Annotated in this window: 101 protein-coding genes, 5 tRNA genes and 1 riboswitch (1 of these 107 running past the window's edge); of the genes, 32 read left to right on the top strand and 74 right to left on the bottom strand. The window is 64.2% G+C overall.

What is annotated here, in order from left to right; all coding sequences use genetic code 11:
- On the bottom strand, positions 1-271 hold the beginning of the coding sequence (locus AB6724_RS10290; RefSeq protein ID WP_369338425.1) for an RlmE family RNA methyltransferase. The gene continues 392 nt to the left of window position 1, outside the view; only the first 271 of its 663 coding nucleotides appear in the window; the start codon lies at positions 269-271; the stop codon falls past the left edge of the window.
- A gap of 32 nt (positions 272-303) precedes the next feature.
- On the opposite strand from AB6724_RS10290, the gene AB6724_RS10285 reads away from it, so the two are divergent.
- Complete coding sequence (locus AB6724_RS10285) at positions 304-774, top strand: YhbY family RNA-binding protein (RefSeq protein ID WP_369338424.1); 471 nt, start codon at positions 304-306, stop codon at positions 772-774.
- Between the two features lie 51 nt (positions 775-825).
- Complete coding sequence (locus AB6724_RS10280; RefSeq protein WP_369338423.1) at positions 826-1,584, top strand: glycosyltransferase; 759 nt, start codon at positions 826-828, stop codon at positions 1,582-1,584.
- 76 nt (positions 1,585-1,660) lie between these two features.
- Here the strand turns inward: AB6724_RS10280 and kdoO are convergent, their stop codons facing one another.
- The 21 genes from kdoO to rpsB all read right to left on the bottom strand — a co-directional run bounded on the left by kdoO (position 1,661) and on the right by rpsB (position 23,800).
- Complete coding sequence (gene kdoO / locus AB6724_RS10275) at positions 1,661-2,542, bottom strand: Kdo hydroxylase KdoO (protein WP_369338422.1); 882 nt, start codon at positions 2,540-2,542, stop codon at positions 1,661-1,663.
- A gap of 46 nt (positions 2,543-2,588) precedes the next feature.
- Positions 2,589-3,008 (bottom strand): DUF4149 domain-containing protein, encoded by a 420-nt coding sequence (locus tag AB6724_RS10270; protein ID WP_369338421.1) that lies wholly within the window; start codon positions 3,006-3,008, stop codon positions 2,589-2,591.
- A gap of 108 nt (positions 3,009-3,116) precedes the next feature.
- The gene (greA, locus tag AB6724_RS10265) at positions 3,117-3,593 is read right to left on the bottom strand and encodes a transcription elongation factor GreA (RefSeq protein ID WP_369338420.1); all 477 of its coding nucleotides are present in this window, start codon (positions 3,591-3,593) and stop codon (positions 3,117-3,119) included.
- Positions 3,594-3,810: 217 nt separating this feature from the next.
- Positions 3,811-7,062 (bottom strand): carbamoyl-phosphate synthase large subunit, encoded by a 3,252-nt coding sequence (carB, locus tag AB6724_RS10260; protein ID WP_369338419.1) that lies wholly within the window; start codon positions 7,060-7,062, stop codon positions 3,811-3,813.
- Complete coding sequence (gene carA, locus AB6724_RS10255) at positions 7,055-8,227, bottom strand: glutamine-hydrolyzing carbamoyl-phosphate synthase small subunit (protein WP_369338418.1); 1,173 nt, start codon at positions 8,225-8,227, stop codon at positions 7,055-7,057. The genes carB and carA overlap by 8 nt, the downstream gene beginning before the upstream one ends.
- Before the next feature lie 173 nt (positions 8,228-8,400).
- Positions 8,401-9,192 carry a TrmH family RNA methyltransferase gene (locus AB6724_RS10250; protein WP_369338417.1) on the bottom strand — a complete coding sequence of 264 codons (792 nt, stop codon included), beginning with the start codon at positions 9,190-9,192 and terminating at the stop codon, positions 8,401-8,403.
- Positions 9,193-9,296: 104 nt separating this feature from the next.
- Positions 9,297-10,028 carry a ribonuclease HII gene (rnhB, locus tag AB6724_RS10245; protein WP_369338416.1) on the bottom strand — a complete coding sequence of 244 codons (732 nt, stop codon included), beginning with the start codon at positions 10,026-10,028 and terminating at the stop codon, positions 9,297-9,299.
- Positions 9,991-11,133 carry a lipid-A-disaccharide synthase gene (lpxB, locus tag AB6724_RS10240; RefSeq protein WP_369338492.1) on the bottom strand — a complete coding sequence of 381 codons (1,143 nt, stop codon included), beginning with the start codon at positions 11,131-11,133 and terminating at the stop codon, positions 9,991-9,993. The genes rnhB and lpxB overlap by 38 nt, the downstream gene beginning before the upstream one ends.
- Positions 11,134-11,234: 101 nt before the next feature.
- On the bottom strand, positions 11,235-12,032 hold the full coding sequence (gene lpxA, locus AB6724_RS10235; RefSeq protein ID WP_369338415.1) for an acyl-ACP--UDP-N-acetylglucosamine O-acyltransferase: 798 nt from the start codon (positions 12,030-12,032) through the stop codon (positions 11,235-11,237).
- 6 nt (positions 12,033-12,038) lie between these two features.
- Positions 12,039-12,479 (bottom strand): 3-hydroxyacyl-ACP dehydratase FabZ, encoded by a 441-nt coding sequence (gene fabZ / locus AB6724_RS10230; RefSeq protein WP_369338414.1) that lies wholly within the window; start codon positions 12,477-12,479, stop codon positions 12,039-12,041.
- Positions 12,479-13,480 carry a UDP-3-O-(3-hydroxymyristoyl)glucosamine N-acyltransferase gene (gene lpxD, locus AB6724_RS10225; protein ID WP_369338413.1) on the bottom strand — a complete coding sequence of 334 codons (1,002 nt, stop codon included), beginning with the start codon at positions 13,478-13,480 and terminating at the stop codon, positions 12,479-12,481. The genes fabZ and lpxD overlap by 1 nt, the downstream gene beginning before the upstream one ends.
- A gap of 18 nt (positions 13,481-13,498) precedes the next feature.
- Positions 13,499-14,005, bottom strand: a complete 507-nt coding sequence (locus AB6724_RS10220; protein ID WP_369338412.1) for an OmpH/Skp family outer membrane protein — start codon at positions 14,003-14,005, stop codon at positions 13,499-13,501.
- On the bottom strand, positions 14,005-16,320 hold the full coding sequence (gene bamA, locus AB6724_RS10215) for an outer membrane protein assembly factor BamA (RefSeq protein WP_369338411.1): 2,316 nt from the start codon (positions 16,318-16,320) through the stop codon (positions 14,005-14,007). Before bamA ends, AB6724_RS10220 begins: the two co-directional genes overlap by 1 nt.
- Positions 16,321-16,365: 45 nt before the next feature.
- A complete protein-coding gene (gene rseP, locus AB6724_RS10210) occupies positions 16,366-17,736 on the bottom strand; it encodes an RIP metalloprotease RseP (protein WP_369338410.1) in 1,371 nt (456 codons plus the stop codon).
- A 77-nt stretch (positions 17,737-17,813) separates the two neighbouring features.
- The gene (gene ispC / locus AB6724_RS10205) at positions 17,814-18,992 is read right to left on the bottom strand and encodes a 1-deoxy-D-xylulose-5-phosphate reductoisomerase (protein WP_369338409.1); all 1,179 of its coding nucleotides are present in this window, start codon (positions 18,990-18,992) and stop codon (positions 17,814-17,816) included.
- A complete protein-coding gene (locus tag AB6724_RS10200; RefSeq protein WP_369338408.1) occupies positions 18,989-19,846 on the bottom strand; it encodes a phosphatidate cytidylyltransferase in 858 nt (285 codons plus the stop codon). The genes ispC and AB6724_RS10200 overlap by 4 nt, the downstream gene beginning before the upstream one ends.
- A 14-nt stretch (positions 19,847-19,860) precedes the next feature.
- Positions 19,861-20,598, bottom strand: a complete 738-nt coding sequence (gene uppS / locus AB6724_RS10195) for a polyprenyl diphosphate synthase (protein WP_369338407.1) — start codon at positions 20,596-20,598, stop codon at positions 19,861-19,863.
- A gap of 26 nt (positions 20,599-20,624) precedes the next feature.
- Entirely contained in the window at positions 20,625-21,185 is a 561-nt protein-coding gene (gene frr, locus AB6724_RS10190) for a ribosome recycling factor (RefSeq protein ID WP_369338406.1), read from the bottom strand.
- 42 nt (positions 21,186-21,227) lie between these two features.
- Complete coding sequence (pyrH, locus tag AB6724_RS10185; RefSeq protein ID WP_369338405.1) at positions 21,228-21,950, bottom strand: UMP kinase; 723 nt, start codon at positions 21,948-21,950, stop codon at positions 21,228-21,230.
- Positions 21,951-22,045: 95 nt separating this feature from the next.
- Positions 22,046-22,939 carry a translation elongation factor Ts gene (gene tsf, locus AB6724_RS10180; protein ID WP_369338404.1) on the bottom strand — a complete coding sequence of 298 codons (894 nt, stop codon included), beginning with the start codon at positions 22,937-22,939 and terminating at the stop codon, positions 22,046-22,048.
- A gap of 108 nt (positions 22,940-23,047) precedes the next feature.
- Complete coding sequence (gene rpsB, locus AB6724_RS10175; protein ID WP_369338403.1) at positions 23,048-23,800, bottom strand: 30S ribosomal protein S2; 753 nt, start codon at positions 23,798-23,800, stop codon at positions 23,048-23,050.
- A gap of 217 nt (positions 23,801-24,017) precedes the next feature.
- Between rpsB and AB6724_RS10170 the strand changes: the two genes are divergently transcribed.
- Positions 24,018-25,406: an amidase gene (locus AB6724_RS10170; protein WP_369338402.1), complete on the top strand. Its 1,389-nt coding sequence runs from the start codon at positions 24,018-24,020 to the stop codon at positions 25,404-25,406.
- Between the two features lie 95 nt (positions 25,407-25,501).
- Positions 25,502-27,067 carry an NAD(P)H-hydrate dehydratase gene (locus AB6724_RS10165; RefSeq protein WP_369338401.1) on the top strand — a complete coding sequence of 522 codons (1,566 nt, stop codon included), beginning with the start codon at positions 25,502-25,504 and terminating at the stop codon, positions 27,065-27,067.
- Positions 27,068-27,134: 67 nt separating this feature from the next.
- Here the strand turns inward: AB6724_RS10165 and rnr are convergent, their stop codons facing one another.
- Positions 27,135-29,678: a ribonuclease R gene (gene rnr / locus AB6724_RS10160; protein ID WP_369338400.1), complete on the bottom strand. Its 2,544-nt coding sequence runs from the start codon at positions 29,676-29,678 to the stop codon at positions 27,135-27,137.
- Positions 29,679-29,712: 34 nt separating this feature from the next.
- Between rnr and AB6724_RS10155 the strand changes: the two genes are divergently transcribed.
- From AB6724_RS10155 to AB6724_RS10135, 5 genes are all read left to right on the top strand, one after another.
- Positions 29,713-29,797 (top strand) — tRNA-Leu (locus AB6724_RS10155).
- Between the two features lie 147 nt (positions 29,798-29,944).
- Positions 29,945-30,029 (top strand) — tRNA-Leu (locus AB6724_RS10150).
- Between the two features lie 233 nt (positions 30,030-30,262).
- Positions 30,263-30,347, top strand: a tRNA-Leu gene (locus tag AB6724_RS10145).
- Positions 30,348-30,596: 249 nt separating this feature from the next.
- Positions 30,597-30,681 (top strand) — tRNA-Leu (locus tag AB6724_RS10140).
- 133 nt (positions 30,682-30,814) lie between these two features.
- A tRNA-Leu gene (locus AB6724_RS10135) sits at positions 30,815-30,899 on the top strand.
- A gap of 141 nt (positions 30,900-31,040) precedes the next feature.
- Here AB6724_RS10135 and AB6724_RS10130 read toward each other — a convergent pair.
- Together AB6724_RS10130 and AB6724_RS10125 are read right to left on the bottom strand one after the other, a co-directional pair.
- Positions 31,041-33,647 (bottom strand): DUF349 domain-containing protein, encoded by a 2,607-nt coding sequence (locus tag AB6724_RS10130; RefSeq protein ID WP_369338399.1) that lies wholly within the window; start codon positions 33,645-33,647, stop codon positions 31,041-31,043.
- Between the two features lie 214 nt (positions 33,648-33,861).
- Positions 33,862-37,707, bottom strand: a complete 3,846-nt coding sequence (locus AB6724_RS10125) for a DUF748 domain-containing protein (RefSeq protein WP_369338398.1) — start codon at positions 37,705-37,707, stop codon at positions 33,862-33,864.
- A gap of 856 nt (positions 37,708-38,563) precedes the next feature.
- Between AB6724_RS10125 and AB6724_RS10120 the strand changes: the two genes are divergently transcribed.
- From AB6724_RS10120 to nrdR, 3 genes are all read left to right on the top strand, one after another.
- Entirely contained in the window at positions 38,564-39,460 is an 897-nt protein-coding gene (locus AB6724_RS10120) for a lytic transglycosylase domain-containing protein (RefSeq protein WP_369338397.1), read from the top strand.
- A gap of 115 nt (positions 39,461-39,575) precedes the next feature.
- A riboswitch (ZMP/ZTP riboswitch) is annotated at positions 39,576-39,732 on the top strand.
- Positions 39,733-39,765: 33 nt separating this feature from the next.
- Entirely contained in the window at positions 39,766-41,013 is a 1,248-nt protein-coding gene (gene glyA, locus AB6724_RS10115; protein ID WP_369338396.1) for a serine hydroxymethyltransferase, read from the top strand.
- A gap of 17 nt (positions 41,014-41,030) precedes the next feature.
- Positions 41,031-41,510 (top strand): transcriptional regulator NrdR, encoded by a 480-nt coding sequence (gene nrdR / locus AB6724_RS10110; RefSeq protein WP_369338395.1) that lies wholly within the window; start codon positions 41,031-41,033, stop codon positions 41,508-41,510.
- A 313-nt stretch (positions 41,511-41,823) separates the two neighbouring features.
- Here nrdR and aroC read toward each other — a convergent pair whose 3' ends face one another.
- From aroC to AB6724_RS10095, 3 genes are all read right to left on the bottom strand, one after another.
- Positions 41,824-42,921 (bottom strand): chorismate synthase, encoded by a 1,098-nt coding sequence (gene aroC, locus AB6724_RS10105; RefSeq protein ID WP_369338394.1) that lies wholly within the window; start codon positions 42,919-42,921, stop codon positions 41,824-41,826.
- 107 nt (positions 42,922-43,028) lie between these two features.
- Entirely contained in the window at positions 43,029-44,468 is a 1,440-nt protein-coding gene (locus AB6724_RS10100; protein WP_369338393.1) for a CoA transferase, read from the bottom strand.
- 126 nt (positions 44,469-44,594) lie between these two features.
- Positions 44,595-45,047 (bottom strand): CBS domain-containing protein, encoded by a 453-nt coding sequence (locus AB6724_RS10095; RefSeq protein ID WP_369338392.1) that lies wholly within the window; start codon positions 45,045-45,047, stop codon positions 44,595-44,597.
- Positions 45,048-45,300: 253 nt separating this feature from the next.
- Here AB6724_RS10095 and AB6724_RS10090 point away from each other — a divergent pair, with 253 nt between their 5' ends.
- Genes AB6724_RS10090 through AB6724_RS10080 form a run of 3 tightly spaced genes read left to right on the top strand, consistent with a single transcriptional unit; the run spans position 45,301 to position 47,871 of the window.
- On the top strand, positions 45,301-46,599 hold the full coding sequence (locus AB6724_RS10090) for an O-acetylhomoserine aminocarboxypropyltransferase (protein WP_369338391.1): 1,299 nt from the start codon (positions 45,301-45,303) through the stop codon (positions 46,597-46,599).
- A gap of 5 nt (positions 46,600-46,604) precedes the next feature.
- Positions 46,605-47,027 carry a GNAT family acetyltransferase gene (locus AB6724_RS10085; protein ID WP_369338491.1) on the top strand — a complete coding sequence of 141 codons (423 nt, stop codon included), beginning with the start codon at positions 46,605-46,607 and terminating at the stop codon, positions 47,025-47,027.
- A gap of 34 nt (positions 47,028-47,061) precedes the next feature.
- Positions 47,062-47,871 (top strand): alpha/beta fold hydrolase, encoded by an 810-nt coding sequence (locus AB6724_RS10080; protein WP_369338390.1) that lies wholly within the window; start codon positions 47,062-47,064, stop codon positions 47,869-47,871.
- Positions 47,872-47,975: 104 nt separating this feature from the next.
- Here the strand turns inward: AB6724_RS10080 and AB6724_RS10075 are convergent, their stop codons facing one another.
- A complete protein-coding gene (locus AB6724_RS10075; RefSeq protein ID WP_369338389.1) occupies positions 47,976-48,791 on the bottom strand; it encodes an alpha/beta fold hydrolase in 816 nt (271 codons plus the stop codon).
- A gap of 230 nt (positions 48,792-49,021) precedes the next feature.
- Here AB6724_RS10075 and AB6724_RS10070 point away from each other — a divergent pair, with 230 nt between their 5' ends.
- A complete protein-coding gene (locus AB6724_RS10070) occupies positions 49,022-49,372 on the top strand; it encodes an Mpo1-like protein (RefSeq protein ID WP_369338388.1) in 351 nt (116 codons plus the stop codon).
- A gap of 59 nt (positions 49,373-49,431) precedes the next feature.
- Here the strand turns inward: AB6724_RS10070 and AB6724_RS10065 are convergent, their stop codons facing one another.
- Complete coding sequence (locus AB6724_RS10065) at positions 49,432-51,099, bottom strand: YihY family inner membrane protein (protein WP_369338387.1); 1,668 nt, start codon at positions 51,097-51,099, stop codon at positions 49,432-49,434.
- Between the two features lie 100 nt (positions 51,100-51,199).
- Here AB6724_RS10065 and AB6724_RS10060 point away from each other — a divergent pair, with 100 nt between their 5' ends.
- On the top strand, positions 51,200-51,643 hold the full coding sequence (locus tag AB6724_RS10060) for a DUF2069 domain-containing protein (protein WP_369338386.1): 444 nt from the start codon (positions 51,200-51,202) through the stop codon (positions 51,641-51,643).
- On the opposite strand, the gene AB6724_RS10055 is transcribed toward AB6724_RS10060, so the two are convergent.
- Positions 51,619-52,554 carry a LysR family transcriptional regulator gene (locus tag AB6724_RS10055; RefSeq protein WP_369338385.1) on the bottom strand — a complete coding sequence of 312 codons (936 nt, stop codon included), beginning with the start codon at positions 52,552-52,554 and terminating at the stop codon, positions 51,619-51,621. The genes AB6724_RS10060 and AB6724_RS10055 overlap by 25 nt on opposite strands.
- 143 nt (positions 52,555-52,697) lie before the next feature.
- Here AB6724_RS10055 and AB6724_RS10050 point away from each other — a divergent pair, with 143 nt between their 5' ends.
- The gene (locus AB6724_RS10050; protein ID WP_369338384.1) at positions 52,698-54,140 is read left to right on the top strand and encodes an FAD-binding oxidoreductase; all 1,443 of its coding nucleotides are present in this window, start codon (positions 52,698-52,700) and stop codon (positions 54,138-54,140) included.
- Between the two features lie 68 nt (positions 54,141-54,208).
- On the opposite strand, the gene AB6724_RS10045 is transcribed toward AB6724_RS10050, so the two are convergent.
- Positions 54,209-54,790, bottom strand: a complete 582-nt coding sequence (locus tag AB6724_RS10045; RefSeq protein ID WP_369338383.1) for an Ivy family c-type lysozyme inhibitor — start codon at positions 54,788-54,790, stop codon at positions 54,209-54,211.
- A 214-nt stretch (positions 54,791-55,004) separates the two neighbouring features.
- On the opposite strand from AB6724_RS10045, the gene AB6724_RS10040 reads away from it, so the two are divergent.
- The 3 genes from AB6724_RS10040 (at position 55,005) to AB6724_RS10030 (ending at position 57,758) form a co-directional block, all read left to right on the top strand.
- On the top strand, positions 55,005-55,832 hold the full coding sequence (locus AB6724_RS10040; protein WP_369338382.1) for a thymidylate synthase: 828 nt from the start codon (positions 55,005-55,007) through the stop codon (positions 55,830-55,832).
- A 110-nt stretch (positions 55,833-55,942) separates the two neighbouring features.
- The gene (locus AB6724_RS10035) at positions 55,943-56,443 is read left to right on the top strand and encodes a dihydrofolate reductase (RefSeq protein WP_369338381.1); all 501 of its coding nucleotides are present in this window, start codon (positions 55,943-55,945) and stop codon (positions 56,441-56,443) included.
- Between the two features lie 238 nt (positions 56,444-56,681).
- A complete protein-coding gene (locus AB6724_RS10030) occupies positions 56,682-57,758 on the top strand; it encodes a metallophosphoesterase (RefSeq protein WP_369338380.1) in 1,077 nt (358 codons plus the stop codon).
- 24 nt (positions 57,759-57,782) lie between these two features.
- Here the strand turns inward: AB6724_RS10030 and AB6724_RS10025 are convergent, their stop codons facing one another.
- Positions 57,783-59,327, bottom strand: a complete 1,545-nt coding sequence (locus AB6724_RS10025; protein WP_369338379.1) for a methyl-accepting chemotaxis protein — start codon at positions 59,325-59,327, stop codon at positions 57,783-57,785.
- Between the two features lie 396 nt (positions 59,328-59,723).
- Between AB6724_RS10025 and xth the strand changes: the two genes are divergently transcribed.
- Complete coding sequence (gene xth, locus AB6724_RS10020) at positions 59,724-60,500, top strand: exodeoxyribonuclease III (protein WP_369338378.1); 777 nt, start codon at positions 59,724-59,726, stop codon at positions 60,498-60,500.
- 23 nt (positions 60,501-60,523) lie between these two features.
- On the opposite strand, the gene ntrC is transcribed toward xth, so the two are convergent.
- The 31 genes from ntrC to surE form a co-directional block, all read right to left on the bottom strand.
- Positions 60,524-62,038, bottom strand: coding sequence for a nitrogen regulation protein NR(I) (gene ntrC / locus AB6724_RS10015; RefSeq protein WP_369338377.1), 1,515 nt, complete (start codon positions 62,036-62,038; stop codon positions 60,524-60,526).
- Positions 62,039-62,086: 48 nt separating this feature from the next.
- A complete protein-coding gene (gene glnL, locus AB6724_RS10010) occupies positions 62,087-63,193 on the bottom strand; it encodes a nitrogen regulation protein NR(II) (protein WP_369338376.1) in 1,107 nt (368 codons plus the stop codon).
- Positions 63,194-63,229: 36 nt separating this feature from the next.
- A complete protein-coding gene (locus tag AB6724_RS10005) occupies positions 63,230-63,745 on the bottom strand; it encodes a hypothetical protein (RefSeq protein ID WP_369338375.1) in 516 nt (171 codons plus the stop codon).
- Between the two features lie 177 nt (positions 63,746-63,922).
- Positions 63,923-65,338 carry a type I glutamate--ammonia ligase gene (gene glnA / locus AB6724_RS10000; RefSeq protein WP_369338374.1) on the bottom strand — a complete coding sequence of 472 codons (1,416 nt, stop codon included), beginning with the start codon at positions 65,336-65,338 and terminating at the stop codon, positions 63,923-63,925.
- Between the two features lie 328 nt (positions 65,339-65,666).
- Entirely contained in the window at positions 65,667-66,533 is an 867-nt protein-coding gene (locus AB6724_RS09995) for an EI24 domain-containing protein (RefSeq protein WP_369338373.1), read from the bottom strand.
- Between the two features lie 55 nt (positions 66,534-66,588).
- Positions 66,589-67,569: a sterol desaturase family protein gene (locus tag AB6724_RS09990; protein ID WP_369338372.1), complete on the bottom strand. Its 981-nt coding sequence runs from the start codon at positions 67,567-67,569 to the stop codon at positions 66,589-66,591.
- A gap of 22 nt (positions 67,570-67,591) precedes the next feature.
- The gene (locus tag AB6724_RS09985) at positions 67,592-68,440 is read right to left on the bottom strand and encodes a polysaccharide deacetylase family protein (RefSeq protein WP_439329852.1); all 849 of its coding nucleotides are present in this window, start codon (positions 68,438-68,440) and stop codon (positions 67,592-67,594) included.
- Positions 68,441-68,514: 74 nt separating this feature from the next.
- Positions 68,515-69,651, bottom strand: a complete 1,137-nt coding sequence (locus AB6724_RS09980; protein ID WP_369338371.1) for a YVTN family beta-propeller repeat protein — start codon at positions 69,649-69,651, stop codon at positions 68,515-68,517.
- A 300-nt stretch (positions 69,652-69,951) separates the two neighbouring features.
- A complete protein-coding gene (locus AB6724_RS09975; protein ID WP_369338370.1) occupies positions 69,952-70,476 on the bottom strand; it encodes a phosphoribosyltransferase in 525 nt (174 codons plus the stop codon).
- 47 nt (positions 70,477-70,523) lie between these two features.
- A complete protein-coding gene (locus AB6724_RS09970) occupies positions 70,524-71,900 on the bottom strand; it encodes an adenylosuccinate synthase (protein ID WP_369338369.1) in 1,377 nt (458 codons plus the stop codon).
- Positions 71,901-71,928: 28 nt separating this feature from the next.
- Complete coding sequence (locus AB6724_RS09965; protein WP_369338368.1) at positions 71,929-73,086, bottom strand: ATP phosphoribosyltransferase regulatory subunit; 1,158 nt, start codon at positions 73,084-73,086, stop codon at positions 71,929-71,931.
- Positions 73,087-73,179: 93 nt separating this feature from the next.
- Entirely contained in the window at positions 73,180-73,368 is a 189-nt protein-coding gene (locus tag AB6724_RS09960) for a DUF2065 domain-containing protein (RefSeq protein ID WP_369338367.1), read from the bottom strand.
- Positions 73,369-73,428: 60 nt separating this feature from the next.
- A complete protein-coding gene (hflC, locus tag AB6724_RS09955) occupies positions 73,429-74,319 on the bottom strand; it encodes a protease modulator HflC (RefSeq protein WP_369338366.1) in 891 nt (296 codons plus the stop codon).
- Positions 74,320-74,330: 11 nt separating this feature from the next.
- Positions 74,331-75,728 (bottom strand): FtsH protease activity modulator HflK, encoded by a 1,398-nt coding sequence (hflK, locus tag AB6724_RS09950; protein ID WP_369338365.1) that lies wholly within the window; start codon positions 75,726-75,728, stop codon positions 74,331-74,333.
- A gap of 71 nt (positions 75,729-75,799) precedes the next feature.
- Positions 75,800-77,002, bottom strand: coding sequence for a GTPase HflX (gene hflX, locus AB6724_RS09945; RefSeq protein ID WP_369338364.1), 1,203 nt, complete (start codon positions 77,000-77,002; stop codon positions 75,800-75,802).
- A gap of 59 nt (positions 77,003-77,061) precedes the next feature.
- The gene (gene hfq, locus AB6724_RS09940) at positions 77,062-77,316 is read right to left on the bottom strand and encodes an RNA chaperone Hfq (RefSeq protein ID WP_369338363.1); all 255 of its coding nucleotides are present in this window, start codon (positions 77,314-77,316) and stop codon (positions 77,062-77,064) included.
- 102 nt (positions 77,317-77,418) lie between these two features.
- A complete protein-coding gene (gene der, locus AB6724_RS09935; protein WP_369338362.1) occupies positions 77,419-78,762 on the bottom strand; it encodes a ribosome biogenesis GTPase Der in 1,344 nt (447 codons plus the stop codon).
- A gap of 15 nt (positions 78,763-78,777) precedes the next feature.
- The gene (bamB, locus tag AB6724_RS09930; RefSeq protein ID WP_369338361.1) at positions 78,778-79,944 is read right to left on the bottom strand and encodes an outer membrane protein assembly factor BamB; all 1,167 of its coding nucleotides are present in this window, start codon (positions 79,942-79,944) and stop codon (positions 78,778-78,780) included.
- Between the two features lie 2 nt (positions 79,945-79,946).
- Entirely contained in the window at positions 79,947-80,624 is a 678-nt protein-coding gene (locus AB6724_RS09925; protein WP_369338360.1) for a YfgM family protein, read from the bottom strand.
- 49 nt (positions 80,625-80,673) lie between these two features.
- Positions 80,674-81,954 carry a histidine--tRNA ligase gene (gene hisS, locus AB6724_RS09920; protein ID WP_369338359.1) on the bottom strand — a complete coding sequence of 427 codons (1,281 nt, stop codon included), beginning with the start codon at positions 81,952-81,954 and terminating at the stop codon, positions 80,674-80,676.
- A gap of 210 nt (positions 81,955-82,164) precedes the next feature.
- A complete protein-coding gene (gene ispG, locus AB6724_RS09915; RefSeq protein WP_369338358.1) occupies positions 82,165-83,445 on the bottom strand; it encodes a flavodoxin-dependent (E)-4-hydroxy-3-methylbut-2-enyl-diphosphate synthase in 1,281 nt (426 codons plus the stop codon).
- 17 nt (positions 83,446-83,462) lie between these two features.
- Positions 83,463-84,467, bottom strand: coding sequence for a helix-turn-helix domain-containing protein (locus tag AB6724_RS09910; RefSeq protein ID WP_369338357.1), 1,005 nt, complete (start codon positions 84,465-84,467; stop codon positions 83,463-83,465).
- Positions 84,460-85,311 (bottom strand): type IV pilus biogenesis/stability protein PilW, encoded by an 852-nt coding sequence (gene pilW, locus AB6724_RS09905; RefSeq protein ID WP_369338356.1) that lies wholly within the window; start codon positions 85,309-85,311, stop codon positions 84,460-84,462. The genes AB6724_RS09910 and pilW overlap by 8 nt, the downstream gene beginning before the upstream one ends.
- Positions 85,312-85,336: 25 nt before the next feature.
- A complete protein-coding gene (rlmN, locus tag AB6724_RS09900; RefSeq protein ID WP_369338355.1) occupies positions 85,337-86,458 on the bottom strand; it encodes a dual-specificity RNA methyltransferase RlmN in 1,122 nt (373 codons plus the stop codon).
- A gap of 128 nt (positions 86,459-86,586) precedes the next feature.
- The gene (gene ndk / locus AB6724_RS09895; RefSeq protein ID WP_369338354.1) at positions 86,587-87,012 is read right to left on the bottom strand and encodes a nucleoside-diphosphate kinase; all 426 of its coding nucleotides are present in this window, start codon (positions 87,010-87,012) and stop codon (positions 86,587-86,589) included.
- 122 nt (positions 87,013-87,134) lie between these two features.
- Positions 87,135-88,757 carry a pseudouridine synthase gene (locus AB6724_RS09890; protein WP_369338353.1) on the bottom strand — a complete coding sequence of 541 codons (1,623 nt, stop codon included), beginning with the start codon at positions 88,755-88,757 and terminating at the stop codon, positions 87,135-87,137.
- Positions 88,754-89,785, bottom strand: coding sequence for an SMC-Scp complex subunit ScpB (gene scpB, locus AB6724_RS09885; RefSeq protein ID WP_369338489.1), 1,032 nt, complete (start codon positions 89,783-89,785; stop codon positions 88,754-88,756). The genes AB6724_RS09890 and scpB overlap by 4 nt, the downstream gene beginning before the upstream one ends.
- Positions 89,786-89,884: 99 nt before the next feature.
- Positions 89,885-90,940: an RluA family pseudouridine synthase gene (locus AB6724_RS09880; RefSeq protein ID WP_369338352.1), complete on the bottom strand. Its 1,056-nt coding sequence runs from the start codon at positions 90,938-90,940 to the stop codon at positions 89,885-89,887.
- 2 nt (positions 90,941-90,942) lie between these two features.
- Entirely contained in the window at positions 90,943-91,812 is an 870-nt protein-coding gene (locus AB6724_RS09875; protein ID WP_369338351.1) for a peptidoglycan DD-metalloendopeptidase family protein, read from the bottom strand.
- Between the two features lie 13 nt (positions 91,813-91,825).
- The gene (locus AB6724_RS09870) at positions 91,826-92,677 is read right to left on the bottom strand and encodes a protein-L-isoaspartate(D-aspartate) O-methyltransferase (protein ID WP_369338488.1); all 852 of its coding nucleotides are present in this window, start codon (positions 92,675-92,677) and stop codon (positions 91,826-91,828) included.
- Positions 92,623-93,402: a 5'/3'-nucleotidase SurE gene (surE, locus tag AB6724_RS09865; protein ID WP_369338350.1), complete on the bottom strand. Its 780-nt coding sequence runs from the start codon at positions 93,400-93,402 to the stop codon at positions 92,623-92,625. The genes AB6724_RS09870 and surE overlap by 55 nt, the downstream gene beginning before the upstream one ends.
- Before the next feature lie 115 nt (positions 93,403-93,517).
- Here surE and AB6724_RS09860 point away from each other — a divergent pair, with 115 nt between their 5' ends.
- From AB6724_RS09860 to AB6724_RS09850, 3 genes are all read left to right on the top strand, one after another.
- On the top strand, positions 93,518-94,495 hold the full coding sequence (locus AB6724_RS09860) for an NADPH:quinone oxidoreductase family protein (protein WP_369338349.1): 978 nt from the start codon (positions 93,518-93,520) through the stop codon (positions 94,493-94,495).
- 70 nt (positions 94,496-94,565) lie between these two features.
- Entirely contained in the window at positions 94,566-96,176 is a 1,611-nt protein-coding gene (locus tag AB6724_RS09855; protein ID WP_369338348.1) for an alkaline phosphatase D family protein, read from the top strand.
- A gap of 41 nt (positions 96,177-96,217) precedes the next feature.
- Positions 96,218-97,843 carry a phospholipase D family protein gene (locus AB6724_RS09850; protein ID WP_369338347.1) on the top strand — a complete coding sequence of 542 codons (1,626 nt, stop codon included), beginning with the start codon at positions 96,218-96,220 and terminating at the stop codon, positions 97,841-97,843.
- Between the two features lie 3 nt (positions 97,844-97,846).
- Here AB6724_RS09850 and AB6724_RS09845 read toward each other — a convergent pair whose 3' ends face one another.
- A complete protein-coding gene (locus tag AB6724_RS09845) occupies positions 97,847-99,220 on the bottom strand; it encodes an NAD(P)/FAD-dependent oxidoreductase (RefSeq protein WP_369338346.1) in 1,374 nt (457 codons plus the stop codon).
- Positions 99,221-99,602: 382 nt separating this feature from the next.
- On the opposite strand from AB6724_RS09845, the gene AB6724_RS09840 reads away from it, so the two are divergent.
- The 3 genes from AB6724_RS09840 (at position 99,603) to AB6724_RS09830 (ending at position 101,285) form a co-directional block, all read left to right on the top strand.
- The gene (locus AB6724_RS09840; RefSeq protein ID WP_369338345.1) at positions 99,603-99,863 is read left to right on the top strand and encodes a ParD-like family protein; all 261 of its coding nucleotides are present in this window, start codon (positions 99,603-99,605) and stop codon (positions 99,861-99,863) included.
- The gene (gene map, locus AB6724_RS09835; RefSeq protein WP_369338344.1) at positions 99,860-100,666 is read left to right on the top strand and encodes a type I methionyl aminopeptidase; all 807 of its coding nucleotides are present in this window, start codon (positions 99,860-99,862) and stop codon (positions 100,664-100,666) included. The genes AB6724_RS09840 and map overlap by 4 nt, the downstream gene beginning before the upstream one ends.
- 286 nt (positions 100,667-100,952) lie before the next feature.
- A complete protein-coding gene (locus tag AB6724_RS09830; protein ID WP_369338343.1) occupies positions 100,953-101,285 on the top strand; it encodes an SMR family transporter in 333 nt (110 codons plus the stop codon).
- Here the strand turns inward: AB6724_RS09830 and AB6724_RS09825 are convergent.
- The 5 genes from AB6724_RS09825 to AB6724_RS09805 form a co-directional block, all read right to left on the bottom strand.
- Complete coding sequence (locus tag AB6724_RS09825; protein WP_369338342.1) at positions 101,279-101,962, bottom strand: alpha/beta hydrolase; 684 nt, start codon at positions 101,960-101,962, stop codon at positions 101,279-101,281. The two genes, AB6724_RS09830 and AB6724_RS09825, sit on opposite strands and share 7 nt — an antisense overlap.
- Before the next feature lie 118 nt (positions 101,963-102,080).
- The gene (gene arfB / locus AB6724_RS09820) at positions 102,081-102,485 is read right to left on the bottom strand and encodes an alternative ribosome rescue aminoacyl-tRNA hydrolase ArfB (RefSeq protein ID WP_369338341.1); all 405 of its coding nucleotides are present in this window, start codon (positions 102,483-102,485) and stop codon (positions 102,081-102,083) included.
- Positions 102,482-103,360, bottom strand: coding sequence for an alpha/beta fold hydrolase (locus AB6724_RS09815; protein WP_439329854.1), 879 nt, complete (start codon positions 103,358-103,360; stop codon positions 102,482-102,484). The genes arfB and AB6724_RS09815 overlap by 4 nt, the downstream gene beginning before the upstream one ends.
- Before the next feature lie 50 nt (positions 103,361-103,410).
- Positions 103,411-103,854, bottom strand: a complete 444-nt coding sequence (gene aroQ, locus AB6724_RS09810; protein WP_369338340.1) for a type II 3-dehydroquinate dehydratase — start codon at positions 103,852-103,854, stop codon at positions 103,411-103,413.
- A 110-nt stretch (positions 103,855-103,964) separates the two neighbouring features.
- Positions 103,965-104,309, bottom strand: coding sequence for a hypothetical protein (locus AB6724_RS09805; RefSeq protein WP_439329851.1), 345 nt, complete (start codon positions 104,307-104,309; stop codon positions 103,965-103,967).
- 200 nt (positions 104,310-104,509) lie between these two features.
- On the opposite strand from AB6724_RS09805, the gene AB6724_RS09800 reads away from it, so the two are divergent.
- The 4 genes from AB6724_RS09800 (at position 104,510) to AB6724_RS09785 (ending at position 111,140) form a co-directional block, all read left to right on the top strand.
- Positions 104,510-106,327 carry a glutamine--tRNA ligase/YqeY domain fusion protein gene (locus AB6724_RS09800; RefSeq protein ID WP_369338339.1) on the top strand — a complete coding sequence of 606 codons (1,818 nt, stop codon included), beginning with the start codon at positions 104,510-104,512 and terminating at the stop codon, positions 106,325-106,327.
- Positions 106,328-106,644: 317 nt separating this feature from the next.
- Positions 106,645-108,063 (top strand): YdgA family protein, encoded by a 1,419-nt coding sequence (locus AB6724_RS09795; RefSeq protein WP_369338338.1) that lies wholly within the window; start codon positions 106,645-106,647, stop codon positions 108,061-108,063.
- A 213-nt stretch (positions 108,064-108,276) separates the two neighbouring features.
- Entirely contained in the window at positions 108,277-110,361 is a 2,085-nt protein-coding gene (locus AB6724_RS09790) for a DUF3300 domain-containing protein (RefSeq protein WP_369338337.1), read from the top strand.
- 116 nt (positions 110,362-110,477) lie between these two features.
- Entirely contained in the window at positions 110,478-111,140 is a 663-nt protein-coding gene (locus AB6724_RS09785) for an FMN-binding negative transcriptional regulator (RefSeq protein WP_369338336.1), read from the top strand.
- Between the two features lie 36 nt (positions 111,141-111,176).
- On the opposite strand, the gene AB6724_RS09780 is transcribed toward AB6724_RS09785, so the two are convergent.
- The 4 genes from AB6724_RS09780 to AB6724_RS09765 form a co-directional block, all read right to left on the bottom strand.
- Positions 111,177-111,953, bottom strand: coding sequence for a helix-turn-helix transcriptional regulator (locus AB6724_RS09780; RefSeq protein WP_369338335.1), 777 nt, complete (start codon positions 111,951-111,953; stop codon positions 111,177-111,179).
- A gap of 143 nt (positions 111,954-112,096) precedes the next feature.
- Entirely contained in the window at positions 112,097-112,306 is a 210-nt protein-coding gene (locus AB6724_RS09775; protein WP_369338334.1) for a DUF2783 domain-containing protein, read from the bottom strand.
- The gene (locus tag AB6724_RS09770; RefSeq protein ID WP_369338333.1) at positions 112,303-113,946 is read right to left on the bottom strand and encodes an FAD-dependent oxidoreductase; all 1,644 of its coding nucleotides are present in this window, start codon (positions 113,944-113,946) and stop codon (positions 112,303-112,305) included. Before AB6724_RS09770 ends, AB6724_RS09775 begins: the two co-directional genes overlap by 4 nt.
- Before the next feature lie 5 nt (positions 113,947-113,951).
- Positions 113,952-114,911 (bottom strand): MBL fold metallo-hydrolase, encoded by a 960-nt coding sequence (locus AB6724_RS09765; RefSeq protein WP_369338332.1) that lies wholly within the window; start codon positions 114,909-114,911, stop codon positions 113,952-113,954.
- Positions 114,912-115,343: the final 432 nt, after the last annotated feature.

Below are 115,343 nucleotides of genomic sequence, written 5' to 3'. Positions count from 1 at the left end.
GAGAGATGATGCGGCCGTTGAGCGCGCCCACCGCAGCGCCGCTGGGCGAGAGGCGCCGGCGTACATACTGGCTCCAGGCTCCCGGCGCGCAACCGAGGTCCACCACGGTATGCCCGGGCTGGATCAGCTTGAGCGACTCATCTATTTCCTTGAGCTTGTAGGCCGCGCGCGCACGATAACCGTCCTTCTGAGCGGCTTTCACATACGGATCATTGATGTGATCGTGCAGCCAATTCTTATTGACCTTCTTGCTTTTGGTTTTCGTTTTCATGCCTGAATTCTCGCAGCCTTGATAATACGGGGATGCCCCAAATTGAATTAACTCCCGCAGAGCGCCGGGAACACCGCGCCGAAGCCCACCATCTGGACCCCGTGGTTCTCATCGGTGGTGATGGTCTGACCGCCGCCGTCCAGAAGGAAGTGGACGCCGCACTCAATGCCCATGGTCTGATCAAGGTCCGTGTTTTCAGCGATGACCGCACAGGCCGCGAACAGATCTACCAACAGCTGTGCGACGAGCTCAATGCCGCCCCGATTCAGCACATCGGCAAGCTGCTGGTGCTGTGGCGCCCCATGCCCGAAAAGGAAAAGCAGCATGACGAGGACCGCAAGCCCGGTCCGCGCGATATCAAGGTGCTCAAGTTCGGCCGCGCCGGCCAGAAGCCCGAGGTCAAGCAGCTGCGCGTGCTGGGCAACCAGCGCCTGACGGCCGGCGGCACCATCAAACGCGCCAAGCCCAAGCAGAAGTCGGTCAAAAAAGGCCGCCAGGACTGAGCCGCACCGGCCAGCCGTTCGTCATTTTCTCTTCGCTGAGACCGCTTATCCATGGTTCAGACCACACCGCAGCAACGCCATATTCTCTGCATGAAATGGGGCACCAAGTACGGCCCGGAGTACGTCAATCGACTCTATGCCATGGTAAGGCGCCACCTCAGCGGAGATTTTCGCTTTGTTTGCCTGACCGACAGCACGGAGGGGATTCGCCCCGAGGTGGAATGCTTTCCGATTCCCGATCTGAACATCCACCTGGCACCCGGCCAGCGCGACGGCGCCTGGAAGAAGCTCACCACCTTCGAGCGCGACCTGCATGGGCTCCAGGGTCAGGCTCTGTTCCTGGATCTGGATGTGGTGATCGTGGGCAGCCTCGATGATTTCTTCACCCTGCCCGGCGACTTCCGCATCATCCACGACTACCCTCGCTTCTGGCGTTTTGGCGAGCGCATCGTGGGCAACTCTTCGGTCTACCGCTTTCAGCTCGGCGCGCATGCCGATGTGCTCGAGCATTTCCGCGCCAATACCGAAGCCCTGCGCGGCCAGTATCGCAACGAGCAGGAATACCTGTCGCATTTCCTGCACAAGCAGGGCAAGCTGCAGTACTGGCCGGCCGCCTGGTGCCCGAGCTTCAAGTATTACTGCATCCCCACCTGGCCCAGCAATTACTGGAAGGAGCCCGTGCCGCCGGCCGATGCGCGCATCGTGATCTTCCACGGCGAGGTCAATCCGCCCGATGCCCTGGAGGGCCGGCGCAACAAGCGCTTTCGCCACATCGAGCCGGCCCGGTGGATCGAGAAGGCCTGGGGCTGATTCAGCCCAGCAAAACCAAAGGCGTTGCCCGCAAGGTGCAACGCCTTTTTTTCATCCGGCAGGGGATTTCAGGCCATCAGCGGTGCGCATCCACCAGCGCATGACCTTTCATGCGCGTGAGTATGGACAACGGGCTGGCCTCGGGGTTGTACTCGCTGCCGGGCGGCAGGAACAGCGTCTGCTCCAGCATGTACTGCCCGGCCATGACCGCATGCACGGCCTGGTCGGAAAAACACACCCAGGTAGACCCGGCCGCGAACGGCACGGTCTCCTGCGGCGCATTCTGCTGATAGTCCATATCTCCCTTCATGCCATCGTGCAGCTGCAGCATCAGATGGTCGTATTCGCTGCGCAAGGACTTGGTCACATGCAGCAGCTCCAGCGCCTTGGCCTGCCAGGCGCTATAGGGCTTGGCGCGAGGCACGAACTTCCGGGCCACATCCTCGAACGGCTCGCCCACGCGCCAGACGCGCGGCTGACCGTCGGGATTCACGTTGGTGAACACGCGCAAAATCCGCTCGCCATAGTTGGGACGCGAGGGGAAGGCGTCCACATGCATGCGCTTGTCGTCGGCGCGCCAGGACTGGGCGCGCGTTTCCACCTGGGACGGACGATAGCTGGTGGGCGCCATGCGCACGACCGGCATGTAGTTGGGGAACAGGCCGCTGATCAACGCCGTGGCCTGATCGCGAAAGCGTCCCACCATGGCCGCGACCTGCTTTTGTGCGGCCTCGTCGCCAGCCACCCCTTTGATGGAGCCGTCCACATTCAGGCTGATGTTGCGCGTCTTGGGATCGCGCACATCGGGACGCAGCAGCGTCTTTTCCTGCTCGGTCAGCTCAAAGGTCAGACGGGGGAAATACAGGACCTTGCCGGCTTCGACAGCGGCCGTCCACTCATCGCGCCCCTGGACATTGCTCCAGTCGGTCGCGTCAATTTTTACGATTTGAGATTCCATGGCTTCGGCAGTTTACTCCCTGCCCCAGCACCAGGCTTGGCCTGGATCAAGCCGGCTTGCGGCTGCCGGCAAGACGCCACAGCACCACCGCGGCACAGCCCCACTGCAGCGCATACATGGCCGTGCCCACGTCGTGCCAGAGCTTGAGGTTCTCGCGCGCCACGATTTTGGGCGACACGCCGTATTGCACCAGCAGCGCCAGCAACATGCCGGCGATCACAAAACCGATAGCAGCTTGCGCCCATTCCTCAATCTTTTCCGCCTGCCTTCTTTTTGAAAGCACCAGCAGCATGGCGCAGCATGCTATGGAAACCCAGGTCTGAGCCGCGAACAGCTTGGCCGCCATATAGCCGGCCAGCGCCGGAGTCGGCAGATTGGCAAACAGCATGGGCACGGCCATGAAGCCAATGGCGCTCAGACTGCCCCACCACAGAGCAGCAAAAAAGAATGGCAAGCGTTCAAACATGGTGACCTGTGAAATCCGCGCGGCCCATGCAAGAGACATCAAGCAAGAGCCGCCTTGCGGCGAAGGCGTCGTCCCTTTCGGGGGAAGGCGCGCAGCGCCTCAGGGGGATCAAATGTACTTAACGCCCACCACCTCATAGCGACGCTCGCCGCCCGGTGCCTGCACCACGGCCGTATCGCCCTCTTCCTTGCCGATCAGCGCACGGGCAATGGGGCTGGACACATTGATCAGGCCATGCTTGAGATCGGCCTCGTCTTCGCCCACGATCTGGTAGGTCACGGCCGCGCCGCTGTCTTCGTCTTCCAGATCCACGGTGGCGCCGAACACCACGCGGCCGCCGGCATCCAGCACCGAGGGATCAATGACCTGCGCTGCCGAGAGCTTGCTTTCGATCTCGGCAATACGGCCTTCGACGAAGCCCTGATGCTCCTTGGCGGACTCGTACTCGGCGTTTTCGCTCAGATCGCCCTGGGCACGCGCCTCGGCAATGGCTTGAATGACGGCGGGACGCTCCACGGTCTTCAGACGCTGCAGCTCCGTCTTGAGCTTTTCCGCTCCGCGCGTGGTGATGGGGATGGTGGCCATGGTCAAGTCTCCAATTTCAGCAAACGCCGCGCAGCGCACGGCACTTCTCGCACAGACTTGCCCGACAAAGTCAAGCAGGGGCCTGTGCCCCAAAAGCAAACCGCCGCACGTTGCCGCGCGGCGGTTGAAATTCATTACCGTTCATTATGCCGCGTTTGCCGCGGCACCAACCCGGTAAAACCCGGCAGCCCTGTCGGGCAGTGCCGGTTTGTGCCTTTTAAGCGCTCTGCAGCATGGCGTGCAGCTCTTGAACCGAGTACACATCCAGGTTGCTGCGCATGGCCTTCATGCCGTCCACCGCGGCTTCAGCACCGAAGATGGTGGTGAAGGTGGTCACCCGTGCCAGCAAAGCGCTGGTACGGATGGCGCGGGAGTCGGCGATCGCATTGCGGCGGTCTTCCACGGTGTTGATGACCATGGCGATTTCGCCGTTCTTGATCATGTCCACGATATGCGGACGGCCTTCGGCCACCTTGTTGACGGCCTGCACCAAGATGCCGGCGGCTTCCAGAGCCGCGGCCGAGCCGCGGGTGGCGCAGAGCGTGAAGCCCATGGCGACCAGCTCCTTGGCCACCGCGACCATGCGCGGCTTGTCGGCGTTCTTCACGGACAGGAAGATCTTGCCTTCGGTCGGCAGCTTGACGCCGGCGCCCATCTGGCTCTTCACAAAGGCCTCGCCAAAGGTCTTGCCCACACCCATGACTTCGCCGGTGGACTTCATCTCGGGGCCGAGAATCGTGTCCACGCCGGGGAACTTCACGAACGGGAACACGGCTTCCTTGACGCTGAAGTAAGGCGGAGTCACTTCCTTGGTGATGCCCTGCTCGGCCAGCGTGTCGCCCACCATGCAGCGTGCGGCCACCTTGGCCAGCTGGATGCCCGTGGCCTTGGAGACGAAAGGCACGGTACGCGAGGCGCGGGGGTTCACTTCCAGCACGTAGATCACGTCCTTGCCGTCACGCTCCTGAATGGCGAACTGCACATTCATCAGGCCGACCACATTCAGGCCTTCGGCCATGGCCGCGGTCTGGCGCTTGATCTCGGCCACGGTCTCGGGCTTGAGATAGTAAGGCGGCAGCGAGCAGGCGGAGTCACCGCTGTGCACGCCGGCTTGCTCGATGTGCTCCATCACGCCGCCGATGAACACGGCACCTTCACGATCACGCACGCAGTCCACGTCGCACTCGATGGCGTTGGACAGGAAGTGGTCCAGCAGCACGGGAGAGTCGTTGCTCACCTTCACCGCTTCGCGCATGTAACGCTCGAGGTCGCGCTGCTCGTGCACGATTTCCATCGCGCGGCCACCCAGCACATAGGAGGGACGCACCACCAGCGGATAGCCGATGGCCGCTGCCTTTTCCAGCGCTTCGGCTTCGGCACGCGCCGTGGCATTGGGCGGCTGCAGCAGGCCCAGCTTCTGCAGCAGATGCTGGAAGCGCTCGCGGTCCTCGGCCGCGTCGATCATGTCGGGCGTGGTGCCGATGATGGGCACGCCTTCCTTCTCCAGGCCCAGGGCCAGCTTCAGCGGCGTCTGGCCGCCGTACTGCACAATCACGCCAGCGGGCTTTTCGACGGCGACGATTTCCAGCACGTCTTCCAGCGTCAGCGGCTCGAAGTACAGGCGGTCCGAGGTGTCGTAGTCGGTGGACACGGTCTCGGGGTTGCAGTTGACCATGATGGTTTCATAACCATCTTCGCGCATGGCCATGGCTGCATGCACGCAGCAGTAGTCGAACTCGATACCCTGGCCGATACGGTTCGGGCCACCGCCCAGCACCATGATCTTTTTCTTGTCCGTAGGCGCTGCCTCGCACTCCTCGTCGTACGTGGAGTACATGTACGCGGTGTTGGAGGCGAACTCGGCCGCGCAGGTGTCCACGCGCTTGAACACGGGACGCACCTTCAGCGCCTTGCGCGCTTCGCGCACAGCCTTGTCCGTGGTCTTGAGCAGCTTGGCCAGACGGCGGTCGGAGAAGCCCTTTTGCTTGAGCGTGCGCAGCGTGCCGGCGTCCAGAGCGGCCAAGGCCTGATCGCCCTTGGCTTCGGCCAGCTGATCCAGTTCGAGTTCGATCTTCACGATCTCTTCGATCTGCACCAGGAACCACTTGTCAATCTTGGTGATGTTGTGGACTTCGTCCAGCGTCCAGCCGGCAGCGAAGGCATCGCCCACATACCAGATGCGGTCGGGACCGGGCTCGCCCAATTCCTTTTCCAGGATCTCGCGATCCTGGGTCTTCTCGTTCATGCCGTCCACGCCCACTTCCAGACCGCGCAGGGCCTTCTGGAAGGATTCCTGGAAGGTACGGCCGATGGCCATCACCTCGCCCACGGACTTCATCTGCGTGGTCAGGCGGTTATCGGCAGCGGGGAACTTCTCGAAAGCAAAACGCGGAATCTTGGTGACCACGTAGTCGATCGAAGGCTCGAACGAGGCCGGGGTCTTGCCGCCGGTGATTTCGTTCTTGAGCTCGTCCAGCGTGAAGCCCACGGCCAGCTTGGCCGCGATCTTGGCGATGGGGAAACCCGTGGCCTTGGAGGCCAGCGCCGAAGAGCGCGAGACGCGGGGGTTCATCTCGATGACGATCATGCGACCGTCCTTGGGGTTCACCGAGAACTGCACGTTGGAGCCGCCGGTATCCACACCGATCTCGCGCAGAACGGCCAGAGATGCGTTACGCATGATCTGGTATTCCTTGTCGGTCAGCGTCTGGGCCGGGGCCACGGTGATGGAGTCACCCGTGTGCACGCCCATGGGGTCCAGGTTCTCGATCGAGCAGACGATGATGCAGTTGTCCGCGGTGTCGCGCACCACTTCCATCTCGTACTCTTTCCAGCCGAGCAGCGACTCTTCGATCAGCAGCTCGTTGGTGGGCGAAGCCTCCAGACCGCGCTTGCAGATGGTCTCGAACTCTTCAGGGTTGTAGGCGATGCCGCCACCCGTGCCGCCCAGCGTGAAGCTGGGGCGGATCACCGTGGGGAAGCCCACGTTCTTTTGCACTTCCCAGGCTTCGTCCATGGAGTGGGCGATACCCGAGCGCGCGGAGCCCAGACCGATCTTGGTCATGGCGTCCTTGAACTTCAGGCGGTCCTCGGCCTTGTCGATGGCTTCGGGTTTGGCGCCGATCAGCTCGACCTGGTACTTGTCGAGCACGCCGTGGTGCCACAGGTCCAGCGCGCAGTTCAGCGCGGTCTGTCCGCCCATGGTGGGCAGGATGGCATCGGGACGTTCCTTGGCAATGATCTTCTCGACCGTCTGCCAGGTGATGGGCTCGATATAGGTGACGTCGGCCGTGGCCGGGTCGGTCATGATCGTGGCGGGGTTGCTGTTGATCAGAATGACCTTGTAACCCTCTTCGCGCAAGGCCTTGCAGGCCTGGACGCCGGAGTAGTCGAACTCGCAGGCCTGGCCGATGACGATGGGGCCGGCGCCAATGATCAGAATGCTTTTGAGGTCGGTGCGCTTAGGCATTTTTGTGTGTCTCCATCAGCGCTGTGAAGCGGTCGAACAGATAGCCGATATCGTGCGGGCCGGGCGATGCCTCTGGGTGGCCCTGGAAGCAGAAGGCGGGCACATCGGTGCGCTCCATGCCTTGCAGCGTGCCGTCAAACAGGCTGATGTGCGTGGCACGGGCATTGGCGGGCAGCGATTCCAGCTCGACGGCGAAACCGTGGTTCTGGCTGGTGATGCTGACGCGGCCGGAGTCCAGGTCCTTCACGGGGTGGTTGGCACCGTGGTGGCTGTTCTGCATCTTGAAGGTCTTGGCGCCCGAGGCCAGAGCCATGATCTGGTGACCCAGGCAGATGCCGAACACAGGCTTCTTGGTGGCCATGATTTCCTGCACGGCAGCAATGGCGTAGTCGCAAGGCTCGGGGTCGCCAGGGCCGTTGGAGAGGAACACGCCGTCGGGGTTCAGTGCCAGCACGTCCTTGGCGGGCGTCTGGGCGGGCACCACAGTCACATCGCAGCCGCGCTCGGCCAGCATGCGCAAAATGTTCTTTTTCACGCCGAAGTCATAGGCCACGACCTTGAACTTAGGCGCCTCGAGCTTGCCGTAGCCTTGGCCCAGCGTCCACTCGGCCTCGTTCCAGGGGTAGGACTTGACGGTGCTCACCACCTTGGCTAGGTCCAGGCCCTTCATGCTCGGGGCGGCCTTGGCAGCGGCAATCGCTTCATCGATCTTGGCCTGGGTCACTTCCTCACCGGCAGCCAGCCCCACGATGGCGCCGTTTTGCGCGCCCTGGTCACGCAGCAGGCGCGTGAGCTTGCGGGTGTCGATGTTGGCGATGGCAACGGTCTTGCCTTCGGCCAGGTACTCGGACAGCGTCTGGGTGCTGCGGAAGTTGCTGGCCAGCAAAGGCAGGTTCTTGATGATGAGACCTGCGGCATGGATCTTGTCAGCCTCGACGTCCTCGGGATTGACACCGTAGTTGCCGATGTGCGGATACGTGAGCGTCACGATCTGCTGGCAATAGCTGGGGTCGGTGAGGATTTCTTGATACCCGGTCAGCGAAGTGTTGAAAACGACTTCACCGACGGTGGTGCCTTGCGCACCAATCGAGTTGCCAATAAAGACCGTGCCGTCTGCGAGCGCCAAGATGGCGGATGGGAAACTTCCCTTGAGAGACAAAAGCACTGGGTTCTCCGGTTTTTTAATTACGGTTACGCCCAACGAAGCCCCGGCACAGGTGCTGGGACGTTTTTTGTCTGCAGGGGATGACGAGGTAGCGTCGCTAGGCGTATGAAGGAATGCTTGAAAGCCGCCCATTATAGGCCCGACCGGCTTCAGCCCTTTGACTTGCTGCGGGATTACCCTCTGCGGCGTAGCATGCTTACGCTGCTCGCATGCAGGCAGATGGCGGCGGCGGCAGCCACATTGAGTGACTCCTCACCCCCCGGCTGGGCAATGCTGATGCGGTGCTCGGCCTGCTGCATCAGCGACTCGCCCACGCCCTGCCCTTCATGGCCCATGGCCCAGGCGCAGGGCCAGGGCAGGTCCGCCTCGTGAATCAAAGTCCCCTGGTGGGAGCTGGTCACTATCAGCGGCACTTGCAAGGCCTGCACGGCGTCGCCGGATGCGGCCTCCACCAGATGTAGGCCAAAGTGAGCCCCCATTCCCGCGCGCAGCACCTTCTGGCTCCACAGCGCGGCCGTGCCCTTGAGCGCCACGACCTGGGAGAAACCGAAGGCCGCCGCGCTGCGCAAAATCGACCCCACATTGCCCGCATCCTGCACGCGGTCCAGCACCACGGTAGCAACGCCGGGCTTGAGCTGCGCACCGGCATCCCAGTCCATCACATAGCCCATGGGCGCCGGCGACTCCAGGCTGCTGATCTCGGCGAACAAGGCATCGGCCAACACAACGACCTTGCCGGCCGCGAGCACCCACTCCTGCGGAGCCTGCGGCCAGAAAGACTGTGCAAACACGGCCACCTTGGGCCTCAGCCCACGCGCCAGCGCCGCACGACACAGGTGATCACCTTCCAACCAGACCTGGCCCTGCTTGCGGTAGGCCGTGCTGTCTTGCGAGAGACGGCGCAGCTCCTTGACGAAGGCGTTGTCGCGCGAATGAATTTCCGTGACCTGGGGACGTGCAGCCATCTCAACCTCTGGATACAAAAAAGAAAACCCGGCTCGCCCATGGCAGCCGAGTCCGAAGATAGAACGCCCGAGCCGGCCCCGCGCCGCACTCGGGAATCGCGGAATCAGGCGTACAGCGAGGCCTGCGACATCTGCAGCGTGGACATGACGCCCGAGACTCCGGTCTCGCAAACCACGGGCTGGGCCAGCCCGCCGGCGCAGACCTGCCCGGCCTGCAGCACCTGGGCCACGGGCGCAAAAGAGCGGCGATGCTCGGCCGTTGCGCCATGACTGTGCAAGGCCTGCAGGTGCGCGGCCGTGCCATAACCCTTGTGGGCCGCAAAACCGTACTGCGGATACTGGGCGTCGAGCCGCTCGCACCAGCGGTCGCGCGCAACCTTGGCCAGAATGGACGCCGCCGAAATCGCCTGCACCAGCGCATCGCCCTTGACGATGGCCTCGGCCTGGACATCGATCTGCGGCAGCTGATTGCCATCCACCAGCACCAGCACGGGCTTGAGGCGCAGACCCATCACGGCGCGACGCATGGCCAGCATGGTGGCCTGGAGGATGTTGATCTCGTCGATCTCCTGCACCGAGGCCTGGGCTATGCAAAAGCACAGCGCCTTGGCGCGGATCTCGTCGTAGAGCACCTCGCGGCGGTTGGCCGTGAGCTTTTTGGAGTCGTTGAGGCCGGCGATGGGCTTGAGGTCGTCCAGGATGACGGCCGCCGCCACCACAGGACCTGCGAGCGGACCACGCCCCGCCTCATCCACCCCGGCAACCAGCCCGGGCGGATGCCAGGGCAGGCAGCCTTGCTCAAGCAGCGGGGGGGGCAATGATTTTCTCGATCGCATGGGCAGCCAATTCGGCAGTATCTCGTCGCAGTTCGTGGTGCAGCGCGGTAAAGCGCTCAACCAGCGCCTCGATGGTGGCAGGAGAATCCTGGCTGGCGCGCAGCCAGCCCAAGGCAGCCTGGGCCAGAGCCTCGGGCGTCGCCGCATCCTGCAGCAGCTCGGGCACAACAAAGTCGCCGCACAGAATATTGGGCAGCCCGACCCAGGGCTGGAGCTGCTTGCGCTTCATCAGACGCCAGCTCCAGGGATGCATGCTGTAACTGATGACCATGGGACGCTTGTATAGCGCTGCCTCCAGCGTGGCCGTGCCGCTAGCGATCAGCGTGCAGTCGCAGGCGGCCAGCACATCGTGCGACCGCCCCTTGACGATCAGAGCCTTGTCCTTCATCCCCGCTTCGGCGGCAATACGGCAGACCTCGTCATACAGGGAAGGCACGGCAGGAATTACTATTTTAATAGCTGGCAGCGCTTTTTTCACGAGGGCTGCAGCCTTGAAAAACCCCGAAGCAATATAGCGAACTTCCGAACGCCGACTGCCCGGCAGCAAGGCCAGCACCAACCCTTCCTCGGGCAGACCCAGCCTGGCGCGCGCCGCAGCACGATCGGGATGCAAAGGAATCACCTGCGCCAGCGGGTGCCCCACATAGGTCGCGTCGATGCCGTGCTGGGCCAGCAACTCGGGCTCGAACGGGAAGATGCACAGCACATGATCGGCCGCGCGACGAATCTTCTCCACACGATCGGCACGCCAGGCCCAGATCGAAGGGCAGACAAAGTGCACGGTCTTGACGCCGGCTTCGCGCAGCTTTTCTTCCAGACCCAGATTGAAATCGGGAGCATCGACGCCCACAAAGACCGAGGGCGGATGGGCGATCAGCCGCTGGCGCAGCTTTTTGCGGATGCCCAGCAGCTCGGCAACGCGCATCAGCACTTCCCAGCTGTAGCCATGCACGGCCAGCCGCTCCGACTGCCACCAGGCCTCGAAGCCGCGCTGCTGCATCTGCGCGCCGCCAATGCCCATGGACGGCGCATCGGGCCAGCGCTGGCGCAAGCCATCGATCAGTAGCGAAGCGAGCAGATCGCCCGAGGCTTCGCCTGCCACCATGGCAATGCTGGGCACTACGGAATCTGCAGCATGCACCGCAGTCTGCCTGGAGGTTACTGAGCTATTCACAACCGGATTTCGGATAAACGCAGCACCAGCTGCTAGCGCGCAATGCCACGGGTGGATGCAGCCAGAAAGGACTGCATGTGCTCCACGTCCTGCACCGCCTCGGGCATCTCATCCTTGAGCGCATCGATGGCCTGCTTGGCCGCCTCCAGTGTCAGGCCCTGGCGGTACAGCAGCCTGTGCATCTGCTTGACCGCCCCCAGACGCTCCGGCGTGAAGCCACGGCGACGCAAGCCCTCCATATTGAAGCCACGCACCGCCAGCGGGTTGCCGTCCACCATCATGAAAGGCGGAACATCCTGCGAGATATGACTGGCAAAGCCCGCCATCACATGGGCACCGATATGCGTGAACTGATGCACACCCGTGAGTCCGCCCAGAATCGCCCAGTCGTCCACATGCACATGACCGGCCAGCGTGGCGTTGTTGGCCAGGATGGTGTTGTTGCCGACGATGCAGTCGTGGGCAATGTGCACATAGGCCATGATCCAGTTGTCATTGCCGATCGTGGTTTCGCCGCGATCCTGCACCGTGCCCGTATTGAAGGTACAGAACTCGCGCACCGTGTTGCGGTCACCGATCACCAGCCGTGTGGGCTCGCCCGCGTACTTCTTGTCCTGAGGCTGAGCGCCGAGAGAAGCAAACTGGAAGATCTGGTTGCCTTCGCCGATGGTGGTATCGCCCTCGATCACGCAATGCGCGCCCACCGAGGTGTTCGCACCGATATGCACCCGGGGTCCGATGACGGCATAAGGCCCCACCGATACCGATGAATCAAGCTCGGCCGCAGGGTCGACCACTGCGGTGGGATGAATAAGACTCGCCGCCGCCATCAATGCTTATCCCACGTGGCGCATGGTGCACATCAGCTGGGCTTCGGCGGCCACTTCGCCATCCACGCTGGCCACGGCATTGAACTTCCAGATGCCGCCGCGCACGCGGTCGATGGTAATTTCCAGGGCCAATTGATCTCCTGGCACCACGGGGCGCTTGAAGCGTGCGGAGTCGATACCCACGAAGTAGTAAATATTGTTTTCGTCCGGAACCTGCCCCATGGCATCAAACGCTAGCAGACCTGCGGCCTGGGCCAGCGCCTCAAGAATCAGCACGCCGGGCATGACGGGACGACCGGGAAAATGGCCCGTGAAGAACGGCTCGTTGAACGTGACGTTCTTGATTGCCTTGATGCGTGTGTTGCGCTCAAGCTCCAGCACCCTATCCACCAGGAGGAAGGGATAGCGGTGAGGCAGTTGCTTGAGAATTGCTTGAATATCCATCATCATTTTCCGTTGTTGCTTCGCTGGCCCTCAGCCAGTGTCTGTTCAAGCTTTTTGACGCGCTCGCGAAGCGCGTACAGCTGCCTGAATGTTGCAGCGTTCTTTTCCCATTGCTCGTTTTCTTGCAACGGAAAGATGCCTGTATAAAAACCTGCCTTGGGCAGGGAGCGCGTGACCATGGAGGTCGGCGAAATCACCGTGCCGTCCGCAATCGTCAAATGCCCCAGAATATTGGCCGCGCCGCCGATCTGGCAGTGTTTGCCGATATGCGCGCTGCCCGCGATACCCGTATTGCCGGCAATCACCGTATGCGCGCCTATATGCACATTGTGGGCGATCTGCACCAGATTATCGATCTTGACGCCATCTTCAACGACGGTATCGTCCAGTGCCCCGCGGTCCACGCAGCTGTTGGCACCGATCTCCACATCGTCGCCGATGCGCACGCGGCCCAGTTGCTCGATCTTTTCCCACTTGCCGCCCGAGGGCGCGAAGCCGAAGCCGTCCGCACCGATGACGACGCCCGGATGCAGAATGCAGCGCTCGCCCACCACACAGCCCTGGCCTATGGTGACGCGAGACTTGAGCACCGTGTCCGCACCGATCACGGCCCCCGCATCCACCACGCACAGAGGGCCGATATAGGCGCTTGCATGCACTTGAGCCGAGGCATCGACGACGGCACTGGGATGAATCCCTTGGAGCCGCCCACCTTGCTGATGCGCCTTCCACCACCGGGTAGAGCGCGCAAAATAGGCGTAGGGGTCCGCGGTAACAATGCAGGCTCCGCGCTGTGCGGCCTCTTCGCGCATCGCAGGCGCCACAATGACGCAGGCCGCCTGAGAGGCGGCCAGCTGCTGGCGATAGCGGGGATTGCTTAAAAAGCTCAGATCACCATGACCTGCGGAGTCCAGCGGCGCGATGCGCGAGATAGGCATCTCGCGGTCGCCACCGACAAGTTCTCCGCCGAGCGCATCGAGAATCTGTCCCAATAGAACGCTCACAAACGTAACCCTTGCGGTTTACTTTGCGCCGTTCAGGGCCTTGATCACCTTGTCCGTGATATCAAACTTGGGGTTGATATACACAGCTTCCTGCAGGATCACGTCGTACTTTTCGGACTCGGCCACCTGCTTGACGACCTTGTTGGCACGGTCCAGAACCGCGGCCAGCTCCTCGTTCTTGCGGGCATTCAGGTCTTCCTGGAACTCGCGACGCTTGCGCTGGAATTCACGGTCCTGATCCACGAGCTGACGCTGACGCGCAGCGCGCTGGCTTTCGGCCATTGTGGGTGCTTCACGTTCGAACTTGTCCGAAGCAGTCTTCAAGGAATTGCCCTGGTCGACCAAATCCTTTTCACGCTTAGAAAACTCCTGCTCAAGCTTGGCCTGAGCAGCCTTGGCCGCCGATGCCTCACGGAAAATGCGATCCGTGTTCACAAAGCCGGCCTTGAATTCCTGTGCATGCGCAGAGACGGCCATGGCGCCAAGCAGCACAGCCAGAGAAAGATGGCTAGAGAGAGATTTCATTAGAAAGATGTTCCGATTTGGAATTGCAGTTTTTGGATTCTATCCCCGGTTTCCTTGCGGATTGGCTGAGCATAAGCCAAACGCAGCGGACCCAGCGGGGAAATCCAGCTGATACCGATACCCGTGGAGGCGCGCAGAGTACCCAGGTCCATGCTCTCGCCCTCCGCCCACACATTGCCCGCATCCAGGAAGGTGAACAGACGCAGGGTTCGGTCATTGCCGGCACCGGGGAACGGCACCATGAATTCGGCGTTCAGCGTCAGCTTGCGCGTGCCACCCAAAGCCAGATTGGTATTGACGGTGTCGTGACGGCCCAGGGAGCCCTGCTCGAAGCCACGCACCGAGCCCAGACCGCCCGAATAGAAATTCTTGAAGATGGGATAGGGATTGCTGCCAATGCCCTTGCCCCAACCAAACTCGCCATTCAAGGCAATCGTGTACTTCTTGTTCAGCGGAATGTATTGCTGAATCTGGTAATTGGCCTTCACATAGCGCATATCGCTGAGGAAGGAGCTCTCCAGATTCAGACGCTGATAGCGACCGGCATTCGGCGCCAGCGCACTGTCCCGGTTGTCACGAGACCAGCCCAGCGTCAGCGGAATACCGGTCTTCGAGCAACCCAGACCGGCACCCGGCGCGCCACCGCAATACTCATTGTAGACCTCCGGCATATAGGTACCCGGCTTGATCTCGTTGCCTTCCACGCCCGCGCCAAAGAAGACGGTATCCACTTCGCTGAAGGGAACGCCAAAGCGCACGCTCGCGCCCTTGGTCACGATCTTGTACGCCGCATCATCGTAGTAAGGACGCGTGGTGCGGTAGTACAGGTCATAGGTGCGCGAAATACCGGTATCCGTGAAGTACGGATCGGTCGTCGACACCACCATGGTCCGGTTGTACTTGCTGGTATTGATGTCCATACCCAGATAGTTGCCGGAACCGAAGACGTTTTCCTGCTTGATGCCGAAGGACAGCGACACCTTTTCGGCGCTGGAGAAACCGGCGCCCAGCTGAATCGAGCCCGTGGGCTTTTCGACCACATTGATCAGCAGGTCCACCTGATCGGGATTGCCGGGGACTTCCTGAGTCTCAATATCCACCTGGGTGAAAAAGCCCAGGCGGTCCACGCGGTCGCGCGAAAGCTTGATTTTCTGGCCGTCGTACCAGGATGCCTCGAACTGGCGGAACTCGCGGCGCACCACCTCGTCACGGGTCTTGTTATTGCCGCTGACATTGATGCGGCGGATATAGGCGCGCCGTGCGGGCTGGGCCTGCAGAACGATTTCGACGCGGTTGTTAGCGCGGTCCACCTCGGGAACGGCCTCGACCTTGGCAAAGGCAAAGCCGAAGTTGCTGTAATAGTCGGTAAACGCCTTGACGGTTTCCGAAACCTGGTCGGCGTTATACGGCTCACCGGGCTTGATCTTGACCAGCGACTTGAACTCGTCGTCGCGGTCCAGGTAATTGCCTTCCAGCTTCACGCCCGACACCACATACTGCTGCCCCTCGTGAACATTCACGGTCAGCGCGATATGCTGCTTGTCCGGGGAAATCGCCACCTGGGTGGAGTCCACGCGGAACTCCAGGTAGCCGCGTTGCAGATAGTAGGAGCGCAGGGCCTCCAGGTCGGCATTGAGCTTGTTGCGCGCATAGCGGTCCGACTTGGTGTACCAGCTCATCCAGTTGCCGGTGTCCTGATCGAACAAGTCAGTGAGCGTGGACTCCTTGAAGACCTTGTTGCCCACAATGTGGATTTCATTGATCTTGGCGGGCTCGCCTTCGGACACCGTGAAGGTCAGATTGACACGGTTGCGCTCGATGGGCGTCACCGTGGTCACCACCTCCGCGCCGTACAGGCTGCGATTGATGTACTGGCGCTTAAGCTCCTGCTCGGCGCGGTCCGCGAGGGCCTTGTCGAAGGGACGACCTTCGGCCAGACCCACATCGCGCATGGCCTTGCCCAGGGTGTCCTTGTCGAACTCCTTGGTGCCCGCAAAGTTCACTTCGGCAATGGTCGGGCGCTCCTCGACCACGACCACCAGCACATTGCCGTTGGCCTCAAGGCGCACGTCCTTGAACAAGCCCAAGGCAAACAGCGAACGGATCGCGGCAGCCCCTTTTTCGTCGCTGTAGTCATCGCCCACGCGCAAAGGCATGGATGCAAAGACAGTACCCGGCTCCACGCGCTGCAGACCCTCAATACGGATGTCCTGGACCTTGAAGGGTTCCAGCGCCCATGCTGCCTGCGCAGCCAAAACCATAGCAGCTAAGGCAGTAGCAGAGCGCATGCCGAAGCGAGTGAAATGTTTTTTCATGAGTGGAATCTGCCGCGAGTGCGGCTTACCGAAGACGGTAAAAAATCAGCCCCAGAGCCGGTTGATATCGTTGAAAAAGGCGACTGACATCATCAGCAGGATGACTGCCACGCCTGCGCGCTGCAGTCTCTCGGCCCAGACATCCGAGACATTCCGTCCCGTAACGCCCTCCCAAAGATAATACATCAGGTGCCCACCATCCAGAACCGGCAATGGTAGCAGGTTGAGCACTCCCAGACTGATGCTGATGAGTGCAAGAAACGATAAATACTGTACCAAGCCCATGCTGGCTGACTTGCCTGCGTAATCAGCAATCGTCAGCGGGCCGCTGATGTTCTTGAGCGATGCCTCGCCAATCAGCATGCGCCCCATCATGCGCAAGGTCATGGAGGACAGCTCCCAGGTCTTTGCCAACCCCGCCTGGAATCCATCCCAGGGGCCGCGGCGCACCTCCACCATCTCGGGCGGGCCGCCGATGAAGGCATTCACGCGGGCGATGGCGGCCTGACCGTGCTTGCCGGCCACGATTTCCGGACGCACCTGCAGGCTGAGACGCTGACCGTCGCGCTGAACCACCCAGGTCTGCGCGGCCGCATGACCCGATGCCCCGGACATGCGGATGGCCGCACGCAGCTGCACGCCATCCAGCGCAGCTCGACCGTCGACGCTGAGCACCAGATCGCCCTGGCGCAAACCCGCCTTGTCGGCCGGACCGCCGGCGACCACCTCATCGAGCACCGGACTGGTCCAGGGCCCGATCAAGCCCACCTGCTCAAAGAAGGCTGCATCGGGCTCTTGTTTCTTGAGCGCAGACAGATCCAGCTGCAGCACCCGGGGAGTAGCTTCGGGCTTGGCCGATACCTCGAGTTGCAGCGGCGCCCCTTCGATCGCGGCCGTGGTCAGCGCCCAGCGCACATCGCCCAAGGCACTCACGGGCTCCCAATCCTTGCCCGCCACCGAGATGCGCTGCACCCAGTCACCGCTGCGCGCACCAGCGACCTGCAGCACCGAGCCCGAAGGAGGCTCGGCCAGCCGCGCCGCGGGCTCGCTCTGCCCCATCCAGTTCACCACCGTGAGCAGGGCTACGGCCAGTACCAGATTGGCGATCGGGCCTGCGGCCACAATGGCGGCGCGCGAACGCAGCGGCTGGTTGTTGAAAGCCAGATGCTTTTCCTCCGGCCTCACCTCGCCCTCGCGCTCGTCGAGCATGCGCACATAGCCGCCCAAAGGCAGCGCGGCAATCACGTACTCGGTACCGGATTTGCGACTGGTCCAGCGCAGCAGCGGCTTGCCGAAGCCTATGGAATAGCGCAGCACCTTGACGCCGCAGGCCACGGCCACGCGATAGTGCCCCCACTCATGCACCGCAATCAGGATACCGAGCGCAACGATGAAAGACACGACCGTCAGCAACACAGAAACTCCTTTATCTCCATCAGCGGTTGGAGTGCCCGGACGGCTGCAAGTTCAACCGCCCCGTCAATCGCCGCAGCTTAGCGCGCCCACTGCCGCGCAATGGCTTGCGCCTGCGCACGCGCCCGGGCATCCAGCGCCATCAGATCTTCGAGGCTGGAGATCGCCCCGGGCTGCACCGACTCCAGGGTCTGCAGGTTCACCGCATGGATACGGTCAAACGACAGGCTGCGCTCCAAAAAGGCCGCCACGGCAATTTCGTTCGCGGCATTGAGCACCGTGGTCGTGCCCTCGGGCGCTCGCAGCGCCTGCCAGGACAGGTGCAGACCGGGAAAGCGATGAGCATCGGCCTCTTCAAACGTCAGCGCCGCCAGCTTGGCAAAGTCCAGCAGCGGCGCTCCGCTCGCTATGCGCTCGGGCCAGGCCAGGCCGCAGGCGATGGGCACGCGCATATCGGGCGTTCCCAGTTGGGCCAGTACGGAAGAATCCTTGAATTGCACCATGGAGTGCACGATCTGCTGCGGATGAATGACCACCTTGATCTTCTCGGGAGCCATGTCAAACAGCCAGCGCGCCTCTATCACCTCCAGGGCCTTGTTCATCATGGTGGCGGAATCCACCGAGATCTTGCGCCCCATGGAGAAATTGGGGTGGTCACAGGCCTGTTCCGGCGTGATCTCGGACAGGGTCGCCGGGTCACGTTGACGGAACGGGCCGCCGGATGCGGTCAGCAGCAGGGAATCCACGCGCGCCGCCCAGCTGCCGCGATCCTCGGGCAGGCACTGGAAGATGGCCGAGTGCTCGCTGTCTATGGGCAGCAGGGTCGCGCCATGGCGCTTGACGGTGTCCATGAACAGCGCACCGCCCACCACCAGAGCCTCCTTGTTGGCCAGCAACAGCCGCTTGCCAGCCCTGGCCGCGGCCAGACATGGAGCCAGGCCCGCCGCACCCACGATTGCCCCCATGACCGCATCCACGTCGGGATGCGAGGCGATTGCCTCAAGAGCATCTGGCGCTTGTAGAACTTCGGTTTGAAGGCTGTTTTGCTTCAGCCTCTCGGCCAGCTGCTGCGCATGGGGGCCGCTGGCCATCACGGCAAAACGGGGCTTGAACTGCGCGCATTGCTTGAGCATCAGATCCACCTGGGTGGCCGCGCTCAGCGCAAAGATCTCATACTGCTCTGGGTGGCGAGCCACCACATCCAGGGTATTGGTCCCTATCGAACCGGTAGAACCCAGAACCGTGATTTTCTGCTTCATGGATGCACAAAGGAGGAGAGCATCATCGCCAACGGCAGTGTGGGCAGGAGGGCATCGATGCGATCCAGAACACCACCATGGCCGGGCAGCAAGCCGCTGCTGTCCTTGACACCAACGCTGCGCTTGATGAGGGATTCGACCAGGTCGCCCACCACGCTCATCGCAGCCATAAACACCACAGCCAGCAGCAGGAACCAGGTCCCCTGCGACTGCAGCACCGAATAGAAACTGGGAACGACTGCGGCGTAATGGCGATCGGCCCAGCTCCAAGCCAGGGCCAGCACGATCACACCCAGCATGCCGCCCCACACACCTTCCCAGCTCTTGCCGGGGCTGATGGAAGGCGCCAATTTGTTCTTGGTGAATTTGAGGCCGAAAGTGCGGCCCGCAAAATAGGCAAAGACATCGGCCACCCAGACCAGCACCAGCACCGACAGCAGGAAGTTGACGCCGATATTGCGCGCCTTGACCACGGCCATCCAGGCCAGCCAGAGCGCCAGCACGCCCCCCACCAGACGCAGGGCCGCAGGAATATGCGGCCAGCCCGCGACGCCGGCACGCAGCAACAGCACGCCGCCCAGCACCCAGAGGCCGCCCGCCGCAATCCAGACCGTGGACAGGGACTGCTCCAGCCAACCCGCCCACCACGAGCCAGCGCAAAGCGCGGTACAGACGGCGCCCAATGCCAGGGCTCCGGCCTGACCGAAGCCATTGAGCCGCCCCCATTCCCAGGCGCCAGCGGCCATGAACACCAGCATCAGCGCGGCAAACGGCACGCTGCTGGCCGGATAGAACAATGCCGGCAACAGAATGGCCAGCAATATCAAGGCGGTAATGACGCGCTGCTTGAGCATGGCACCTCTTGTGGTTAGACCGTCGAAGTCAGGGTAGACGGCGTTTGAATCTGTTCTGAAGTCTGGCCGAAGCGCCGCTCCCGTCCGCCGAACACGGCGATGGCCTCGTCCAGCGCGGCCTCGTCGAAGTCCGGCCACAGACTATCGCTGAAAAACAGCTCGGTGTATGCAGCCTGCCAGAGCAGGAAATTGCTGATGCGAGTTTCACCACCGGTGCGGATCATCAGATCCGGGTCCGGCACATGGGCCAGCGCCATGGCCCGATCCAGATTCTCGGGTGTCAGGGCCTGACCCTGAGCCACCAGCTTCTGCGCCGCCTGGGCAATATCCCAGCGCCCGCCGTAGTTGAAGCACACATTGAGGATCAGACGGGTGTTGTGGGCGGTGACTCGTTCGGCCTCTGCCAGGCCTTCGCGCACCTTTTCGCTCAAGCCCTGGCGGTCGCCGACAAAGTACAGGCGCACGCCATCACGGCTCAGCTGCTTGACCTCTTTGGCCAGGGCCGTCGCCAGCAGGCTCATGAGGCCGGAGACTTCTTCCTGCGGGCGATTCCAGTTCTCGGAGGAGAAGGCAAACACCGTGAGCACCTGCACGCCGCGCTCCACGCAGGCGCGCGCACAGCGGCGCAGGGACTCCACGCCCTGCTTGTGACCGGCAAGGCGCGGGAGCAGACGGCGCTTGGCCCACCGTCCGTTGCCATCCATGATGACGGCGATATGGCGCGGAACCGCGCCGTTTTTTGGGGATGTCAAAAGTGCTAGTCCTTTGGCGACTGGCCTCAGACTGCCATGATGTCCTGCTCTTTGGCAGCCACCAGCGTATCGATCTCGGCGATATGCTTGTCGGTGATCTTCTGGATCTCGGCTTCGGAGCGCTTCTGATCGTCCTCGGAAGCCTCTTTGTCCTTGACCAGCTTCTTCACGCCTTCGTTGGCATCGCGGCGCAGGTTGCGGATGGCGATCTTGGAGTTCTCGCCTTCGTTGCGCGCCAGCTTGGTCATTTCCTTGCGGCGCTCTTCGCTCATGGGAGGCATGGGCACGCGGATCAGATCACCCATGGCGGCGGGATTCAGACCCAGATCGCTTTCGCGAATGGCCTTTTCCACCTTGGCGGCCATATTCTTTTCCCAGGGCTGCACGCTGATGGTGCGGGCATCCAGCAGGGACACATTGGCCACCTGGGACAGGGGCACCATGGAGCCGTAGTACTCCACGTGGATCGCATCCAGCAGCGCCGGATTGGCACGACCGGTACGCACGCGGGAAAGATTGTTCTTCAGGGCCTCGATGGATTGGCCCATCTTGGCTTCGGTGTTCTTCTTGATTTCAGCGATCGTCATGTTCTTCTTCCTTGGAGGGACTCTACAAAGAGCGTGAAACCCTCAAGCGTACACCAGAGTGCCCTCATCCTCGCCCATCACCACACGCTTGAGTGCGCCGGGCTTGACGATGGAGAACACGCGGATCGGCAGCTTCTGGTCGCGGCACAGCGCAAAAGCCGTGGCATCCATGATGCCCAGGTTGCGCGAGATGGCCTCGTCGAAAGCCAGCTTGTCATAGCGCGTGGCCGAGGGATTCTTGACCGGGTCGGCCGTGTACACGCCGTCCACCTTGGTGGCCTTGAGCACCACCTCGGCACCGATTTCGGCACCGCGCAGCGCTGCAGCGGTATCGGTGGTGAAGAAGGGATTGCCGGTACCGGCAGCAAACACCACCACCTTGCCCTCTTCAAGATACTGCAGGGCCTTCGGACGCACATAGGGCTCCACCACCTGCTCGATGCCGATGGCCGACATCACGCGGGCCGTCAGGCCCTGCTTGTCCATGGCATCGGCCAGGGCCAGCGCATTCATTACCGTGGCCAGCATGCCCATGTAGTCGGCCGTGGCACGATCCATGCCCACGGAGCCACCGGCCACGCCGCGGAAGATGTTGCCGCCGCCGATCACCACGGCAACCTGCACGCCCACCTTGGTCACTTCCACGATCTCGGCCACCATGCGCTCGATGGTTGCGCGGTTGATGCCAAACTGGTCATCCCCCATTAACGCCTCGCCCGACAGCTTGAGCAAGATGCGCTTGTGGGCAGGAATGGCGTTGGACATGGTGTTTCTCCGATGGAAGTTGAGGTGAGAGTGGAAAACGGGAGGGGAATAAATCAATCGCGGCTCCAGGCCGCGATTGTTGCTAAGGCTTAGGTTTAAGCACCAGCCTTGGCTGCTGCCACCTGGGCAGCCACTTCGGCGGCGAAGTCGTCGGCCTTCTTCTCAATGCCTTCGCCCACCACATACATGGTGAACGCCTTCACATTGGTGTTGGCGGCCTTGAGCATCTGAGCCACGGTCTGCTTGCCGTCGGCGGCCTTCACGAAGACCTGGTCGGCCAGGGACACTTCCTTCAGGTACTTCTGCACCGAGCCTTCAACCATCTTGGCGACGATGTCGGCGGGCTTGCCGGATTCAGCAGCCTTGCCTTCGGCCACGGCGCGCTCCTTGGCGATCAGATCGGCAGGCACGTCGGCGGAAGTCAGGGCCACGGGCTTCATGGCGGCCACATGCATGGCCACGTCCTTGGCCGCAGCTGCGTCGCCGTCGAACTCGACCACCACGCCGATGCGGGTGCCGTGCACGTAGGCAGCCAGACCGGAGCCGTTGAAAGCCTTGAAGCGGCGGAAGGACATGTTTTCGCCGATCTTGCCGATCAGGCCCTTGCGCACGTCTTCCAGGGTGGGGCCGTAGCCGTCTTGCTCGTAAGCCAGAGCGCCCAGGGCGTCGATGTCAGCAGGGTTGTGCTCGGCCACCAGCTTGGCAGCGGCGTTGGCCATGGCCAGGAAGCTGTCGTTCTTGGACACGAAGTCGGTTTCGCTGTTGACTTCGATCATGCCGCCCTTGCCGCCATCGATGAAAGCAGCCACGACGCCTTCGGCCGTCACGCGGGAAGCGGCCTTGCCGGCCTTGGTGCCCAGCTTGACGCGCAGCAGCTCTTCAGCCTTGGCCATATCGCCGTCGGCTTCGGTCAGAGCCTTCTTGCATTCCATCATGGGGGCGTCGGTCTTGGCGCGCAGTTCGGCGACCATGCTTGCAGTAATTGCCATCGTATTTCTCCAGTATCAGTTCGATTCGTTACAGGATTTCGGCTAAAAAAACGGGGCTACTCAGAGCCCCGCTTTTTCTCGCGATGCGGTCGCGCAGCCGGACTTCGCTTAGGAAGCGGATTCTTCCACTTCCACGAACTCGTCGCCGTTTTCGCCGGCGGCTGCCTTGACCACGTCGTTCAGACGGGCTTCGCGGCCTTCCAGGATGGCGTCGGCAATGCCTTGAGCGTACAGTTGCACGGCCTTGGCGGAGTCGTCGTTACCAGGAATCACGTAGTCGATGCCTTCGGGGTTGTGGTTGGTGTCAACCACGCCGATCAGGGGGATGCCCAGCTTCTTGGCTTCGGCCACGGCGATCTTGTGGAAGCCCACGTCGATCACGAAGATGGCGTCGGGCAGGCTGTTCATGTCCTGAATGCCGCCGATGTCCTTTTCCAGCTTTTCCAGTTCGCGAACGAACATCAGCTGTTCCTTCTTGGACATGGATTCCAGGCCGGTCTCCTGCTGAGCCTTCATGTCCTTCAGACGCTTGATGGAGGTCTTGACGGTCTTGAAGTTGGTCAGCATGCCGCCCAGCCAGCGCTGGTCGACATAAGGAACGCCGGCGCGCTGAGCTTGCTCGGCCACCAGTTCGCGCGCTTGACGCTTGGTACCCACCATCAGCACGGTGCCGCCGTTAGCAGTCAGCTGCTTGGCGAACTTCTGGGCTTCCTGGAACATCGGCAGCGACTTTTCCAGGTTGATGATGTGAATCTTGTTACGCGAACCGAAGATGAACGGAGACATCTTGGGGTTCCAGAAGCGGGTTTGGTGACCGAAGTGGACGCCTGCTTCCAGCATCTCACGCATTGTTACTGCCATGTGAATTACCTCAAAGGTTGGGTCTAAAATCCGGCCCAACGATTGCCGCCAGCTCTGGCAGCAACACCTTGGATAGGCCGGTTTGCTATTTGCTTCGCTTGCCTGGATGCGCCGCCGCACCGCAAAAAGCGCTGCCGCATCAAACACTTCCAGTACCCATCAAGTCTGCCCTCGCGGGCTAACCCTTAGCAAAGCCGCAAAATTTTAGCACATTGCCATGCAATACGACCTCAGCCGTGCCGTACAAGAGATTCGCGAGGGCAGCACCAGCGCCTCCGCACTGATGCAGATGAGCATTGCCGCAGCGCAAAGCCCCTTGTGCGCCAACGTCTTCAGCCAGACTTTTTTCGACAGCGCGCGCTGGGCCGCGGCCGAAACGCCCAAGACGGCGCCGCTGGCCGGCCTGGCCATCACCGTCAAAGACCTGTTCGACATGGAAGGCTCGCGCAGCTGCGCGAGTTCGCTGCTGCTGCAGGATTCCCCCATGGCCCCGGCAGACGCCATCGCCGTGAAGCGCCTGCGCGCCGCCGGAGCCGCCATCATCGGCCGCACCCATATGGTGGAGTTCGCCTTTTCGGGCGTGGGCGTGAACCCGCACTTCGGCACGCCGGCCGCACTGGATGCTCGCCATCCCGCCAATCCACAGCTCGCGCCAACGCGGCCGGCGCGCATCCCGGGCGGCTCTTCCTCGGGCGCCGCCGTGTCCGTGGCCAGCGGCGCGGCCTGGGCCGCGCTGGGCTCGGATACCGGCGGCTCGATCCGCATTCCGGCCGCACTCAACGGACTGATCGGCTTCAAAAGCACGGCCCGGCTTGTTCCCACCACCGGTAGCGTGCCGCTGTCGCCCACGCTAGACACCGCCTGCGCGCTGACGCGCAGCGTGCGCGACGCTATTTTGCTGCATGAAATTCTGGCCGACCGCAAGGTCGCCCACGATGAGCGCAGCCTGCAACAATGGCGATTGGCCGTGCCGCGGCAGATCTTCTTCGAGCAGATCGAGGCTGCGGTCGAGACAGGCTTCGAGCGCAGCCTCGAGCAGTTGCAAGCCGCCGGTGCCCATATCGAATGGATAGACCTGCCCGAGCTGCTGGAGCTCAACCAGATCAATGCCATCGGCGGCTTCTCACCCGCCGAAAGCCATGCCTGGCACCGTCGTTATCTGCAAGACCCCGAAAAGGCTGCGCTCTACGACCCGCGCGTACGCTCGCGCATCGAGCGCGGCGCCGGCACGAGCGCCGCAGACTATCTGGACCTGCTGGCCGCCCGCAAGACCTGGATAGAAAAAATGCAGGCCGCGCTGGCGCCCTACGACGCCCTGCTCTCCCCGACCACGCCGATTACCGCTCCGACGATCGACTCCGTGGCGCCCGCCGACGGCATCAACCCCAAGGCCGATGCGCAGCGCGACGCCGAGTTCTTCCGCGTCAACGGCCTGCTGCTGCGCAATACCAGCGTGGTCAATATGCTGGACGGCTGCGCACTGTCCCTGCCCTGCCATGCGCCCGGCGAACTGCCCATGGGACTGATGGTCTGGCAGGCAGCACTGCACGACGACGAGGTGCTGAACATCAGCGCCCGCATCGAAGCCGTGCTGAATCGCGAATGACTCTTTTTATAGCGGATGGCGCTTGCCGATTCAGCGCTTGGGGGCGAAATCTTTGAGGATTTCGCGAACGCGCAGCCTGCCGCTATGCTCGGGCCATGCTGCGCATTTCCCCATCCGAAAGCCTGCCCGAAACGCTGATCGCAGCTCCCGGCTGGCCGCTCTTTGACACCCAGGCCACGCGCCGCATCGAGCAGGATTGCGCACGCATCCTGCCGCCCCATACCCTGATGGAGCGGGCCGGCCTTGCCACGGCCAGGCTGGCCATGGCTCTGGCCCCCCTTGCACGCTGCATCTGGATTGCCTGCGGCCCCGGCAACAACGGCGGCGACGGATTTGAAGCCGCAGCCCAGCTCAAGGCCAGACTGCCTCACACCCGCATTCTGGTCAGCGAGGTACGCGAGCCAAACAAACTGCCCGCCGATGCACAGATTTCCTGGCACAGGGCCAGACAGGCCGGCGTGCAGTGGGTGCAAGCCTGCCCCGAGGATCTTGGCCCGCAAGACCTGTGCATTGATGCGCTGCTGGGCATAGGCCTGAAAGCCGACAAGTCCAGTACCACGGATCGCCGCCTGCTGCGGCTGCTTGAGCAGACGCGCCAATGCCTGTGCGCCGTGCTTTGTGTCGATATCGCTTCGGGCCTCGATGCCGATACCGGCCAGTACCCGCCATCATTGAGCCCGCAGAATTCCGCCCCGGCCGGCCCGCGCCACACCCTTGCCTTGCTGACCCTGCAAGCCGGCCTGTTCACCGGCCAGGGCCGCGACGCCTGCGGACAGATATGGTGGGACGACCTGGGCTGCGGCCTGGTCAGCGGCGATAGCGACACATCAATCCCCAAGCCCACGGCCCATCTGAGCGTCGACAGCCGCGCCGCGCCGCGCCAGCATGCCAGCCACAAAGGCAGCTTCGGCGACGTTGCAGTACTGGGCGGCGAGGGTCTGAGCCGGCGCGGCCTCTCCATGACCGGCGCGGCCTGGCTGGCGGCGCTGGCGGCCCTGCACGCGGGCGCAGGCAGGGTCATGCTGGCCCTGCTCGATGCCCAGCAGAGCGGCCCGCAGTCCATCGCCCCCTGGCCGGAGATCATGCTGCGCCAACCCTCGGCACAGGACTGGCGCAGCGCCACCGTGGTCTGCGGCTGCGGCGGCGGCCAGGCCGTCGCAGACTGGCTGCCGCAGCTGCTGACCCAGGCACCAAGACTGGTGCTGGACGCCGATGGCCTCAACGCCGTGGCCGCCGATCCGGCCCTGGCACGGGAGCTGGCCGCGCGCGCCATGCGCCGGCAAGCCACGGTCTTGACACCCCACCCTCTGGAGGCCGCGCGTCTGCTGCAGACCAGTGCGGCACAGATCCAATCCCATCGCCTGCAGGCCTGCCTGGAGCTTGCGCAGAAGTTCCAGTGCACGACGCTGCTCAAGGGCTCGGGCACCGTGATCGCCAGCCCTAGTTCACAGCCCTGGATCAACTCCAGCGGCAACGCGCGCCTGGCCACCGGCGGCACCGGCGATGTGCTGGCCGGCCTGATAGGCGCGCTATGGGCACAGGGTCTCACGGCCGAGCAGGCAAGCGTTCAGGCCGCTTTCAGGCATGGCCTCGTTGCAGAGCAGTGGCCCGCCGACCGGCCGTTCAGCGCCAGCGCCCTGGCCATGCGGCTCGGGCACTAGCCCCAAGAACAAAGGCCTTGCCGTATACGGCAAGGCCTTGTTTATCCAGCCAGCAGCGAGTTGAAGCTCAGCGTGCCGCTTTGCGCTTACCGGTCTTGGCAGCGGGCGCCGCCTTGGCGCGCCTGACCGGATTGGCGGCAGCTGCGGCCGGCTCGGGCTTCAGCAGGGCCGCAACCTGGCTTTTGCCTGCCGATCTGCGCTGCCGACCTGCAGATGCCACTGCCTCTGGCACCGGCTCGTTTCTGGCGGCCGGCACGGGCTCTGCCTTGGGCGCAGCACGCTCCTGCGCATATTCGGCCTCAAGCGCGCCCAGGTTCACACCCTTGAGCATGGCTTTCTTCGAGGCCTTGCGCCCCTGCTTGCTACCGCCGGAATCCGGCGAGGCGGCCGCGGCATTGCGCTGTCCACGGTTGGCCTTGGCATCGCGGCGACTCCATTTATCGGTGGAGCCGGTATCGCCACGCTCGTCGCGCACCTCTCGGCCTTCGCGGCGGCCGCGCGCATCGTCCTTGCCTCCCGTGCGGCCGCTGCGGGGAAGCGGCAGCAGGCCGTCTTCGCCATCGCGCACCAGGCGGAAGTCGATGCGGCGCCCATCCAGATCCACACGGCTGACCTGCACCCGCAGCCGCGTGCCTATGCCGTAGCGAATGCCGGAGCGCTCGCCGCGCAGTTCCTGACGCGCCTCGTCGAAGCGGAAGTAGTCGCCGCCGAGCTCGGTGATGTGCACCAGGCCTTCCACATACATGGCATCCAGGGTCACGAAAATGCCGAAAGTGGTCACCGCGGACACCGTGCCGGCAAACTCTTCGCCCAGATGCTCGCGCATGTATTTGCACTTGAGCCAGGCTTCGACGTCGCGGCTGGCCTCGTCGGCGCGACGCTCATTGGCACTGCAATGCAGGCCCGCCGCCTCCCAGGCCTGGAACTCCTTGGCCGCACCGCGCTTGCGCGGCTTCTGATTGGGCTCGACCACGCGCGAAGCCAGGCGCTTGGACAGCTTGGCTGCAGCCTCGCCGGGCGTGGGCAGAGCCGGCAGCTTGTAATGCGTGCCGCCGAGCTCGGCCTTGATGACACGGTGCACCAGCAGGTCCGGATAGCGGCGGATGGGGCTGGTGAAATGGGTATAGGCCTCGAACGCCAGGCCGAAGTGGCCCGAGTTCTCCGGCGTATAGAACGCCTGCATCATGGAACGCAGCAGCATGGTGTGGATCTGCTGTGCGTCGGGCCGCTCCTTGGTGGCCGCGGCAATCTGCTGGAACTCGCGCGTGCTGGGGTTCTCGCTGACCCCCATGCCCACGCCCATGGCCTTGAGATAGTTGCGCAGAATCTCCTGCTTTTCCAGCGAGGGCTTGTCGTGCACGCGGAACAATCCCAGCTGGCCGCTTTGCTCGATGAAATCGGCGCTGCAGACATTGGCCGCCAGCATGGCTTCCTCGATCAGCTTGTGCGCCTCGTTGCGCGTGCGCGGCACGATCTTCTCGATGCGGCCGTTGTCGTCGCAGACGATCTGGGTTTCGGTGGTTTCAAAGTCCACCGCTCCGCGCTCTTCGCGCGCCTTGAGCAGGGCCTGATAGACGCCGTGCAGATTCAGCAGGTCCTTGACGCGCTCCTTGCGCTTGGCAGCTTCGGGACCGCGCGTGTTGGCCAGAATCGCCGCCACCTCCGTATAGGTGAAGCGCGCATGGCTGTGCATCACGGCCGGATAGAACTGGTAGGCGTGGACTTCACCCTTGGCCGTGACCAGCATGTCGCAGACCATGCACAGCCTGTCCACCTCGGGATTGAGCGAGCACAGGCCGTTGCTGAGCTTTTCGGGCAGCATGGGGATCACGCGGCGCGGGAAATAGACGCTGGTGGCACGCTCATAGGCGTCCACATCGATGGCGCTACCCGTGGTCACATAGTGGCTCACGTCGGCAATCGCCACCAGCAGGCGCCAGCCCTTGCTGCGCCCAACCTTGGCGGGCTCGCAATACACGGCATCGTCAAAGTCGCGCGCATCTTCGCCGTCGATGGTGACCAGGGGAACATCGGTCAGATCGATGCGCTGCTTGTAATCCGCGGCGCGCACCTTCTCGGGCAAGGCCTTGGCCTGCTCCAGGCAGGCATCCGAGAAGATATGCGGCACCCCATATTTGCGCACCGCGATCTCGATTTCCATGCCCGGGTCGTCCACCTCACCCAGCACCTCGGTGATGCGGCCCACGGGCTGGCCGAACAGCGCGGGCTCTTCCGTGAGCTCCACCACCACCACCTGGCCCGGCTTGGCCGCACCCGTGGCATTGGACGGGATCAGGATGTCCTGGCCGTAGCGTTTGTCCTCGGGCGCCACCAGCCACACGCCGCTTTCCTGCAGAAAGCGGCCGATGATGGGCTGATCCGGACGCTCCACGATCTCGGCCACCCGCCCCTCGGGACGACCGCGGTAGTCGTAGCGGGCAATGCGCACCTGGACCCGGTCCTTGTGCAGCACGGCACGCATTTCATTGGGGGGAAGGTAGATGTCACGTTCACCGTCATCACGGATCACAAAGCCGTGTCCATCGCGGTGGCCCTGCACAGTGCCCAAAATTTCTTCATTCACGTCGGCAACTTTTGCGCGCGGGTTCATTTTCTTGATATACAATCTATGTCTTTCCTGAGATGCCCAGGTGGCGGAATTGGTAGACGCACTAGTTTCAGGTACTAGCGGGTAACTCCGTGGAGGTTCGAGTCCTCTCTTGGGCACCAAGTTTAACGACAACCCGACAGGGTTTAGGCGAACTGAGAAAACATTCTTACATCTAGAGTGTCTTTGAAGCCGGTCAACATCTCAGAAAAATTGAAAACTCGGATTCGAAGCAAGAAATTGCAGTACAATGCGGGGATTCCCTGAAAGCCCAGGTGGCGGAATTGGTAGACGCACTAGTTTCAGGTACTAGCGGGTAACTCCGTGGAGGTTCGAGTCCTCTCCTGGGCACCAAACACGACAAGCCGTTGCATGCAAATGCAACGGCTTTTTCGTTTTCCACCCCCACACAATCCACCGAAACCAATTAGCTCGTCGCCTCGCGGCGGCATCGAGACCGCACCCGCCAACCACATCGCCAACAGCACTCCAGCATCTGCCACCCACCCTTGCGATTTTTTATAAAAATAGTGCGAGTTTGGCCTGAAGCAACATTTCCGCGCTATATAATTCGATCACTCTGAAATGCCCAGGTGGCGGAATTGGTAGACGCACTAGTTTCAGGTACTAGCGGGTAACTCCGTGGAGGTTCGAGTCCTCTCCTGGGCACCAAACACGACAAGCCGTTGCATGCAAATGCAGCGGCTTTTTCGCTTTCCATATCTACACGCCCCTCTACCCAAGCAAACTACCCCATCACCTCGCCGCCACAACGCGAGCGTGCGCATCAACGGTATCGGGGCGCAGCAGCCATCCGCAGGCCATGGCACGAGCAACCCCTCCTGCAATTTTTTTACAAAAATTGTGCGCGTTTGGCCTGAGCCAGCATCTCCGCGCTATAGAATTCGATCACTCTGAAATGCCCAGGTGGCGGAATTGGTAGACGCACTAGTTTCAGGTACTAGCGGGTAACTCCGTGGAGGTTCGAGTCCTCTCCTGGGCACCAAACACGACAAGCCGTTACATGCAAATGCAACGGCTTCTTCGTTTGTGCACTTGCAAAAATTTTGCATAAAAATTAGTGCAGCTTCAGATTCAGCCAGCGAATGCCGCTATATAATTTGCACATACTCTGAAATGCCCAGGTGGCGGAATTGGTAGACGCACTAGTTTCAGGTACTAGCGGGTAACTCCGTGGAGGTTCGAGTCCTCTCCTGGGCACCAAATGCAAAAGGCTGTTGCGCAAGCAACAGCCTTTTTTGCTTTGCAGGCGTAAGCGCGCCCCCTATCCGACAGACACAAAAAAAGGGAGCCTAGGCTCCCTTTTGCATTCCCCGGCCGCCCGGAGCGACCAGGTCTTGTGACTTACTTGCGCAGCAGCTGCTTGAGCGCAGACTGCAGGCGTCGGGCCGAGGCCTCGTCGCTGCCGCTGGACAGCACCGTGGCCACGTCCTGGCCCCAGGTCTGTTGGGGCGAAGGATCGTTGCGGCGCGTCAACATCTGCAGCTGCAGGGCGCGGCGGGCCGCGAGCTGGTCGGCCGGCGTGTGTACATCGGCAGCCATTTCCAGGCGCAGCAAAGCCTCGGCAGCATCGCCCTTGGGCGCCGCGGCAATCGCGCTGGACCAGGAAGTACGCACCGGAGCCGTCACCTTGCCACCCAGTTGTTGGGCCGAAGGCAGTTGCTCGGCATCGCGGGCCTGCCAGGCGCTCAGCAGCTGGGTCAGCGCTTCGCCATGAGCCTGGGCAGCCAGTTTGCGCAGGGCTTCCTGGGCATGTTCGACCGCATCGCGCTGGGCGCGGAAAGCAGGATCCGCCAGACGCGGACCGCGCTCTTCGCGATAGCTGCGGCCCATGTCACGGCCATCACGGCCGCCGCGCTCGCCACGACCGCTGTCGCGGCCGCGATCCTTGCGGTCGCCGGGGCGGCCCGCTGCAGGCGCAGCCTCCTTCTTCATGCCGGGGCGGTCATCGCCGCGCACCGCCACCACGGGGCGCGCAGGCTTGGCAGCCGCTTCGGTCGCCTCAGGCGATGGCTCGGTCTGGGCCTGCCCCTCTTCGGATCTGGCAGCCGGCTGAGCCTTGATCGCGGCCTCCAGCTCGGCCAAAGCCGTGCGGATCGCCTGTGCATCACCGCTGGCATTGGCAGCTTCCACGGCCTTGGAAGCTTCGAGCACGCGGCGGTCGTGCTCGGACAGCTCCGCCACCGGGGCGCGCGAGCCGCGCTCCACGCTCTTGCGGTTGAAGGCTTCGTCCAGCGGCTTGCGGAAAGCGTCCCAGAGCTTTTGCTCGTGCTTGCGATCCAGCGGCACGCCCTGTGCCTCGACCTGCCAGCGCTGCTGCAGCGCCTTGACGGCGTCGATACGCAGGCTGGCCGCCGCCCCCAGAGCCACGGCCTCGTCGATCATTGCATGGCGCCGCTCCAGGCTGGCTTTTTGCGCAGCCTGCAGCGGCGCCTCGGCGGCGGCCATGGCCTGCTTGAACAGCGGCTGCAACTCGGCAAACAGCTTCTCGCCGATGTGGCCGCTTTCGCGCCAGCGCTCGCCGAACTGGCGCAGCGCGCGCAGCATGTTCTTCCAGTCCTGGCTCGCGGAGTGCTCTGCGGCCCAGGCCTTGATTTCCTCGATCAGTGCCAGACGCTGGGTCTTGGCCTGCGTGCTGTCCTGGCGGATCTTGTCGTGCCAGGATTCCACCACCTTGTAGGCCGCGTTGCAGGCCTCGTCGAACTTCTTCCACAGCGCATGGTTGGCCACGGCACCCTGGTCGGCCAGCTTCCACTGCTCGCGCAGATTGCGCAGGGTCTCCTGGATCTTGCGGCCACCCAGAGCCTGTCCCTCGGGACGGTTGAGCAAGGCCTCGGCCTTGGCCACCAGCTCTTCACGCAGCTTGTCAGCGTTCAGGCGCTGCCAGCCGTCGGCCTCGCCCGCAGCCACCAGGGCCGCGTGCACCTCGCTCACCAATGCCTCGTCCACAAAGCGACCATGGCTCTTGATGGCAGCGCGCATGGCTTGCACGGCGGCGGAGCCGGCCTTGCTGTTGCCGGCAGCGGTTTCATCCTTGAGCGCCTGCAGCGCTTGGCCCAGGCCTGCCTTGGCGGCTTCCACCTGCTCGGGCGTCGGCTTGCCGCGGCCACCGGCTGCGGCGCGGGCGGCAGCGGCCGGCTTGACCGCGTCCACGGGTGCGGCTTCGGGCGGCAGGCCGCGAGCCACGCGGATTTCATCGGCCCACACGGGCACGGTGGGCAGCGGCGCAGCTTCGTCGGCCGCAGCCGCCTCGGTCTGTGCCAATGCGGACTGGAAAGCGTCCCAAACCAGAGCCAGCTGTGCGGAAGCCGCTTCCAATTGAGGAGGGAAACGGCTGTCCACACTGCTCCAGCTGGCGTCGCCGGTCAGCTCCTTGGCCTGCTCCTGCCAGCGCGCCACGTCGGCACCCAGAGCTTCGAGCACGGCCTTGGCGTCCTTCCAGGACTTGGTGGACAGCACTTCGATGCGCTGCGCCAGCAGCAGCGCCACTTCGCGCTGCACCTGGGTGCGGTGCTGCAGGTCTTCCACGGCCTTCACGCGCTCGACGAGCTGGGCCTTGAACTGCGACAGCGGCTCGCGCGACAGCGCCGCACCGGCCTTGGCGGCATCGCGCTGCCAGGCCGCAGCGGCGGCTGCATCGAACGGCACTGCAGCCAGCAGCGCATGGGCTTTTTCGGCCCATTCGACGGAGATCTTTTCCTGGTTTTCGGTGCGACGGATTTCGTCCAGGCGCTCGCGCACGGCACGGGCCGCGCTCTTGTCGCGGCCGCTGAGCTCCTTGTGCACTTCCTGGAGTTGCTCAACCGTGGGTTGAGTGGTCAGCCAGTCACGGATTCGCGCGGCGCGGTCACCCGAGGTTTCGGCGGAAAAAGCACCACCCGTCAGTGCATCCAGCGGATGTTGCTCAGAATTCTTGGCAGAGGCCGGGTTCACTTCAGATGCATCAGACATGGTGCTGCTAGGAGAAATAGATGTCATGTAGGGGTCAGAAAATGCTTGGCAGCCCGTGCGGTCAACACCGCAGCAGGCCCGCGCCACCCACATGAGGGCAGACTTTCCAAGCGCAAGCCCAGGCACTTTAGCGCCTGGGCAAACCGGTATTTTCGCCTTTATTTGAAGGCAAGCCAAAAAATGCGAAATCGCAAGGTATTTCGCAGGTTCCGGCCTACTGCGTGGACAGGCTCAACTGGGCCCGCGGCGACCAATCTTTGTCCTGTGCATCGACCTTGGGCGCGCCCAGGAACAGACGCTCCAGCGGCAGGTTCTGCGTGGACAGATAGTCGCGTACCGCCACGCCGCGCGCCAGGGCCAGCTCGCGCATGGCATCGTCGGGAACGGCAATGCTGTCCACCAGCAAGGCCTTCATCTGGTCGGCGGGCAGGTCCTTGGCCAGGCCAATCATGTTGCGGGGCTTTTTGATGTCGGCGCGGCCGTAGACCGCCTTGAGCAGTGCGGGCCGCTCGGCATCCGTCACCTCGCCCACATCCTCACCGGTCTTGCCTTCGCGAATCGCATTGCGGCGCTTCTGGGCCAGCAGCAGGCGGTCCAGCTCCTCGGATTTCCAGGCCTGCTTGTCTTCAGCCTCGCGCGACTCGCCCACCACCGTCATCTTCAGCGCGGGGCGGTCGTTGAGCGACTTGACGATCTTGCTCAGTTGCTCCTTGGCCTTGGCGTCGAGCTTGGCGCTGCCCGGTGCGAAGCTCACGGCACCCGACTCGTCGCCGCCCGAGAAAGCACCCGACAGCAGCGCGAACGGCGCGGTCACGGCCTTCATGATGATGTTGCCTATCACCTTGAAGATGATGGGTGCCAAGCGGAACTGCGGATCGTTGAGCGAGCCGCTGATGGGCACGTCCAGGTCGATCACGCCGTTGCGGTCCGCCAGCAGGGCCACGGCCAGACGCACGGGCAGCGAGGCCGGTGCGCCCGGCACGGCTTCACCGAAGGTCAGCTGATGCAGCACCAGCTTGTTGGAGGCCGTGAGCTGCCCGTCGGGCTGAACCTTGTAGTTCACATCCATGGACAGCTTGCCGCGCTCTATGCCATGGCCCGCGTACTTGATGGAGTACGGGGTCAGCGGCGACAGCTCCAGGTCGCGCATCTGCGCGCGCACGTCCAGGGCCAGAGGCTTGGCCAGCGGATTGATCTTGCCGTCGATCTCCAGCGACGCCGTGCCCTGGGCCCGGCCCTTGATTTCCAGATCCGCCATCTGCGGCCCGCTCTCGCCCTGCGGCGCTTCGGACGAGAAGGCGCTCAACCGCCCCGTCAGCTCGCTGAGGTCGGCCGAGTAATTGGGCTGGATGAAGTAGTCGGAGAATTCCACCTTGCCACCGGTCAGCACGATGGGGCCGACCTTGATGATGGGCGCCGGGCCGCCATCCTCGGGCTTGGCGGGCTCCGGGGCCTTGACCGCTGCGGGCTTGTTACCCGCTGCGACCTGTGCATTGGCCTGATCGTTCTGGGCCACCGACTGCTCGGAAAGCTCGGTCTTCAGGATGTCCTGAAGATTGATGCGGCCGTTGCGCTGCACGATGACGCGGGCAAAGAAGTCGCCGAGCGCCGTCTCACGCACGCTCACGCGCAGCGGCTGGGCAGGCCGCAGGCTCAGGTCCAGGCCGCGCACGGCCAGGGTCCGCCAGGACAGCAGATCGTCGCCCAGACCCAGCCCTGTCTTGGCCGCCAGGGCCTTGGCGCGGTCGGCGGTGGAAGCGTTGAGCACGGCGCTCAACGCGCCCCCGGCCGTCTTCGGCTTCTCGGTTTCCTCGCGCACCGGAGCCGCCAGGGCGGAGCGCATGCGCAGGTCATTCAATTCCGCGTCGCCCTGCACGCTGAGCTGCGGTCCCTTGGCATGGGCCAGATAGTGGAGCTGGCCCTTGAAGTTGCCATCGGCCCGCACCAGGTCCACATTGAGCTTGTGGCCGAAATAGGGCTCGAACGCATGCAGCGGCACGGCACGCGCCTGCAGCTGGCCCTGGGCCTCAAGCGGCGTGAGGCCGAACTGACCGCGGAAGTTCAGGCTGCCCGGCTGCACCCGGCGCCCCGCGCCGAGCTTGGCCGAGATCTCCAGCGGCGTCGGCGCGGCCTTGGTGGCCAGGGGCTCGAAAGCGCCCACACGCACGCGCAACGCGCTGACCTCGAGCTGCACCGGCCGCGCTTCCACCCCCGACACCGGAGCCTCATCCCGGAACTGCAGGCCACCGCCATCCACGGCCAGAGCCGCCAGCTTCACGGACCAAGGCTTGGCCTGAGCCGCCGCTTCTCCGCGCTTGTCGGTCTTGGTCGCCCTGGCCGCCGCAGGCAGCCAGCGCTCATACATCCAGTGCCCTTGTGCATCGCGCAGCGCCGCAAGCTGGGGCTTCTGCACAGCGATAGCTTCCACCTGCACCTGCTGGGCGGCAAGATCGATATGGGCGCCGCTCAGCTTGATCTGCTCGACCGTGACCGGGGCCTGCGGATCCTGCAGCTGCAGCTTGTCGGCCGTGAGTTCGTTGACCTGGGCCACGACACCGCTCTCGCCCCAGGCGAGTTGGGCATCGGTATTGAGCATGGCGCTGATCTGGGGCTTGAAGTGAGCCGCGATATAGGGCTGCGCCCACTGCAGCGGCAGCTGCCCCAGCTTCAGATCGAGCTTGCCGTCCTTCACGGTGGCCGTGCCGTCCAGCGACAGTCTGGCCGCGCCCTCTTCCCTGGCCTGCTCGCCCGCATGCAGCTGGCCGCTGGCCGTCACGCTCAGCGACTCATTCATGGGCCAGGCCACGTTCTTGAGCTGCACGGCCAGCGGCGCCAGGGTCAGGGCCGCAGGAGTGGAGCCCGTGCCCGCGTCCTGCCAATGCACGATGCCGCCATCGAGATCGAACTGCTGGAGCTTGAGCGTCATCGGCTTGGCGCCCTGGGCGGTCTTGGCCTCAGGCTCCGCCTTCGCTTCGCCCGGAGCTGCGGCCGGCGCGCTCAGACCCAGCCAGTTGATCACGCCTTGCGCATTGCGGCTGGCATAGATTTCGGGCTTGACCCAGCGCACCGACTCCAGCGCGATCTGGTTCTGCAAGGGCTGGACATTCTTGAGCTCCGCATGCAGCGACTCAAAACGCAGCAGCGGCGCACTCTGGCGATCCTGGAGTTCCACACCGGACAGGTCCAGCTTGCCGCTGATGCGCACCACGGGCTGCTCTTCCTGCTCGAAGCGGATCTGCAGATCCGAATCTAGCACGCCCGAGCGCAGCTGCACGGGCAGGCTGGCCGGCACATAGCCGAGATAGGGCGCGAGATCGAGGTGAGCCCATTTGAGCACCATGGCGGTCTGGCGGTCCGACGCAAAAGGCGTGCTCTCGCCCGAGGTGTCGAATTTACTGCCGTTGAGGTCGAAAGCCAGATGCGGCAGCACCTTGATCTCGCGCTTGGACTCGATATTGCTGATGAAGGGAATGCTCAGCTGCAAATCCTTGAGCTCATGCTTGCGCTGCACGGACTCGTCATTGAGCTCGACGCGGCCATCGCGCAGCGCAATGTTGTAGAGCGCAAAGGTCACGGGCTTGGAGGCCTCCTTGTCCGGCTCCGAGAGCTTGGCGATCACATCGTCGATGTCGAGCTTGCCCAGCGAGTACTGGGTGAGGCGCACCACGGGTGCATCGACCTCCACCACATCCAGCACCGGCGCCAGACGGAAGAGGGACTGCGCGCTGGCATTGATGTGGATGCGCTTGACCTCGAACTGCGGCTGAGCCGCTGCATCAAGCTGCTTTTGCGCCTCAGGGCTTTTTGGATCTGCGTTGTCAGCTACTTTTTTGAGAGCTTTATCGATGCGCAGATCGTGCAGAGTCAGGGACAGCGACCAGGGCGAGAACTCGACCTTGCTCACATGCACGCCGCGCCCGAGCTTGGCCGAGGCCTGTTTCTCCAGCTGGCTTCTGGCAATCGGCGGCACCACGGCCCACAAAGCCAGCCACAGCAGCAGGATGGCAAGCACGGTCCAGATCAAGCGGCGCAGCCAGCGGTTCGATGTGAGCAATGACATGAGTATTTTTTATTGAAGCGAAACAGCAGGCCTCTCCCGACCTTGAGCTGCATGGGCACAACTTTACTCCGAGCGGCCCTGGGGCCCAACAGAGGTTGCGCTCTCTCTATATATAGAGGCAGGTGCGAGTTCCTGGGGGAAGAAGTCTGCGTCAGCCGCGGCAGGCCGCCGGGCGGATCTCGCGGAAAGAATGCAAACAATCCACAAGCACGGCGCGATCCATCCCGCCAAACGACAAGGCCCGGGAGCCAAACAACCGGCTTCCGGGCCTTACGGCTGGTATCAGACCATGCCGTTTTTCGCGGATCAAGGAGGGTGTGGTCCTTGCCGCTGGAAGCAAGAGATTGCTCCCCTAAGTGCCGCAGCGAAGATAACGAGCAAATGCCAGAAGCCTTGAAGTCACGACCTTGGCTGAGTTTGCTTTTCCTTTCCGTTGGCAGATACCTGCGACTTGCAGGCAGATTCACTATATCCGCGCTGGAGAAGGGTTACTAGCCCTTTTGCATTTTTTTTCAGCTTTATGACAAATATCACGATGTGAGCATATACACCGCTTGCAGCGGTCGTTTTTTGCTGCAGCTTGCGCAGCATACTGTACCTACATACAGTTTTTATATAACTTTAAAGTATTAAATGAATTTTTTCTAGTATTGACTGCATATTTAGCAGACTCCTAGAATCCGCCAGCGCTCGAAATGAGCGTTTTTTGTTTCCGCTGCCTCACGACTGAGCAGACCGACCAGCGCCCTTCACGGGCGCTTTTAGTCGGCCCGCAGCAAACCTCATCGGCTGTCGCACTCGCCTTCCCGGACCCAGGTTCGCAGGCTTGCCGACGACGGCCAAGAAAGGACAAGCTATGCCAGCGTCAGGAAAATTAGTCGCCTCCGCGCGAACATTGGGCCACAAGGTGGCCCATGGTTTTCTTGCTCTAACCCACAACGGTTTCGCCCTCTTGGGCTTGACCGTGGCCATTTCGGCCCTGATTTTGATTTCCCGCCCCGATCTGCGCCTGGCTGGCGAAGCCCAGCTGCGCCAGTGGCTTGATGCCCGCCAACAGCCCCAGGCTGTGGCCCAGGTGAGCACCACCATTGTGAAGCCTGCGCCTGCAGCCGAGCCGCAGGCGGCCAGCGACCGGGCCACGGCCATCAACCCCAAGAACCTGCCCAAGGAACAGGCGGCCGTGGCCTTTTGGCTCAGCAAGAAGTACCGCGTGGCGCCCGAGCCCATAGCGGCCCTGGTCAGCGCCGCTTACGAGCAGGGCAAGGTCAACAAGCTGGACCCGACGCTGATTCTGGCCATCATGGCCATCGAATCCAGCTTCAACCCGTTTGCGCAAAGCTCGGTGGGTGCCCAGGGCCTGATGCAGGTGATGACCTCGGTGCACACCGACAAGTACGAGACCTTTGGCGGCCAGCACGCGGCATTTGACCCCGTGACCAACCTCAAGGTTGGCGTCAAGGTGCTCAAGGAGTGCATTGCCCGCGCCGGCTCCGTCGAAGGCGGCCTGCGCTACTACGTGGGCGCCGCCAATCTGGAGAGCGACGGCGGCTATGCGGCCAAGGTGCTGGCCGAACACCAGCGTCTGCGCCTGGCCGTGGGCCTGCGTGCCAACGCGCTGATGACCGCCAAGGTCACGCCGGGCAAGGCCGAGGACGGCAAGCCGGCCGCAGCCACGGTCAATATGGCCAAGGCCAGCGCCGGCACCACGGTTTCGCATGCCGAGCAGGTCGCCCAGGCCGGACCCAGGCTCTGAGCCCAAACTTTTTCGTTTTTTCAAGCTGGCCCAGGCCAGCTTTTTTTATGCCCCGGGACTTCGCCATGGGGAAAAGCCGCCGCAAGCTTCGACGCCGGGTCAGCTCAGCTACACTAGGGGTGTACGCAACTGGCGATAGGCGCAGATTCCGCTCTGCCGCTGACGTGGAAACCGGCAGACTGCAAGGTCTGTGAACCACCGGGGAGCGTACCGCCCAGGACCTGAGCGATTGGGACCTGCAAGCGTTTCAGCCGTTCGCCTGGGCAGCCCTTGCTTCAAGGGAATATCTAGTTCACAGGACTGCCATGTTTCAACGCACCGATACCGTCGCTAAAGTCGACCCCGAACTGTTTGCAGCTATTGAAGCTGAAAACCATCGCCAGCAAGAGCATATCGAGCTGATCGCCAGCGAGAACTACTGCTCGCCCGCCGTGATGGAAGCCCAGGGCTCCCAGCTGACCAACAAGTACGCCGAAGGCTATCCCGGCAAGCGCTACTACGGCGGCTGCGAGCATGTGGACGTGGTCGAGCAGCTGGCCATCGACCGCATCAAGCAGATCTTTGGCGCGGACGCCGCCAACGTGCAACCCAATTCCGGCTCCCAGGCCAACCAGGCCGTGCTGATGGCTTTTGCCAAGCCCGGCGACACCATTTTGGGCATGAGCCTGGCCGAAGGCGGTCACCTGACCCACGGCATGGCGCTGAACATGTCGGGCAAATGGTTCAAGGCCGTCTCCTACGGTCTGAACGCCGATGAAGCCATCGACTACGACAAGCTCGAAGAGCTGGCCCGCGAGCACAAGCCCCGCATCATCGTGGCCGGCGCTTCCGCCTATGCCCTGCGCATCGACTTCGAGCGCTTCGCCAAGATCGCCAAGGAAGTCGGCGCCATCTTCTGGGTGGACATGGCCCACTATGCCGGCCTGATTGCCGCAGGCGTGTACCCCAACCCCGTGCCCCACGCCGACGTGGTCACGACCACCACCCACAAGAGCCTGCGCGGTCCTCGTGGCGGCGTGATCCTGATGAAGGCCGAGCACGAGAAGGCCATCAACAGCGCCATCTTCCCCGGCCTGCAAGGCGGCCCGCTGATGCACGTGATCGCCGGCAAGGCCGTGGCCTTCAAGGAAGCCCTGACGCCCGAATTCAAGGCCTACCAGGAACAGGTCGTGAAGAACGCCAAGGTGTTTGCCGAAACGCTGACCGAGCGCGGTCTGCGCATCGTCTCCGGCCGCACCGAAAGCCATGTGATGCTGGTGGACCTGCGCGCCAAGGGCATCACGGGCAAGGCTGCCGAAGCGGCCCTGGGTCTGGCTCACATCACCGTGAACAAGAACGCCATCCCCAACGACCCCGAGAAGCCTTTCGTGACCAGCGGCATCCGCATCGGCACACCCGCCATGACCACCCGCGGCTTCGGCGAGGAAGAGACCCGCATCACCGCCAACCTGGTGGCCGATGTGCTGGACAAGCCCGAGGACGAAGCCACGCTGGCCGCCGTGCGCGCCAAGGTGGCCGAGCTGACGGCCAAGTTCCCGGTCTACAGCAAGTAAGCTCGCTGCGCTAAGCCATGAGGTGCCCCTTCTGCAATCATCCGGACACGCAAGTGGTCGAGACCCGCGAGTCCGAGGATGGGGGCTTCATCCGCCGCCGCCGCCGCTGCGGCGGCTGCGACAAGCGCTTCACGACTTACGAGCGCCCCGAGGTCAGCTTTCCGACCGTGGTCAAGAAAGATGGCCGCCGCATCGAGTACGAGCGCGCCAAGCTGCAGGGCTCGTTCCAGATCGCGCTGCGCAAGCGCCCGGTGAGCACCGAGCTCATCGATGCGGCGATAGAGCGCATCGAAGACAAGCTGCTCAACCTGGGCCAGCGCGAGGTCGACTCCAGCCGCCTCGGAGAGCTGGTGATGGACGAACTCAAGGGCCTGGACAAGGTCGGCTATATCCGCTTTGCCAGCGTCTACCGCAGCTTCGAGGATGTGGACGACTTCAAGAACATCATGGACGAAGTCCGCAGCCCCAAGGCCAGCAAGGCGCGCAGCAAGCCCTGACCCGCCGAACCCATCAAAAGCCACCTTCGGGTGGCTTTTTTTTTGGCCCTAAGGTCCGGCAGATCGCACTATCGATTCATGAGCGCGCCGCGCTCACCCTTCAATAGAAGTCGCCAGAAATTCATAGAATTTTATTCGTGAACATGCGCCATGAGCTTCTTTAAAGTTAGCGCCATGGCGCAGTACGGCAGCGGATGGCATCGCAAAGATCTCCGTGCCCAGCCGCCCTCAAAGCACAAAGCCAGCCCGCAGCGAATCTGCGGGCTGGCTTTGGCAGGAATCGGGTCCGGCCCAAGCCGGAACAACGTCGTCCTCAGACGGCCGACGCGGGGATAGCTTTCAGGCCCGAATCCACATCGCCGCACTGGGCGCGGTGGCGCAGCGCGTGGTCCATGACCACCAGCGCCAGCAGCGCCTCGGCAATGGGCGCGGCACGGATGCCTACGCAGGGGTCGTGGCGGCCCTTGGTGATGACTTCGGTGCTCTGGCCGTGCACATCGATGGATTCGCGCGGCGTGATGATGGAGCTGGTGGGCTTGATGCCGATGCGCACTTCCAGGTCCTGGCCGGTGCTGATGCCGCCGACGATGCCGCCCGCGTTGTTGCTGCGGAAACCCTCGGGGCTCAGCGAGTCGCCGTGCGTGGTGCCGCGCTGGGCCACACTGTCGAAACCGGCGCCGATTTCCACGGCCTTGACCGCATTCAGGCCCATCATGGCGTAGGCAATGTCGGCGTCGAGCCGGTCGTACAGCGGCTGGCCCAGGCCGACCGGCATGTTGCTGGCATTCACGCGCAGCGCCGCGCCGCAGGAATCGCCGCTCTTGCGCAGCTGCTCCATGTATTCCTCGAAACGGCTCACATCGGCCACGGGCGCGAAGAAGGGGTTGTGCGGCACATGTTCCCAGCTCTCGAACGGGATGGCGAGCTCGCCCACCTGGGTCATGCAGGCGCGGAACTCGGTGCCGAATTTTTCCTTGAGCCATTTCTTGGCCACGGCACCTGCGGCCACGGTGGGCGCGGTCAGGCGGGCCGAGGAACGGCCGCCGCCGCGCGGGTCGCGGATGCCGTACTTCTGGAAATACGCATAGTCGGCATGGCCGGGCCTGAAGCTCTGGGCAATATTGGAGTAATCCTTGCTGCGCTGATCGGTGTTGCGGATCAGCAGCGCAATCGGCGTGCCCGTGGTCTTGCCCTCGTACACGCCAGAGAGAATCTCCACTGCATCGGGCTCGTTGCGCTGGGTGACGAACTTGCTGGTGCCTGGGCGACGCCGATCCAGATCGTGCTGGATGTCCGCCTCGCTCAGCTCCATGCCCGGGGGGCAGCCGTCAATCACACAGCCAATGGCCGGACCGTGGGATTCACCAAAATTGGTAACCGTGAAAATTGTGCCAAAGGTATTGCCGCTCATAGGCTGTTGATTATGCCTGCGGAGCTTGGCACACCGTCGGGCACGAGGGTCATAAGACTGCTGCCCCAGCCATCGCGCCTGCCGCAGGCCCGCGCCCGGTTATCGGACTACCAGCGCGGCGGCTGGCTGCCTGGCGGCATGGACGAATGATCCCAGGCCACGGGCGTGCGCGAGAACTGCGCGCAATGGCGCACGGCCTGCAGGCGGCCAAAGCCGCTGGCCAGCGTCTCCAGGTAGGGCGCGATCTCGGGCCTCGTCTCCTGCCATTGCGGCTGGTCCACGCGAGCCAGGCTGCGCAGCCAGTGCGCTGCGCCGGCCAACGTGACGCGCACGCGCCAGCTGCCGCCCTCGGCGGCCTGCTTCAGCAAGGCCGCCTGTATGCCAAAGGCCAGCAAAAAGCCCGCGCCATAGTCCAGCGCCTGCATGGGCAGAACCCGGGGCTTGCCGCCGCCCTCGGCCATGCCCTCGTCCGCATTGATGCCGCTGGCCGTCTGCACCAGCGAGTCAAAGCCGCGCCGGCCCGACCACGGCCCCTGCCAGCCATAGGCACATAGCTCGGCCACCACCAGGCCGGGGCGCAGCCGCGCCAGGGCTTCGGCGCCAAAGCCCCTGGCCTCCAATGCGCCGGGCCGGTAGGCCTGCAGAAACACATGGGCCGCGCCGACCAGGCTCCGCAAGTCCGCGCGGCCCGACACCGTGCGCAGGTCCAGCTGGGCCGAGCGCTTGCCGCGGCTCAGGTCGGCGATCGCGCCGATATTGGGCAGATGGGGTCCGTTGATCATCAGCACCTCGGCGCCATAGGCGGCCAGGGTTCGAGCCGCGGCCGGGCCTGAGAGTATGCGCGTCAGGTCCAGCATCCTGATGCCCGCCAGCGGCCGCTGCTCCTCGCCCAGCCGCGGCCAGGCCAGCGGCGCGGCATCGCCTATGCGCACCAGCTCCACCAGGGGCTGGCGGGCGATCTCCGCCTGCTGTCCCTGGGCCAGCCATTGCTCATGACTGCGCAGCGCCGCCACCGGCAGGCCGCACTCGGCGGCGCGGGCTTCGAAGTCCTCGGCACGCCACTGCTGCAGCGCCTGCGCCACTGCCGCGCGCGGCGTCCGGCTTCCGGTCGGCAGGCCCAGCAGCGCCAGCGCGCCGTCGCGGTGGTGGTCGAAATTGGCATGGATGCGCACCCAGCCCGGCGCCCCCACAGCCGCGCCGCAGGCATACAGGCCCGATATCGGCGACCACAGATCGGGCTCCTGGCCGTCGAGCGTGAAAAAGCCGCTGCTCTCGAATACCGCATGCTGGGCATCGACGCTCACGGTCTGCGCCGCCAGATCCGGCCTGCGCAGCGCGCCGATCTCGGTGGCCGCCAGCGCGGCCGCGCCCACGCTGGCCTGGACCAGGTCGGCCACGGCAAAGCTGGAGGCAAAGCCGCGGGCCGAACCGCTCAGCGTCGCGCGGACCAGGGCCTGCGGGGGCAAGCCGCATTGTCCCCATAGCTCCGCCAGCGCGGCTGGCGCGCCCGCAGCGGTTTGGGGTTCGTCGAGTTTTTCATTTTTCATAGCTGTCAACGCATTATCGACAAGGGTTTTGGGCCGATTCCATGCAAAAACAGGGAACGGGTACGCGCCCAAAACGACAAACCCCGCGGCTGCGGGGTCTGAGGAAAAGGATTCAATGCCGGGCCATCACTCGGCACCCTGGCGCTCGCCCTCGGGCCAGTCGCGGATATAGGCCTTGAGCATGCGGTTCTCGAAGTTCTGGCTGTCGACCACGGCCTTGGCGACGTCGTACAGCGAGATCACGCCCATGAGCATGCGCTTGTCCATCACGGGCATGTAGCGCGCATGGCGGTCCAGCATCATGCGGCGCACCTCGTCCATATCGGTCTCCATGGTGCAGGTCATGGGCGCGTCGTCCATGGCCGAGCGCACGGTCATATCGGCGATGCCGCTGGTCTTGACGAAGCCCTGGATCACTTCGCGGAAGGTCAGCATGCCCACCACGTCGCCATGCTCCATGACGACCAGCGAACCTATGTCCTTGTCCGACATGACCTGCACCGCCGCGGCCAGGCTTTCGTCGGGCGCTACCGTGTACAAGGTATTGCCCTTGACGCGCAGGATGTCACTAACTTTCATTGCTGTTCTCCGAAATCAGTTTGGCACTCTGGCAGCTTTTGTCCTGCATGTGTCAGCACATGCGGCATCGCTTTGCACAGAATGCAAGTGCGTGCACAAATATAGCCCACAATGGCTTGCACTCATAAAAACTAAAACAATGACGAAACATATGAATTTCTACATATTTAATCGTCTATTCGACCAAATTGATATTTGATTGCAGGCTCAATCTCGCATTGCGTCAATCAAAACAAGCCATGGAGACAAAAACATGCCCGGTTACTCTGACCCCGGCTTCGATACCCTGAGCCTGCACGCAGGCGCCCAGCCCGACCCGGCCACCGGCGCACGCGCCGTGCCCATCCACCTGACGACCTCCTTCGTCTTCGAATCCAGCGACCATGCGGCCAGCCTGTTCAATCTGGAACGCCCCGGCCATGTCTACAGCCGCATCAGCAATCCCACCAACGCCGTGCTCGAGCAGCGCGTGTCCGCGCTCGAAGGCGGCGTGGGCGCGATTGCCGTGGCCAGCGGCCAGGCGGCGCTGCATCTGTCGATTGCCACGCTAATGGGCGCGGGCAGCCATATCGTGGCCAGCACGGCGCTGTACGGCGGCAGCCAGAACCTGTTGCACTACACGCTGCGCCGCTTCGGCATCGAGACCACCTTCGTCAAGCCCGGCGACATAGACGGCTGGCGCGCCGCCGTGCGTCCCAATACCAAGCTGTTCTTCGGCGAAACCGTCGGCAACCCGGGCCTGGATGTGCTGGACATTGCCACCGTCTCCGCCATCGCCCACGAGGCCGGCGTGCCGCTGCTGGTGGACTCCACCCTGACCTCGCCCTGGCTGATCAAGCCCTTCGAGCACGGCGCGGACATCGTCTACCACTCGGCCACCAAGTTCCTCTCGGGTCACGGCACGGTGATCGGCGGCATCGTGGTCGACGGCGGCAGCTTCGACTGGGAGAAGAGCGGCAGATTCCCCGAGCTGACCCAGCCCTACGACGGCTTCCACAACATGGTATTCAGCGAGGAAAGCACGGTGGGGGCCTTTCTGCTGCGCGCGCGCCGCGAAGGCCTGCGCGACTTCGGCGCCTGCATGAGCCCGCACAGCGCCTGGCTGATCCTGCAAGGCATAGAGACGCTGCCGCTGCGCATGGAACGCCATATGCGCAATACCGAGAAGGTGGTGCAGTTCCTGGCCAGCCATCCTCTGGTCAGCCGCGTGGGCCACCCCATGCTCGAATCCCATCCGTCCTACGCGCTGGCCAGGAAGCTGCTGCCGCGCGGCGCGGGCTCGGTGTTCAGCTTCGACATTGCCGGCAACCGCAACCAGGGCAAGAAATTCATCGAGACGCTGAAAGTCTTCAGCCACCTGGCCAATGTGGGCGACTGCCGCTCGCTGGTCATCCATCCGGCCAGCACCACGCATTTCCGCATGACGGACGAAGCCCTGGCCCTGGCCGGCATAGGCCAGGGCACGATACGCCTGTCGATTGGCCTCGAAGATGCCGACGACCTGATCGACGACCTCAAACGCGCGCTCAAGGCCGCGGAGAAGGCCGTCTGATGAGCCTGCAGATTCGCCCTTTTGCGCCGGCCGATGCCGAGGCCACGGTGCAGCTGTGGCAGGCCTGCGGCCTGACACGGCCCTGGAACGACCCATACAAGGACATAGAGCGCAAGCTGCAGGTCCATCCCGAGCTGTTCCTCGTGGGCTACGACGAGACCGGTGCCGTCATGGCCTCCGTCATGGTCGGCTATGAGGGCCACCGCGGCTGGATCAACTATCTGGCCGTGCATCCGGCGCAGCAGCGCCGAGGCCACGCACGCCGCCTCATGGAAATGGCCGAGCGGCTGCTCGTCGAGCGCGGCTGCCCCAAGCTCAATCTGCAGATCCGCGCCGGCAACGAAGCCGTGATCGCCTTCTACGCAAGCCTGGGCTATACCGACGACCAGACCTTGAGCATGGGCAAGCGGCTGATCGCCGACATCTAGGGCGCCCGCGCGTACACAACATTCGGAGACATACATGCACATCCATGTCCAGGGCGCAGAGATCTACGCCTATACCGGCGGCAAGGCCTTCGATGCGGCCAAGCCCACGGCCATCTTCATCCACGGCGTGCTCTGCGACCACAGCGTCTGGGCGCTGCAAAGCCGCTATCTGGCCAATCACGGCTGGAACGTGCTGGCCATCGACCTGCCCGGTCACTGCAGAAGCGGCGGCAATGCGCCGAAGTCCGTCGAAGAGGCCGCGGCCTTCATCGGCGCGCTGATGGATGCTGCAGGCCTGGAAAAAGCCGCGCTGATCGGCCACAGCTGGGGCAGCCTGATCGCAATGGAAGCCGCGGCCACGCTCAAGCAGCGCATCAGCCACCTGGTGCTGGTGGGCACGGCCTTTCCGATGAAGGTCTCGCCGGCCCTGCTCGACTCGGCGCTGAACACGCCCGAAAAAGCCATCGCCATGGTCAACACCTTCTCGCGCGCCACGCTGTCGCCCCCGGGCGGCGCGGGCAGCTGGGTGTTCGGCGCCGGCATGGCCCTGGGCAGGCGCGTGCTGGCCAGCAACAGCCGCACCAATCTGCTGCATGCGGGCTTTACGGCCTGCGACAGCTATGCGGGCGGCGAGGCCGCCATGGCCCAGCTCTCCTGCCCTGTGCTGTTCGTGCTGGGCGAGCAGGACCAGATGACCCCTCCCAAGGCCGCCAAGGGCCTGATAGAAGCCGCCAGGGCCGCAGGCCAGCAGCCCAGGGTGCAGATGATTCCCAACGGCCATAACCAGATGACCGAATCGCCCGACCCGACTCTGTTCGCGATCCGGGATTTCCTCGCGATTTAGGGCTGTCAACCCGATGTCATGGCCGGGACGACCCGGCCTGCATCATGCATGGGCTGGTGCGGCGGAGCCTGAGAATCCGAGCCGGCGAAGGACGCGGTCCGGGCTCAATCGATCGGCTGCAGAAACGCTGCAATGCGGCCCGTGATGCGTTCGGGCAGCTCGCGGTGCGGCACATGGCCGCCGCCGGCGATGATTTCGGTCTCGCATGGGCCTTGCGACCAGTTGCAGATGTTTTCCGGGTGCACCAGCGAGCCGAACTCATCCAGCTCGCCATGAATGGCCAGCACCGGGCAATGCACCTGCCGCAGGGCGGCGTCCAGCCGGTAGTCGGCAAAAGCCCGGGTCAGCCAGGTATCGACCCAGGCCGACAGCACCCAGGCCGCCTTCTCGCCGTGATAACGGGACAGCCGGTCCAGCTGCCCGGGCTGGGCAAAGTTGTCGCGCGCGGCGCGGATGCCGGCCAGGGTGCGGTCCTCCACGAAGCTCTGGGCCGATTCCGTGATCAAGGCCTTGCACTGCTGCGGATAGGCCGCGGCCACCATGCAGGCCATGCCGCCGCCCACGCTATGACCGAGCATGACGAAGTCGTCCAGCTCCAGCGCCCTGTGCAGCGGCGCAAAGCCGGCCTGCACCTCGTCGGCCACAAAACTCGGCGCGAGCCGATGCGGATTGGCATCCGAGCGGCCGAAGCCCAGGCGGTCATAGGCGATCACCGCGCGGCCCGTGGCCTTGGCCAGCAGCTCGGGGAACTCGCGCCACAGCGCCACGCTGCCCAACGAGTCATGCATGAGCACCAGCGCCGACCTGCGGCTGGCCTGCTGCGGCTGCCAGCGCTTGGCATACAGTGCGCCATCGGGAGTCGCCACGCGGATCTCGCTGGTGGTGAGTTCCGTGCTCGAAGGAAAGGCAATATCGGACATGGGCGGCAATCGGGGGATGAGAGGAACAACGGTAGCAATACTGGGTGCAGCCGTGCCGGCCGAGCCTGAAACATGGCGGCATCTGCACCAATGCCGGCAGATTTTGCGGCTGGCGCGAGCCGGCCCGCTGTCCTGCATGCGACCCTGCCCGGTGTCGGGAGGGCACTTACCCGCTGGCCCGCCGACGAGCCCGGCGGTATAAAAAAGCATCTCATCAACCGAGGTCTGCCATGTCCCGGACCACGAGCTCCGCGCCTGAGAGCGCCACCGTAGATCCGCGCCAGTTCAAGAGCTTCGCGGAGTTCTACCCCTTTTATCTGGGCGAGCACAGCAATGTCGTCTGCCGCCGCCTGCACTTTATCGGCACCAGCCTGTCGCTGCTGTTTCTGCTGGCCCTGTTCGTCACCGGCGACTGGTGGTATCTGCTGGCCGGCCTGGTCTGCGGCTATGCCTTTGCCTGGGTCGGGCATTTCGGCTTCGAGAAAAACCGGCCAGCGAGCTTCAAGCGCCCTCTCTACAGCTTTATGGGCGACTGGATGATGTGGCGCGACATCCTGCTGGGCCGCATCAAGCTGAGCTGAGCCCCGGCTGTTGCCCGATGCTCAGCATCCCATATTCATAGATTTGCACCGAAGGCGACTCAAACTCTATGAATACCGGAGCCAGCGATCAGCTCGGCCAGCGTCATCTCGGCCAGCTGGGCACGCTGCCACAGCGGCTGCACGGCATTTGAGGGCTGCAGCAGCAGGGCCTGGACCAGCGGCTCCACATGGGTGGCGCGCGGGTCCACCAGCAGCACATAGCGCGGCTCGGTGCTCTCCAGCGAGACAAAAGCGTCCGGCGGCTGCACGGCGCCCACCCAGTCGAGCTTGGCCAGAGCCTGCAGCACGGGTTGAATCTGTGCGGCCTCGATGCGCAGGCGCTGCGCGAGCTGGCGCACCAGCAAGCCCTTGTGCGGCAGTTCGCGCTCCTTGGCCAGGCACTGCAGAATTTCCACGGACAGCTCGAACTGCCAGCCGCGGTGGCCGGTCAGGCGCTCCACCCCGGTCAGCACCGTGGGCAGATAGGCGGTGACCAGAGCCCCCAGCAGCACGACGCACCAGGCCACATACATCCAGATCAGCAAGATCGGCAGGGTCGCAAACGCGCCGTAGATCACCGAATAGGTGGGCACCGAGTTCAGATAGATGGCCAGCATCTTCTTGGCCAGTTCCATGCAGACCGAGACGAAGATGCCACCCACCCAGGCATGGCGCCAGCGCACCGGCGTATTGGGCACATAGTGGTAGAGCCCGGCCATGCCGGCCGCCAGCACCACGAATTCGATAGAGTCGAAGACAAAGCGCAGGCTCTCGGGCAGGGCATTGACCAGCCCCTTGGAGGCCGACATCACATAGGAGGACAGCACCAGGCTCAGGCCCAGCAGCAGCGGCCCCAGCGTGATGGCCGCCCAGTAGATCAGCACCCGCTGGCCCAGCGGCCGCAGCTGGCGCACGCGCCAGATATTGTTGAGCGTGCGGTCTATGGTCAGTATCAGGGCCACGGCCGTGACGATGAGCATGGAAAAGCCCACCAGCCCCAGGCGGCTGGCCTTGGAGGCGAACTGCGTGAGATAGCCCAGCACCTGGCGCGCGATGGTTTCGGGAATCAGGCTGTCCATCAGCCAGCGCTCCAGCACCTGCTGTACCTTGCCGAAGATGGGAAAGGCCGTGAACAAGGCCAGAGCCACGGTGAAGAACGGCACCAGCGCCAGCAGCGAGGTAAAGGTCAGGCTGCTGGCCGTCACCCCCAGGCGGTCTTCCTTGAAACGTTCGCGCAGCACCTGTGCGGTGTTGCGCCAGGGAAAGCTGCGCACCCGCCGCTGCACGCGGCGACTGCGGCGCACAAACTCGGCCTTGAGGTCTTCCCTGCGCGGCAGGCTGGGCCTGGGCAGGCGCGACAGCCCGTCCCTCCAGTCGAAACCCGGCGCCCAGGCTTTGCGCTGCGGGTTGCGCGGTGCTCCTGAAACAAAAGCAGGACCCTCCTTCTGCGCCTGGGCTTGAGCCCTGTCCGAGCGTGAATACAGACCCGTATCCGGCCGGACCGGATTGAATGGCGCGGCTGGAGGCTGCGGCTCGGGCGAAGCGGCGGCAACGCCGGGGCCGCTTGCCGGCGCGGCTTCTTCAGCAGGCTCGTTCAGCAGCGGCTCTTGCCTGCCACCGGCCAGGGTGGAGATGCCGGCCGCTGCGCCGGTCTCGGGCAGGGGCAGCTGCGCCTGCGGGCTGCCTTCCAGCGCGGCCCAGAAACCGGCTCGGTCATTTTTCTTCATGACTGCCCCCCCTCTTCGCATGCGCGAGGTCAAGCGCCGGACTTGAAAGAAAAATTTCGGATGCAAAGAGAGCTGCCATGGCCGATATGATGCCATCGCTATGACCGATGCCTTCCCGCCCCAAGCCGCCGCAAACACTTGTTCACCAATCCAGCAGCCAGGCTCCGACGTCGCCGCCACGCGCTGGCTGGCCGTGGGCAGTCTGCTGGCCCTGATGGCGCTGTGCATGGCCTGGGAACTATGGCTGGCCCCGCTGCGCAGCGGCGGCACCTGGCTGTTCCTGAAGGCGCTGCCGCTGGCGTTTGCGGTGGTCGGTCTGCTCAAGCGCCGCATGTACACCTATCGCTGGCTCAGCCTGCTGGTCTGGCTGTACTTCACCGAAGGCGTGGTGCGCGCCTGGGGTGACCCAGCGCCCGGCCGCTGGCTGGCCATGGGCGAGATTGCACTGTGCGTGCTGCTCTTCATCGCCTGCGCCGCCCATGTGCGCCTGCGCCAGCGCGCAGCCAAGGCCGCTGCGCCTCAATCCGGCGCAATGCCTTCGTGACGCGCCAGGGTCTGCACCTGCGTGGCCAGGGCCTCGCAAAGCAGCTGAGCCGCCGGCGCTAGCGCGCGCCGAGGCCGCTGGATCAGCAGGGTACGGCGCAGAATGCGCGGTGCGTCCAGCAGGCGAAACCGCAGCTCGCCGCGTGCCGGATGCCGCGCCGTCAGCGCCGGCACGATGCTGACCCCCAGACCCAGGCGCACGGCTTCGAACAGCAGCTGAGGGTTGGACATGCGCAGCGGCGTCTGCAGCACATTGGCCGGCATGCCAGGGGCCGCGGCCAGCAGCTGGCTGATGGCGGTATCCGTGGTCAGGCCCACAAACGGCAGCAGCGCCAGATCCGCGGCCACCAGTTGCGGCGCTTGCAGCAGCGGCTCATCGGCCCGCGCCACCAGGCCCATGGCATCGCTGACCAGCGGCCGGGTATGCAGATCGCCGCCTGCGGGGTGGGCCGCCCCCACGCCGAAGTCCACCAGCCCGGCCTGCACGCGCTGGGCTATGCCCTCGGCGCTGTCTTCCACCAGATCCACCTCGATGCCCGGGTGCTGGGCGCGCAGCTGCGGCAGCAGCGGCAGCAGCAGCACGGCCAGCACCGAAGGAGCGGCAGCAATGCGCACCTTGCCGCGGCGCAATGCGGCCAGATCGCCGAGGTTCTGAAAGCCCTGCTCCAGGGTCTCAAAGGCCTGGCGCACATCGAGCAAAAAGGCCTGGCCAGCAGCCGTCAACCCCACGGTTCGCGTCGTGCGGTCAAACAGCCGCAGGCCCAAGGCCTCTTCCAGCTGGCGAATAGATTCGGACAGGGCCGACTGCGTCAGGCACAGCTCGCGGGCTGCCGGGGCAAATGCGCCCTGACGCGCCACCTCGTCAAAGGCGCGCAGCTGGCGCAGGCTGATATTGTTCGGAAAAACCGGCATAACCAAGCAATTTATTTCGATTGTCCCGTAGTCTGCCATGCTCTACGCTTGCGGTTTCATGGTTTTCCGGCTGCGCCCCTGTGCCTGGCTTAGGATTTCCGTCTGTTCTCCCTCTCTGCCGCCCCTGCAGCGGCCTGCTTGCCATGACTTCCACCGCTTTGCTTGAATCCCTGCGCCAGATTGTGGGCGCTCCCCATGTACTGACCGATGGCGACCTCAGCGCCTACGAACAGGACTGGCGCAAGCGCGTACACGGCAAGTCCCTTGCCGTGGTGCGCCCCGGCAACACGGCCGAAGTGGCCGGCGTGATCAAGGCCTGCGCGGCAGCCGGCGTGCAGATCGTGCCCCAGGGCGGCAATACCGGGCTTTCCGTAGGCTCCACCCCAGACGACAGCGGCCGGCAGATCGTGCTCAGCCTGACGCGCCTGAACGCCGTGCGCCATATCGACAAGGACAATCTGACCTTCACCGTCGAAGCCGGCTGCATTTTGCAGAACCTGCAGGAGCTGGCCGATCAGCAAGGCCTGCTGTTCCCGCTGTCGCTGGCCGCCGAAGGCAGCTGCACGATCGGCGGCAATCTGGGCACCAACGCCGGCGGCACGCAGGTGGTGCGCTATGGCAATACCCGCGACCTGTGCCTGGGCCTGGAAGTGGTGACGCCCCAGGGCGAAATCTGGGACGGCCTCAAGGGCCTTCGCAAGGACAACACAGGCTATGACCTGCGCGATCTGTTCATCGGCAGCGAAGGCACGCTGGGCATCATCACCGCCGCCACCATGAAGCTGTTCCCGCAGCCGGCCGCCCAGCTCACCGCCTTTGCTGCCGTGCCTTCCATGGAAGCCGCCGTGCGTCTGCTGGGCCTGGCGCACCAGCATCTGGGCGCGGGGCTGACGGGCTTTGAAGTCATGGGCCAGTTTGCACTGTCGCTGGTCGTCAAGCACATGCCGCAGCTGCGCGTGCCCTTCACCGAAAAGGAGGCCGACATGGGCGACGAAGCCCCCTATTGCGTGCTGCTGGAGAACAGCGACAGCGAGTCCGAACAGCATGCCCGCCTGCGCTTCGAGCACTTGCTGGAGCTGGCCTTTGAAGACGGCTGCGTGGTCAACGCGGTAGTCGCGGAGAGCCTGACCCAGGCCCATGACCTGTGGCATATCCGCGAGAGCATTCCTCTGGCCCAGGCCGAGGAAGGCCTGAACATCAAGCACGATATCTCGGTCGCCGCCTCGCGCATTCCCGCTTTTGTCGAGCATGCCGATGCCGTGCTCAAGCGCGAGATTCCCGGCGTGCGTCTGGTCAACTTCGGCCATCTGGGCGACGGCAATCTGCACTACAACGTGCAGGTACCCGAGGGCGAGGACGGCAAGGCCTTTCTGCGCGACAAGGAGGCCCTGGTCAACCACCTGGTCTATGAGGCCGTGGATGCCTTCGGCGGCTCCTTCTCGGCCGAGCATGGTGTGGGCGCGCTCAAGACCGACAAGCTCGAAAAATACCAGTCTCCCGTGGCCCTGCAAATGATGCGTGCCATCAAGAATGCCTTGGACCCCCAGGGCATCATGAATCCGGGCGTGGTGCTGGCGCGCGGCTGATCCTTGCGCCGCCGATAAAGAAGCCCTGCCATGATCGGCAGGGCTTTTTTCTGGCCGCTGCCAGGGATTCAATGAGTGGCAACGATATTGCGGAACATGGTCTCCACGTCGCTGGGCCAGGGGATTTCTGCGCCATCCACATCGGTGAACACGGTTTGCTTGCCCTCGCTGAGCAACCAGACACGCAGGCCGTTGCGCACGGGGTCGATCACCACGGCGGCCATCTCCTCGCCACCCTGGTGCTGGCGGTTGCCCATTACATACAGCAGACCGGCAGCGGGCTCCAGCGGACCCAGGGTTTGCAGGTTCTTGAGCAGCGTGTCGTACTGCACCCCCACCAGGGCCTTGAGCCGCCCGGCGAGCACGCCCTGCTGCAGATAGTCCACCCCGTCCCAGCGGTACTTGCCCTCCAGCGGCTTGAGGCTGTCCAGGCTCTCCTCGCCCTCCTTGGTCACATGGAGCACGCGGACCTGCTTGATGGCAGCCGCAGGCTGGGCCGGCGCGGCAGCAGGGCCTGACGGCGGCTTGGACACAGCACCGGCCGGTGCCGAGGAGGTTGTTGGCGCGGGCGTCTTGGTCTTGTCGCAGGCGGCCAGCAAGGCCAAACAGGCCAGCGCACAGGCGGCGGCGTTTACAAGAGTGCGTGACATGAACAAACTCTCCTTTCAAACAACATGCTTATTTTGCAGTTGCGGCAAACGCAGCTCCAGACTTACCGCGCAGGCCATGGGTGTTTGATCTGGGCCCGTCCGGCCAGCCTTTCAGCCATGGCACACTTGGCCTGTCGCGGCACTACGTGCCTGCCCCCATTCAAGAGCGGCCCGGCGTCGTGTACGCTGCCCTGCACTGCCCTCCGATAGCACCATGAACACCTCCTCCACCCTGCGCCCCGTGCGCTGCCAGTACGAAACCTTTATGCGCCATGTGTTCGAGCACGGTGCGGCCAAGACCGACCGTACCGGTACCGGCACCCGCAGCGTGTTTGGCTATCAGATGCGCTTCGACCTGAACGAGGGCTTCCCGCTGGTCACCACCAAGAAGGTACACCTCAAGTCCATCATCCTGGAACTGCTGTGGTTTCTGCGCGGCGACAGCAATGTGAAGTGGCTGCAGGAACGCGGCTGCACCATCTGGGACGAATGGGCCGACAAGGAAACCGGCGACCTGGGCCCGGTCTACGGGGTGCAATGGCGCAGTTGGCCCAAGGCCGACGGCACGCATATCGACCAGATTGCCGAAGTCGTCAATCAGCTCAAGGCCAACCCCGACTCGCGCCGCATCATCGTCAGCGCCTGGAACGTGGCCGAGCTGGACCAGATGGCGCTCATGCCCTGCCATGCCTTCTTCCAGTTCTATGTGGCGAACGGCAAGCTCAGTTGCCAGCTCTACCAGCGCAGCGCCGACATCTTCCTGGGCGTGCCCTTCAACATCGCCAGCTATGCGCTGCTGACCCATATGCTGGCCCAGCAATGTGATCTGGAAGTCGGCGACTTCATCTGGACCGGCGGCGACTGCCACATCTACAACAACCATTTCGAGCAGGTGCAGACCCAGCTGGCCCGCCAGCCGTTTGCCTACCCCACGCTACACATCAAGCGCCGCCCGGCAAGCATCTTCGACTACGAGTACGAGGATTTCGAGGTGCTGGAGTATCAACACCATGCGGGCATCAAGGCCCCCGTGGCAGTCTGAGCTGCGCTATAAAAACCAAAGCTGCTGGCGCATGACCTGCGCGGTTTTCAATATCGGAAACTACTGGAACCCAAGACAGGCAAGCACCAGCTGCTCATCAATCGACGAGAATGGCCATTCATCTGATTTATGCGCGCGCCGCCAACGGCGTGATCGGCAAGGACAACGCCATGCCCTGGCACCTGCCCGAGGACCTTGCGCACTTCAAGCAGCTCACCCAGGGCTGCGCCGTGGTCATGGGGCGCAAGACCTGGGACTCGCTGCCGGCTCGCTTTCGTCCCCTGCCCGGGCGCACCAATATCGTGGTCACGCGCCAGGCCGACTGGCGGCCCGAGCCGGCCTCGGACCAGGTGCTGTGCGCCGCCAGCCTGGAGGAGGCGCTGGAGCGCGGCCAGCAGATCTCGCCGGACGTCTGGGTCATGGGCGGCGCCCAGATCTATGCCCAGGCCCTGCCTCTGGCGCATAGCGTGGAAGTGACCGAAATCGGCCGCGACTACGAGGGCGATGCCTACGCCCCCACGCTGGGCCCGCAGTGGCAGGAGGTCGCGCGCAGCAGCCATATGGCGGCCAACGGCCTGCCCTACAGCTTTGTGCGCTACGAAAAGCACTAGTATGCCCAGACAGGCCGCCGAAACGGCCTGTACTGTGTCCCCAGGGCGGCGTGCAAGACGCGGGTCTCTTCGCCCCCCCGTACAAGTCAGTCTCGTGACATTTGCCACTAGCGTGCTGCGGCGCAACAAACCGATAATGGCAGGCGTTGCCCGGGTTTCCATCCCGCACCCGGCCCGGCACTCCGGCATCCGCCCCAACCTCAGTTCGTGAACCGAGCTTCGCCGCCATCGTCCGCCCATGAGTCTTGTCCAGCCCCTCCCCCCCGGCCCACTCGATATCGTGGGCGATATCCATGGCGAATCCGAGGCGCTGGAACAGCTGCTGGGGCACCTGGGCTATGACCACCAAGGCCATCACCCCGATGGCCGTCGCCTGGTCTTCGTGGGCGACTTCTGCGACCGCGGGCCCGACAGCCCCTCGGTGCTGGGCCTGGTCATGCCCATGCTGGCCTCGGGCAAGGCCTCGGCGGTGCTGGGCAACCACGAGATCAATCTGCTGCGCGAGGACGCCAAGGACGGCTCGGGCTGGTTCTTCCGCAGCCGCCGCGAATCCGACCAGCCCAAGTACGGCCCCTTCGCGCACATGCCCATGCAGGATGCTCCCGCCGTGCTGGCCCAGCTCAACCGCTTGCCCATAGCCCTGGAGCGCGAGGATTTGCGCATCGTCCACGCGGCCTGGCGGCCCGAGCAGATCGCCATGGCACGCCAGCTGCCTGCGGGCGGGGCCCGCAGCGTCTACGACCAGTACGAGAACGTGGCGGCCCGGCAGGCCCAGGCCAGCCGCGTGGCCGAGCGCGTGCGCCAGGAAACGCTGCGCTGGCCCCACAGCCTCGAAGACCCGAAGTGGCCGCCGCCTTTTCTGGCCGCGCACAGCGAGACCGAGCTGGCCAAGGCCATGGTCAATCCGCTCAAGGTGCTGACCACCGGCGTGGAGCGCGAATGCCGCGAGCCGTTCTACGCCGGCGGCAAATGGCGTTTTGTGGAGCGCGTGGCCTGGTGGAACGAATATGCCGACGAGACCGCCGTCATCGTCGGCCATTACTGGCGCCGCCTCCTGCCCGGCGATGCGGCCGCCCACGGCGCACAGGCGGAAAACCTGTTCGGCCACACCACGCCGCTGTCCTGGCACGGACGGCTCGGCAATGTGTTCTGCGTGGACTACTCGGTCGGCGGCCGCTGGGTCGCGCGCCTGAACGGCGAGGACCCGCAGCGGCGCTTCAAGCTCGCGGCCATGCGCTGGCCCGAACGCACCCTGGTGTTCGACGACGGCGTGCAGGCCGCATCGGAGAACTTCGGCGCCGGGCACGCGGCCTGAGCCCGGCCCGAGCCGATGCAGGCATCAGCGAAACACACTGACAGCCTCGTCCAGCTGCCGGGTCTGGGTCTGCAGGCTCTCGGCGGCCGCAGCGTTTTGCTGCACCAGGGCCGCATTTTGCTGCGTGATGGAATCCAGGTGGTTGATGGAATGATTGGCCTGCGAGATGCCGTCGCGCTGCTCATGGGTGGCGCCGCTGATCTGGGCGATCAGCGCCGTGACCTGCTCCACATGGACCACGACCTCCTCGATCTCGGTGCGCGTCTTGTGCACCAGCGTGGCACCGCTTTCCACGCGCCCGGCGCTGGAGTCGATCAGCTCCTTGATCTCCTTGGCGGCGTTGGCGCTGCGCTGGGCCAGGGCGCGCACCTCGCTGGCCACGACGGCAAAGCCGCGCCCCTGCTCACCGGCGCGGGCCGCCTCCACGGCCGCATTCAGTGCCAGGATATTGGTCTGGAACGCGATGCCGTCGATGACGCCGATGATGTCGGTCATGCGGGATGAGCTGCTGGCGATTTCGGCCATGACGTCCACCACCTTCTGCATGGCCTGGCCGCCCTGATTCACGGCCTGGCTGGACTTTTCGGCCAGGGTATTGGCCTGCTGGGAAGTGGCATCGTTGTTCTGCACCGTGGTGTTCATCTGCTCCATGAACGCGGCCGTCTGCGCCAGGTTGGACGCCGAATGGTCGGTGCGCTCGCGCAGATCTTGGTTGCCGCGCGAGATTTCCTCGACCGCCGCGCGCACGCTGCTCACCTGCTGGCTCACGTCGTCGATCAGCCAGCGGAACATCAGGCCGAGCTGGCTGATGGAGCGCATGGTCATGCCGATCTCGTCGACGCGGTCCATCTGCACCACATTGCGATTGTTTCCCGTCGCCACATCCAGAGCCTGCTTGCGCAGCTGCTCCATGGGCCGCGCAAGCTGCCGCTCCAGCAGGTAGTTGCCGACCACAAATACCACCGTGATCGAGGCATAGGCCAGAACATCGCCGGTATGCAGGCCCTGCCGCGCAAACAGACTGAGCATGCTCAGCGCCCATATCAGCAGCATATTGAGCCGAATCCGCGAGCGCACGGAAATCACCTGCCCGAGAGAAAAGAGGCGCCGCCAGCCGGAGCGGATCAGCAGCCCCTTGAACAGCTGCTTGCCGCGAGCCTCTCCCTTGAGCATGGACTGGTAGAGCTTTTGCGCGCTCTGCACCTCCTCGCTGCCGGGCTTGGTGCGCACCGACATATAGCCCTGGGTGACGCCGTTTCGAATAATGGGAATCGCATTGGCCCGCACCCAGTAGTGGTCGCCGTTTTTGCAGCGGTTCTTGACCAGGGCGCTCCAGGGCTCGCCGCTCTTGAGCGTGCGCCACAGATCGGCAAAAGCCTCGGGCGGCATGTCGGGATGGCGGACCAGATTGTGCGGCTGGTGATAGAGCTCGTCGAGCCCGAAGCCGCTGACCTGAACAAAAGCCGCATTGGCATAGGTGATGCGGCTCTTGGCGTCCGTGGTGGACATCAGGGTTGCACTGTCGGGAAACTCATACTCACGCTGTGTCACTGGCTGGTTGATACGCATGTTTGCTCCGTATGAAAAACCGAGATCCGGGATCAAATATGCATCTTTTCCTTACATTCAGTGACAGCAAATTTGCGTTGCGAATCCGACTGTCGTTTATTTCACCAAGACCCGATGCCAGGAGCTGCACAAACGCTGGTGCACCAAGGCTTTGCACGCTTTCTCGCCCTGATTTGGTGCATGCCCGGAGCCCGATTTCGGCAGAGACTGCCCGCGATGATCTGGTGCGACGGCAGCCCTCGCCGAGGTACCGAGAGCGCAGCGGCAAATTGGGTTCAAATAGCCCTGTCACGGCGCCCAGGCCCATGGTCTGTTTTTGAGGTCGCCAGCCGGGCTGCCGCAGCGGTTTTCTCTGCATCCCTCCTGCAGCCCGCATGGAACAAGGAAGTTTTATTTATGCAAATCGCCACCTGGAACGTCAACTCTCTTTCCGTCCGCCTGCCCCAGGTACTGGACTGGCTCCAGGCCAATCCCGTCGATGCCCTGGGCCTGCAGGAGCTCAAACTGACCGACGACAAGTTTCCCCACGCGGCCTTCGAGGAGGCCGGCTACCGCGCGGTAAGCCATGGGCAAAAGACCTATAACGGCGTGGCCTGGATCACGCGTGCCCAGGCCAGCGACGTGGTGCGCAATATTCCCGGCTTCGACGACGAGCAGGCGCGCATCATCGCCACCACGATAGACTCGCCGGCCGGGGAGATCCGGCTCATCAACGGCTATTTCGTCAACGGGCAGGAGCCGGGCTCCGAAAAATTCGCCTACAAGATGCGTTGGCTGGAGGCGCTCCACGCCTGGGTCAAGCAGCAGCTAGCCCAGCACCCGCGCCTGGTGCTGGTCGGCGACTTCAATGTGGCCCCCGAGGACCGCGACTCCTTCGATCCCGTGGGCCTCAAGGACACGATTCACCACACGGTGCAGGAGCGCGAGCATTTCCAGGGCTTGCTGCAGCTCGGGCTCACGGACGCCTTCCGCATGTTCGAGCAGCCTGAGAAAAGCTTTTCCTGGTGGGATTACCGCATGCTCGGTTTTCAGAAGAACCGCGGCCTGCGCATCGACCATATCCTGGTCAGCGATGCGCTGAAGGCCAGCGTCAGCGCCTGCTCGGTGGATCGCCAGCCACGCAGGAACAAGCAGCCCAGCGACCATGCACCGGTCATAGTCACTCTGGGCTGAGCTGGCGCCGACACGCGCGACTATCAGTCGAACTCTTCGTCGTCCAGGCCCAGTTCCTGCAGCTTGCGCGTGATGGTGTTGCGGCCTATGCCCAGGCGATTGGCCGCCTCGACTCTTCGGCCATGGGTGGCCCCGAGTGCCGTGCGCAGCAACTGGGCCTCGAATTTCTGCGAGAGCTGATCCCACACATCATGGCAACCCTGGGTCAGCAGCTCCTCGGCCTGCCTGCCCAGACCCTGCAGCCATTCATCGGGCACGCAGCCGTCGGACAGGGCAGCCGCCGTCGCAGGCACCGATTCCTGGGCCGCGGGCGCCCGGACCAGCTCGGCGACCGCCGGGGCTGGCTGAGCATGGCCAGCCGCTGTATTGAGCACCTCGGGCGGCAGATCCTTGAGTGCGATCTGCTGGGCAGGGGCCATGACGGTGAGCCAATGGCAGATGTTTTCCAGCTGACGCACATTGCCGGGAAAGCCGAAGGACTGCAGCCTGTGCATGGCCGCCGTGCTCATGCGCTTGGGCTCCACGCCAAGCTGGCGCGCGCTCTGCTGCAGAAAATGCTGGGTCAGCATGGGCACGTCTTCCCTGCGCTCGCGCAGAGCGGGCAGGCGCAGACGGATGACGTTGAGGCGGTGGAACAGATCCTCGCGGAAGACTCCATCCTTGACGCGCTGCTCCAGATCCTGGTGGGTCGCGGCGATCACGCGCACATGGGCCTTGACGGCCTGATGGCCGCCCACCCGGTAGAAATGTCCGTCGGACAGCACGCGCAGCAGGCGCGTCTGCAGCTCGAGCGGCATATCGCCGATTTCGTCGAGGAACAGCGTGCCCCCTTCCGCCTGCTCGAACCGGCCGCGGCGCTGGGTCTGGGCGCCCGTGAAAGCGCCGCGCTCATGGCCAAACAGCTCGGACTCCAGCAGATCCTTGGGAATGGCCGCGGTATTGATGGCCACGAAGGGCCCGCCGGCGACCGGTGAGTGCTTGTGCAGCGCACGCGCCACCAGCTCCTTGCCCGCCCCCGACTCGCCCGTGATCAGCACGGTGACATGGCTCTGGCTCAGCCGGCCTATGGCCCGGAACACGTCCTGCATGGCCGGCGCCTGACCCAGCATCTCGGCCTGCACGGGCGCCTGCACATCGGCCACCTCCTCGCGCTGGCTTTCCTCCACGGCGCGGCGGATCAGTTCCACGGCCTTGGGCACGTCAAATGGCTTGGGCAGATACTCGAAGGCCCCGCGCTGGAAGGCGGACACCGCGCTGTCCAGGTCGGAGTAGGCCGTCATGATGATCATGGGCAGGCCGGGCTGCTGCGCCCTGACCTGCTCCAGCAGCTCCAGGCCCGAGCCGCCGGGCATGCGGATGTCGCTGACCAGCACCTGGGGCGCCTGGCGCGCGGGGTCGCTGCTGTCCACATCGGCCAGGGCCTTGAGCACATCGCGCGCCTGGGTGAAGCTGCGAATGGGCCAGCCTTCGCGTCCCAGTGCTTTCTCAAGCACAAAGCGGATGGAAGGGTCGTCGTCCACAATCCAGATCGGCTTCATTCGTGCAACTTCCTTCCCTTCTTCGGCAGATTGATGATCTCAGGCGGCTTACGGCAGGGGAATCAGAATGCGGAAATCCGTTCTTCCCGGCTGGCTCTCGCATTCGATCAGCCCATGGTGACGCTGCACAAAGGTTTGCGCCAGCGTCAAACCCAGGCCAGAGCCGCCGTCCCTGCCGGACACCAGGGGATAGAAAATTCGCTCCTTGATGGCATCGGGCACGCCTGAACCGTTGTCGATGACATGCAATTCCAATGCCAGTCTGTAGCGCTGGCGCCCCAAAGTGACCTGGCGCGCCACCCGGGTGCGCAGAATGATCTCGGCATCGCCCTGGGCCATGCGCAGGCTCAGGGCCTGGGCGGCGTTCTGCACGATGTTGAGCAAGGCCTGGATCAGCTGGGCGCTGTCGCCGCGGAATTCGGGAATCGAGATGTCGTAGTCGCGCGTGATCCTCAGCCCCTGCGGGAACTCGATCAGCACCAGCGAACGCACCCGCTCGCAGACCTCGTGGATGTTCACATCGCCGACTTCATGCGGGTGGCGGTGCGGAGCCAGCAGGCGGTCGACCAAGGCCTGGAGGCGGTCGGCCTCATGCACGATCACGGTGGTGTATTCGCGCAGCTCCGGCGTCGGCAAATCCATCTGCAGCAGCTGGGCCGCGCCGCGAATCCCGCCCAGCGGATTCTTGATCTCATGCGCGAGATTGCGGATCAGCTCCTTGTTGGCCTGGGCCTGCTCGCGAATGCGTTCCTCGCGGTCCTGGCGGGCCTGCTGCTCCAGCGGCCACATCTCCACCATGACATGGCCGACCTGCTCGACCACCGACACCGTGACATGCACGGGCAGGGGCTCCTGGCCCAGACGCAGCAGACCGGCTTCGAAGCGCAGCGCCGCAAAGTCGTTGGAGCGAGCGCCGCTGAGCGCCTTGTCCAGCAAGGCGGGCTCGGCAAAGCAGAGCGCGAAATCGCTGGCCTCCATGGTGCGGCGAGACTGGCCCAGCGCGTTTTCCAGCGCCGCGTTGACGAAGCGCACGGCGCCTTGGGCGTCAAGCACCGCAATCAGCGTGCACAGCCAGTCCAGCGCCTGGTAGTTCCTGGCATCTGCTCCAGCCGCTGTGGTGCCGGCTGGAGTGGAAGGGGGGACAAGTGGATTCATGCAGCAGAACCGGTGTGGCCAACCCCAGGGGCTGGATTAGTTGACCGCAGGCAGCCGGTCCATCTCGCGTTTGATGCCTGCAATATCGCTTTCCTGGCGTGCGATATCGGCCTTGAGCTTCTCCACCCGCTCCGGATAGCCCTGCGGGTTGCGCAACTCCAGTGCGGTGCGCACCGGGTTGCCGTCGTTGTACTCGGTCTTGAGCTCGGTCAGTCTGGCCTGGGCCTTGCTCAGCTCGGCCTGCAAGATGGTGCGGGCATCGGAGTCGCGCGCTTTTTGTGCAGCGCTGTCGGCGCGTGCCGGTGCCGGTGCCGGGCTGGCCGCCGCCGTCCCGGCCTTGGCCGGCTTTGGCGCTGCTGCGGCGCCTGCGTTGCTCGCCGGGCGGGTGCCGTGAATCACCGTCACACCGCCGCCATCCACGGGCTTGCAGCCCTTGGCCTTGGCCTGGGAAACATTGTTGGTGTACTCGTTGCCGCAGCGGTAAATCACATCCTGCGACCAGACTGCACCGGCAGCGGCGAGCAGGATCGGCAACACAAAAAACTTCTTCATTGGCTCCTCTCGGGCAGACAGCGATGGCATACCTGCAATGGTGCGAGTATCGCTCCTAGCTCGCCGACTGTAGCCACTTCTTGGTCTCCGAAGCGCCTGATTGGTTCCTTGGCTTTGCCGGCATCAAGACCTAGCAATAAAAAAGGCGGCCAAGCCGCCTTTTCTGCCCTGCCCGCCTTACAGCGAGAAGTACATGTCGAATTCGACGGGGTGCACCGACTGGCGATAGCGGGTCACTTCGCTCATCTTCAGATCGATGTAGGCGTCGATCAAGCCGTCGGTGAACACACCGCCCTTGGTCAGGAAGGCGCGATCGGCGTCCAGCGCTTCCAGCGCCTGGTCCAGGCTGTGGCACACGGTGGGCACCAGCTTGTCTTCCTCGGGAGGCAGGTGGTAGAGGTCCTTGGTCGCGGCTTCGCCGGGATGGATCTTGTTTTCCACGCCGTCCAGGCCGGCCATCAGCAGAGCCGAGAAGCCCAGGTAGGGGTTCATCAGAGGATCGGGGAAGCGGGCTTCCACGCGGCGGGCCTTGGGGTTGCTCACGTAAGGAATGCGGATGGAAGCGGAGCGGTTCTTGGCCGAGTAAGCCAGCTTCACGGGCGCTTCAAAGCCAGGAACGAGGCGCTTGTAGCTGTTGGTGCCGGGGTTGGTGATGGCGTTCAGCGCACGGGCGTGCTTGATGATGCCGCCGATGTAGTACAGAGCGAAATCGGACAGACCGGCATAGCCGTCGCCGGCGAACAGGTTCTTGCCGTCCTTCCACACAGACTGGTGCACGTGCATGCCCGAGCCGTTGTCGCCGGGATAGGGCTTGGGCATGAAGGTCGCGGTCTTGCCGTAGGTGTTGGCCACGTTCCAGATCACATACTTCATCAGCTGTGTCCAGTCGGCGCGCTCGACCAGGGTGCTGAACCTGGTGCCGATTTCGTTCTGACCGGCGCCAGCCACTTCGTGGTGGAACACTTCGACGGGAATGCCCAGGGATTCGAGGATCAGCACCATTTCGGCGCGCATGTCCTGCGTGCTGTCGACGGGAGGCACGGGGAAGTAGCCGCCCTTGTTGCGCGGACGGTGGCCGCGGTTGCCAGTGTCGAACTTGGTGCCGGTGTTCCAGGGGGCTTCGTACTCTTCGATTTCGTAGAAGGTGTTGCCGGGCTGGGTATCCCAACGCACGCCATCGAAGATGAAGAATTCGGGCTCGGGTCCGAAGTAGGCGGTATCGCCGAGACCGGAGGCCTTCAGATAGGCTTCGGCGCGCTTGGCCACGGAGCGGGGATCGCGCTCATAGGCCTTGCCGTCGCTGGGCTCGATCACGTCGCACTGCAGAATCAGCGTGGTTTCTTCGAAGAAGGGATCGATGTTGGCGGTATTGGGATCGGGCACGAGCTGCATGTCCGAAGCCTCGATACCCTTCCAGCCGGCCACGGAAGAACCGTCGAAGGCGTGGCCCGAGGCGAACTTGTCCTCGTCGAAGTGCGACACAGGCACGGTCACGTGCTGCTCCTTGCCGCGGGTATCGGTAAAGCGCAGGTCCACGAACTTGACCTCGTTCTCCTGCACCATCTGCATCACGTCTGCAACGGTCTTCGCCATCAGATCTCTCCTGCCAACTTTGGCTGATCAAATAAAGGATGAAAAATATTTAGCAGTTTGCGTGCCAACTTGCGTTGCGTTTGACTGGGCAATGAAGCTGCAGCGGCACAGGCCGCAAGGATAAGCCTATTCATCACCAAGCCCATGCAGTTGGCACGGGCCGGGCTCGCAAACAGTGCCTGGCGCCAAACAGGTGCATATTGTCTCACCGCCAGGCGGCCCCGCATGAATGCACCATATTGGTGAGTTTATTTGCACCAATATGGTGCAAATCATGTAAATGTCGTTTCTTGGTGCAAGCACCACCCCGGCGGCGGCTTTCCATTGCTCACACCGGCTTCTGGGCAGCGGGCGCCGAGCCATGGGCAAACGGCACTTGCGGGTCGTCCTCGACGGGCACGGCCTGCGCGCGCATCTGCGCCAGAGCCGCCAGGCAGAAATGCGCAAACCAGAGTGCGGAAAACGCAAACACCAGCGCATAGATCCAGATGGCAATCGGAATCAGGACCCAGAACGCGGCCAGGAACACCAGGCCGGAAACCCAGACCACGCCCGGAGCCGCCCCCAGATACCCGCAGATCACGCCCATCAGGATCAAGGACAGGCGGTGGCTCACGAACAGGCCGCGGCGCTCGTTCTTGCTCGCGTGTTCGGACAGCGCATCGAAGGCCATGACCCGGTAGGTCAGCCAGCCCCAGATCAGCGGCGTCACTACCAGCATCAGCGGCGGAAATACCCACAGCGGCAGGGTCACGAGCAACGCCAGCAGCGCAATCAGCGTCGAGCCGCCCGACCAGAGCAGGCTGGCCACGGCCGAGCCACCGTGCTTTTTTTCCAGTTCGGGAAAGCGCTTTTCGGCCACCAGCTGCGCCAGCACCGGCGCCATGAACACGCCCACCAGCAACAGCACCGCCACGACCAGCACCGGTGTCACACCCAGCACCACAAAGATGGAGGCCACCACCTCCGAGGCATAGCCCACGCCATGGCCTTGCAGCCACAGCCACAGGGAATGCAGCCAGCCCACGCCGTCCAGCAGCCCCTGGACCTTCAGTACCGCATCGGCCCAGAAGAAATAGCCCAAGGCCCAGGACAGCAAGGCCATGGCCAACAGAGGGAACAGCGACCAAGCAATCACCCGCTTATGCAGGCAATACGCCAGCGCACGCCAAAAGGAGTCGAGTAGCAAGCCCATGGGGCATCAGCATACCCGAGCTTGGCGCCAGCGTGTTTACGATCTGCGCCCCTGCTCAGGCCCACCCCAGCAAACGCAAAATGCCGCGCCATTGCTGGGACCAGAAGCCCTGGCCATAATCGCGCAGCTGCCCCTGGGCATTGGGCTGGACCTGGTCGCGCACCCCCGTGGCGTCGTAGCGCAGATCGAAGTTGGCCGTGCCGAAGATCATGTCCCACCAGGGCAGGAGCACGCCGAAATTGTTGCCATGGGCGCGCTTGTTGCGCACGGGCGCCATGGTCTCGTGGCCTATGCCTACGGCGTGGTGGCGGCGGTGAAAGCGCGGGCTGATCCACAGGCGCTCACCGAGCTGGCCGAACCAGAGGCGCAGATTGGCGTGCTGCAGGCTCTCGCTGAGCTGGGTCAGCGCCACGATGGCGACGAACTGCCCGGGCGCCACGCCTATGATCTGGGCCGCCAGCACGACGATGGTGTCGTGGATCACATCGTCGAGCAAATGGTTGCGGTTGTCGCTCCAGACCGTCATCTGGCGCTGGGAATGGTGCAGCGCATGCAGCTTCCACCACCAGCGGTAATGGTGCTGGCCGCGATGGATCCAGTAGCCGAGCAGATCGAAGGCCAGCAGATAGAGGATGAGGCTGATCCAGGCGTTGTCCGTCACGCCCGGCCAGAGATTGTCGAGATGAAAGACCGGCAGCCCCCAGACATGCAGCCGACCCATGAGCTCGTCCCACAGCGGATCGAGCGTGAAGAACAGCGCCAGGCGAAACAGCCCCAGTCTATGAATCAGGGTGTAGAGCATGTCCACGCGTATGGCCTGCCTGTCCGTCACGGGCTCCACGGGCTTCCAGCGCTGCAGCGGCACGATCACCACCAGCATCACGGCGATCTGCAGCAAACCCACCAGCAGCCAGCCGGTGGCCGCATAGCCATCCTCCAGCAAATTGGCCATGCCCGCGTGAAACAGCAAGGGCTGCACCACGCTTTCGAAAAGGCGCTGCTGCGCGTCGGCAAAGATCTGAACCAACCAATCCACAATTCACTCCCGATGCAGCGCCTCAGCGGTGCTGTGCAATCCAGCCCTGGTACGCGGGGTGCTCCGCCAGCGTACGAAAACAGAAACCCCTGTCCAGCAGCCCCGTGATCAAAGGCTCGAGCGCAGCCGGTGCCCAGGGGTCTTGCCGCGACCAGATCCCCAGATGGGCCAGCAGGATGTCCCCGCCGCGAATGTTCTTGAGCGCCTGAGCCAGCAGGCGTTCGTTGGGATATTTGTCGCTGGGCAGCTCGTCCCCGAGAAATCCTGCGGGCGCCCAGCCCACCTGCTGGTAGCCGCCCTGCTGGGCCGCGGCAATCAGCGCCGGCGATGTCTTGCCGCCTGGAGCGCGGTACAGCGGCAAGGTCTTGCGCCCCGTGATCTGCTTCAGCCGCCTCGCGGAGCGCGCAATTTCCTCGCAGTACTCGGCGGCCGAGACCACAAAGCTCTGGCCCGTGCGCGGCCCGGCCGAGGGCCTGACCTTGAAATGCGTGACCTGGCCCGTGGCCTTGTCGCGGATATCGGCCAGCCAGTACATATGGTCGTAGGTGTGCGAAGCCAGCTGATGGCCTTCCTCGGCTCTTGCGCGCCACCATGGCGCCCAGAAGTCGCCGAGGCTGCTGCCACCCTCCTTCGCGGGCTCGTTGGCCGCAAAAAAAGTGACCAGCACCTTGTGCTTCTGCAGCACCTGGGCGACCAGTTGGGCGATGCCCATATGACCGGTATCAAATGTCAGGTAAACCGTCTTGCCGCAAGCGCTGGACGCCATGCTTTTTGTGGCACCCGGCACAGGCTGCTGGGCCCGGGCCAGCCATGGGGCGGCCCCTGCCATGGATGCGGCCGCGGCTGTGCAGATGAAATGACGTCTTTGCATCCACCCTCCTTGAGGTGGTAACACTGTCAGAAAGAGTCTGGCCCGCGGCCTTGGTTCCGCGGGCCGGTTCCGCCTCAGCGCGCCGCGTGGGCCAGGGTCCAGACGCCATGCGGCGACTTGCCCACATTGACCTGCTGCACCACCTTCTTCTCGACCGTATCGATGACGGACAGCTTGCGCGCCCAGCGCGAGCTCAGCAGGATGTAGCGACCGTCCGCGGAAACATCCATGCAGTCCGGACCACCGGGGGCAGGGTAGTTGGCCACGACCTGGTTGCTCACCATATCGATCTTGCTGATGGTGTTGGCCACGCGGTTGCTCACATACAGGTGGCGACCGTCGCCGGCCGCCCGGAACGCGTGGGCGCCGGCCGCGGTCTTGATCTGGCCCGTGCTGCGCGGCTCGGGGCCGGTGATGTCAAAGACCTCGACGCCATCGCCGCCGGTCAGCCCCACGAACAGCTTCTTGCCATCCGGGCTGCCGTAGACGTCGGCGGGCATGGGCCCCGTGGGCACGCGCGCCGTGATGGTCTGCGTGGCGATGTCTATGGCCACCAGCGCATCGCTGTCCTGCATGGTCGAGTACAGCGTCTTGCTTTGCGCATCGATGAACAGATGGCTGGGTGTCTTGCCGGTGGAGACGCGCTTGACCAGCGTCGGCGTCTGGGTCGCCGCATCCCAGCGGTAGAAGTCGATGTGGTTCAGGCGATTGGCGGCCGTGACGAACCACTTCATGTCCGGCGAAAAGCGCAGGTGGTAGGGATCGACGATATCGCGGATCACGCGCTGCACGGCGCCCGTGCGGGGGTCCAGCAGGGTCAGCGAATCGCCCAGCGCATTGGCCACGACCAGCGATTTCTCATCGGGGGTGAGGTAGAGGTGGTGCGGCTCCTTGCCCGTGGGGATGCGCGATTGCTCCTTCCAGGTCTGGGGGTCGATGACGCTGATCGAGGCATCCAGGGAATTGAGCACGAACACCGGCGTGGAGCCCGGCGCCGGCCTGGCCGTGGGCGCGCTCGCGGCTGCGGGCGCCGCCATGGGAGCAGGCGCAGAGGCCACGGGCTGTGAAGCCGCCGCCGTTGCCGACTTGGAGCCGGGCAGCATCGATGCCCCCAGCCATGCGGCCAAACCACCACCCACCACCAATGCCACAGCAGCGCCAGTGCGCCCAATAGAGAGACGTCCCACAACCACCACCTTCTCAGAATCCACGCAGTGTAGCCGCGCCGACGCGACCCTCACCTTCACTCACCCATAACGCGGCAGCACTTGTCAGCAAGCTGCCCGGCGCCGCCCATGCCCCAGTCCGGTCCACGCATACCTGCGCCGGCCGGGTTTTCGCTTTTCTATGCAAAAACAGGAGCAATCCACTCCCAATTTTCCTATGTTTTAAACACAATGACATTTGAACCCGTTGAAATCAAGGCGCATGCCGCTCATGATTTGATGAGCATCATCTACTTACAAAAAAGGAGCCCCTAGGGGCTCCCATGCAGAAGGCAGGCGTGGGGCTCAGACTTTCCACTTTTCCAGCAGCTTTTCGGGGCGCAGCGTGTCGTAGCCCTCGAACGGCTGGTGAATCCAGGGGTTGGTGGCCAGGAAGTCCACCGAGTAGTCGGGCTCGAAGGTCGACACGCCCTTGGTCCAGATCACGGCGCTGCGCAGCTCGGTGATCGGTGCGTAGTTGGTCTTGAGCATGGCGATCACGGCCTTGAGCGTGGCGCCCGAATCGGCCAGGTCGTCGACCAGCAGCACGCGGCCCGCGATCTCGCCCTTGGGGGTGGCGATGAAGCGGCCGATGTCCAGATGGCCCTGGACCGTGCCGGCTTCGGCGCGGTAGGAGCTGGTGGACATGATGGCCAGGGGCTTGTCGAAAATGCGGCTCAGGATGTCGCCGGGACGCAGACCGCCACGGGCCAGACACAAAATGGTGTCGAATTCCCAGCCAGACTGGTGGATCTTGATGGCGAGCTTCTCGACGAGACCGTGGTACTCGTCATAGCTTACATACAGGTGCTTACCGTCTTCCGTCAGCATGGTAGGTCCTATTGAATAAGGGTTTCAGTGAAAACCGTAGGCCGCGATTACTCGGCGCTGTACGGGTTGTGCATCAGGATGGTGTGGTCGCGGTCCGGGCTGGTCGAGACCATGGCGATGGGCACGCCGGTCACTTCCTGGATGCGGTCCAGATAACGACGCGCGTTGACGGGCAGCTTGTCGTACTCGGTCACGCCCACGGTGGATTCGGTCCAGCCGGGGATGGCTTCGTAGATGGGCTTGCAACGCTCGATATCGTCGGCACCCAGGGGCAGCAGGTCGATCTTTTCGCCGTCGAGCTCATAGCCCACGCACAGCTGCAGTTCTTCGATGCCGTCGAGCACGTCCAGCTTGGTGATGCACAGGCCCGACAGGCCGTTGATCTGGGCCGAGCGCTTGAGCAGGGCCGCGTCGAACCAGCCGCAGCGGCGCGAGCGGCCGGTGGTCACACCCTTCTCGGCGCCCACGGTGGACATGATCCAGCCGGGCGTGCCTTCCTTTTCCCATTCCAGTTCGGTGGGGAAGGGGCCGCCGCCCACGCGGGTGCAATAGGCCTTGGTGATGCCCAGGATGTAGTGCAGCATGCCCGGGCCCACGCCCGCGCCGGCGGCCGCATTGCCGGCCACGCAGTTGGACGAGGTCACATAGGGATAGGTGCCGTGGTCCACGTCCAGCAGCGTGCCTTGCGCGCCTTCGAACAGCAGATTGCCGCCCTCGGCATGCGCCGCGTTCAGCTCGCGCGAGACGTCGGCGATCAGGGGCTTAAGCAGCTCGGCGTGGTGCATGGCCTCGTCGTACACGGCGTCGAACTGGACTTCGCCGTCCTTCATATACGGAGCCAGGCCGGCGCCGAAGTTGAAGTTCTTGGAACCCAGCACATTGACCAGGATGTGGTTGTGCAGGCTCAGCAGCTCGCGCAACTTGGTGGCGAAGCGCTCGGGATGCTTCAGATCCTGCACGCGCAGCGCACGGCGGGCAATCTTGTCTTCGTAGGCCGGGCCAATGCCCTTGCCCGTGGTGCCGATCTTCTGCACGCCGCCCTGCTCGCGGGCCGCTTCGCGGGCCACGTCCAGCGCCTGGTGGAAGGGCAGGATCAGCGGGCAGGCTTCGGACACGCGCAGGCGGTTGCGCACCTCCACGCCGGCCTTTTCCAGGCCTTCGATTTCCTCGAACAGCTTGCCCACGGAAAGCACCACGCCGTTGCCGATGTAGCACTTCACGCCGGGGCGCATGATGCCGCTGGGAATCAGGTGCAGCGCCGTCTTCACACCATTGATGACCAGCGTATGGCCTGCATTGTGGCCGCCCTGGAAACGCACGACGCCGTTGGCGGACTCGGTCAGCCAGTCAACCAGCTTGCCCTTGCCCTCGTCACCCCACTGGGTGCCGACCACGACCACATTGCGACCTTTGGATGTTTTCATATTCCAACCCGATAAATCGAAGAATTAGTCAAATGCCTTGAATGGCTTGCACGACCCATTGCCCGCCGATGTTGACAAGCTCACGGTCGCAGTGGAACTCATCCACTTCGCTTTCATGCCCAGGCAGCACGCAGACCACCGTCTCGCCCTTGAGGCGCAATACGGAGATGGCCGCGGCCACCTGCTCGTCATCACCCCAGGGAGCGCGAATGGCTGCCTTGAGCGGACGCTCGGGCACGACAGCCACCAGTTGTTTGATATCGAGACTGAAGCCGGCCGCGGGGCGGTTGCGCCCGAACACGGCACCGACTTCGTCGTAGCGGCCGCCGCGCACCAGGGCATCGCTGCCGCCGGGCACAAAAATCGCAAAACGGGTGCCGCTGTAATAGGAGTAGCCGCGCAGATCGGCCAGATCGAAGCTGACCTTGACGCCGTCCAGACGCCGGGCCAGCCAGCGCAGATGCGATAGCACATCACGCACGCCAGCTATGCCTTCCAGCTGTTTTTCAGCCTTGTCCAGCACGTCCATGCCGCCATACAGCTGCAGCAGCGCCATCAGGCCTTCGCGCGAAGCCGCGGGGAAGCCGCGGGTCAGTTGCTCCAGCTCGGTTGCATCCTTGGCGGCCAGCGCCGCATGCACGCCGCGCAGCACCTGCTCGTCCACCATCACCCCGGCCAGCAGGCTGCGCACGATGCGCACATCGGCCAGGTCCACGATGATGTCCTTGACACCCGCGCTCTTGAGGCAGTCCAGCGCCAGGTGCAGGGCTTCGAGGTCTGCCTCCAGACCTTGATGGCCATAGATTTCCGCGCCGAACTGCAAGGGCTCGCGCGTGGCACGCGGGCGATCGGGCCGCGCATGGACCACGGAGCCGCAGTAGCACAGGCGGGTCACACCCTGGCGGTTGAGGAGATGGGCATCAATGCGCGCCACCTGCTGCGTCATGTCCGCACGCAGGCCCATAGTGCGGCCGGAGAGTTGATCGACGAGCTTGCTGGTTTGCAGTGCCAGCGCTTCACCGGTACCGGTGAGCAAGGACTCCAGATACTCCAGCATGGGCGGCATGACGAGCTCATAGCCATAGCTGCGCGCAGTATCGAGCAATCCTCGACGCAATTCTTCGATGTGCCGAGCCTCGGAGGGCAATACATCGGCGATGTGATCCGGCAGGACCCAAGCAGACATGGAGAAAGGGGGAGGCTGTTAAAAACGTGATTCTACCGGCTTTGCCAGCCACACCCAACTTGACCGACAAGGCCTAGGCGTTATCGCCGGTATTCACAGCCAGAACAGCGTGATGGCGCCCGCTGCGATACACAGCAATCCGCAAAAGCGCAGCTGCCCATCGCGCAGCTGCAGCAGCTGCGTGAACATCCGGCGCCACTGCTGCGGCGCCAGCAGCGGCAGCAGCCCCTCCAGAATCAGCACCATGGCCAGAGCCATGCCCAGCGACTCACCCCGTTCCATATCCACTCCCTAAACGAACAATGGCCCGCGAGGGGCCATTGTCTTCATGCATATCAGAGCTTACTTGCCTGCCGAGCCGCCATTGCGGTAGGCCTTGAAGAAGTCGCTCTGCGAGGGGTCCAGCACCAGCACATCGCTCTTCTTGGCAAAGCTCTCCTTGTAGGCCTCGAGGCTGCGGTAGAACTGCGCAAACTGCGGGTCCTTGCCAAAGGATTCGCCATAGATGCGGGCCGCCTCGGCATCGCCCTCACCCTTGAGCTTTTGCGCATCGCGATAAGCGTTGGCAATCGTGATGTCGCGCTGGCGATCGGCCTCGGCACGGATTTTCTCGCCTTCGGCGGCACCCGTGGAACGCAGCTCGTTGGCCACGCGCTTGCGCTCGGCCTCCATGCGTCGGTAGACCGACTCGGTGATGGTCTCTGCGTAGTCCACACGCGTGATACGCACGTCCACGATGTCCACGCCCCAAGGCTTGGCGCCGCGCACGGTCTCCAGCACCTCGCGCTTGACGTCGGCCATCAGCGCTTCACGCTTGGAAGACAGCAGCTCACGCACGGTACGGCGGTTGATTTCCTCCTGGAAGGCATTGCGCACCACGCGATTGAGCTGCATGGCGCCCGCGGATTCGTCCAGACCCACGTTGCGGATGTATTCCGAGGGCTCGGAAATGCGCCAGCGCACATACCAGTCGATCACCACGCGCTGCTTTTCGGCCGTGAGCATGGGCTCGGTATCCGTGCTGTCCAGCGTCAGCAGACGCTTGTCGATATAGCGCACGTTCTGGAACGGTGGCGGCCATTTGAAGTTGAGTCCCGGCTCGGTGATCACTTCCTTGATCTGACCCAGGGCATAGACCACGCCAAACTGACGCTGGTCCACCACGAACAGGGTGGAACTCAGCAAGGCCAGCACCACAAGAATGCTGGTGACAAAAAATCCGATTCGATTCACTGCATTCTCTCCTAGCGTGCGTCACGGTCACGGCTGCGGGCATCACGACCGCGGGCATCGCCGGCCGGGCTGGGCACCACACGCACCGTTGCGGGGGCTGAAGACGAGGCGCCAGCGGCGGCGGCCGCGCTGTCGCCGGAAGCGGCGGGAGCGGCGGCACCGCTGACGCTGTTCACGATCTTGTCCAGCGGCAGATACAGCAGATTCGAGCCCTGGCGCGACTCCACCAGGACCTTGGTCACATTGCTGTAGATCTGCTGCATGGTGTCCAGATACAGACGATCGCGCGTAACCTGCGGCGCCTTCTGGTATTCGGCATACAGCGAACTGAAGCGCCCGGCATCACCCTGGGCCTGAGCCACGATCTTGGACTTGTAGGCCGTGGCCTCCTCGCCCAGGCGTGCCGCCGTGCCCGCGGCGCGCGGCACCACGTCGTTGGCATAGGCCTGGGCTTCGTTCTTGGCGCGCTCGCGCTCCTGACCGGCCTTGAGCACATCATCGAACGAGGCTTGCACCTGCTCGGGCGGACGCACGCCGCCCTGCTGCAGATTGATGCCCACCACTTCCACGCCGACCTTGTAGCGGTCCAGAATGGTCTGCATCAGATCGCGCACGCGCGGCGCGATCTGATCGCGTTCCTCGGCCAGGGCCGTGTCCATCTTCATCTTGCCCACCACTTCGCGCACCGCGGACTCGGCCACCTGCACCACGGCCTCGGACGGGCTGCGGCTTTCAAACAGCCAGGCGCGCGCATCGCTCAGACGGTATTGCACGGCGAACTTGATCTCGACGATGTTCTCGTCCTCGGTCAGCATGGCCGACTCGCGCAGACCCGTGCTGCGCACGATGTTGTCGCTGCCCACGTCGGCAGAGCGGATCTGCGAGACATAGACCAGCTCATGCTTCTGTATGGGATAGGGCAGGCGCCAGTTGAAGCCCGCACCCACCGTGCTCTTGTACTTGCCAAACTGCGTGATGACGGCCTGCTGGCCTTCCTGCACGATGAAGAAACCGGTTCCCACCCAGATCAGTGCCGCCACGCCGGCGATCACGAAGATACCTTTGCCGGCATTGAAGGGCTCGGTCGGCTGGCCGCCGCTGCGGCCCGGCGGCATGCCGCGGCCATCACCGGGCTTGCCGCCGAACAGGCCCGAGAGCTTGCGATTGAGATCGCGCCAGAGCTCATCCAGATCCGGCGGCTGGCCCGGCTGGGAGGACTGCGGACGCGGGCGCTGCTCGGGCGCGGGCGGCGGCAGAGGACGCTCGCCTTCGGGGCGCGAACCGCCGGGCGAGGAGCCGTCTTCATTGTTGTTGTCGCCACGACCCCAGCGCGGATCGTTCAAGTTGAACATCCCGCGAATGCGTTGCGGCAGTACCGCCCAACGATGAACGCGTTGTGAAAAATTCATGCGAGAAGTCTCTGTGTTTTCAAAAAGACATGGACCATGGCAGGCATTGTGCCCAATAGGAAATCAAGTCCCTAGTATTGCGCGTCGTCATCAGGGGTCATCGAGGACGCATCGCCCTGCTCCTCCCCCTCTTCGCGTGCCTCCTGCTCTCGTACCTGCAAGACCCGGTCGACCAACATCTGCCGCAGCTGTGCCAGCCCCTGCCCGGAGCGGGCACTGACAAACACGCGCGACACGGGCACGCCATCGAGCTCGTATACATCCTGCAACACCGCAGGCTGATGTTCGGGCGCGATCGCATCCAGCTTGTTGAAAACCAGAATCTGAGGCACGTCATCGGCCCCGATTTCTCCCAGAACTTTCTGGACTTGTTGTATTTGTTCGGGGAAGCCGGGGTTCGAGGCATCCACGACATGCAGCAGCAGATCGGCGTCTATCGCCTCCTGCAAGGTGGCCTGGAAGGCGTCGACCAGACCGTGCGGCAAATCGCGGATGAACCCGACCGTATCGGACAGGGATACCGATTCCTCGGCCTCTGCCAGATACATCTGCCGAGTGGTCGTGTCCAGCGTGGCAAACAGCTGATCCGCCGCATAGGCTCGCGCCTTGACCATGGCATTGAACAGCGTGGATTTGCCCGCATTGGTGTAACCGACCAGCGAGATATTGAAAACAGCACGGCGCGCGCGCTGGCGGCGCTGAGTGGTGCGCTGCTTCTTGACCTTCTTCAGCCGCTCCTTGGTGCGCTTGATGGCATCGTCGATCATGCGACGATCCAGCTCGATCTGCTTTTCACCGGGGCCTCCACGGCCGCCGATACCGCCGGCCTGGCGCTCCAGGTGGCTCCAGCGGCGCACCAGGCGCGTGCTGATGTACTGCAGACGCGCCAGCTCCACCTGCAGCTTGCCCTCGTGGCTGCGCGCACGCTGGGCAAAGATCTCCAGGATCAACATGGTGCGGTCGTTGACCGGCATCTGGATGTGGCGCTCGAGATTGCGCTGCTGCGCCGGGCTCAAGGCCTGGTCGAACCAGATTTCCTTGGCGCCATGCATCTGGGCCAGCATGCGGATTTCGTCGGCCTTGCCGCTGCCCACGAACAGTGCGGCATCGGGAGCTTTGCGCTTGCAGGTCAAGCGGGCCACGGGTTGCAAGCCGGCGGTCTGGGCTAGCAGGCCCAGCTCTTCCAGCTCATCGTCAAAATGGGGAACGCCAAAATCCACGCCTACCAGCAGCACTGGCGCCGACGCGGAGCGTTCAAAGGATTCAGAACTCAAATATCTGTCCCGTAGGGTGATGGCCGCGCCGGGCTGGCCGGCGGGCGTTGTGGCGAGGCTTAGGCTGCAGCAGCTTCGCCTTCTGCAGGAGCAGCTGCCGAGAAATTCACGGCACGGCCGGGAACGATGGTGGAGATGGCGTGCTTGTAGACCATCTGGGTCACGGTGTTGCGCAGCAGCACCACGTATTGGTCAAACGACTCGATTTGCCCTTGCAGCTTGATGCCGTTGACCAGATAGATGGAAACCGGCACATGTTCGCGACGCAGTGCGTTCAGGAACGGATCTTGGAGGAGTTGACCTTTATTGCTCACGATATTCTCCGTGTTCGAAGAGTGTTGTTGTAAACCGACACATTACCACAGGGCCCGGGAAAAACTCCCAAAAGGGTTTTCCCTAGGCATTGCAGATAACGATTAATCCTTGTCGGCGTAAGGATTATGAGAGGTTTTCATCTCGATGCGCAACGGAGTGCCCACGAGATTGAATTCCTTACGGAAACGCCCTTCCAGAAAGCGCTTGTAGGCGTCCGTGACATGTTCCAGAGAATTTCCATGGATCACGATGATGGGCGGATTCATGCCCCCCTGGTGGGCGTAGCGCATCTTGGGACGGTAAGCCCCGACCTTCTTGGGCGTCTGGAACTGCAGCGCCTCCAGCAGCACACGGGTCAGCACCGGCGTCGGCATCTTGCAGGTCGCGGCACGGTGGGCCTGGATGATGGACTTCCACAGCGGCTCCAGACCCTGGCGCTTTTGCGCCGAGATGAAGTGCAGGGGCGCGAACTTCAGGAAGGACAAACGCGTTTCAATGGAGCGCTCCAGCATCTGGCGCTGATAGTCGTCCACGGCATCCCATTTGTTGATGGCCAGCACCACGGAGCGGCCGCTTTCCAGGATGTAGCCCGCGATATGCGCATCCTGGTCCGTCACGCCCTGCGTGGCATCGATCAGCAGCAGCACCACATTCGCGCCTTCGATGGCCTGCAGGGTCTTGACCACCGAGAACTTCTCTATGGCCTCGAACACCTTGCCCTTGCGGCGCAGACCGGCGGTATCGATGAGCTCGAACTTCTGGCCGTTGCGCTCGAACGGCACGGTGATCGCATCGCGCGTGGTGCCCGGCATGTCGAAGGCCACCAGGCGTTCCTCGCCCAGCCAGGTATTGATCAGCGTGGACTTGCCCGCATTGGGGCGGCCGGCCACGGCCAGGCGCACGGGCTTCTGGTCCTCGTCGCCGAAGGCCTCGTCCTCGACGGGCTCGGGCAGATTGAGCAGACCCAGGGCCAGATCGACCAGGCTGCGCACGCCCTGGCCGTGGGCCGCGGACACGGGCACGACCTCGCCCAGACCCAGCTCGTAGAACTCGGAGAGCTGGCTGCCGTCCTTCATGCCTTCGGCCTTGTTGGCCACCAGCACCGTGGGCTTGCCCAGGCGGCGCAGATAGTTGGCGATCTCGTGGTCCTGACCGGCAAGACCCGCACGCGCATCGAGCACAAAGATCACCACATCGGCCTCGGCCACGGCCTGCTGCGTCTGCCTGGCCATCTCCTTGAAGATGCCCTTGGACGCGTCAGGCTCGAAACCGCCGGTATCGATGACGATGTACTCGTGCTTGCCCTGACGGCCCTGGCCGTAGTGGCGATCACGCGTCAGCCCTGCGAAGTCGGCGACGATGGCATCCCTCGACTTCGTGAGCCGATTGAACAGCGTCGACTTGCCCACATTGGGGCGCCCTACCAGGGCAATAACTGGCTTCATTCCCAAAATAACCCATCAATCCGGCTTGAAGCCGTACACAGTTCCGCTGCGGCTGACGACCACCAGAGTATTGGCGGCGACCACCGGCGAAGTGGCAACTCCTGCCTTGTCAGTTTCCAAACGGGCCAGTGCAGAGCCGTCTTCACGCGAGAGCATATGCACCGTCCCCAGATCATCGGCCAGCACCACCGAGCGGCCCAGCACCAGCGGCGCCGTCAGCTTGCGGTACTGCAGCTTGTCGATGGACCACAGACGCTCCCCATCGCTGCGGCGCCAGGCCTGCACCGTGCCATTGCTTTCGGCACCGAACACCGACTGCTCGTCGCCGCCTATGCCGTCGCTGCCCTTGGAGGACTGGGTCCAGCGCACATTGGCATTGGCCGTGTCCACACAGCCCACCGAGGCCTGGAAGGCGCGCGCGCAAACGCTGCTGCCCACGCGGCTGACGGGACCCACCAGGTCCACCAGGCGCTCCACGTCGTTGGTGCCGCGCGGTGCGGCCAGAGGCGCCATCCAACGCACCGAGCCCGTATCGGGGTCCACGCCGGCCAGGCGGCCGGACACACCGACCACCAGTGTATTCTCGACCGCCATCAGCACGCCGGGCTGGCGCAGAATCAGGGGTTCGTTGCTAGGGCCTTCCACCGACCACAGCTCACGCCCGGTATTGGCGTCGAAGGCCGACAGCGAGCGGTCCGCCGCCATCACGAACACCCGGCCGCCGGCCACCAGCGGCGGCGTGTAGACGGCCGCCGTCAGGCTGCGCTTCCACAGCTGCTTGTCTTCGGCAAACACCATCAGCTGGTTGCTCTGCGTGACCGCCGCCGTGCGCTGGCCGTCGCTGCCCACGCCGGTGCTCAGCACCTCGCCAACGCTGAACTTGCCGATCTGGCTGCCGCTGTTGCCGTCCAGCGTGGTCACGTTGCCGTTCTTGGAGACCACGGTCACCGTATTGCCCTTGACCAGCGCCGGCATGGCCAGCGGCACCTCGCCGCCCAGCTTGACCGACCAGGCCTGGTGCACGGCAATCTTGCCGGGGTTGGGCCCCAGGTCCAGCGGCTTGGGTTTTTCGCTGCCGCCGAACATGGAGCAGGCGCTCAAAGCCGTGGCCAGCAGCGGCAAGGCCAGCACGCGCGAAGCGGCAGGCAGGGCTGATTTCACTTGATGGGCAAAAGTCTTCAAGATTAGTTCTCCGACGGCGTTGTCTTGGCCTGGGCCACGGTCTCGGGAGCGGCACCCAGCGCATTGAGCTTGAACTCCACCAGATGGCGGTAGTCCAGATCCTTGTCCAGCAGCTTGTAAGCGCTCTGGTACTGGGTCACGGCCTCCTGCTGCTTGCCCTGGGCCGCATACAGATCGCCGCGACGGTCGGCCTGCAGACCGGCAAAGGCTTCCGGCACGGAGGCAGCGAGCAGCTTCAGGCCTTCGTCATAGCTTTTCTGCTGCTCCAGCACCGAAGACAGACGGATGCGGGCCAGGGCCTTGGAGCCCTCGTCGCCCTTGTCCACCACCCAGCTCAGCTGGGCCTTGGCATCGTCGAGCTTGCCCGCGTCCACCGAGGCCTTGGCCATCAGCAGCGCCGTCTGCATCGCCTGGGCCGTGCCCGCATACTTGTCCTTGAGCTCGGCAAATGCCTGGTCGGCACGCGCCTGGTCCTTGGCCGTCAGCGCCTCGTCGACCGCAAACTCCAGTGCCGCAGCCTGCAGGGACTGGCGCTTTTGCCAGTATTGCCAGCCATTCCAGCCCGCAATACCGACAAAGATCACCACCAGCACGCTGGTGATCAAGGTTCCCCAGGAATCCCAGAAATGCTTGAGTTGGTCGAGTTGCTCTTGTTCTTCAAGGTCGAAATGGTTTGCCATGGCTTGTTCTAATGAATGGAATACCCGTCAGAAAACGTGGACGGCAGCGTCAGAGCGGCGATTTTAGGCTGTCCGCCCATTGAGCCACTTCGGCCAGGGATTGCTGCGCCTGCTGGCCTGCGCCGTCGCGCAGCGACTTCACGGTGACCAGCCCCTGGGCCAGCTCGTCGCCGCCGAAGATCAGCGCAAAACGCGCACCCGAGCCGTCGGCCTTCTTGAACTGCGACTTCATCGAGCCCATGCCCTCGGCCATGCCGCCGGCGGCCGCATGCATCTGCACGGCCACACCGGCCGCGCGCAGCTGCTGCACGGTCTTGAAGACCTGGGGCAGAGCCGAGGCTTCGGGAATGATGGCGTAGACATCGGCCGCGGGCTGCGGAATCTCGACGCCGATTTCCTTGAGCACTTCCAGCACGCGCTCCACGCCCATGCCCCAGCCCACGGCCGGAGCCGGCTTGCCGCCGATCTCCTCGATCAGGTAGTCGTAGCGGCCGCCGCCGCAGATCGTGCCCTGCGAACCCAGCTTGTCGGTGATGAACTCGAACACCGTGAGGTTGTAATAGTCCATGCCGCGCACCAGGCGCGGATTCAGCGACCAGGCCACGCCGTTGGCGTCGAGGATGTCCTGCACGGCCTTGAGGTGGGCCTTGGAGGCCTCGCCCAGATAGTCCATGAGCCTGGGCGCGGCGTTGACCATTTCCTGCATGGCGGGATTCTTGGTGTCCAGCACGCGCAGCGGGTTGCTGTACATGCGGCGCTTGGCTTCCTCGTCCATCACCGCAGTGTGCTGCTCGAAGTAGGCGATCAGCGCCTCGCGATGGGCCTTGCGCTCCTCGGGCTGGCCCAGGCTGTTGAGCTCCAGGCGCACGCCGTCTATGCCCAGCTCCTGCCACAGCTGCGCAGCCAGCAGAATCACCTCGGCATCGAGCTCGGGGCCGGCAAAGCCCATGGCCTCCACGCCCACCTGGTGGAACTGGCGGTAGCGACCGCGCTGCGGCTTCTCGCGGCGGAACATGGGGCCGATGTAGAACAGGCGCTTGCCGCCGTCGTACAGCAGATTGTTCTCCACCACGGAGCGCACCACGCCGGCCGTGCCTTCGGGGCGCAGCGTCAGATGCTCGGCCTGGCCATGCTTGTCGGCCCGGTCTTCGAAGGAGTACATCTCCTTCTCGACGATATCGGTCACCTCGCCCAGGCCGCGCACGAACAGGGCCGTGTGCTCGGCCAGCGGCGTGCGGATGTTGCGGTAGGCAAAGCGGCCCATAAGGTTGCGCACCTTGTCCTCGAACCACTCCCAGCGCGCGGAATCGGGTGGGAGGATGTCGTTCATGCCTTTGACGGCAGTCAGTTTTTCGTTTTTGGCCACGTGAAATCTCACACTCAGGTCGCTCGCAAAATCAGAGCTTGCTGCACGCAGCAACTCATAATTTCACACAGAAACCACAATCAAATCCATACAGATAGCGCGCAAGCAGCTATCAATTCCTAAACAGGCTTGCGACCATTGTGCCAGCAAGCGCCATGTACCCCGAGCTGGGGCTCAAGCCCGAACGCCGTAGCGGCGCTGCACATAGTCCTGGACAATGGCCTGGAACTCCTCGGCAATATGCTCGCCGCGCAGCGTCATGGCTTTCTCGCCATCGATGAACACGGGCGCCGCAGGGGCCTCGCCGTTGCCGGGAAGGCTGATGCCGATATCGGCATGCTTGCTCTCGCCGGGGCCGTTGACGATGCAGCCCATCACGGCCACCTTCATCGCCTCCACGCCCGGGTATTGGGTACGCCAGACAGGCATTTCACCGCGCAGGAAGTCATCGATCCTCTTGGCCAGCTCCTGGAAGGTGGTGCTGGTGGTGCGGCCACAACCCGGACAGGCCGTGACGCTGGGCACGAACACGCGCAGACCCAGGGCCTGCAGGATTTCGGAGGCCACCACGACTTCCTGCGTACGCGCTTCGCCGGGCTGGGGCGTGAGCGAGACGCGAATCGTGTCGCCAATGCCTTCCTGCAGCAGCACGGACAGCGCGGCCGTCGATGCCACCGTGCCCTTGGTGCCCATGCCGGCCTCGGTCAGGCCCAGATGCAGCGCGTAGTCGCAGCGCTGCGCCAGTGCGCGGTAGACCGAGATCAGATCCTGCACGCCGCTGACCTTGCAGGAAAGAATGATGTTGTCGGGGTTCAGGCCGATGTTTTTGGCCAGCTCGGCCGAGCTGACGGCCGAGGTGATCAACGCCTCATACATGACCTGGCGCGTATCCCAGGGTTTGGCACGCTTGCTGTTCTGGTCCATCAGCTCGGCCATGATTTCCTGGTCCAGCGAGCCCCAGTTCACGCCTATGCGCACGGCCTTGTCGTACCTGGCCGCGATCTCGATCATCTGGCCGAACTGCTTGTCCTTTTTGTCGCCCTTGCCCACGTTGCCGGGGTTGATGCGGTATTTGGACAGCGCCTCGGCGCAGGCCGGATAGTCGCTCAGCAGCCGGTGGCCGTTGTAGTGGAAGTCGCCCACCAGCGGCACGTACTCGCCCATGCGGTCGAGCTGCTCGCGGATATAGGGCACGGCAGCCGCGGCCTCGGGTGTGTTGACGGTGATGCGCACCATCTCCGAGCCGGCCTGGGCCAACTGGCGCACCTGGATGGCCGTTTCCACGGCGTCCACGGTGTCGGTATTGGTCATGGACTGCACGCGCACGGGCGCATCGCCACCCACGGTGACCACGTTGTTGCGCCAGACCACGCGGGCCTGGCGCGAGCGGCGCGGCAGCGGCGATGCGATCGCGATCGGTGTGCCGGCAGCCTGCGAATTCTCGGAATCTTGCACTCTTGTCACCTTGAGGCTTACTTGACCTCGAAGCGAGCCACATTGTCTCGCGTAGTCGAAATATTGAGCGGTTCGCCGCGCACCAGAACCTGCGTGCCCTTGGCATTGCCCACGATCACGGACAGGGGCAGCAGGCCTTCGGCGGTCACGGACTCATCCTTGGCCAGGGTCTTTTCCAGCACCACCTTGCCGTTGGCATCCTTGACCTTGACCCAGGACTGGCCGCTGGCCTTCAACGCCAGCACAGCGCCCGAAGCCGGTGCAGCAGCTGGCACAGGCGCCGCAGCCGCATTTGGCGCTGGGGCTGGCGCAGCGGCATCGCCGGTGCCGCCGACCGCAGCGGCGGCCGGACCGGAAGCGGCGACAGGCGCGGCGGCCGCCACCGGGGTCGCCGGCACCGCGGGCGCAGCTTCCGCGCTGGCAGCCTCGGGAGCATCGCCGCTGTTGGAAGCCGCCCCCATGGGCACGGCAGCCCCGGACTCGACCACCGTACCGCTTGCGGAGGCCGGCAGCGCGGCCGCGCCGGCAGACTGCCCGGCGACCGCATCGGAAGCCGAATCCACGGCCTGATGGAAGGGCACGAAATAAACGGCTGCCGCGGCCGCCAGCAGAATCAGCACGCCGGCCGCGATCTTGCGCGAGCCGCCCGCGCGCGAATCCAGGGGCGTGCCCTTGGCCTTGAAGCTGATGCGCTCCTTCACCGCCTCGTTGATGCCAGGGCCGCTGCCTTCCAGGCTTTTGAGCTGGGTACGCGGCAGCAGCGCCAGCACGGGCGCCGAGTCGATGTGCAGGGCACGGCACATGCCCATGGCGAGCGCGCGCATGAAGACATGGTCGGGGAAGGCCGCATAGTCATCGGTTTCCAGCGCCTCCAGCTTGTGCTGCGGCACTTTCAGGGTTGCGGCCAGGCTGGGCAGCTGCACATGGACCGCCTCCCGCGCCTGGCGCAGCATGGCCCCGGCCGTCACCCGAGCTTGCTCTTCGCTCTGCATAGTCACCTCTTCCACCGCACTGTCACTCATTGAAGGCTCCGCGCTCGTATGCCAGCCACTGGCGCGACTGCGGGAAGCGGTCGCGCAACTGATCGGCAAGCTGTCGCACGCCGATCTCGTCGTGCACCGCCTTGTCGATCTTGATTCCCAGCCACAGGCTTTCCGCACTGGACTGGCTGCTATTGTTATTCAAGCGCCGGATGTAGAACTGGGCTTTTTTCAGATCACCCTTGAGCCAGAGCACATTTGCCAGGCTGTAGCCCGCGGCCGGATTGCCCACATCCATTTCATAGGCGCGGAACATGCTCTCGTAGGCCTGATCCAGCTGGCCCGCCTGCTGATAGCACATGCCCTTGGCCAGCAGGGTCTTGGGCTGCTCACGATAGCCGGGTGCCTGCAGCGCCTTGTCAAACCATTGCTGGGCGCTGTCGAAATGCTTTTGCTGGCACTGCATCCAGCCGTAGTTGTGGATCTGGTTGCCGTCCCTGGGATTGAGGTCTATGGCCTTGCGCATGGCGATATCGGCCTGGGCCCAGTCCTGGTTCTGCATCAGGATCAGCCCCAGCAGGCCATAGGCATCGGCGTAATCGGGCTTGGCGGACAGCGCCTGACCGACCTCCTCCATGGCCACGTCCAGACGCCCGGCCTGGAAGTAGTTGGCTGCCAGCTCCAGACGGATCTGGGCGCGGCGGTTGGCGTCGGCCACCTGAGGAGAGGCGGTACCCACCACCGAGGCCTGGGGCACCGAGGTCGACGAGGTCGTGGTGGTGGTCGTGCTGGTGCAGCCCAGCAGCGCCGCGGCCGCAACCGGCACTCCCCATCGGACCCACAGGCCCCAATGCTTGCCAACCGGTCGCCCTACCCCTGCCTTCATGTGCTGTCCTTTGTTCAAAACTCCCTCAAGACACCTGCTTGAGCGTGATGGTGCGCTGCTTTGCCATGCGCTCGGCAGCGCGCGTTCTGTCTTTCACATCCCCGGCCAGCTGGCCGCAGGCCGCGTCGATATCGTCGCCGCGCGTCTTGCGCACCGTGGTCACGATGCCGGCATTGCTGAGCAGGGTCGCGAACTCGGTCACCCGGGCCGCAGGCGAGCGCAGCAGCCCCGAAGCGGGGAAGGGATTGAACGGAATCAGGTTGAACTTGCACCAGCTCTTGCCGTCGCCGCGCGCACGCACCAACTCTATCAGCTGGCGCGCGTGCTCGGGCTGGTCGTTGACGCCGTCGAGCATGCAATATTCAAAGGTGATGAAGTCGCGCGGCGCGAACTCCAGATAGCGCTCGCAGGCGTCCAGCAGCTCGGCGAGCGGATACTTCTTGTTCAGCGGCACCAGGTTGTCGCGCAGCGGATCGTTGGGCGCGTGCAGCGACACGGCCAGCGCCACGGCGCAGTCCTGCGCGAGGCGATCCATCATGGGCACCACGCCCGAGGTGGACACGGTCACGCGGCGGCGTGACAGGCCATAACCATGGTCGTCGAGCATCACGCGCAGCGCCGGCACCAGCGCGCCGTAGTTCTGTAGCGGCTCGCCCATGCCCATCATCACCACGTTGGAGATGATGCGTTCCTCGGTGCCGAAACGCTTGCGCAGCGAATGCTCGGCATACCAGAGCTGGGCGAGGATCTCGCCCGTGGTCAGATTGCGGCTGAAGCCCTGATGCCCCGTCGAGCAAAAGCGGCAGCCCACCACGCAACCGGCCTGGGACGAGACACACAGCGTGCCGCGGTCGTCCTCAGGAATGAAAACGGATTCGACGGCATTGCCGTCACCCACGTCGAACAGCCATTTCACGGTGCCGTCGGCCGAGACATGCTCGGTCACCACGGGCAGTGCGGTGATATGGGCCCGGCTCTTGAGCTTTTCGCGCAGGGACTTGGCCAGATCGGTCATCTGGTCGAAATCCGAGGCGCCGCGCTGGTGAATCCAGCGGAACAGCTGCGTCGCACGGAAACGCTTCTCCCCGAGCTGCTCGCAGTATGCGGTCAGTCCTTCGAGGTCAAAATCAAGCAAATTGGTAGTCATAGCGGCATGTGGCGAGGCGTCTTGCGAACGGTTTTGCCACGCCGTGGCCAGCATTGTCACTGCTGACACCGGCTTCGCCAATGCGAAGCCCTGGCGTCAGCGAGAGCATGCTGTAAAGCTTGCGCGGATTAACGCGAGTAAACGTTCATGCCGGGGAAGAAGAAGGCAATTTCCACAGCAGCGGTTTCAGCAGCGTCGGAGCCGTGCACGGCGTTGGCGTCGATGCTGTCGGCGAAGTCGGCGCGGATGGTGCCCTTCTCAGCCTTCTTGGGGTCGGTGGCGCCCATCAGTTCGCGGTTCTTCAGGATGGCGTTCTCGCCTTCCAGAGCCTGGATCATCACGGGACCGGAGATCATGAAGTCCACCAGATCCTTGAAGAAAGGACGTGCAGCGTGCACAGCGTAGAACTGCTCGGCTTCGCCGCGCGACAGGTGAGCCATCTTGGCGGCCACGACCTTCAGGCCGGCAGCTTCGAAGCGGGCGTAGATTTGGCCGATCACGTTCTTGGCAACTGCGTCGGGCTTGATGATGGAGAGGGTACGTTCGATAGCCATGATGATTATTTCCTAATCAGGGTTACTATGGGTTTTTGCCGAAAAAGCAAAACAGCTGATTTTAGCGGTGCCGCCATAGACCTTGAAGTCCTGGCAGCACTCAAATCCTTACGGACGCCTTTTTAGCGACCGCCGCGGCGACCGCCACCGCCGCCACCGGGGCGGCGCTTGGCATTCTGGCGGGCGCGCGAGAGGCTGTCGCCACCGATATAGCCCACCGAGGTGCGCATGGGATCGGGCTGGTTGCTCTGCGAGCGGCCGGCGCCGCCGCCGGAGCGAGCACTCTTGCCACGCGGGCTGTCGCCCAGCATGCCGCTGGGCGCGGGACGGTTGCCATCCCATTCGCCGCGGCGCTGACCGCCGCCTTCGCGACGGCCCTGCTGGCTGCGGTCGGCATTGAAGCCGTTGCCTCGGCCACCGCCGCGGCCGCCACGCGCATTGCGGTTGTTGCCGCCACGGCCGCCGGCATTGCGTTCGACGGGAGCACGCTCCTTCACGCCGGCAGCCGACATCAGCGCCTGGATATCGGCCTGGTCCAGCTCCACCCAGGCGCCGCGCTTCAAGCCGCGCGGCAGCATCATGGCGCCATAGCGGATGCGGATCAGGCGGCTCACCGCATGACCCACGGCCTCGAACATGCGGCGCACTTCGCGATTGCGGCCTTCGGAGATGGTGACGCGGTACCAGCAGTTGGCACCTTCGCCGCCGCCGTCTTCGACGGCGCCGAAGCTGGCTTCGCCATCCTCGAGCTGCACGCCGTCCAGCAGGCGCTGCTTTTCTTCCTTGCTCAGCGCGCCCAGCACGCGGGCCGCGTATTCACGCTCCAGACCAAAGCGCGGGTGCATCAGCGAGTTGGCGAGTTCGCCCGAGCTCGTGAACAGCAACAGACCTTCGGTATTCAGGTCCAGACGGCCGACAGACTGCCACTTGCCGTGCTGCAGCTTGGGCAGCTTGCGGAACACCGTGGGGCGGTTCTGCGGATCGTCATGGGTGACCACCTCGCCCACGGGCTTGTGGTAGGCGATCACGCGCGCCGGCGGCGGATCAATGCGGAAGCGGATGGGCTTGCCATTGACCTTGACCACATCGCCAAACTGCACGCGCTGGCCGATATGGGCCGGCTCGTTGTTGACGGAAATGCGGCCTTCCAGAATCAGCTGCTCCATCTCCAGGCGCGAGCCCATGCCGGCCTGGGCCAGCACCTTGTGCAGCTTGGGGGAGTCCATCTGCGGCGCCAGCACGCGCTTGGCGGGCATGGCATTGCCGTTTTCCTCTTCCTCGTCGAACTCGCCGGAGATCACATCGGCAAAGCCGATGCTCTGACCCCTGCGCTCCTGCTTGGAGGCCTTCTGCGTCACCGCCTCTTCGGCATCCGCGTCGGCAGCCACTGCCTCCGCAGCATCGAACTCAGCCTCGGCGATCGGCTCGGCCATAGCCTCCGGCAGCTCGGCGGCGGCCGGCGCGGCCTCCACCGGCTCCGGCTGACGTGGCTTGACGCTACGCTTGCGGGCGGGCTTGGCTTCGGCCGCCTGCACGGCCTCGGCGGCTTCCGTCACCTCGGCGGGTGCGGCATCGGCAGCCGGCTTCTTGGCGACGGCACGCTTGCGCGGCACAGCCGGTTTTTTCTCGGCTGCGGCCTCGTCCTTGGGCTTGGCCACACGCGGCTTGCGGGGCTTTTTCTGCGGCTCGGCTTCAGGCGAAGCGGAGACAGGTTCTGGCATCTGATTCGATGTCTCGTTGCTCATTCATTTTTTCCTTCGGGGATGGCGCCATCGTCATCCTCCAGAGTTCGCTCATCCACCGGCCCGGCTTGCGTCTCATCCTCGGCCAGTACGGTTGTTGTTTCTTCCTCGGCATCGCCTTCGTCGACGCCATAGTCATCTTCGAGAAAAGCCCTGAGCCCCACCCATTCGGCGCGACCGGACTTTTTGGCCGCCGGCTTTTCCTCGGGCTCGGCGAGCTTGGCCGCCGCCGCCCTGGCTGGCTTGGACCTGAGCGCGGCAACCATCCCGGGCAGCGCAGGCTGGTCGGTTTCGGCCACATCCGCGGCAGGCACCTGCACCGGCTCGATTTCGAGCACTGCGACCTCGATCCCTGGATCCGGCTCCGGCTCCTCGGCCTCAATCTCCTGCTCAGCCTCCGGCGGCTCGGCCCCTGCCTGGGCATCCGGCTCGCCATCCGCGGGCTCGACACCCGGCTCGGGAGCGCCCTGCTCTTCCGCAGCCTCCCCATCCAGCGCCTTGAACAGACTTTGCTGGGCCTGGGTTTCCTCCAGCATGGGCAGCTGGTCCAGCGACTGCAGACCCAGATCGTCGAGAAACTGGCGCGTGGTCGCAAACAGCGCGGGCCGGCCCACGGTTTCCCGGTGGCCGATGACCTCGATCCAGCCCCGGTCTTCGAGCTGCTTGATGATCAGGCTGTTGACCGTCACGCCGCGGATATCCTCGATATCGCCGCGCGTCACCGGCTGCCGGTAGGCAATGATGGCCAGCGTCTCCAGCGTCGCCCGCGTGTATTTGGGTGGCTTTTCGGGATGCAGCCGGTCCAGATATACCCGCATCTCGGGCCGACTCTGAAAGCGCCAGCCCGAAGCCACCTGCACCAGTTCCACGCCCTTGAGGGCCCAGTCCTTTTGCAGGTCCAGCAGCAAGTCCTTGATCGTGTCCGAGCCCAGCACATCATCAAAAAGCGAGCGCAACTCCCGAAGCGTTACAGGCTGCGGAGCACAAATCAATGCTGTTTCAAGAACCCGCTTGGCATCTACCGTATTCATGGGCGCAGCGTTTCGGGAGCGGCTGTCGCACCTATCTCGGTGGGACGCCTGATTCAAAGAAGAGAGGGAAGCGCCCCGGAAGTGCCATGCGAGCGATGGTCAGAGGCTTTCGGGTGGATTGTAACGCAGGCCCCATAAATCCAGTGCGCCAGCCATGTCTTGCGGCAACGGCGCATACAGCTCCAGCGGCCGATGCGTCACCGGATGCGCGAAGGCCAGCCGGAAGGCATGCAGGGCCTGACGCTCCAGCCCGCCTTCGGCATGGCCGCCGTACAGCGCATCGGCCACCAGCGGATGGCCGAGCGAAGCCATGTGCACGCGGATCTGGTGGGTGCGCCCGGTGTGCAGCGTACAGCGCACCAGGCTGTGCGCGGCATCGCCATCGAGCAGATCGAAATCGGTACGCGCCTGCTTGCCGGGATGCAGATTCAGATCCACCACCGCCATGCGCAAACGGTTGCGCGGGTCGCGACCTATGGGCGCATCCACCTCGCGGCGCTTGCGGCTGCCCCATTGCTTGTGCGCCAGCGCCAAGTACTGACGGCTCACATCGCGCGCCGCTATCATTTTGATTAGCGCATCCATGGTGCTGCGGTTGCGCGCCACCACCATCAGGCCGCTGGTGTCCTTGTCCAGCCGGTGGACGATGCCTGCGCGCGGCACCTGGCGCGCTTTTTCATCGCGCGCCAGCAAACCGTTGAGCAGAGTCCCGGTCCAGTTGCCCGGCGCCGGGTGCACCACCAGGCCCGCGGGCTTGTTGATGACCAGCAGATCCTCGTCCTCGTAGACCACATCCAGCGCCATGACCTCGGGCTGAAAAGCCATGCTCTGCTGGGTGGGCCGCATTTCCACGTGCAGCCGGTCGCCCACGGCCACCTTGACCGAGGGCTTGGCCAGCACCTTGCCGTTGAGCATGACGGCGCCATCGGCCAGCAGTTGCTGCAGATAGCTGCGCGAAAATTCGGAAACGCCCTGCGCCAGCACCTTGTCCACGCGCTGGCCATGGTGCTCTGCGCTGACCAGCAGCTCGCGCTGCTCGACCTCGGTGCCCGCGATGGCGTCTTCCGCGCCCTCGTCCCAGCCCTGGTCGGCCACAGAAGACACAAGCCCCTGCGGAGCAGGGGCTTGTGAGACTTGCTTGCGTTGCGCCGCCATGCTTAGCGTGCCGGCAGATAGCGGGAGGGGTCGACAGGCTTGCCCTGGCGACGCACCTCGAAGTGCAGCTTGACGCGGTCGGCGTCGGTGCTGCCCATTTCGGCGATCTTCTGGCCCTTCTTCACCGTCTGGTCTTCCTTGACCAGCAGCGACTGGTTGTGGGCATAGGCCGTCAGATAGGTGTTGTTGTGCTTGAGGATGATCAGGTTGCCGTAGCCGCGCAGACCCGCACCCGCATACACCACACGCCCATCGGCGGCGGCCACCACGGGATCGCCGGCTTTGCCGCCGATGTCGTAGCCCTTGTTGCGCGAATCGTCGAAGCCCGCGATCAGCGTTCCATGGGCGGGCCAGATGAAGTCCACATCGTCAGCGCCCTTGGCGGCTGGCGCGGTGTTGACCGGTGCGGGCGTGGCCGCAGCGCTGGCGCTCGAGGCGCTGGCACCTGAGGTGCTGGAGCTGGAGCCGGCGCCAGAGCCGCTGCCCACGACCACGGGAGCCACGCCGCGGCCCGAGCTGCTCGGAGCAGCCGCAGCGGAGGACTCGCGACCCGGCGGCACCACGCGCACCACCTGGCCGACCTCGATCACGTTCGGGTTGTCAAGATTGTTCCAACGAGCAATGTCTTTCCAGCTCTGGCCGCTCTCCAGACCAATCCTGATCAGAGTGTCGCCGGGCTTGATGGTGTAGTAACCAGGCTTGCCCGCATTTTCTGCACCGGGCAGCGGCTTGCTGTCCATACTGGAAGACGAGGAGGCCGACTGTCCGCGATCCTCCACAGGAGCCCTGTTTGCCTGGGTCGAGCAACCGGTCAGGATCACACCCGCCAGCACAACCGTTCCCCAAGCACCAAGACTTCGCGATACCAACATAAGCTATTCCCTTCTAGGCGATTCCCGATTTTAGAGGGACAAAGTTCACCGCTTCCAAAACTGTCTGTTTAAAACCGTGTGAACTCTTGTCAATCACCAGCAGTGCCTGCTTACCTGCAGCCACCACCACCGGCGCGACAAGGCGCCCACCCACGGCAAGCTGGTCGCACCAGGCCTGTGGCACGTTGTCGCCGCCGGCGGCCGAAATAATGCCCGCATAGGGTGCGCCGCCGGCAAACCCCGCCATGCCGTCCCCGAGAATCAGATGCACATTGGGCAGGCGCAAGGGGCGCAGATTGCCGCGGGCTTTTTCGTGCAGGCCGCGCAGACGCTCTATCGAATACACCTCTTTGGCCACCATGGCCAGCACGGCGACCTGGTAGCCACAGCCCGTGCCTATCTCCAGCACCCGCCTCAGGCCGGCCTTGGCAGCCTCGGAATCGAGCAGCAGCTCCACCATGCGCGCCACCACGCTGGGCTTGGAGATGGTCTGCCCCAGACCTATGGGCAGGCTGTTGTCTTCATAGGCCTGGTTGACCAGGGCGCTGTCCACAAAGCGGTGGCGCTCCACCGTGGCCATGGCCTGCAGCACCTGGGGGTTGGCTACGCCTGCCGCGGCGATGCGCTGGACCATGCGCGCGCGCACCGTGGACGAATCCAGCCCCACGCCCACCGGCGAGGCCGCCACGCGCGGCGCGCCGAGGGCCTTGGGCACACCGGGAACCCGAGGGGTCGAGGGACGGGCGGCCGAGGTCTGGGATTGCACCGAACGCGCAATCCATCCCGGCACCTGCGGTGAGCGACGCTCGCTCACGGTGCCACCGCCTGCGCCGCGCCCGACAGCTTGCCGGCCGTCTGCGCCCAGTAACCCAGGTTGTCGTGGTCGGTCAGGTCGACCTTCAACGGCGTCATGGACACATGGCCATGGGCCGTGGCATGGAAATCCGTGCCTTCGGAATCGTCCTTGGCCGCGCCCGCGCTGCCTATCCAGTACATGGTCTCGCCACGCGGACTTTGCTGGACGATCGCCTGCTCGGCCGCATGGCGACGCCCCAGCCGGCAGAGCTTGACGCCCTTGAGCGCGCTCAGCGGCATATTGGGAATGTTCACATTCAGCAGCCAGGGGGCCGTGCCTATCAGTTGCTGGGCAATCATGTCCTGCACCATCTGGCGGGCCGTGGTGGCGGCGGCCTCGAGCTCGGCCCAGCCCTTGTCCACCTGCGAAAAAGCGATGGACGGAATGCCGAACAGATAGCCTTCCATGGCTGCGCCCACGGTGCCCGAGTAAATCGTGTCGTCGCCCATATTGGCGCCGTTGTTGATGCCGGACACCACCAGATCGGGCCGGTAGCCGAGCAGACCGGTCAGAGCGATATGCACGCAGTCGGCCGGCGTGCCGTTCACATAGCGAAAGCCGTTATAGGCCTGATGCACATACAGCGGTGCATTGAGCGTCAGCGCGTTCGACTTGGCGCTGTTGTTGTGCTCGGGCGCCACCACCTCGACGTCCGCCACAGTGCGCAGCGCATCGTGCAGAGCCACGATGCCCGGAGCCTGAAAGCCGTCGTCATTGCAAATAAGAATCTTCATGGATGCTGCGGATTGTAGGCGGCTCCCAGGTCGCAGGAGAGACACGCGGCATTCGCACCACACTTCTATCATCAGCCGCCGCATTCCGCATTCACAAGACATCAGGAGACCGCTTATGCACGCTTGGCTTTGCACCACCCCCACCGGCGTCGAAACCCTGAACTGGACAGAGCTGCCCACACCCAGCCCCGGCCCCGGCCAGGTGCTGCTGGAGGTAAAAGCCGCGAGCCTGAACTTTCCGGATCTGCTGATCGTGCAGAACAAATACCAGATCAAGCCGCCCCTGCCCTTTGTGCCGGGTTCGGAATACGCGGGCGTGGTCCGGGCCGTGGGCGAGGGCGTCAAGCAGCTCCAGGTCGGCCAGCATGTGGCCTGTCTGTCGGGCACCGGCGGCTTTGCCACGCATACCCTGGCGCCGGCCGCGCTGTGCATGCCCTTGCCCGCAGGCTTTCCCTTCGTGGATGCGGCGGCTTTCATCATGACCTATGCCACCTCGCACCACGCGCTGCTCGACAGAGGCCAGCTCAAGGCCGGTGAGACCGTGCTGGTGCTGGGCGCGGCCGGCGGCGTGGGCACGGCGGCCATACAGATCGCCAAGGCAGCCGGCGCCCGCGTGATTGCCGCGGCCTCCACGGAGGAGAAATGCGCGCTGTGCAAGGCCCAGGGCGCGGATGCCACCATCAACTACAGCCAGGGCGATCTGCGCGAGGCCATCAAGGCCGCCACCGACGGCAAGGGCCCCGATGTGATCTACGACCCCGTGGGCGGCGACTTTGCCGAGCCGGCCTTCCGCTCCATTGCCTGGCGCGGACGCTATCTGGTCATAGGCTTTGCCTCGGGGCCCATTCCCTCGCTGCCGCTGAACCTGCCCCTGCTCAAGGGAGCCTCCCTGGTCGGCGTGTTCTGGGGCGATTTTGCCAAGCGCGAGCCGCAGCACAACACGGCCATGATGCAGGAGCTCGCGCAATGGTATGGCCAGGGCAGGATCAAACCCGTGATCAACCGCACCATGCCCATGAGCGAGCTGTTTGCAGCCTATGCGCGCATGGGCTCGCGCCAGGTACAGGGCAAGCTGGTGCTGGTCAACGAATAAAGCGGAGCAAACCGTGGCGAGGGCCGCGGTGCTGGTCCATACTGCTGCCGATCATCGGACCAGCACCGCCATGCAGCACCCCCATCTCATCCCTCCCACTCCGGAACGCCGCCGCTTCCTGCTGGCCTCCGGCCTTGCCACGGCCATGGGCGCGCTTCCGGCCTGGGCGCGTGCGGGCGACTCGCTGCAGCACAACCCCTTCACCCTGGGTGTCGCCAGCGGCGATCCGGAGCCCGACAACATCCTGATCTGGACCCGGCTGACCGCACCGCTCGACTACCTGGGCGGCGACATGGCGCCCGAACTCCCCCCTCAGAGCGTGCACTGGGAGGTGGCCCACGACGCCCGGTTTCGCCAACCGGTTGCCCAAGGCCAGGCTACGGCCCAGGCCGAGTGGGGGCATGCGCTGCACATCCAGGTCAACGGCCTGGCGCCGAATCGCTGGTATTTCTACCGCTTTCGCTGCGGCGATGCCTTCAGCGCCACGGGGCACTGCCGCACGGCACCGGCGCCCGGCGCCGATGTGCGCAGGCTGCGCCTGGCCTTTGCCTCCTGCCAGCGCTGGGAGCATGGCTTCTACACCGCCTGGGCCGACGCTGCGCAGGCCGCTCCGGATCTGGTGCTGTTCCTTGGCGACTACATCTATGAATATGCCCAGCCCGCCAGGGCCGAGGGACTGGCCCGCGCCCAGCCGCTGCGCACGGCACGCAGCCTGCAGGACTACCGCGACCGCTACGCGCTGCACAAGAGCGATAGCCATCTGCAGGACGCGCACGCCGCCTGCAACTGGTCGCTGATCTGGGACGACCACGAGGTCGAGAACGACTATGCAGGCCAGCAGGGTCAAGGGGATGAAACCCGCTTTCTGGCCCGGCGCATGGCGGCCTGGCAGGCGTTCTACGAAAACCTGCCGCTGCGCGCCAATGCGCTGCAGCGCAGCTTTCAGGGGCTGTCGCTGTACCGCAGCCTGCAATGGGGCCGGCTCGCGCGCCTGCACCTGCTCGACGGCCGCCAGTTCCGCGACCTCCAGGCCTGCCGCCCCCCGGGCAAGGCCAGCACGGGTTCGGTAGAGCCTCAGGAATGCCCCGCGTTGCACGACCCGGCCCGCAGCTTTCTGGGCTGGGATCAGGAGCGCTGGCTGGCCCGGCAATTGCAGGCCGATGCGGGCAGTGCCAGCGCTGCGCCGCTGTGGAGCGTGCTGGCCCAGACCACCTTGTTCTCGTCCCGCCGCTACCCCAGCGGCAAACAGGCCACCGACAGCTGGGACGGCTACCCCGAGGCCCGCCAGCGCCTGGTGCGCCAGATCGCGGAAACCCAGCCGCGCAACAGCGTGCTGCTGGGCGGAGACATTCATCAGAACTATGTCTGCGCCATTCCGGCCCAGGCCGATCAGGCCCCGGACAAAACCAATCCGGTCATCGCCAGCGAATTCTGCGGCACCTCCATCAGCTCGCACAGCGGCACCACCCAGGCCAAGGTCGACGCCATTGCGGCGCGCAACCCGCAGGTGCTTTTTGCACGCTGCGAGGAACGCGGCTACAGCCTGGTGGAGATCACACCCCAATCCATGACCACGGAGCTGCGCGCCGTGGCCGACCCGCTGCGCTCTGACAGCGGCCTCTACACGCTAGCGCGCTTTGCGGTGGAGGACCGCCGGCCCGGCCCGGTACGCATAGGCTGACCCGCCGGCCTCATTGCCGGCCAAGGCCGCATACTCACCCCATGCCGTCCTGCATCGCCCAACTCCTGCTCCCCGCTTTTTCGGCGCGCCGGCTCCTTGCCGGTCTGGCGCTCAGCGGCCTGCTCGCGGGCTGCAGCCTGCCCGTCATGCCGGAGCGCACGCCGTCCCAGGCGCTGAGCGCGGAAGCCGCTGCCCAGACGATGCTGGGCCAGGCCCTGGCGCCGCTGCAACGGGAACACCCGGGGCTGAGCGGCATCCATCCGCTGGCCGATGCCCACGATGCATTCGTCGCGCGTGCCCTGCTGGCGCGTGCCGCGCAGCGCACGCTGGATGTGCAGTACTACATCTGGCGCGACGACATCACCGGCCATCTGCTGCTCAACGAGATATTGCTGGCGGCCAACCGCGGCGTGCGCGTGCGCCTGCTGCTCGATGACGGCGGCACCTCGGGCATGGATGCGCTGCTGGCCGCACTGGACCAGCACCCGCAGATAGAGGTGCGTCTCTTCAACCCGTTTGCGTGGCGCACGCCCAAACACCTGGGCTATCTGACCGAGTTCTCGCGCACCCAGCGGCGCATGCACAACAAGGGCTTTACGGCGGACAACCTGGCCTCCATCGTCGGCGGCCGCAATATCGGCGACGAATACTTTGCCGCGACCGACGGCGTGCTGTTTGCCGATCTGGACGTGGTCGCCGTCGGCAGCGTGGTGCCGGACATAGGCCGCGATTTCGATCGCTACTGGAGCAGCCCCTCGGCCTACCCGGCGACCAGCCTGCTGCCCGCCATGCCCGACCAGGCGGTGCGCAAGACCTACGCGGGCCTGCAGGCCGATACGCTGCGCCCCGAGGCCCAGGCCTATGTCCAGGCCCTGCAGCAAAGCCGCTTCGGCCAGGACCTGCTCTCGGCTCGCCTGCCCCTGGAATGGGCGCCGACCACCCTGATCAGCGACGATCCGGCCAAGGTCTTGAACGCGGCCGCCAAAGAGGATCTGCTGGTGTCGCAGCTGCAACCCGTGATCGGCGAGCCTGCCCACTTCCTGGACCTGATCTCGCCCTATTTCGTACCCACCCAGGCCGGCGTGGACGACTTCGGCCGCCTGCGGGCCCAGGGCGTGCGGGTCCGCATCCTGACCAACAGCCTGGAAGCCACGGACGTGGCCGCCGTGCATGCGGGCTACGAAAAATATCGCCGCCCCCTGCTTGCGCTGGGGGTCGAACTCTACGAAATGCGCCGCCAGATTGATCTGCGGCCCGGTTCCGAAGCGCAGGCCGAACCGCCCTCGCCCGCGGCCCTGAAAGGCGGCAAGGGTGCGGCGGGCAGTTCCGGCGCCAGCCTGCACGCCAAGACCTTTGCCGTGGACGGGCAGCGGCTGTTCGTCGGCTCCTTCAATTTCGACCCGCGCTCGGCCAGGCTCAATACCGAGCAGGGACTGATCATCCAGCACCCGGGCCTCGCGCAGCAGGTCTCCGGGTCGCTGGACCGCTACCTGCCCATGATGGCCTACAAGCTGGGGCTGGATGCGGACGGCCGGCTGAACTGGACGGGCAGCGACCCCGACCGGCCCGGCCAGTCGCAGAGCTATGGCGCCGACCCCGGCACCGGCTGGTTCAAGCGCGCCATGGTGCGGATTCTGAGCTGGCTGCCGATAGAAGGTCTGCTCTGAACCTCAGTCCAGCCGGATCGAAGGCCGCAGCCGCGCATTCATCAGATCGATCAGCCACAGCAGCCCGCCGCGCCAGAAGCCATAGAGCCGCGCCTGGTGCGAGCGGTAGAGCATGATGTGGCTAAGCATGGCCATGCGGCCGCGGATCAGGCCGCCGTTGAACAGGCCGAATTTGCCCAGCGAGCCATAGGCGTCATAGTGGGCCAGGGACACCAGCGCGCCGAAGTCGCGGTAAGCAAAGCCCACGGCTTTGGCGCCGGGCCGCTCCAGCACATGAGGCAGGGTCTCGATCAGATAGCGCGCCTGCTGGTGGGCGACCTGGGCCGTGGGCGGCAGGGGCGCATCCTGGCCCGGCAAGGTATAGCTGGCGCAGTCGCCCAGCGCATAGATGTCGGGATCACTGGTCTGCAGCTCGTCATTGACCAGCAGCTGGTTGTTGCGCGTGGTCTGCAGACCCAGCTGCGTCAGAAACCCCGGCGCCTGTACTCCAGCGGCCCAGACGCGCAAGCTGGCGGAAATCAGTTCGCCATTGGCCAGCTCAAAGCCCTGCTCGGTGGCGCGGCTGACACGCCCGCCCACTATGACCGACACGCCCAGCGCCTGCAGCCGCACCCTGGTGGCCTCCGAGATTTCCTCGGGAAAGCTGGGCAGCAGGCGCGGCCCGGCCTCGATCAGCACGATGCGGAACTTGGCAGCCTCGCCCAGCGCCCCATAAGCATGGGCACTTTCGGCAAGCTGGACCAGCTCGGCCGCCAGTTCCACGCCCGTGGCTCCGCCGCCCACGATCGCGACCTGCAGCTGCTCGCCGCTGGTCATGCAGCGCACCATGCTCAGGCGAATCTCCTGGTTGAAGGCATCGGCCTTGCGCCGCGAGTCGATCATGAAGCAGTGTTCATGCACGCCGGGCGTGCCGAAGTCGTTGGCCCCGCTGCCCACGGCAATGACCAGCTTGTCATAGGGCAGGCGGCGGCCCGCGACCAGCTCGCGGCCATCGGGGGCGTGGATAGGGGCCAACAGTATCTCGCGCGCCTCGCGGTCCAGGCCGCACATCTCTCCGGGCTGGTAGGCGAAGTCGGCATCCGTGGCCTGGGCCAGATAGGTGGTCTGCTGCTGGGCCAGGTCCCGCGTGCCGGCCGCAATCGTATGCAGCATGGGCTTCCAGACATGGGCCGAATCGCTGTCCACCAGCGTCACGGTCTCTATGCCGTCGCTCTTGAGCTTGCCCAGAGCCGTTGCCACCTCCAGCCCGGCCACGCCGCCGCCCACCACCACGATGCGTGCCGCGTGGCCTCCCTGAGGTTTGACCATGGGCGCTGCGCCCTCCGTGTTCTGCACCTGCGCTCTGCCCTGCTCCGTCTGATTGCCTGCGTTTTCCATGCACATCCCTGCCTGTATCTGCCTTGATTCAACGCCAGCGCGGCCCATCGCCGCCTGGCTCACCCATTGTTTTTCAACTTTGATAGCAAGAAACTCAATAGGGACATAGATAAAACACCTGATATATATCTTTTATAAGACTTAGCAGCCTCGACGCCCGCGGCGCGCCTCGCTGCTTGGCCGGCTCTACTCCCATCCGGCCAGAGCCATTGGGCTGCAAGCGGGTTGCGCTATCAGATTCGCTAGCAGCTTGCAGATTGCCAACCTCAAATCGGCAGTGACCGGCGCGGCCTTGTGTCAGCCGGGGCGAAATCCGTGCCTTAAATACTGCAATTGGCGTTTGTCAATATACGAAACGTATACCGAAGTATGATGCGTGCCCATGGGAATCGTCAAAATTTCAGACCGGCTGCATGACCAGATCCGGCTCTCCAGCGCGGCCCTGGGCCGCTCCATCAACGCCCAGGCCGAGCACTGGCTGCGTGTGGGCCAGTTGGCCGAACATCACCCGCAACTCAATTACGCAGACATCTGCGCCCTGCTGCTCAAGGAGGCGGAGCGCGAGCTGCAGCCCGCCGCCAGCCAGGAGGCCGAGACCTTGCGTCGCCCACGCCCCGTACGCCTGGTCGGAGGTCTGCAATGAAGCGCGGCAAGCAGAAGGCCGTGCCCATCCACGACGCCAGCGACATCTTTCTCTCGCGCAAGGCCGGCAGCCTGGCGGCCAAGGTGCTGGCCATGCTCACCCCGCATGTCCAGCCCGGCGTGAGCACCGAGCATCTGGACCAGCTGTGCCACGACTACATCGTCGACGAGCTGAAATGCACGCCGACCAATGTGGGCTACTACGGTTTTCCCAAGACCGTGTGCACCTCCATCAACCATGTGGTCTGCCACGGCATCCCCGATGCCAAGCAAATCCTCAAGGACGGCGACATCGTCAACGTGGACGTGGCCGTGACCACGCCCGAGGGCTGGATAGGCGACACCAGTCGCATGTACTACGTGGGCCAGCCCAGCAATCTGGCCAGGCGCCTGACCAACACCACCTATGAAGCCATGGTGGCCGGCATCCACGCCGTGAAGCCCGGCGCCACCTTGGGCGATGTGGGCCATGCGATTCAGAGCGTGGCCCAGCGCGAGCGCTTTTCCGTGGTGCGCGAATACTGTGGCCACGGCATAGGCAAGGTCTACCACGACGAGCCCCAGGTGCTGCACTACGGCACGCCCGGCCAGGGCCTGCTGCTGCAGCCCGGCATGATCTTCACCATCGAGCCCATGCTCAATGCGGGCAAGGCCGCCACGCGCGAACTGCCGGACGGCTGGACCGTGATCACCAACGACAAGTCGCTCTCCGCTCAATGGGAACATATGGTGCTGGTGACCGAGACCGGCTTCGAGGTGCTGACGCCCTGGCCCGAAGGCACGGGCGAATACCCGGCCATCTAGCCTCTCAAGCAGCCTGGACACAGCGCCGCCGCTAGATATTCGGCGGCATATCCTGGGGCTGGGGCGGAACCTCGCCCGGCGGTACATCCTGCGGCTCATCCACGGGCTCGGGAACACCGGGCGGCCGTGCGCTCAACTGCGGCATCGAAGCGTCCTCCATGGAAGCGGAACCCAGGTCCAATGTGCGCCAGCTGATCCGGCCTTGGCAAGCGACAGGCCACGGTCCCGCAAGGGTTTGGGAAGCGCATGCAGACCTGCCCGCGCCGCCGCACTACATTTGCCTGCCATGACGAATTTTGTATATCTGGGCCTGGCCATCGTGGCCGAGGTCATCGCCACTTCCTTTCTCGCCAAGGCCGCGGGCTTTACGCGGCTGGCGCCCACGGCAATCGCCATTGCCGGTTATACGGTGGCGTTTTACTTCCTGTCACTCACGCTGCGCACCATCCCCACGGGCGTGGCCTATGCCATCTGGTCGGGCGTGGGCATCGTGCTGGTCTCCGCAGTGGCCTATTTCTGGCAGGGCCAGAAGCTGGACTGGGCCGCCGTCATCGGCATGGGACTGATCATTGCGGGCGTGCTGGTGATCAATCTGTTCTCAAAGACCGCAGGTCACTGATAGGTCCCGTCCGCGGCCGGCAGCGTCAAATCCTCCAGCCAGCGCATGCTGGCGCGCAGTTCCTCGGGCCGGATCTCATGCGCGCCCGGATACTCGTGATAGGTCAGCTGCAGCGGCAGCGCCCGCAGCCTGTCGCGCACCGCATGGGCGCTGGTCAGCGGAATCACATTGTCGTAAGTGCCGTGGCTGATCCAGGCGGCCTTGCCCGCAAAAGCCGATGCAGGTGCATGGAGCGCGGCGATTTCGGGCAGCAGGCGGCTGTGCCAGACCAAGGCCGCGCGCAGGCTCTGCGGCTGGGTCAGCAACTGGCTCAGGCTCATGATGCCGCCCTGGCTGAAGCCGCCGAGCACCACGCGCTCGGCCGGAATGCCCAGCTGCCGCGCGGCGCTGGCCACGCTCTGCTGGACCAGGGCGCGCGCCTGCTCCTCCTGGGGGACGTTGATATGGCGCGTGCCGTCCGCCTCCACCGTGAACTGGAACCAGGCGTAGGCGCCATGCCCCATGGTGAAGGGCGCGCGCAGGCTCAGCACATGGAACTGCGGCGGCACATGGGGCGCCAGGCCGAACAGATCCTGCTCATTGCTGCCCACGCCATGCATCAACACCAGCAGCCAGGCCTCCTGCCCGGCTGCAGGCCGGGCGGGACGCGCGAGAAAAGTCAAAGGCAAAGAGATCATGAAACACTCCGAATGCTGAATCTGCGGAATCTCGATGCTTCCAGTCTAGAACGCTTTTACGTCAAGCGCTTGACGCTATCAATTCCATTAGAGCTCGAGCACAGGCCCGGGCGTCGCCTCAGTCCCTGACCCTGGCGCGCAAGGCCTTGACATCGGAGCGCACGCTCTTGCCCTTCAAGCGTCTTTGCTGGGAACCCCAGGTGGGCTTGGTGGCCTTGCGCGGGCGCGGCGGCCGAGCCACGGAAGCGACCAGCGCGTTGAGGCGCTGCAAGCCATCCCAGAGGTTGTGCTCCTGCGTGCGGTACTTCTGCGCCTTGATGACCACCACGCCGTCCGCGGTGATGCGCGAATCGCCCAGCGCCAGCAGGCGTTGCTGCACTTCCTCGGGCAGACGCGAGGCCCGGATATCGAAGCGCAGATGCACGGCGCTGGCCACTTTGTTCACGTTCTGGCCGCCTGGCCCCTGGGAGCGAACCGCGGTCCATTGCACGTCGGCCTCGGTCAATTCAAGCGCTGTCGTCATGGCCAGGCCTGCTGCAGCGCCGCGCAGAATGCGCCCGGGTCTTCGTGCTGCACCCAATGGCCCGCGCCCTCTATCACCTGCCAGTGCAGACGGCCATGGCATTGACGCTGCAGCAGCGTCTGCAGTTCGGCCAGCCGGCCGGTGTAGAGCGGATCATGTGCACCATAGATCGCGGCTACCGGCGCCTTCACCCGGGTCAGGGCCTGGGCCAGGATATCGGTCTGCGACAACCGCCTGCGCGGCAGGCGGTCTCGCGCCACATTGATGGCGTGCAGCGCCAGCGTTTCCTCGTCGATCAGCTTCGGGTCGTGCAGCATGAGGGCCGCGAGGTTGTAGCGATGAGCCTGCATCTGCGCCTCAAGCCCGGGCAGGTGGCGCCAGCCCTTGAGGCGCACCGCGCGCCCCGCGGTCATGCCCATGCCCGGGGCACCGACCAGCAGCAGGCGGCGCGCCAGCTCCGGACGGGCGGCGGCCAGCAGGCCCGCCGCCATGCCGCCAAAGGAAAAACCCGCCAGATCGCATACCGGTCCGGCTGCGGCGCTGCCCAGCAGTTGCTCCAAGCCATAGGCCAGAGGCTCCAGCATGGTATCCACATCCGTGCCGCCGGGCACGGCGGCGGACTCGCCAAAGCCCGGCAGATCGGCGAGCCAAAGGCTGAAACCGGCGCTGGCCAGGGGTTCGATCACGCGCAGCCAGTGCGTCCAGCTGCCGCTGCCGCCATGCAGCAGCACCAGCGGCAGATCCCGCCGAACCACGCCGGGCGGCGGCTGCCAGCCATGCCAGACCATGGAGGCGCTATCCGCAGCCGGACCCAGACGGGTCTGCACCCGCTGGGCGCGGCCCAGCAGCTCGGCCATGGAGCTCGGCAAAGCCAGGCCCTGCTCCCTGGCCGCATACCTCAGAGACAGCGGCGCATCGCCGGCAATCACCACTGCGCCACCGCGTCGATGGCAAAGCCATAGCCTGCCACGCCAAAGCCGCACATCACGGCGCGTGCGGCCGCGGACAGATAGGAGTGGTGACGGAAGCTCTCGCGTGCATGGACATTGCTGATATGCAACTCCACCATGGGCACTGCCGTGCCCTTGACCGCATCCAGGATGGCCACGCTGGTATGGGTATAGGCGGCGGCGTTGAGGATCAGGGCGGCCAGCTCGCCCTGGGCATGCCTGCGGCCGGCCTCATGTATCCAGTCCACGAGTTCACCCTCATGGTTGCTTTGGCGGAACTCCAGCGCCAGACCATGCCTGGCGCAGGCCGCCTCACACAGTTTTCTCACATCTTCCAGGGTCGCCGAGCCGTAGATCGCAGGTTCGCGCATGCCCAGCAGATTGAGATTGGGGCCATTGAGGACGTAGACGGTTTTCACGGACGGAATCTCCTGGTTCTAGGGGTACCCTGGATTATGCGAGCCGCAAAAGCGCAATCCGGCCATAAAAAAACGGCTGCCTCGGCAGCCGTTGCTGGATTGCGCGCGGATTACCAGCGGCCATATCCATGGTGATGGTGCCAGCGCGGGCCGCCGCGGTAGTAGACCGGGCCCGGAACCACCATCACGGGAGCGGGACGATAGACGGGCGGAGCGTAATACACGGGAGCCGGTGCGTAATACACGGGACGGGGCGGCGCCACATAGACCGGAGCGGGTGCGTAATACGGGGCCGCATACACGGGAGCCCCCACGGCCACACCCGGCACGCCAATGCCCACAGACAGGCTGACACCGCCATGGGCCTGGGCAGCCACGGCACCCATCAGGCCGGCCGCGACCACGGCGCCGGTCGCCAGCAGCTTTGCAATACGGGGCGAAGTTGACTTGAACATCACAATCTCTCCTCTGTTTCTGAGTCATCACGGGCAGAGCTGTCAGATCCAGCTGAGCTATCGGCCCTAAGGTTATAACGGCTGAGACACCGCCTGGGATGGCATGGTTCCCCAAAAACTTTGTGTCCAAATGCACACCCGGGCCTGCGGCACCATGTGCGGGCACGCCGAGGTCACGGCAGCATGCCTAAAATGGCGCTATGAGTTCTGCTGACGCATCCCAACACTCCAACACCGCTGCCGAAGCGGTCAAGCCCACCAATTTCCTGCGCCAGATCATCGAATCGGATCTGGACAAGGGCACTTACGCCCAGCGCCACTGGGGCGGCAATCCCGGCGACGCCCAGCACCACCAGAGCGGCCAGATGGACGAAGCCAAGATCCGCACCCGCTTTCCGCCCGAGCCCAACGGTTATCTGCACGTGGGCCACGCCAAGTCCATCTGCCTGAACTTCGGTCTGGCGCGCGACTTCGGCGGCGTCTGCCATCTGCGCTTTGACGATACCAATCCGGAAAAGGAAGACCAGGAATATGTGGACAGCATCATCGATGCCGTCAAGTGGCTGGGCTTTGACTGGAAGGATGCCGACGGGCACGAGAATCTGTACTTCGCCAGCAATTACTTCGATTTCATGCACCGCTGCGCGGTCTACCTGATCGAACAGGGCCTGGCCTATGTGGACGAGCAGTCGGCCGACGAGATGAAGGCCAACCGTGGCGACTTCACCCGTCCCGGCGTGAACAGCCCGTTCCGCGACCGCTCGGCGGCCGAGAACCTGCAGCGCTTTGCCGACATGAAGGACGGCAAGCTGGCCGACGGCGCCGCCGTGCTGCGCGCCAAGATCGACATGAGCGCGCCCAATATCAACCTGCGCGACCCGGCCATCTACCGCGTGCGCCATGCCGAGCACCACAACACCGGCAACCAGTGGTGCATCTACCCGATGTACACCTTCGCGCACCCCATCGAGGACGCGTACGAGCACATCACCCACTCCATCTGCACACTGGAGTTCGAGGACCAGCGGCCGTTCTACGACTGGCTGCTCGACCATCTGCGCGCTGGCGGTCTGATCGACGCGCCCCAACCGCGCCAGTACGAGTTCTCTCGGCTAAACCTGACCTATGTGATCACCAGCAAGCGCAAGCTCAAGCATCTGGTGGACAACCAGCTCGTTGCCGGCTGGGACGATCCCCGCATGCCCACCGTGGTCGGCCTGCGCCGCCGCGGCTACACGCCGGCTTCCATCCGCAATTTCTGCGAGCGCATCGGCGTGACCAAGGATTACGCCTGGATCGACTACGGCACGCTGGACGGCTGCCTGCGCGAGGACCTGGAAAACCAGGCCCACCGCGCCATGGTGGTGCTGGACCCGCTCAAGCTGGAGCTCTCCAATTGGGCCGAGGTCTTCGGTGGCGCAGACCACCTGGAGCAATGCGCTCTGCCGGCCCTGCCCCACCACGCCGATGGTGAAGCAGTGCCCGAGCGCCATTTCACGCTGGGCCGTGAGGTCTGGATAGAGCGCGAGGACTTTGCCGAAGTGCCGCCCAAGGGCTACAAGCGCCTGTTCCCCGGCAACAAGGTACGCCTCAAGGGCGGTTATGTGATCGAGTGCACGGGTTGCGAGAAGGATGCCGACGGCAACATCACCAAGGTGCTGGCCACCGTGGTGCCCGACACCAAGAGCGGCACGCCCGGCGCCGACAGCGTCAAGGTCAAGGCCGCCATCACCTGGGTGGGCGTGGCCGACGGCCTCCAGGCCGAGGTGCGCCTCTATGACCGCCTGTTCAGCGACCCGCAGCCCGATGCCGGCGGCAAGGACTTCCTGACCCTGCTGAACCCCGACAGCCTGAAGGTCGTGACGGCCTATGTGGAGCCGTCGCTGAAGGCCGCCAAGCCCGATGACAAATACCAGTTCGAGCGCTTTGGCTATTTCGTGGCCGATCGCCAGGACCATGCGGGCGACAAGCCCGTGTTCAACAAAATCACCGGTCTGAAGGACTCGTGGGGTAAATAAGCCCGCCACACGCATTTAGCCCAGGCTGCCAATGGAAACATTGGCAGCTTTTTTATTGGCTGCAAGCCTTCCCCAGCGAACCTAATCCGAATCCGAATAGGCAAACAGAATTAAGAAAACAGATTGATACATTTAAATCCAGTATCGGCTTTCAATTCCCCAGGTTGAAGAACCCGATACTTCTAGTTAACTCCCATATATTTCTGCGTGACTCGAGAATCTCGAGCTTTTCTTTCTACAATCCCGCTCACCCAATCCGCTATCGTGCAACGATAGGCAGCGGTTCCAAATATTTTTATCAATCATCTAGGGAAAAAATGAACAAGAAAGTGGGTATAGTTATTGCGGCGGCAGCCGTGGTCGTAGTGGCAGGTGCTCTGGGCACCAGTTATTACATGGGTGGCAAACTGCAGCAGGGCTTTACCGAGGGAGCTGCCAAATGGAGCCAGGATGGGCTGAAGGTGCAGATCACCAGTTATGAGCGCGGCGCGTTCTCCTCCACGGCCAAGACGGTGTGGACGCTGGAGCGGGGGGACGAGCCCTTGCAGTTCACCGCCGAGCACCAGATCAGCCACGGCCCCCTGCCCCTGGGCCATGCGGCCGAGATCCACACCCGCTTCAATCTGCCCGACGATACCGATGCCGCCATCAAGACCGCGCTCAATGGCCGCTCGCCTCTGGAAGTGGAGACCAAACTCGGCTGGGGCCGCAGCAGCTCCAACGTCATGACTTCGCCCGCGATTAGCGCCAAGGTCAATGACAGCGATATGCAATGGGGCGGCATGAAAATCGAGTGGAATATGCCCGCCGATATGAAGGCCGCCAAGGGTACGGCCAATTTTGCGGCCCTGCAGTTCAAGGATGAAGAAGGCAGTTTCAGCATGGACAAGGCCAATATGCGCTTTGACGTGAAACAGCCCGCAGGCCAGCAGTTCTGGACCGGCCCGTTTGCGATGACGATTGCCAAGCTTGAGACCCGCAAACAGGAAGAAGATAAAGCCTCGACCTCCAGTTTCGAAGGCATCAGCATGGATTCCGACACGGTCCTCAAGGGCGATGTGGTGGAGATGATTTTCAAGAGCGGCATCAAGAGCGCCAAGCTCGACGACAAAAAAGCCGACGATCTGGCACTGGACATGGCTTTCCGCAACGTGGATGCAGGCTGGATCAATCAGGTCATGGAAATGGCCAAGCGCCAGAGCCCGCTGAATGCAGCCAAGGACGGCGATGAAGCCGAGGATGGCGAGGATGGCGCCGCGGGCCACGACCTGCGCGGCAAACTGACCAAGAGCGTGGCCCAGGCCCTGGCGCGCAAGCCTTCCATCGAAATCACGCGCCTGTCCATGCGCACGCCCGAAGGCGTGAGCGAATTCGGCGCCGCCGTGGAATACCTGGGCGACGGCGAGAACATGAGCCGCCTGCTCAAGGACGTCAAGGTCAGCCTCAAGGCCCAGTTGCCCCAGCCCGTGCTGGACAGCTTCATGCTGTCGCGCAAGCGCCGCAATCTGATCGCCAATCTGGAGGACGAGAACGACTACCCGGCCGAGGAGGTCGAGGCCGCCGCCAAAGCCCAGGCCCAGTCCAGCCTGGACAATCTGAAGGCGCAAGGCGTCTTCGAGGACAAGGGCGGCATGCTCAGCACCTTGATCGTCTATGCCAACGGCGAATTCCAGGTCAATGGCAAGCCGCTGGACCAGCTGGGCTCGGCCACTCTGATGGGCGAGGCACTGGAATAAGCCCCGGCAGACCGGCCAGCCTGCGGCGTGGCCGTGCTGAACCTGACCCGGCTCAACATCGCCCGCACTCTTGGCTCGAAGCCCAGGCATGGCCTGGGCTTTTTGCTATCAAAGCTGCGAGCCTGGCTTTCTTCTTTTGCTTACAAGCAGCTGTCAACGGCAAGTCCATGATGACGTTGAGATAGTAGAGGGCTACAGCCCAAGGAGAGTCAGATGTCGCATTCCCCCGCCAACCGGCAAGGCCTTGGTCGCCAGGCCGGCAGGCCCTGGCAGCTTGCCGCCACCACCTGCGCCGCGCTTTTGCTGCTGAGCGCCTGCAACGACAAGGACACTCCGGCCACGAGCGCCGCCCCCTCCGCGGCCCCGGTGAATCCCGCGGGCAGCACGGCAATACCGCCCGCGTCCTACACCCCGCCTTCGGCCGAGGTGCTCTACCAGATGGTTGCGCCCATTGCGCTCTACCCCGACAAGCTGGTGGCCCAGATTCTGGCCGGTGCCACCTACCCCGACCAGATCGGCGCCGCCGAAACCTGGCTGGGACAGAACCCCGGTCTGCAGAAGACGGCGCTGACCAACGCCGTCAACGCCCAGAACTGGGACCCCTCTGTCAAGTCGCTGACCCAGTTTCCCAATGTGCTGGAGCAGATGGCGTCCAACCTACCCTGGACCACGGCCCTAGGCAAGGCCTACTACAACGATCCATCGGACGTGATGAATGCCATACAGGTCATGCGCAACCGGGCCTACAAGGCCGGCTCGCTCAAGACCTCCAAGCAGCTCAGGGTGAACGTGGCCTCCACGCCCAGCGCCGTGGCCTATACGCCGGGCGCCATGGTCACGCCGCTGCCCGAGTCCGTCATCGAGCCACCCGAGCAATACATAGAGATTGCACCCTCCCAGATGGACACCGTCTATGTTCCCCAGTACGACCCCGGCGTGGTCTATGGTGAGCCGCTGCCCGTATACGACGGCTACCAATATGTGGAAGTGCCGCCCCCGGTTGCCGTGGCCGGCGTGCCCGTGGTTGCGGGCCTGCTGGGCTTTGGCGCCGGCATCGTACTGGCCGAATCCATGGACAGGCATCCGTCCTGGGGCTGGAATTCATGGAATATGCACTGGGGCGATCCCGACAGGCGCTGGCACCATGGCGACCGCCCCCCGCCACCGCAGGCCCGCCCGGCCGTGGTCTACAACAACACCACCTATGTCTCGCAGTCGCGCACCGTGGTGCAGAACATCCGCCGCACGGACAATGTGACCAATGTCTATGAAAACGGCGGCCCGCCCTCGCATGGGGCGCCCCCCATGCAGCCTCAGGCCGCGGGGGCTTTCGCTGCGCCGCACGGCCCGCAGGCCGGTAGCCTGGCCGCAGGTGCGGCCGGAGCCGCCGTGGGTGCAGCGGCGCTGATGGCCGGCCGCCACGCCTTGAGCCAGGGACAGGGACAGGGACAGGGGCAGCGGCCGACGCCCAGCCCTTTGACCGCGGTACCGCAGGGGCGATCGGGCTTTGCTCAGGGCCAGTCGCCCGCAGCTCCCGTCACCCAGAACCGGGGGCTGGCGGCCATGCCCGCGGGCACGGCCCATGGGCCCAATGCCTTGATGCAGCGCGGCCCGGCCGGGCCTGGGCTGGCCGCGCCTGGTCTGGCTGGACCCGGCCACCCGCCTCAGGCAGCGCAGGCCGGCCTGATGGAAAAAGCTCAGCAGTCGCGGGGCCAGGAACAGGCTCAGCGCCAGCAGCTGATGCAGCAGCAACGCGCACAGGAGCAGGCCCAACACCAGCAACTGCTGCAGCAGCAGACCCAGGCGCGCGAACAGCAGCAGCATCAACAACAGATCCAGGTGCAGCAACAACGCGCTCAGGAACAGGCCCAACACCAGCAGCTGATGCAGCAGCAGGCCCGCGAACAGCAGCAGGCTCAGATGCAACAGCAGCAACGGGCTCAGGAGCAAGCCCAGCACCAGCAACTGATGCAACAGCAACAAAGGGCCCAGGAACAGGCCCAGCGCCAGCAGTTGATGCAGCAGCAGGCCCAGGCGCGCGAACAGCAGCAGCGCCAACAGCAGGCACAGATGCAAGCGCAGATGCAGGCTCAGCAACGCGCCGCCCAGCAGGCGGCCCAGCAGCAGGCTCAGCGCCAGGCCATGCAGCAGCAGGAACAGCAAAGAGCCCAGATCCGCGCCCAGCAGCAACAGGCCGAACAACAGGCACGCATGCAGATGATGCAGGCCCGTCAGGCCGCGCCAGCGCACCCCGAAGCCCGCCCGCATGGAGAGCAGGGCCGGCGCGAGAACCGCTGAAACCTGGCCCGCCCAATGGGCCCGAACCGCCTGCAGAAATCCTGCAGGCGGCTCTTGTCGCGGCAAAGGTATAAACAGGCTTGCACCCCACTCCCAACTCGTCCTGTCCAGCCTGCATGTACAAGCCCAGCCATTTCAACGTCGACGACCCCGCCGCCCTGCATGCCCTGATCCAGGCCCACCCTCTGGGCTGTCTGGTCACGCAATCCGAAGCGGGCCTGGATGCCAACCACCTGCCTTTCGAGCTGCTGCAGGATGAAGGCGGCCCGCTGCGCCTGCTCGCCCATGTGGCACGCGCCAACCCAGTTTGGCAGCAGTTGGCCGACGGCAGCCCGGTGCTGGTGGTCTTCCGTGCCGAGCAGGCCTATATCTCCCCCAACTGGTATCCCAGCAAGCACCAAAGCCATGAGCAGGTGCCGACCTGGAATTACCGCGTGGTCCATGCACATGGTCGCCTCAGCATTCGCGACGACGAAAAATTCGTGCGCGGCGTGGTGGGCAGGCTCACCCGGCGGCACGAGGCCCGTGCCAGCGAACTGGCCGGCAACGAGTTCGCTGCGTGGAAGATGAGCGATGCTGCCCCACCCTATCTGCAGAAGATACTGAGCGCCATCGTGGGACTGGAGATCGCGGTGGAGCGGCTCGAAGGCAAGTTCAAGCTCAGCCAGAACAAGCAACCCGAAGACCGGCTGGCCTTGGCTCAGACTCTTGATGCTGTGGGCCGGGCCGACATGGCCGGCGAGATCCGGAAGTTCGAGCCGGGCAGCCCTGGGCGCTGAGGCAGACAGCGCCGGCAGCCATCCGCCCTGAAGCCATCAATGCAGCAAACCGGCCAGGAAATCGCTGGCGCGGTTGAAGCGGTAGCGCTCATAGGCCCGCTGCCTATAGGTCAGCACCGTGGCCGGCTTGATGGCCAGCGCGCTCGCGATCTCGGCCGCGCTGTCGCCCAGCAGGGTCAGCGTCACGATCTGGCGTTCACGCACCGTCAGCTGGGGGAACGAGCGCTGCAAGCGCCCCTGCAGCACCTGCCGGGCATCCCGCTCGACGGAAGTGGGCAGAGGCTCTGGCTGCGCCGCGCTGCGCGCATGCAGGCTCAGCGCCGCCATCGCGACCTGGCCCAGCGACCAGAGCTGGCCCGCGGAATCCCCATGGGCATGGAGGCCGCGGTAAAAGCTCAGCACCATGAGTCGGCCGGGCTCCTGCCAGCCAAAGCTCACCTTGTCCAGGAAACCCGGCTGGTCGAAGCACAGTTCGCGATATTCGCCCTGAGGGATATCGGCCGCGCGCACGCGGCGGCTGAAGCCGAAAGCCTTGTCGCGCCTGGAGCCCGCGAGCAGCGGGTCGCGCGCATGAAAACGCTTTGCATATTCGCCGGTGCGCTCGGCAATGCCTCTGCGCTCGCCCGAGGCCAGCAGGGTGCAGACATCGCCCTTGTCGGTATCGACCTGGTAGGCAAACACCTCGTCGACACAGTCGAACTGCCGCGCCGTGCCCAGCAGCACCGAGGCAAAATGCGGCGTGGCAGCGGCCTCTATCAACGCCTGCCCCAGGCTGGGGCTGACGAAGGCCGGTGGGGAAGAGCTGGCTGCCATGGCGGGTCTCGCTTTGAAGATGGCCGCAATGCACGCTGTCTCCTGCGCTTATCGCTATTCACGGCCTTTTTGAATATTCGCTAGAGAATAGCGCATCGCCGCCTGCCCGGCCCATGGCATCCCATGCGGCCGGGCAGGCATTTTCAGCCCGCGGCCGGGGCCGGCCTGGCGCGCGCCAGCTCTATGGCGCTCAGCACCACCTCGCTATCGCCAATGTGATTGGCCAGCGCGAGGATCAGCCGCGCACAGACCTTGAGGCTTTGCGCCTCGTCCAGACCTTCGTGCATCTGCAGCAGCTGCTGGTACACATCGTCCACATGGTCCAGGTTGGGCTTGCGAATCAGCTCACTCATTGCTGCACTCCTTTGGCGCGTGCCATGCTGGCCTGCACCTGGTCCGCGGCCACCGGCTCCCGCCAGCGCGCCGCCACATAGTGATCGGGGCGGATCAGATAGCCGCAGCCCGGTGCCAGCGCATAGCGCTGCTCGAGCAGGCCCGTGTCCCGCGCGCCGAGCACGGCGATGTCGAGCAGTTCCACATCGCCGGGCAGGTCCTGGGTCCAGCCGTTGGCCAGCAGCACAAAGCGGCCGCCCAGGCGCGGCAGCAGCCAGTGCCCGGCCAGCGGCGCATCGACCGCGGGCGAGCCCGGCGCCACGCCGCCCACCCAGCGCTGGGCGTCGGCCGTGTTGAGCCGGCTGTGCGGATAGTGGATGGCCGTGGACAGACGTCCCGAGTTCACAAAAGGCCGCGCGAAGGCCTCGGTTTGCGCGAGCTCCAGCACCGCGTCGCGGAAGGCCTTGCTGGCCGTGGTCTTGGGCGTGAGGAAGTCCGTGGAGCGCGTGGAGTTGAGGATGTTCTCATCGGCCGTGGCGATGGCTTCCTCGTTATAGCTCTCCAGCAGCGCCTGCCCCGCCTCGCCGCGCAGTATCAGATCCAGCTTCCAGCCCAGGTTGTCGATGTCGGCAAAGCCGCCGTTGCAGCCGCGTGCGCCAAACGGCGAGACCAGGTGCGCGCTGTCGCCCGCAAACAGTACCCGGCCGTGGACGAAGCGGCTCATGCGCCGGCACTGGAAGGTGTAGATGCTGTACCACTCTTCGGTGAACTGCACGTCCGGGCCCAGCATGGCGCGCACATAGCGCTCCACGTTCTCGGGCTTGACGCAGGCCTCGCGGTCTATGTTCCAGCCCAGTTGGAAGTCCAGACGCCAGACGTCGTCGGGCTGGCGGTGCATGAGCGCCGACTGGCCGGGGTTGAACGGCGGATCGAACCAGAACCAGCGCTCGGCCGGACGCTCCTCGTGCATGCGGATGTCGGCGATCAGGAAGTTCTCCTCGAACACCCGGCCGTCGAAGTCCAGGCCCATGAGATTGCGCACCGTGGACTTGCTGCCGTCGCAGGCGATCAGCCAGTCGGTGTGCAGCGGGTAGCGCGTCTCGCCGGCCAGTATCTCCAGCTCCGCATGGCCGGGCAGGTTGCGCACGGCCTCGACCTGCTGGCCCAGGCACAGCTCCACATTGGGCAGGCTCTGGAGCGCAGCCAGCAGCGCTTCCTCGACATAGTACTGCTGCAGATTGATGAAGCCCGGATATTGCTGGTCCTTGACGGGCAGCATGTCGAACTGGTAGACCGGCTCCTCGCGGTCGCCCCAGAACACCTTGCCCACATTCCAGGTCACGCCCTTGTGCAGCAGCTCCTGGCCCAGGCCCAGGCGGTCCAGGATGTCCAGCGAGCGCTTGGAAAAGCAGATGGCCTTGGAGCCGCCGGGAATGAAGTCGAACTTGCTGATGACCACCACCCGGTGGCCGCGCCGCCCCAGGTCCAGCGCCATGGCCAGGCCCACGGGGCCGGCCCCCACCACCACGACCGGCACATGCTCTGCCGTGGCCGCCGCGGGCGCGGCCTTGGCGCCTATCTGGCGCCAGACCGGGATGCCGCGGTGATGGGTGGTGGGCTGCGGGGCCAATCCTGCACTCAGGTTTGCTGTATTGGCCATGCTCGTCACCCCTGCAGCTGAGCCCACACCTGCTGGTCGCGCTCGGCGGTCCAGATGCGCGGCCAGTCTATGCCGTCGAACTCGTCCCACAGGCGCTGCACGTCGAACGGCAGGCAGTGCTCGAAGATCGGCCAGCGGCCGAACTTGGGTGCCAGCGCCGCATGCGTGGCCTCGAAGGCCTCTTTCAGCGTGCCGCCGCGCCGGTGCACGGCACCCACGTTCGCGATCATGCCGCTCAGGAATTCGCGCGTCTGTTCGATGGCCGCGTCGGTGGCGGCCGTGCCCTTGGCCACAGCGCCGCGCCCGCCGATCAGGTTTTCGGCGCGGTAGCGCTTGAGGTTGTCCAGGGTCTTGCCGGCCCATTCCATGTGGAAGGCGTCGCCGGTGTAGAGCGCCGCTTCGGCCTCGACCAGATCGCCCGCAAACAGGGTCTTGGTCTTGTCGTGCCAGACCACGATGTCGCCGGCCGTGTGGCCGCGGCCTTCGAAGCGCAGCTCGAGCTTGCCGCGGCTGCCGCCGAGCTCGATTTCGTAGTGGCTCTCGAAGGTCTGGGTGGGCCAGGTCAGGCCCGGAATGCCTTCGGGCTCCTTGAACAAGCGCGGCATGCGGCCGTATTCGCTGTCCCAGTCCTGCTGGCCGCGCTCTTCGATGAGCCGGCGCGTGGTTTCGCTGGCGACGATGTGCTCGGCCTCGAAGGCCGAGGCGCCCAGCACGCGCACCGCGTGGTAGTGGGTCAGGATCAGGTATTTGACGGGCTTTTGCGTGTGCTCGCGCAGCTTCTGCAGCCAGTCGCGGGCGGCCGCCGGGGTGGCGCGCGCCTCGATGGCGACGATGAAGTCCTCGCCCTCGAAGGCGCCCACATTGGGGTCGCCTTCGGCCGTGAGCGCATACACGCCGTCGGCCAGGACTTCCAGGGTTTCTTTCTTTGCAGCCGTGTCGGCCGACGATGCAAAAGGCTTTGCCATGATCCGTAGGTTTCCTAAAAAGTCACATCGACGCCAAAGCCGCTGAACGCTATGGTGTTCATAGCATCAACTCTTGCGTCTGCCATATGTGCGCAGTCTCGCGAAACCCCAAACCGATGTCTGTCCATAGACCTATGGACATCTGCCATCAAATCATTTTTCTCCCTCTGAGGCACATCAAGGCACCCGGAAAATCAAGGGTATATACCTACGGTCTTTTTTCATGCACCCCAGAGCGGATCAGGCCCATGCCGGGAACAAGCAAGACCTTTCCAAACGCTCTTCGCCGCACGGCAGCGGCCTGCATGCAGGCCAAAAACAAAAAAGCCACCCGCGTAAGCGGATGGCTTTGCTGAATCTGGCGGAGTGGACGGGACTCGAACCCGCGACCCCCGGCGTGACAGGCCGGTATTCTAACCAACTGAACTACCA

Source organism: Comamonas guangdongensis, assembly GCF_041079535.1.
Classification (GTDB): Bacteria; Pseudomonadota; Gammaproteobacteria; order Burkholderiales; family Burkholderiaceae_C; genus Comamonas; species Comamonas guangdongensis.
This window is presented reverse-complemented; position numbering and strand designations above follow the sequence as displayed.

Coding starts and splice junctions, on each gene's coding strand:
- AB6724_RS10285 (WP_369338424.1), top strand. CDS start 304: ATGCCCCAAATTGAATTAACTCCCGCAGAGCGCCGGGAACACCGCGCC.
- AB6724_RS10280 (WP_369338423.1), top strand. CDS start 826: ATGGTTCAGACCACACCGCAGCAACGCCATATTCTCTGCATGAAATGG.
- kdoO (WP_369338422.1), bottom strand. CDS start 2,542: ATGGAATCTCAAATCGTAAAAATTGACGCGACCGACTGGAGCAATGTC.
- AB6724_RS10270 (WP_369338421.1), bottom strand. CDS start 3,008: ATGTTTGAACGCTTGCCATTCTTTTTTGCTGCTCTGTGGTGGGGCAGT.
- greA (WP_369338420.1), bottom strand. CDS start 3,593: ATGGCCACCATCCCCATCACCACGCGCGGAGCGGAAAAGCTCAAGACG.
- carB (WP_369338419.1), bottom strand. CDS start 7,062: ATGCCTAAGCGCACCGACCTCAAAAGCATTCTGATCATTGGCGCCGGC.
- AB6724_RS10250 (WP_369338417.1), bottom strand. CDS start 9,192: ATGGCTGCACGTCCCCAGGTCACGGAAATTCATTCGCGCGACAACGCC.
- rnhB (WP_369338416.1), bottom strand. CDS start 10,028: ATGCGATCGAGAAAATCATTGCCCCCCCCGCTGCTTGAGCAAGGCTGC.
- lpxB (WP_369338492.1), bottom strand. CDS start 11,133: ATGGTGGCAGGCGAAGCCTCGGGCGATCTGCTCGCTTCGCTACTGATC.
- lpxA (WP_369338415.1), bottom strand. CDS start 12,032: ATGGCGGCGGCGAGTCTTATTCATCCCACCGCAGTGGTCGACCCTGCG.
- fabZ (WP_369338414.1), bottom strand. CDS start 12,479: ATGATGGATATTCAAGCAATTCTCAAGCAACTGCCTCACCGCTATCCC.
- AB6724_RS10220 (WP_369338412.1), bottom strand. CDS start 14,005: ATGAAATCTCTCTCTAGCCATCTTTCTCTGGCTGTGCTGCTTGGCGCC.
- bamA (WP_369338411.1), bottom strand. CDS start 16,320: ATGAAAAAACATTTCACTCGCTTCGGCATGCGCTCTGCTACTGCCTTA.
- ispC (WP_369338409.1), bottom strand. CDS start 18,992: ATGAAGCAGAAAATCACGGTTCTGGGTTCTACCGGTTCGATAGGGACC.
- AB6724_RS10200 (WP_369338408.1), bottom strand. CDS start 19,846: ATGCTCAAGCAGCGCGTCATTACCGCCTTGATATTGCTGGCCATTCTG.
- frr (WP_369338406.1), bottom strand. CDS start 21,185: ATGACGATCGCTGAAATCAAGAAGAACACCGAAGCCAAGATGGGCCAA.
- pyrH (WP_369338405.1), bottom strand. CDS start 21,950: ATGTCCAACGCCATTCCTGCCCACAAGCGCATCTTGCTCAAGCTGTCG.
- tsf (WP_369338404.1), bottom strand. CDS start 22,939: ATGGCAATTACTGCAAGCATGGTCGCCGAACTGCGCGCCAAGACCGAC.
- rpsB (WP_369338403.1), bottom strand. CDS start 23,800: ATGGCAGTAACAATGCGTGAGATGCTGGAAGCAGGCGTCCACTTCGGT.
- AB6724_RS10170 (WP_369338402.1), top strand. CDS start 24,018: ATGCAATACGACCTCAGCCGTGCCGTACAAGAGATTCGCGAGGGCAGC.
- AB6724_RS10165 (WP_369338401.1), top strand. CDS start 25,502: ATGCTGCGCATTTCCCCATCCGAAAGCCTGCCCGAAACGCTGATCGCA.
- rnr (WP_369338400.1), bottom strand. CDS start 29,678: ATGAACCCGCGCGCAAAAGTTGCCGACGTGAATGAAGAAATTTTGGGC.
- AB6724_RS10130 (WP_369338399.1), bottom strand. CDS start 33,647: ATGTCTGATGCATCTGAAGTGAACCCGGCCTCTGCCAAGAATTCTGAG.
- AB6724_RS10125 (WP_369338398.1), bottom strand. CDS start 37,707: ATGTCATTGCTCACATCGAACCGCTGGCTGCGCCGCTTGATCTGGACC.
- AB6724_RS10120 (WP_369338397.1), top strand. CDS start 38,564: ATGCCAGCGTCAGGAAAATTAGTCGCCTCCGCGCGAACATTGGGCCAC.
- glyA (WP_369338396.1), top strand. CDS start 39,766: ATGTTTCAACGCACCGATACCGTCGCTAAAGTCGACCCCGAACTGTTT.
- nrdR (WP_369338395.1), top strand. CDS start 41,031: ATGAGGTGCCCCTTCTGCAATCATCCGGACACGCAAGTGGTCGAGACC.
- aroC (WP_369338394.1), bottom strand. CDS start 42,921: ATGAGCGGCAATACCTTTGGCACAATTTTCACGGTTACCAATTTTGGT.
- AB6724_RS10100 (WP_369338393.1), bottom strand. CDS start 44,468: ATGAAAAATGAAAAACTCGACGAACCCCAAACCGCTGCGGGCGCGCCA.
- AB6724_RS10095 (WP_369338392.1), bottom strand. CDS start 45,047: ATGAAAGTTAGTGACATCCTGCGCGTCAAGGGCAATACCTTGTACACG.
- AB6724_RS10090 (WP_369338391.1), top strand. CDS start 45,301: ATGCCCGGTTACTCTGACCCCGGCTTCGATACCCTGAGCCTGCACGCA.
- AB6724_RS10080 (WP_369338390.1), top strand. CDS start 47,062: ATGCACATCCATGTCCAGGGCGCAGAGATCTACGCCTATACCGGCGGC.
- AB6724_RS10075 (WP_369338389.1), bottom strand. CDS start 48,791: ATGTCCGATATTGCCTTTCCTTCGAGCACGGAACTCACCACCAGCGAG.
- AB6724_RS10070 (WP_369338388.1), top strand. CDS start 49,022: ATGTCCCGGACCACGAGCTCCGCGCCTGAGAGCGCCACCGTAGATCCG.
- AB6724_RS10065 (WP_369338387.1), bottom strand. CDS start 51,099: ATGAAGAAAAATGACCGAGCCGGTTTCTGGGCCGCGCTGGAAGGCAGC.
- AB6724_RS10060 (WP_369338386.1), top strand. CDS start 51,200: ATGACCGATGCCTTCCCGCCCCAAGCCGCCGCAAACACTTGTTCACCA.
- AB6724_RS10055 (WP_369338385.1), bottom strand. CDS start 52,554: ATGCCGGTTTTTCCGAACAATATCAGCCTGCGCCAGCTGCGCGCCTTT.
- AB6724_RS10050 (WP_369338384.1), top strand. CDS start 52,698: ATGACTTCCACCGCTTTGCTTGAATCCCTGCGCCAGATTGTGGGCGCT.
- AB6724_RS10045 (WP_369338383.1), bottom strand. CDS start 54,790: ATGTCACGCACTCTTGTAAACGCCGCCGCCTGTGCGCTGGCCTGTTTG.
- AB6724_RS10040 (WP_369338382.1), top strand. CDS start 55,005: ATGAACACCTCCTCCACCCTGCGCCCCGTGCGCTGCCAGTACGAAACC.
- AB6724_RS10035 (WP_369338381.1), top strand. CDS start 55,943: ATGGCCATTCATCTGATTTATGCGCGCGCCGCCAACGGCGTGATCGGC.
- AB6724_RS10030 (WP_369338380.1), top strand. CDS start 56,682: ATGAGTCTTGTCCAGCCCCTCCCCCCCGGCCCACTCGATATCGTGGGC.
- AB6724_RS10025 (WP_369338379.1), bottom strand. CDS start 59,327: ATGCGTATCAACCAGCCAGTGACACAGCGTGAGTATGAGTTTCCCGAC.
- xth (WP_369338378.1), top strand. CDS start 59,724: ATGCAAATCGCCACCTGGAACGTCAACTCTCTTTCCGTCCGCCTGCCC.
- ntrC (WP_369338377.1), bottom strand. CDS start 62,038: ATGAAGCCGATCTGGATTGTGGACGACGACCCTTCCATCCGCTTTGTG.
- glnL (WP_369338376.1), bottom strand. CDS start 63,193: ATGAATCCACTTGTCCCCCCTTCCACTCCAGCCGGCACCACAGCGGCT.
- AB6724_RS10005 (WP_369338375.1), bottom strand. CDS start 63,745: ATGAAGAAGTTTTTTGTGTTGCCGATCCTGCTCGCCGCTGCCGGTGCA.
- glnA (WP_369338374.1), bottom strand. CDS start 65,338: ATGGCGAAGACCGTTGCAGACGTGATGCAGATGGTGCAGGAGAACGAG.
- AB6724_RS09995 (WP_369338373.1), bottom strand. CDS start 66,533: ATGGGCTTGCTACTCGACTCCTTTTGGCGTGCGCTGGCGTATTGCCTG.
- AB6724_RS09985 (WP_439329852.1), bottom strand. CDS start 68,440: ATGCAAAGACGTCATTTCATCTGCACAGCCGCGGCCGCATCCATGGCA.
- AB6724_RS09975 (WP_369338370.1), bottom strand. CDS start 70,476: ATGCTGACGGAAGACGGTAAGCACCTGTATGTAAGCTATGACGAGTAC.
- AB6724_RS09970 (WP_369338369.1), bottom strand. CDS start 71,900: ATGAAAACATCCAAAGGTCGCAATGTGGTCGTGGTCGGCACCCAGTGG.
- AB6724_RS09965 (WP_369338368.1), bottom strand. CDS start 73,086: ATGTCTGCTTGGGTCCTGCCGGATCACATCGCCGATGTATTGCCCTCC.
- AB6724_RS09960 (WP_369338367.1), bottom strand. CDS start 73,368: ATGGAACGGGGTGAGTCGCTGGGCATGGCTCTGGCCATGGTGCTGATT.
- hflK (WP_369338365.1), bottom strand. CDS start 75,728: ATGAATTTTTCACAACGCGTTCATCGTTGGGCGGTACTGCCGCAACGC.
- der (WP_369338362.1), bottom strand. CDS start 78,762: ATGAAGCCAGTTATTGCCCTGGTAGGGCGCCCCAATGTGGGCAAGTCG.
- AB6724_RS09925 (WP_369338360.1), bottom strand. CDS start 80,624: ATGGCAAACCATTTCGACCTTGAAGAACAAGAGCAACTCGACCAACTC.
- hisS (WP_369338359.1), bottom strand. CDS start 81,954: ATGAACGACATCCTCCCACCCGATTCCGCGCGCTGGGAGTGGTTCGAG.
- AB6724_RS09910 (WP_369338357.1), bottom strand. CDS start 84,467: ATGAGTGACAGTGCGGTGGAAGAGGTGACTATGCAGAGCGAAGAGCAA.
- pilW (WP_369338356.1), bottom strand. CDS start 85,311: ATGAAGGCAGGGGTAGGGCGACCGGTTGGCAAGCATTGGGGCCTGTGG.
- rlmN (WP_369338355.1), bottom strand. CDS start 86,458: ATGACTACCAATTTGCTTGATTTTGACCTCGAAGGACTGACCGCATAC.
- ndk (WP_369338354.1), bottom strand. CDS start 87,012: ATGGCTATCGAACGTACCCTCTCCATCATCAAGCCCGACGCAGTTGCC.
- AB6724_RS09890 (WP_369338353.1), bottom strand. CDS start 88,757: ATGAGCAACGAGACATCGAATCAGATGCCAGAACCTGTCTCCGCTTCG.
- scpB (WP_369338489.1), bottom strand. CDS start 89,785: ATGAATACGGTAGATGCCAAGCGGGTTCTTGAAACAGCATTGATTTGT.
- AB6724_RS09880 (WP_369338352.1), bottom strand. CDS start 90,940: ATGGCGGCGCAACGCAAGCAAGTCTCACAAGCCCCTGCTCCGCAGGGG.
- AB6724_RS09875 (WP_369338351.1), bottom strand. CDS start 91,812: ATGTTGGTATCGCGAAGTCTTGGTGCTTGGGGAACGGTTGTGCTGGCG.
- surE (WP_369338350.1), bottom strand. CDS start 93,402: ATGAAGATTCTTATTTGCAATGACGACGGCTTTCAGGCTCCGGGCATC.
- AB6724_RS09860 (WP_369338349.1), top strand. CDS start 93,518: ATGCACGCTTGGCTTTGCACCACCCCCACCGGCGTCGAAACCCTGAAC.
- AB6724_RS09855 (WP_369338348.1), top strand. CDS start 94,566: ATGCAGCACCCCCATCTCATCCCTCCCACTCCGGAACGCCGCCGCTTC.
- AB6724_RS09850 (WP_369338347.1), top strand. CDS start 96,218: ATGCCGTCCTGCATCGCCCAACTCCTGCTCCCCGCTTTTTCGGCGCGC.
- AB6724_RS09845 (WP_369338346.1), bottom strand. CDS start 99,220: ATGGAAAACGCAGGCAATCAGACGGAGCAGGGCAGAGCGCAGGTGCAG.
- AB6724_RS09840 (WP_369338345.1), top strand. CDS start 99,603: ATGGGAATCGTCAAAATTTCAGACCGGCTGCATGACCAGATCCGGCTC.
- map (WP_369338344.1), top strand. CDS start 99,860: ATGAAGCGCGGCAAGCAGAAGGCCGTGCCCATCCACGACGCCAGCGAC.
- AB6724_RS09830 (WP_369338343.1), top strand. CDS start 100,953: ATGACGAATTTTGTATATCTGGGCCTGGCCATCGTGGCCGAGGTCATC.
- AB6724_RS09825 (WP_369338342.1), bottom strand. CDS start 101,962: ATGATCTCTTTGCCTTTGACTTTTCTCGCGCGTCCCGCCCGGCCTGCA.
- arfB (WP_369338341.1), bottom strand. CDS start 102,485: ATGACGACAGCGCTTGAATTGACCGAGGCCGACGTGCAATGGACCGCG.
- AB6724_RS09805 (WP_439329851.1), bottom strand. CDS start 104,309: ATGTTCAAGTCAACTTCGCCCCGTATTGCAAAGCTGCTGGCGACCGGC.
- AB6724_RS09800 (WP_369338339.1), top strand. CDS start 104,510: ATGAGTTCTGCTGACGCATCCCAACACTCCAACACCGCTGCCGAAGCG.
- AB6724_RS09795 (WP_369338338.1), top strand. CDS start 106,645: ATGAACAAGAAAGTGGGTATAGTTATTGCGGCGGCAGCCGTGGTCGTA.
- AB6724_RS09790 (WP_369338337.1), top strand. CDS start 108,277: ATGTCGCATTCCCCCGCCAACCGGCAAGGCCTTGGTCGCCAGGCCGGC.
- AB6724_RS09785 (WP_369338336.1), top strand. CDS start 110,478: ATGTACAAGCCCAGCCATTTCAACGTCGACGACCCCGCCGCCCTGCAT.
- AB6724_RS09780 (WP_369338335.1), bottom strand. CDS start 111,953: ATGGCAGCCAGCTCTTCCCCACCGGCCTTCGTCAGCCCCAGCCTGGGG.
- AB6724_RS09775 (WP_369338334.1), bottom strand. CDS start 112,306: ATGAGTGAGCTGATTCGCAAGCCCAACCTGGACCATGTGGACGATGTG.
- AB6724_RS09770 (WP_369338333.1), bottom strand. CDS start 113,946: ATGGCCAATACAGCAAACCTGAGTGCAGGATTGGCCCCGCAGCCCACC.
- AB6724_RS09765 (WP_369338332.1), bottom strand. CDS start 114,911: ATGGCAAAGCCTTTTGCATCGTCGGCCGACACGGCTGCAAAGAAAGAA.